A 106,102-nucleotide genomic window follows, 5' to 3' on the forward strand; every position below is an offset into this window, starting at 1 on the left:
TGAAGTCTATGACGTTTCTAAATTTGGCCTGATTTATGCGGGCGCTCAGAAAAACATGGGACCTGCTGGTGTAACGGTCGTGATCATTCGTAAAGATTTACTGGGTCATGCCAAAGATTTCACCCCTACCATGCTGGATTATAAAATTCATGCGGATAACGATTCTTGCTACAATACCCCACCTTGCTACAGTATTTATATCTGTAAACTAGTTTTTGAATGGGTTAAAGCCAATGGCGGCGTTGCTGGAATGGAAGCAGTCAACAAAGAAAAGGCTCAAAAACTATATGACTTCATTGATAACAGTAAACTGTACAAGGGCACCGTTGTGCCGGAAGACCGTTCCCTCATGAATGTACCGTTTATTACCGGATCTGACGAATTAGATGCGCTATTCGTTAAGGAAAGTAAAAAAGCCGGAATGGAAAACCTCAAAGGTCACCGCAGCGTTGGTGGGATGCGAGCCAGCATTTATAATGCCATGCCGATGGCAGGGATTGATACCCTGATCGAATTCATGCAGAAATTTGAAAAAGAAAACGCCTAGGCGTTTTCGCTAAGAAAGGAAACACGACAGTGAATTATAAAGTTCAGACCCTCAATAACATTTCAAAAAAAGGGCTAAAATTATTAGGTGAAAATTATACGGTTTTAGATCAACCGGAGAATCCCGATGCAATTTTACTGCGAAGCTTTAAAATGCACGATATGGATATTCCAGCATCCGTTAAATTTGTTGGTCGGGCTGGTGCCGGGGTCAACAACATTCCCCTGGATAAATGTTCCGAACAGGGCATTGTTGTCTGCAACTCACCGGGTGCCAATGCCAATGCGGTAAAGGAACTGGTGATCGCCGGGATGCTGATCTCATCACGTAAGGTAGTTGACGGGATCGCCTGGTCAAATACCCTGGCTGATAAGGGTGATGAAGTTCCTGCTCTGGTAGAAAAGGGTAAGGGCGCTTTTGGTGGGCCGGAACTTTACGGCAAAAAAATGGGTGTCATCGGTCTTGGGGCCATTGGTGTCCTTGTTGCCAACATGGCTGTTGATTTTGGGATGAAGGTTTATGGTTTTGACCCCTTCATTTCGATTGACAATGCCTGGGGTTTAAGCCGCAAAGTAAAACGTGCCGTCAGTAAAGAAGAAATCTTTAAAAACTGTGATTACATTTCACTGCATATTCCTTATATGGATGAAACCAAAGATTACGTCAATGCTGATTTATTAAAAGATACCAAAGAAGGACTGCGACTACTCAACTTTGCCCGGGGCGGACTGGTTAACTACGATGCCCTGGAAAATGCCATTGAAGAAGGTATCATCGCCACCTACATTACCGACTTCCCCAACGAACGTTTGCTGAAAATGAAAAACGTCATTAATATTCCTCACTTGGGGGCATCAACCCCGGAGAGTGAAGAGAACTGTGCCGAAATGGCCATTCATTCGTTAAAAGAGTATTTGGAAAATGGTAATATCATCAATTCGGTCAATTATCCGGATTGCAACATGGGCGTTTGCGAAGCTGAAAACCGCATCACCGTGAATCACGCCAATGTGCCCAACATGTTGGGACAGATCACTAAGATTTTGGCTGACCATGATCTTAATATTGCCGTGATGACCAATAAAAACCGAGGAGCCTGGGCTTACACCATGATCGACGTTGACAGCAATGTTGGCGAAGACGTGAAAACAGCCTTAAAAGCCATTAAAGGGGTTACCCGAGTACGGATTTTAAAATAATTACAATACGACAAAGAAGTGGTCTTCGTTCATCTGAAGCCACTTCTTTATTTAAAAATAGGAGGAAATAATGGCAACAATCAAGCCCTTTAAAGCGGTGCGTCCGCTGCCGGAAAAAGCGCAGGATGTGGCAGCCCTGCCTTATGATGTCTATAACCGTGAGGAAGCGGCCATTGCCGCCCGTGGCAAACTGGATTCTTTTTTACGGGTTGACCGACCCGAAACGACCCTGGATCCTCGGATTAAAATCAATGACCCCTTTGTTTATGAAACCGCCAGAAAAAACCTGGAAAAATTGTTTCATCGCAAGGCTCTGACCCAGGACACCCAGGATTGCTTGTATATTTATGAGCTGATTATGGATGGCCGCAGCCAGGTGGGACTGGTCGTCTGTACGGCCATCGATGAATATCTTGATAATACCATCAAAAAACACGAACTGACCCGGGCCGATAAAGAAGAAGACCGAATCAAACACGTCGACGCCTGCAATGCCAATACCGGACCGATTTTTTTGACCTACCGGGCTCAGGACGCCATTAACGCCATGATCGACGCTTGGCGAAATGAACATCAGCCAGTCTATGACTTTGTCGCCGATGATGGGATTACCCACCGGGCCTGGGTGGTTGATGATGAGACCGTGATTACCGGCCTGGTCGAAAAATTTAGTCAGGTTCAGAATCTTTATATTGCCGATGGTCATCACCGTTCGGCTTCCGCTGTTAAGGTTGGCCTGATGCGTCGGGAAGCAAACCCCAATTATACCGGTGATGAGGAATTCAACTACTTCCTGTCGGTACTATTTCCTGATGAACAGCTGTACATCATGGACTACAACCGGGTCGTCAAGGATCTTAATGGACTCAGCGTTGAGGAATTTATCAGTGCCTTGTCAGAAAAATTCGAGGTGACACCAAAAGATGGCGAACCCGTGAATCCACCGCAAAAAGGCAGTTTTGGTTTGTTTGTGGATGGCAAATGGTATCTGCTGACGGTTAAAGAGGGGGTCTATGATCCCGCAGATCCGGTTAACTCACTGGACGTGGCGATTCTGCAAGACAATGTTCTGGTGCCAATTTTGGGCATTGGCGATATTCGAACCGATAAACGAATCGACTTTGTTGGGGGCATCCGGGGCTTAAAAGAACTGGAACGTCGGGCCAACGAAGACATGGTTCTGGCTTTTTCGATGTATCCCACTTCGATTGAAGAGCTGATGAACATTGCCGATGCCGATTTGCTGATGCCGCCAAAGTCTACCTGGTTTGAACCCAAATTAAGAAGCGGATTATTTATTCATAATCTTTACTAGTCAGTCATGAGCTAAACGAATTATTATAAAAGGCAATTGTTAACCGTGATCCAGCCGAAATCTTCGGAGAGGGTCGGGCGGGGAAAAATGATTGCCTTTTTTTGTTGTTTATTTACCAGCTACGGATGAGTCGAGACAAAATTTTCCCTGTGATTATGATTGAAGATTTAGATAATATATGATATCCTTTTCAACAACAGTGAACTGAAAGATGATGAAAAAACGGATTCTGACAGCAAACTGTAAATGTATTTAGTAAAATCAAAACAAAGTTATCGTACTGATGCCATCCGGGTTCGTCCCTAATGGAAAGGCGAGAGAATCATGTGTCATGTATCCAGTTCATTTTTAAGAACAATGAATGGGTTATTTGCGTGTTTCCCTGTGCCCTCTGGTACAGGGTTTTCTGTTTTTTTGAGGATGTTGTGGGTAGCTTGTCAAAAAGAAGGTGAACAAGGAGAACGAGATGGAGAAAAGAATTGGACTGATTGCGATTATTGTTGAAAAAAAAGATGCCGTGGAAAAACTGAACCAGGTACTTCATGATTATGGCGAGCATATTGTTGGAAGAATGGGTATCCCTTATCATCAGCGCAACGTATCGGTCATCAGTGTGGTGGTGGATGCATCCACCAATATCATCAGCTCGCTGTCCGGGAAGCTGGGAATGATCGAGGGAGTCAGTATTAAAACCGTTTATTCAAAACTACCGAAGGGTGAAGAAGTGGAAAACAATCATGAATAACATAACTGAAAAGCTGGAAAAAAAGCAGTTCCTGGAACGGGACGAATTTAAATGGCTACTGGAAAATAACACGCCGGAATTACGGGCGGATCTTTCAAACCGAGCTCAAAGAGTGTCAGGTGAAACCTTTGGTAAAGGGGTCTATGTCCGGGGACTGATTGAATTCAGTAATTATTGCAAAAATGATTGCTATTACTGCGGCATCCGCCGGGGCAACGAAGCAGCCCATCGCTATCGCTTAAGTGAGCAGGAAATTCTTGACTGTTGTGCTCTGGGATACGACTTAGGCTTTCGCACCTTTGTGCTGCAGGGCGGTGAAGATCCGGGATTTTCCGATGAACAGATGGCGGCACTGATCAAAAAAATCAGAGCGGGGTACCCGGACTGTGCGATTACCTTGTCGCTGGGAGAACGCCCTCGGGAAGTCTACGAAGCATTTTATGCCGCTGGGGCCAACCGCTATTTGCTCAGACACGAAACCGCCTCAGCGGAACATTATCGAAAACTCCACCCCCGGGAATTGTTGCTGGAAAACCGTAAGGCATGTCTCCAGGATCTCAAAGCAATCGGCTTTCAGGTTGGCACCGGCTTTATGGTCGGCTCGCCGCACCAAACTGTTGATAATCTGGTGGCAGATCTACTTTTTATTAAAGAACTAAACCCCCAGATGATCGGAATCGGGCCCTTCATCCCCCATCAGCATACCCCTTATAAGGATGCCAAGGCTGGTACCCTGGAAGAAACCCTGCTGCTGATTTCAATCTTACGTTTGATGCTACCTAAGGCCCTGATTCCTGCTACCACAGCCTTGGGAACAATTGATCCCAAGGGTCGTGAATTGGGAATTCTGGCCGGGGCTAATGTGGTTATGCCCAACTTGTCACCAGTGGCGGTTCGAAAAGACTACAGCCTTTATGACAATAAGATCTGTACTGGCGATGAAGCAGCCGAATGTCGAGTCTGTTTAAGTAAACGGATGGAAGGAATTGGCTATGAGATTTTAACCCACCGGGGGGATTACCCGCAAGAATAGAAATAATGACGGTTGATTTTGAAAGTGCCGTGAGCTTTACAACCATCGTTCGATGGAATAAATTTATACTTATGAAATAATAAAAACTTGAGGAGCGTAAAATGTATAATGTAATGTCAAAAAAAGCGGTTGAATTTATTGATGACCAGGAAATTCTGGACACCCTGGCCTATGCGGAAGCAAATAAAAGAAATGCTGTCCTGATTGATGAAATCATTGAAAAAGCAGGTACCTTTAAAGGGTTGACCCACCGGGAGGCAGCAGTGTTACTGGCCTGTGAGCTGGAAGAACAGAATAACCAGTTGGTTAAACTGGCGATGGCGATCAAAAACAAGTTTTATGGCAATCGCATTGTCATGTTTGCGCCCCTATATCTTTCCAATTATTGTGTCAATGGCTGCATCTATTGTCCTTATCATGCCAAAAATAAAAACATCAGCCGCAAGAAGCTGACCCAGGAGGAAATTGCCAAAGAGGTGATCGCCCTGCAGGACATGGGCCACAAGCGGCTGGCCCTGGAAGCGGGTGAAGATCCTAAAAATAATCCCCTGGAATACATTTTAGAAAGCATCAAAACCATTTACAGCATCAAACATAAAAATGGCGATATCCGCCGGGTCAATGTCAATATCGCTGCCACCACGGTAGATGACTACCGACAGTTAAAAGAAGCTGGCATCGGAACCTATATTTTATTCCAGGAAACTTATCACAAAGAAAATTATGAAATGCTCCACCCCACCGGCCCCAAAAGCGACTACGCCTGGCACACCGAAGCCATGGATCGGGCCATGGAAGGTGGCATCGATGATGTTGGAATTGGGGTGCTCTTCGGACTGAATATGTATCGCTATGATTTTGTAGGGATGCTGATGCATGCCGAGCATTTGGAAGCTGCCATGGGGGTTGGGCCGCACACCATCTCCGTGCCGCGGATCTGTCCGGCTGATGATATTGACACCAGTGATTTTTCCAATGCCATTTCTGATGAAATCTTTGAAAAAATTGTCACCGTACTGCGCATTGCTGTACCTTACACCGGGATGATTATCTCTACCCGGGAGTCGCAGGCTTCCCGGGAGCGGGTCTTAAAACTGGGAATTTCTCAGATCAGCGGGGGATCAAGTACCAGTGTCGGTGGTTATGATACACCCGAACCGGAAGACGAAAACTCCGCCCAATTTGAACTCAATGATACCCGGAAACTCGATGAAATTGTCAACTGGCTACTGGAAATGGGCCACATTCCCAGCTTCTGTACCGCCTGTTACCGGGAAGGCCGTACCGGCGACCGCTTTATGCAACTGGTCAAATCCGGTCAGATTGCCAACTGCTGTCAGCCCAATGCGATTATGACCCTCAAAGAATATCTGGAAGACTATGCTGCCCCGGAGACCAAATTAAATGGTGAAAAAACCATTGCCCGGGAGCTGGCATCAATTCCCAACGACAAGGTTCGCAGAATTGCTACTGACCATCTCACCGAACTGAATTCCGGTAAGCGGGATTTTAGATTCTAGTATGCAAAAGCCTCCCGGAAGGGAGGCTTTTGTGTTTTACAATAACGGGGAGAACAGCCGGGATATCGATTCTTTGATCTTGACCCGGCGGCTGCGGTTGCGATAGAGTTCCTTATTATAATAGGTGCATTTTTTAATATCTTCGACAAAGATGTTTTTAAGTTTGGTGGCAACCTTGCGGTCATAAATAAAGGCATTGGTTTCGAAATTCAGCCTGAAGCTGCGGATGTCAAAGTTACAGGAACCCACCGAACAGACCGAATCATCAACGACAATGGTTTTAGCATGAAGGAAGCCATTTTCATAAATAAATATTTTGGCCCCATATTCAATCAGCTCACCCACATAAGCCAGGGTGACCCAGTAAATAAAAATATGATCCGGCTTATTGGGAATCATAATTCGCACATCAATGCCGGATAATAGGGCGATTTTGAGAGCTTCCAGGATACTTTCGTCGGGCACAAAATAGGGTGACTGAATCAGGATATAATCCTCAGCGGTATTGATCATCCGCAGGAAACCCTGCTTAATCTGCTGGTTGATGTTGTCGGGACCGCTGGAGACAATTTGAATACCCGCCCCGGATTTTTGGGGAATGACGGGAAAATACTGATTGAGTTTGGTATCGTCAATGAGGAGCTCCTCATTGGAACTGGCCCGCCAGTCCAAAAGAAAACGATGCTGAAGTTCATAAGCCGCCGAACCGACCACTTTTAAATGGGTATCCCGCCAATAGCCCATTTTCTTCTCCAGACCCAGATATTCATTGCCGATGTTAAACCCACCGACAAAACCGGTGACACCGTCTATGATTACAACCTTGCGATGATTTCGGTAATTGACCCGGAGATTGAGCATTTTAAACCGGGATGGGAAAAAAATGCCAATTTTACCCCCGGCAGATTCGAAGGCTTCGAGAACCGTCCGAGGAAGATATCGGCCGCCCATGGCATCAAAAAGCAGCCGTACTTCGACACCTTCTAAGGCTTTCCGGGTCAGAATGTCGAATAGTTTAGCAGTCAGGGTATCATTTTTAATAATGTAGTATTCCACATGAATGGAGGATTGAGCCTCTTCCATGGCATGAAAGAGAGCATCAAATTTTTTATAGCCATCGGTAAAAATCTGAACCTCATTATTGTTGGTGTATAGGGATTCACTGACATTGAGATGGAATTCAATGGAATGTCGGTATTTCTCGATGGGACTATCCGGATCAATGGCAATAATACGGGACAGTGACCGTTGCTGTTGCCGTAGCAGTTGATGATACTGAATGTTCTCCGGGGTATTATAACGAAAAATTTTTCGTTTGGTTAAATTCTGGGAGAAGAGGATGTAAAATAAAAATCCTAAAATAGGAACCATCCATAAAAACAATAACCAGGCATAGGTGCTTTGCGGGTTCTTGCGTTCCAGAAAAATAATCGTGAAGGTCAGAGTAATATTTACAACAAAAACAATCGTTGAAAATATTGCGGCAATACCCAATAACATAAAAACCTCCGTAAGTATATTTCACCTATTATAGCATAAATGGCAACAAATGGAATAGTCCGGATTTTGAATGATTTGATTTTGCTTGACATTATTGTGATGGGGATCTTATAATAGACGTTGTCTCAGGTTTGTGGTTGAAAGTCGATGCCAGATGCAGGCGAAGCGATCCACGTAAGACAATTCAATAGCGAATTGTTGAGCATAGTGCGTCTTAGAAGTAAGTCCAGCCGGGTACACCGAGAGAAGGAGTTGTGATGCGAACACTGAGCTAAACTTCCAGCTGGCGAGTGTGGGGGAAAAGACCAGGTCAACTGAGGCAGCTTAAAAATGAATAACTTTATTTTAGATGATATTTTGTGACAAGAATTTGACACAAATGATTTTGACTAAAAGGGATTGGATTGGGTATAATAAGAATATACTTAAAAGCACTTCATGAGTGAGTGTAAACGAGTAAGGTTGACCTTTTGAAAGGAGTTGTCGTTATGAGATTCACAATTTACGGAAAAAATATGCATGTATCAGAAGGTTTAAAAGAAACATTAAAAAAGAAACTGGGGAAATTTGATCGTTACTTTGGTCAGGAAACTGAAGTGTACGCCACCTTCAGCAAAGAAAAAAATTACCAGATGCTGGAAGTAACCATTCCTGTGGGAAAAACCATTTTACGAGCTGAAGAAAGATCCGAGGATATGGTGACATCAATTGAAGATGTTGTCAATAAACTGGAAGGTCAGCTTAGAAAACATAAAACAAAATTACAGAAACGCAATCAGGATGAAGCAGCGAAGTTTAACTTAGAAGGGATCGAAGGACTCGAAGATGATGTGTTCCAACCCAAAGTCGTTCGAACCAAAAAATTTGCGGTCAAACCCATGAATGTTGATGAAGCAACCTTACAAATGGAATTGCTGGGACATGATTTCTTTGTATTTCTCAACGGTGATACGGACGATGTCAATGTTGTCTACATGAGAAAAGATGGAAATTACGGCTTGATCGAGCCAACTTTCTAAAATTTTTTAAGAAAAAACTGAAAAGAACGATAAGCACCCCTTGAATAATAGTTTTGAGGGGTGTTTTTGATGAAGTTGTTTTATGAATTCACTTTATTTTCAAATTTATACATTATTTAGGCATAAAGTTTTGACAGAACTTTTCTTTTGTTTTAAAATAGATCTATATGCATTAATATCTAAACATCGATAAAGATGAGAATACCTAAGAAATGATTATAAATAAATAGTGGGGTTAAAATAAATATGTTAATACTAATTGCAATTATTTTAGGTTTTTTAATTGGGAAAATTCGCAGGGGAAGTCTGCGTGGCTTCAAAGTCAGAAAAATTTCCCTGCTACCGGTAGGGATTTTAGGGATGGTGTTGCAGATTGCTTTGCATCTTTACATCTACACTGGCGGTATTTCGTTGGTTGAACCCTATCTGGAGATTGTCAATTTTGCCAGTTATATCCTGATATTAGTCATGCTGGTATTTAATCTGGATGATTTCTGGGTTATTCTGATGGCAGTGGGGATTACTTCGAATTTTGTTGTGATTTTTATTAATGGTGGGCACATGCCTGTTTCGCAGGGCGTAATTGATACGCTGCCAGCAGCTTTTGGCGAGCAAATCGTTCAGGGGTTGAGTCCTTTATACGCATTGATTCAACCGAATACGCTGTTATGGTTTTTGGGGATTAATTTACCGATTCCGGTGCCCTATGTGCCCCTGATCATGAGTCTTTACGGATCGGTGGCCGGTGTAACGGTTGGTACGATTGTAACTCTGATCGGTTTAATTGGTTTTATTCAATATGTGATGAATAAAAAAGCGTCCATCATGCAAGACGAGCGCAATGACCATGGTGAAGACGAAGGTATTTTTGGCGATGACGATGATTATGAAATCAGCGGGGTTTCGCTCCAGAACAGCTATCAGGAAGGTTATGACGAACCGGAAGATATTGACGATTATTATCGCGACATGGCGGCGACCGGAGGGATTCGTGGTGATCGGGATGAAAATGCCACGATCGCTATTCCTGCCGAAGGCTTTAGAAGTGCCGATAATAGCAGTGTTCAGGACAGCTTTGAAACCAGATTGATTCCGGCAGCTCTGGATGAGGTGGATTCAGGAATCGGAACGGAAACTGAAGAAATTGTCATCAGCAAGAGTGATACCCAGGAAACTCGGATCATGGAACCGGTGGATGATGGCAGTACCAAGATTATTAGCAATATCCAGGATGTTGGCACCTATGTTAAGGGCGAAAAAGAATTGGAAGCCGCTGATATGGAAGAAATTCTCAACAGTGAGGACGCTGGCTTTTTTACCAAAAAGTATTATGAAGAAAAACTGGCGGTTGAAAAAGAACGACTGATTCTGCAAATGCGGGAAATGGAACTGAACAAGGTGGCAAAATCCCTTAGTGATCCCGAGGGCGAACCCCATCCTGTACCGGAATCCGATTTGCGGATCGTGGAAAGCTTCAAACTCACCGATCTCGACCAGCCGTTTGTGTTACGGAGCGAAACCAGTACCTATGATAGTGGTGTAAAAAGTAAAGATGAAGACGATGTGGAGTTTTCTGAAGATGAGATGCTCAATGTCTGGCAACGCCTGAATCTGGAAGATGAAAAACGTAAAGCCGAACGGCGTAAACAACTGATGCGGGAAACCAGTAAGGAGGCAGAAACCCTGATCAGTGGTTCGCCCCGAGATGAGGTTGCCATTCCCTTAAAGGAAATCGAAGAGGTGACAGAACCAGTAGTGGGTCGGGTATACGACAGTACCAATGAAGACAAGGACAAATTGCTGGCCAATATGGATGATGACGAGCGCAAGAACTTTCAGGAAACCGTCGATGAACGAAAACGGGCTGGTTATGAACTGGTCGAACTGAAGTTGGACGGAAAAGATGTGGCTTTTTGGCGCAAGAAAAAATAAATGATAAATAGTTGCAAAACAAGGGGACTGTATCAAAAAATACAGTCCCTTTAAAATTATATAAGTTTCATTAAAGAGAGTATGCTATAATAAAGTTTAGTGTATAAATACAGCAAGAATGTTACAAAGGAGTGAAAAGATTGGGAATTTTAGATCAGATATTTGATAGTAATAGAAAAGAATTAAAACGGATGCAAAAAAAAGTTGACCAGATTCTGGAGCTGGACAGCCGCTATGCAGCCATGAGTGATGATGAATTAAAGGGCCAAACCCTTATATTTAAGGAACGACTGGCTCAGGGGGAAACCCTTGATGATTTGCTGGTCGAGGCCTTTGCCACCGTACGGGAAACTGGGGCCCGGGTTTTAGGCATGAAACACTTTCCGGTTCAGCTTTTGGGGGGGATGGCCCTTCACGAAGGCAATATTGCCGAAATGAAAACCGGGGAAGGTAAAACCCTGGTATCAACTCTGCCCGCCTACCTCAATGCCTTGGATGGCCGGGGGGTCTATATTGTTACGGTCAATGATTATCTGGCAAAACGTGACAGCGAATGGATGGGTAAGATCCACGAGTTTTTGGGACTCCAGGTGGGTCTGGTCGTTCATGGCCTGTCATTTCAGGAAAAGCAACACGCCTATGCCTGCGATATTACCTACGGCACTAATAACGAATTTGGCTTTGACTACCTGAGAGATAACATGGCCTCGGTGAAAGCCCAGCAGGTGCAGCGGGAACTTAACTATGCCATCATCGATGAAGTGGATAGCGTGCTGGTCGATGAAGCCAGAACGCCACTGATTATTTCCGGCAGCGGAGACAAAAGCACCAAACTGTACGCTTTGGCCAATAGCTTTGCGAAAAGCCTGAAGGCCGATGATTACATCAAAGATGAAAAAGCCAAATCGGTGATGTTGTCGGATGAAGGGGTGATTAAAGCTGAAAAGTATTTTAATCTCACCAATCTGGCCGATATGGAAAACATGGAGATTTCCCACCATATCAACCAGGCTCTCCATGCCAATACCCTGATGTTTAAAGATCGGGATTATGTGGTCAAGGATGGCGAAATTATTATCGTCGATGAGTTTACCGGTCGTTTGATGCCCGGACGCCGTTATTCCAACGGTCTACATCAGGCCATTGAAGCCAAGGAAAACGTTAAGGTCAACCGGGAATCCAAAACCCTGGCAACCGTTACCTTCCAGAACTATTTTAGAATGTTTAATAAGCTGTCTGGGATGACCGGGACGGCCAAAACCGAAGAAGACGAGTTCCAGACCATTTATAATCTCAATGTTTTATCGATTCCCACCAATAAACCGCTGATTCGTCAGGATCTCAACGACTTGATCTATAAAAGTGAACAAGGAAAGTTTCTGGCTGTCACTGAAGAAGTTAAGCGGCGACATGCCACCGGTCAGCCGATTCTGATCGGAACCATTTCGATTGAAAAGTCGGAACTGCTCAGTGGCTACTTAAAACGTTCTGGTGTTAAGCACAATGTCTTAAATGCCAAATTTCTGGAAAAAGAAGCTGAAATTGTCGCCAATGCCGGTCAAAAAGATGCCGTTACGATTTCGACCAATATGGCCGGTCGTGGAACCGATATCGTTTTGGGTGAAGGGGTCAGAGAACTGGGCGGACTCCATATTCTTGGTACCGAACGTCACGAGAGTCGCCGGATTGATAACCAGCTTCGTGGTCGGGCCGGTCGTCAGGGAGATCCCGGTTCTTCGCAATTCTTTGTTTCGTTAGAAGATGATCTGATGCGGGTATTCGGATCAGAAAAAATTCAGGGTCTGGTTGAATCGATTGGTCTGGATGAAGAAACGCCGATCGAAAATAAAATGCTGACCCGGGGTATCGAGAATTCCCAGAAACGGGTGGAAGGTCGCAACTTTGACATCCGGAAACATGTGCTTCAATATGATAATGTCATGAATCGCCAACGGGAGCTGATCTATGAACAGCGGCAGCAGGTTATTGATGGCAAAGATATGGAAAGTGAAATCTGGAGCATGACCGAAACCCTGATCAATGCCTATGTCAGCATGTATACCGGCGATGGTCAGTATTATGACGATTGGGATCTGGAAGGGTTACACAAACATCTTGAGGCCAATGTTTTGCCGAAGGACACTTTCACTCTACCGGAAAAACCGGAAAGTACCGAAGTACTGGTGGAAGCGATTTTGGGTGAATGCCGCAAAGTGCTGGAAGATAAAAAAGAAAAGCTGGGTCTGGAACAGCTGCAGAATATTGAGCGGATGATTTTGTTAAGAAGTGTCGATTCTGCCTGGATGGAACATATTGACAACATGGAGCAGTTGAAACAGGGGATCGGACTGCGGGCCTATGGACAGAATGATCCGGTTAAAGAATACACCAAAGAGGGATTTGATCTGTTTGACGATATGATCATGCGGATTCAGGAAGATACGGTTAAATACTTATTCAATTTGAATATACAGGTGGTTCCGGCGGAAGAAGCACAGGCAAAATCGGTGGATTTCAGTCAGATGAAGACCAACGAAAATGAAATTGAAGGAAAACCGAGCGGACCGGCCAGCGCTCAAAACAAGGTTGGCCGCAACGATCTTTGTCCCTGTGGCAGCGGGAAAAAGTATAAGAAATGTTGTGGCGCATAAAAAAGTTGAAAAAGAAGGGGTGTGATGGCGATGATCGATTTGTATGAGGAAAAACAAATCATCAATGCAATGGCGACTAAACTGAAGGAAATGGGGAATTCACTTTGACTTGCCACGGCTTGTCAATGAAATGGAGGCCTTAGAAAAAAAAACTGAGGATCCGGAATTCTGGAATGATCAGAAAAGTGCACAAATTGTTTTAAAAGAACTAAAAATTATTAAAATCAAGGTGGATCATTATAATGCGCTGGCTGAAGCTCTGGATGATATCCAGGTGATGCTGGAGCTGGCCGAAGAGGGCGAACTGCTCGACGGCTTTAGTGAATCGATACGGGAACTCGATGAAAAACTGGATAATTTCCGGACCGAGACCCTGCTTTCCGGTGAATTTGACAGCAATAATGCCATTATTTCGCTGCATCCCGGGGCTGGCGGAACCGAGTCCCAGGATTGGGCTTCGATGCTACTGCGGATGTATACCCGTTGGGCCGAAAAGAAAGGGTATAAGGTTAAAACCCTGGATCTTCAGCCTGGCGATGTGGCTGGGATTAAAAGTGTCACCCTGCTGATTGAAGGGGTCAACGCTTACGGCTATTTAAAAACCGAGCGGGGAGTGCACCGGCTGGTGCGGATCTCTCCCTTTGATTCATCTGGCCGCCGACATACCTCGTTTGCATCCCTTGATGTGATGCCTGAGGTCGATGAATCGGTGGAAATAGAAATTCAACCCGACGAAATTCGGATTGACACTTTTCGCTCCAGCGGGGCCGGTGGCCAGCACGTTAATACCACTGATTCGGCGATACGGATTACCCATTTAAAAACCGGGATTGTGGTGCAGTGCCAAAACGAACGCTCCCAGCATCAGAACAAAGAGGTGGCCATGAACATGCTTAAAGGCAAGCTGGTGGAAATCATGGAGCAGGAAAAGATGGATCACATTGAAGATATTAAGGGTGACTACAGCCAGATTGCCTGGGGCAGCCAGATCCGTTCCTATGTCTTCCATCCATACAACATGGTCAAAGACCACCGCACCAATGTCGAGGTCGGGAATGTCGGTAGCGTCATGGATGGCGATCTGGACGGTTTTATGAATGCTTATCTCAATACGATGGTATAGAATAATTACGGAACTAATTTAAGAAGAATAGTAAATTGCGAAATATAAAAACATCGAACAATGATTGCTTTGAGTGCAGTTTCCACAACAAGAAGAAATCGCGATGCGAATTTCTTCTTGTTCGCGGGCAGTCGCCAACTACAAGTAAACTTGTGATTGGCTCATTGCCTTCACGAAAACAATTGTGTAACGTGTAGGCGAACAGTTCAGCGAACTGTCCGCCGTATAGTGTAACAATTGTTTCGTGCGAAACTGGGCGCAAAGCTCATGGCAGTTTTGCAATTACCTAATTTAAGAAGAATTGTTGGAGGGGAAAATGGCAAAGAGCTATCAGGAAATTAACGAAAAAATTGCCCGGGGCGAGGCGGTGGTTGTCACTGCCGAAGAAGTCATCGGGATTGTCAAAGAACGGGGCGTTAAAGAAGCCGCCGACTATGTGGATGTGGTCACCACCGCTACCTTCGGACCGATGTGTTCATCGGGGGCCTTTCTGAATTTTGGACATTCTGATCCGCCGATCCGAATGGGGGAGATCAGCCTAAATGGGGTTTCCGCCTATGGTGGTCTGGCAGCGGTGGACACCTATCTGGGGGCCACCCAGCCGTCAACAGACAAGGGTATTGAATATGGTGGGGCTCATGTGATTAGTGACCTGATCGCCGGAAAAGAAGTCCATCTGGTGGCAAAATCTCAGGGGACTGACTGTTACCCCAGAACCGAGCTGGATACCTGGGTCACACTGGAGGATTTAAATGAAGCTTACCTCTTTAATCCCAGAAATGTCTATCAGAATTACAATGCCGCCATTAATGGTTCCAGCCATCGGCTTTACACCTATATGGGAATTCTGCAGCCCAATATGGGAAATATTACCTATAGCACTGCCGGTGAATTAAGCCCCCTGCTTAATGACCCGTTGCTTAAGACCATTGGTATGGGTACCCGGATCTTTTTTGGCGGCGCTCAGGGCTATGTGTCCTGGATGGGTACCCAGTTTAATACCGCCTGTCCCCGGGATGAAAAGGGCTACCCCCAGACCCCCGGCGCAACCCTGGCCTTAATCGGAAATATGAAAGAAATGAATTCCAAATATATTCGTGGCGCTGTTTATGAAGGTTACGGCACCTCGATGTTTGTTGGCGTAGGGATCCCGATTCCGATACTCAATGAAGAAATAATGGCTTTTGTGGCGGTGGAGAATAAAGATCTGTACACCAATGTGATTGACTACAGTGTTCCTAAAAAAGCCAAGCCAGTTTTGAAAAAAGTTTCTTATGCTGAACTGAGAAGCGGATCGGTGGATATCAATGGCAAAAACATCAAGACGTCACCACTTTCCAGTCTGAAAATGGCCAGAGAAATTGCTGAAGAGTTGAACAATTGGATCAAAAAAGGTGAGTTTTTTCTGCAGGAACCGATTCAGAGCTTCCCGATGGGAAATTCCCTTAAGGGTCTGGAAATCAAGGAAGGAGAATCCCGATGATGACAAAAAAAATACTCTTGTCCTTTCCGCAGAAGGCTGCCGGTCAGCCGATGGCCATGGAACTGATCAAAACCTACCATCTGGATTTCAACATCCTTAAAGCCTTTATCGATGATAATATTAAAGGAACCCTGCTGCTTGAAATAAAAGGTGAAGAAGCCGATATTGAAGCCGGGATTGTCTATTTGCGTCAACATCAGATTGGGGTCAGAGACATCGAATCGGTGGTTGAGGTGGACCCTGACAAATGTGTTTCCTGTGGTGCCTGTACCGCAGTCTGCGCAGTCGGTGCCCTGGAAATGACGGCTGACTGGTCGCTGGTGCATCACGATGACAAATGTCTGGAGTGTATGCTGTGCGTTAAAGCCTGCCCGATGCGGGCCATCCACGCGCTGATCTGAGTATGCAATACCAACCCCGAACCTATCGAAAGATGATGAAAGCCGAGGATCTGGATTATTTCCAGGTCCTCGAATTTGAATCCGACCTTTTTATTGGTGTCGATCATGGCCGGAGTAGCCCGGAACTGATTGGGGCGGTACAGACTGAAGTACAGACCCTTCGCCAGACTATTTTTAACTACCATCGTAGCAATCCGGATTTTATTAAATCATTGTTGCCATTGCCGCTAAATTCTGCTGCCGCCCCGATTGTAGCCGATATGCTTCTAGCCGGAAAAATAGCCGGGGTAGGACCGATGGCAGCGGTAGCCGGTGCGGTCTCAAAATATATCGGAAAGATGCTCGAATCTCACACAACCGAGATGGTGGTGGAAAACGGCGGCGATCTTTTGATCCGGACCAAAAAAGTGCGACGGGTGGCGCTTCATACCACCAATTCCCAATTTGTCGATCTGGGTATCGCAATCAAACCCCGGGAAAAGGCCCTGGGGGTCTGTACCTCCTCTGGCGTGATGGGGCACTCCCTGAGCTTTGGCAAGGCCGATGCTGTCACTGTGATCAGCGAAGACATCCCACTGGCGGATGCAGTGGCAACCGCCCTGGGAAATCGCATCAAAAAACCGGAAGATGTGGAAAAAGGACTGGACTGGGTAAGAAATATAAAAGGAATCCTCGGCACCCTGATTATCATTGATGATCAATTGGGGGCCTGGGGTGAAATTGAACTATGCTAATACATGCAACCTGTCTAAAGGAAAGGAGAACCAGTGAAACTAGGAGAAATACTAAAAAGTAAGCGGCTGTATCTCGATGGCGCCATGGGGAGCCTGCTGCAGAATAAATTGGCGGCTATTGGCCCGGTTCCCGAAGTGCTCAACCTGACCCATCCGGAGCTGATTAAAGAAATTCATCAACTATACATCGATGCCGGGGCCAATATTATTCTTTCCAATACCTTTGGGGTTAACGGCTATAAGCTTAAGGGTTGCAATTATACCGTTACACAATTGGTGACGGCTGGGGTACACAATGCAAAGGCCTTGAATCCCGACTATGTGGCCCTGGATGTCGGACCATTGGGAACCCTGATCGGGGCTCTCGGGGAGATGCCATTTGATCAGGCTGTTGACTATTTCAAAGAGGTTATTACCGCCGGTGATCAGGCTGGTGCCGATCTGATTGTCATTGAAACCATCACTGATATCTGCGAGGCCCGGGCAGCTCTGATTGCTGCCAAAGCCGTATCGGAGCTGCCGGTGATTGTATCGATGACCTATGAGGAGAATGCCCGGACGCTTACTGGCAGCGATGCGTTGACGGTTGTCAACATTCTGGAGGCTCTTGGTGCAGATGCCATTGGGATTAATTGTTCCACTGGACCGGATGCGATGCTGCCGATTATCGCCGATCTGGTTCGCTATGCCTCGGTGCCGATTATGGTGGAACCCAACGCTGGTTTGCCACATATGAAAGAGGGCAAAACCGTCTATGACATCACCATCGATCAGTTTACGCAATATATGGTGCAAATTGCCGAGATGGGAGCCTTAATTCTCGGTGGTTGCTGCGGCACCACCCCGGCCTATATCGAAAAAATGAAGCAGGCTACTGTGGATCTACCGCTTTTTCCGGTCACCGCAAAAGGCTTTACTGCTGTTTCTTCCAGTACCAAAACGATAATCCTGGGCGACGACATTCATATCATCGGCGAATGTATCAACCCGACGACCAATCCGGTACTGAAGGCCTCCCTACGTGCGGGTGAACTGTCCGTGGTGACCCAGCTGGCGGTTGATCAGAAAAAAGACGGCGCTGATATTCTCGACATTAACCTGGGACTACCGGATATTGATGAAGAAGCGATGATGCAGGAAGCCGTCGACACAGTTAGTAAACTGGTGGATTGTCCGCTACAGATTGATTCCTCCAATCCGGAAGTCATCGAAGCTGTCCTGCGGAGCTATCCCGGTAAAGCAATTATTAATTCGGTTAATGGCAAACAGTCGTCAATGGCAGCGATTTTTCCGATCGCTAAAAAATACGGAGCCTTGGTGCTGGGTCTGACTATGGATGAGAGTGGTATCCCCAGTCTGGCGGGTGATCGCTTTGCCATTGCCGAAAAAATCATCACAACGGCAAAATCTTATGGGATTCCTGAAAAGAATATTCTGATTGATGCCCTGGTGTTAACCGCCTCGGCCCAACAGGCAGAAGTCCGGGAAACCATCAAAACCCTGGAAAAACTCCGGGCTCAGCTGGGTGTACCAACGGTATTGGGGGTTTCCAATATTTCTTTTGGACTCCCTAACCGCGAACTTCTAAACCGAACCTTTTTAGCGATGGCTCTGGAAGCGGGACTGACCACCCCGATTATGAATCCCGGTGATCAGGAAATGATGGACACCATCAAAGCCTTCCGGGCCCTCTGGGGTTTTGATGGCCAGTGCATTGCCTATGCCAACGCCTACAAAGACAAAAGCGCCGCTGTAACCAAAGCAGAAACCGGGCGGGCGACTCTGGGACTAAAAGCGATCATTGAAGAAGGTCTGACGGATCAGGCGGCTGCAGCCACGGCCATTCTTTTAAAAACCAGAGAACCGCTGGATATTGTCAATAATGAGATCGTCCCGGCCCTTGATGCAGTGGGGGATGCCTTTGAAACCGGCGAATGCTTCCTGCCCCATCTGATTTTTGCGGCCGAAACCGCCCAACAGGCCTTTGAGGTCATCAAAGAAACGATGACCCAAGCCGGTCAGACTCAGGTAGCCAAGGGAAAAATTGTGTTGGCCACAGTCGAAGGCGATGTTCACGACATTGGCAAGAATATCCTCAAGGTGATTCTGGAGAATTACGGCTACGAGATTGTCGATCTCGGTAAGGATGTCAAGGCTGATATCATTATTCAGACAATCAAGGCCGAAGGGATTAAACTGGTCGGGCTCAGTGCCCTGATGACAACCACGGTTAAAAATATAGAAAAAATCATCACAGAAATCAAAGTCAGTTGCCCGGGAACCATCATTATGGTTGGCGGAGCGGTACTAAACCCTGAATATGCCCAGACCATCGGTGCCGACTTCTACGGCAAAGATGCCCGGGAAGGTGCTGGCATTGCCAAAACCGTATTTGCGTAACAGCAAAAAAAGACAGCTTATGGCTGTCTTTTTTGGTCAGTCGTTAATCAATTGGAAGGTTTCTACATCAAAAAGTCCCAGATCGGTCAGGCGCAGGGCGGGGATTACTGGCAGGGCCATAAAAGAAAGGGTGATAAACGGATCAACCCCGGAAGCGACGCCTAATTGATGGGCGCTGGCAATGAGTGCGGACACCTTTTTCTGAACCAGGTCTCCGGGCTCAAGACTGATCAGACCAGCCAGAGTCAGCGGCACCGAACCAATGATGCGGTGATTGCCTGCTACCACATAACCGCCACCAATTTCTGCAAGGTGCTTAACTGCCAGCAAAATATTCGCATCATTATCGCCAACGACAATCATATTGTGAGAATCATGGGCGACAGTGGTGGCAATGGCCCCATTGCGGATGCCAAAGCCCTTAATGGCAGCAACACCGACGTTGCCGGAGTGGCCATGCCGTTCAATGACACACAGCTTATCATAGTTTTCGTCGGGACAAAAGGTGCCATCAATTCCTGGCAGGGTTTCAATCAGATGGTGGGTTTCAATCTGATCCTTGATAATCTCGATTACATGATTTTTTTGACCAAGGGGGAGTCGCAGTTTTTCTGGCGTGAGGGTGTGGATATGAACCGAATCGAGCAGCTTAGGATCAATCGGGTGCTGGGGCGGATGGGCCCAGGTAGCATCATCCACCAGCCGACCATCCCGATAAACCTGATTCACCTGCATGGTGCCCAGATCCGATAGGATCACCAGATCGGCCTGGTATCCCGGGGCAATGGCGCCGAGTTTTCTGAGGCCATAGGCTTGGGCGGTGTTAATGGTGGCCATCTTGATTGCCTTGATCGGGCAGAGGCCTAAATCGATGGCTTGTTTAATATTAAAGCGGATATGACCCTCCCGATGAATATCTTCTAAATGCTTGTCATCGGTACAGAAAAGAAATCGATCCATCGGACAGTCACTTTCCAATAAGCCACTGATGATGGCATGAAGGTTTTTGGCGGCAGAACCTTCCCGAACCAGAATATAAAAGCCCGCCCGCAATTTTTCAAGGGCTTCGGACCAACTGGTGGATTCGTGCTCACTGTGGATTCCGGCGCTGGCATAAGCCTGCAGGGCTTTACCGGAGAGCCCCGGGGCGTGGCCATCAGCCAATGCGTTGCGGCACAGGGTCAGTTTGTCAAGAATCACCGGATCTCCAGTCAGCACAGCGGGATAACACATGACTTCCCCCAACCCCAGAATCCGGGGATGATTAAGATAAGCTTGCATATCGGCGGCTAAAAAGGGTCCTGCGCCATTGGTTTCAAAGGGGGTAGCGGGTACTGATGAGGGCAGCATCACAAAAACATTTAAAGGAATCTGTTCGGTGGCAGCTAGTAAGTAATCCAGTCCGGATTTTCCAGCTACATTTACCAGTTCATGGGGATCGGCGATGATCGTGGTGGTGCCAGTAGGAACAATCGCCCGGGCCAGCTCGAAAGGTGTAACCATGGTGGATTCAATATGCATATGGGCGTCAATAAAGCCAGGGACAATATATTTGCCATCCAGATCCACTTCTTCAAGACCCTGATACGTTCCAATGCCCACAATGGTGCCATCGTTAACGGCCAGATCGCCAACACAGATTTCTTCAGAAAATACGTTGAGAATCTTAGCGTTTTTGAAAACCAGTTCGGCTTTTTCAAAGCCATTGGCGACAGCAATGTTTTTTTTGAGACATTCGTTATATTTTTTCATGTTCCATCCTATCTTGGTTCGTGATTTATTTGCGGCAAAGAATAATGCTAAGCTCTTATATGCCCTTTTTTTACAAAAAAATGCAATAGTGATATGAATCTAATCAAAAAAGGTTTATAATGAGAAGCAGAACATCAATTTTTTCCTGTACTTCAAGATACTTTTAAATTATAATTATTATAAAGTAGAGAGTAATTCTAAGAAAGTGGTGAACAAAATGAAAAAATGGCGCTGCACAGTATGTAATTATGTACATGAAGGTGATACTCCGCCCGACAAATGCCCGATCTGCGGGGTGGGACCGGATAAGTTTGTGTTAATTGAAGAAACGGAAGCTGTTGCCCCTGTTAAAGAGAAAAAATGGCGTTGTACCGTTTGTAATTATATCCATGTGGGTGATACTCCCCCTGACGTTTGCCCGGTCTGCGGCGTGGGACCAGAAAAATTTGTGCTGGTTGAAGAAGTCGAGGATGGTTTAACGGATAAAGAAAGAGAAGCCTTACAGACCTTACTATTCAATGTCAGCTACGGTTTATATATTATTTCATCAGTCAGGGATGAAAAACTCAATGGGATGGTCTCTAATACCTTCATTCAGGTTACCAGCACGCCCTTAAAAGCCAGTGTCTGCCTGGGAAAAGGAACCTTGACCTCAGAATATGTCCGGGAATCCGGCGTCTTTGGGGTTTCCATTCTGGGTAAAGACAATCATGATCTGATCAAACATTTCGGTTACCAGAGTGGAAGAGATGTCGATAAATTTAAAGATCTCAGCTATATTACCGGCAAAACAGGCTGTCCCGGCTTGTTGGAAACGCTCTGTTTTGTAGAATGTGAAGTGGAGCAGACAATTGATCTGGGTACCCACTATATGTTTATCGGCAAGGTTGTCGATGGCGATGGATTCAGCAAAGATGAACCGATGACCTACGCTTATTATCACGCAACCCGATAGAAAAAAACATGAGAGAAAACCATGCGAGAAAAAGTCGCATGGTTTTTTTTATTTGCTCAAAAGATCGTATAGGCGTGGTTTAATGATAGCGGTCGTAAAGCGTTAGCAAAATATCAGGTGGAGATATTGACAAAAATGGCGCTGGATGATATATTGAATATATATTCAATATATATTCAATATATCATCCAGGAGGAAGCATGGCTCGATCAAAGGAACAAAATGAAAGAATGCGGGAAACCCGTAAAGAAAAAATTCGAACAGCTGCGTTGTCACAATTTGTTAAACAGGGGTTATTTGCCACCCGGATCCAGGACATTGCAGTTGAAGCAGGTATTGCCCAAGGGTTGTTATATCATTACTATGGATCAAAAGAAGAAATTTTTGTAGATCTAATCAATGATGCACTGGATAAAACAATTGAAGCATCCTATTCGGTCCGTGATATGGAGGCCGACCCCGGTGAAAAAATCCGCTTTGCTTTGGAGAGACTGGTTGAGATTATTGAAAATAGCCAGACATTTTTAGATACTTGTCGGTTGATTACCCAAGCCACCAATTCAACCGCAATCCCTCAGGCTGCCCAGGATCTGATTCAGGAAAAACGGAACATCCCATATCAGGTCATCGAAAAAATTATGGCGGCGGGACAAAAAGAAGGAACGATTATAGCGGGAGATCCTAAAATGCTGGCTATTTTTTTCTGGACGAGTATTAATGGCCTGGCAATATATTATTCTACCAATAATAATCGTGAGGTAAAACTGGATTATCGGGTGATCGCATCGATGTTTTTAGTTAAAACTGAAAGAGAAAGTGAGGAATAAAGTTAGAATGACTACAAAAGCAAAAATGATGCACTATACACTGAAATATCGTCATCTCCTTAAAGGGAAATTACGACCGGAAGAGATTGATCACAACACTTCAATCGAAAAATTGCGTCGCGACTGTGATGAAAGTGCCACCCGTTTTTTTAAACCAATCCCGGGCATCAGTTTTATCCCCAGTGACTATCCGGGGGTTTATGCGGAATGGGTTGAGATTGAAAATGCTCCGGATGAAAAAGTGGTACTCTATTTTCATGGCGGCGGTTTTGTCATGGGTAATGCCCGGTCGCACCGAAATATTGTCGGGAATTTCGTCAAGTACTTAGGAATTAAAGCCCTGGTGTTTGACTATCGGCTGGCGCCGGAACATCCGGCACCGGCCGCTGTCAATGATGCTGCAGCGATTTACAGTTGGCTTCTTGAACAGGGGTATCAAGCAGAAAATATTGTCTTTGCTGGTGATTCGGCGGGCGGTGGGATCGCACTGGCCACCCTTTTAAAATGTAAAGATGATAAAATCCCCTTACCGGGAACCTGTGCCGTATTTTCGCCGTGTACCGATATGACAATTTCGGGCGAGTCCCATATAACTCGGGCAAAGGCTGATCCCTGCACACCTAAAGGGGCAAATGAAACCTATCTGGGCTACTACGCTGGTAATGGTGATCCCAAACATCCCTATGCATCGCCATTATTTGGCGATTTAAGTGGTCTGCCACCAACGATTATTCAGGTTGGTGATAACGAAACCTTAAGAGATGATTCGACCCGTTTTGGCGAAAAAGCCAAAGCCGCCGGGGTTGATGTGCAATTAAAGGTATGGAAGGGGATGTTTCATTGTTTTCCGTTATTGGCACCACTGTTTCCCGAGGCAACGGTGGCCCTGGAAGAGGTTTGTCAATTTATCAGAAAAAAACTGAACGATTGAGTTTTTCATTAAACGAACAGTACTTGATATAAGAGGGCAATTAAAGAAGTAAAAAGGTTTCCGCCAATTCAGGCGGAAACCTTTTTAGAATTCATCATCATAATTTTTAATCCCATGCAAGCGGATCTTATACTGCAGATTTTGGCGTGAGATACCCAAGTCACGGGCGCTTTTTGAGATGTTCTGATCATTGCCCTGCAAAACGTCGATGATCATTTGTTTCTCAATTTTATTCAGGGTATTTTTAAGATTTTTGTCATCGATACTGGCCGATAGATATTTTTCATAGATTTTTTTATCGGAAATATTCTTTCTTAAATAACCCGGCAGCAAATCAGGGGTCAGAATCGTATCCTGGTATTGGGCAATATAAATGGCATGGGTCACGGCGTGTTTTAATTCCCGGATATTTCCCGGCCAGTCATGGGAAAGTAGAATTTCCTGGGCTTCGTCAGAAACTTTGAACAGCTGCTTTCCCATGGCCGCTCCTTCAGTGGAAAGGAAGGCCGGAACCAGATCTAAAATATCTTGTTTGCGGTCTTTAAGCGGTGGCAAGTGAATCGAGAAGACCGCCAGACGATAATATAAATCCGAACGCAAACGTTTTTCTTCAATGGCCTTGAGGGGATCCTGATTTAAGGCACTGAGCAGGCGGATATTGGCGGTTATTTCTTTGTGTCCCCCGACCTTCCGGTATTTGCCAGTTTCTAAAACCCGCAGTAGTTTGGATTGCAGACCCATGTGCATGGAGTTAATTTCATCCAGAAAAATGGTGCCACCTTCAGCGGTTTCCAAAAGCCCCACGGAATCAACCGCCCCGGTAAAGGAACCTTTGACGGTGCCAAACAAGGTACTCTCCAGCAGATTTTCCGGAATGGCACTGCAGTTGATGGCCACAAAATGTTTGTGGGCCTGGGGACTGGCATTGTGGATACTCTGGGCAAAAACTTCTTTACCGGTACCAGTGGGCCCGGCAATCAGGATCGGGGCTGTGGTTAGCGCAGCAATTTCCGCATGGTGAATGCACTCCGCCATTGGGCCACTGCTGCCAATAATGTCTTTGAAAGTAAATTGGGTGCCATTGTTTTTTAGTTGCTGGGATTTTAAGTCGTTTTGAAGCTTATTGATGGTATTGGCCATGTGAATATAGTCCGAAATATCCCGGTAGATACAAATGGCGGCCTCGACCTTTTTTGGATCAGTTTTCGAAAAAACCGGGTAGGTGCTACTGATCACATCGGCAACTTTTCCAGAGGGGGAGGTATATTTGACATGGACATCCTGAACCTTTTTTCCGGTCTTCAAAACCAGGGATTCCATGGATTCATTTTCAAGATAATCATAAATATCAGACATGTTTTTACCAATGACGTCTTCGTGTTTCATATTCTCGATGATTTCACAGCCCTTGGAGTAGCAGATGATTTTTCCGCTGGCATTGACAACATGAATGCAGACATCTTCGATGCGTTCAACATCCTGAATGGGGAAAGAATTTTCGCCAAAAGCCTCTAAAATGAATTCTTCTTTTACTTTCACTGGTATTCTCCGTTTCGGGTTTACTGAATAAACAGTATGATAACATGAAATCCAAAAAAATCATAGAGACAACCCCGAATGGGGGTTGTCCGTCTGATTGATAAGGGGATTAAACACAGATTATTGATAATTTTTTTCGATTTTTTCAATCTCGGCCAGGATTGAAGCTTCCAGAGCTGGAACCTCGTGGGTTTCCAGAATCGTATCAATTTTAGCATTGACCATCTCAAGAATATCGGATTGATCAGGGTTAACCATCCGACGTTTAAAGAATTCCGGATACCAGACGCTTCTAAAATTACTGAGGGTGTGCATTTCATTGAGGTAATGACCACCGTGACCAACGCCTTTGATGACATCCATAGCCAGGGTTTCTTCATTGACTTCGACACCGCTGGAATAAGCCGACAGCTCGTTGATCATTTCATTGGCTAATACCACCATGGCCGGGGCGACCGAGTTGCAATGATCCAGGACGCCGATATCATGAACGATGTTGGCCTTGCTTAAAATCGAAGAGAAGAGCTCCATCTGAACCTCAGCAACCGACTGGGGATCGACGGTTTTGGCATCGCTGCAGCCCGCTGTGCCATAGAAGGGCAGGTTGTAATAATTGGCCAGCTCTGAGGCAGCCGCCACCGATTTATGGAACTCGGGAGCGCCATAAGAACCGATGGTGGTTTGCATGTCAAAGACAGTTGGCATCGAACCGTAAATAAGTGGCGCACCTTCATTAACCGCCTGGGTAATGACCACACCAGCTAAAATTTCAGCGTTATTTTGGGTTAGCGCACCAGCGATGGTAATCGGAGAGGTGCCACCCATCATGCTGTATGGCATGTAAACCACCGGGATTTTATTAGTAGCACTGATAAAGAGTTTTTCAGTGCTTTCCACCGGATGGGTCAGTGGTGGAATTGGCTCACAGTAGTTAAAGATAAAGGGCTTTTCAGCCAGTTCTTTGTGTCCACCGGCTACAATGGCGGCGATGTCAATGATTTCCTGAAGTGATTCGATGTCATTGGTGGAAAAATTGATGGTTTTGTCAAAATTCTTCAGGGTTTCAATAAAGGTCACCTGCGATTGAACCAAGGGGTCGACATCGGCACACATGCCGACTGATAGAATAAAGCTGATGTTGGATAGATAGCTGCCCAGTTTACACATGTTTTTGATGTCTGACTTCAGGTAGGGGCGGGCCATATTGGTTTTGTGATCAAGGATCTCCAGTTGATCGGAATGGGTTCCGAAATAGACATTGTTTTTGCTGTTGATTACCATATTGGGCTGGCCGTCCCGGGTATAAAGGGTCAATTCTTTGGGGATGGTGTTTAACGCCTTGTCAACAACGGCTTTGGGGAACTTAACCATGTCGCCATCGACGCTGCAGCCATACTTTTTCAGCAATTCAATGGTGCGGGCACCAACGATGCGCATGCCAAAATTCTCCAGCAGATCCATGCTTTTTTCGTGAATGGTTTCGATTTTATTTTTATTTAATACATTAAATTCAATATTTCTTTGTGTGGTTTCCATAATGTCTCCTTAAGTCTTTAGATGATCGCTATTAAATGCGTTCGCGATAGTTTGCCGGAATATAATCGTTCAGCAGGGCAGCCTGTTCCTTGGTGATATCTGGCGGCGTATAGGAAGCCAGACGTTCCATGACGGCAGTCTGAACGTCATGAAGAACCGGCTTGCTGCCATTTTCCTGCCATTGGTTGGGGTCTTCTTTATTGAAGTACTTGGGAACAAAGAATTCTTCTTTGAACATCTTCGGAGTTCGACCCTGGAGGAAGTTACCCCGAGGGCCGATTTTGGCAATCAACTCGTGGCAGAGGTAGTTCTCTTCGGTATTGATGCCTTTAAGCAGACGGCGATTCATCCGGTAAGTGTCTTCATCCATCAGGAATTTTTCAAAACTCAAGATATTAAAGCTGCCGAGAATCCCACAGGAATGCAGCACCAGATCGGGAGCTGCTTCCAGGGTGGAGCGGATCATCATATCGGATTCAATTCCAGCTTGCATATCAAAATCTTTGGCGTCACTTAAGCCGCCGCCAGTCCGGCAGGGCAGTTTGTAAAAATCAGCCAAGCCCCGGGTGGAATAAGAAATTAAAGCGGTTTCCGGGGCACCGATGCTTAGCTGAACAGTGCGCAGGTTGGTGGAAGCCGAGGTTTGGCCATATACCACCGGCAAGCCGGGTTTGACCAGTTGAGACATGACCATCCCAGCCAATACTTCAGCATTGGTCATGGCAATCAGTCCGGCCACAGATGGCGGTCCGGTGAGGACCGGCATGGCGCAGGGGCTGAACCAGACGGGCTGATTCATGTCAGCGGCAATCAGGAATTTTTCCAGCGGGTCATGGTCAAAACATAAGGGCGACAAAGAGTTGACATGGACGATATTATTGTACACACCACGGCGGCCTTCAAATTTTTCGATCAGTTCCAGACCTTTTCTAAAAGATTCCCGGATGTTGGATTTTAACGGGAAGGTATTGGCCTGTAAGTGCAAGGCGGTTTTATTGGAATATTTTAAAATCATGGCGATGGGGCTAAAGACCCGTTCATCCAGGGACAGGTTTTTGTCATCCAGGAAAATATTAAAGTAGTTACAATTGATGACATCACTGGTATCGGACAGCTTAAACTGCGCAACGGCATCGTCATTGGTCATTTTATGTAAATGGCCATTTTCCAGTCGGAAAATATTACCGACACCCGGCATTAAAATCAGGCTACCGCCGCCAAGGGTATGGTTGCCTTTGGAGTTTTCGATGGTAAAGGTTTCAGGAATGGTGGCGATCGCCGTCATGATTAATTTTTCATCAAGAAAGACGGTCTCCCCATCAATCCGGGCGCCATGATTTTTGAAAATTTCCAGGATTTCCGGGTGCTCGAATTTGATTCCAACTTCGGAAAGAATTTTCAGCGACTCGGCATGGATAGTCTGGACATCTTCTTTTGAGACGTATTTTTCATATGGTTTCATTGTTATAATCCCCTTAATTGAGTTTTTTCTTTACAGACTAGCGTTTCGGACACGATTTAGATATCACCATAGTAATCACGATGAGAAACACAGGAGTAAGCATAATCCAGCAAAGTTCCCCAGCTGAATACCGGTAGATCCACGGCCCGTTGAATGGCCCGGGCAAATGGCTGCATACCGGTACATTCTAACATAATGGCCTTAATATCCGGGTGTTTGGCGATGAATTCTTTGGTTATGCGAATCATATCCTTTTCGGATTCATCATAATAACTTTCCGGAATCTCCGGTCGTTTTTCATGATCCCAGAGGGTGTCGAATTGCGGACAGCCGTATTCATCCTGGGCACCGGCGATATAGAAGTTACTGTTTAGATCAATGCCAACTTTTTCCAGATGGGTATCGGTCAGGAAGCGTTTTTGAGCGCAGATAATGCCAACGGCACTATCGGGTCCAATGGTTTGCTGAATAAAGGGGACCTGTAGCAGACTGGACATAAACACCGGAATGTCAACGGCAGCAGCAACATCTTGTTGGAAATAAGCGAAATAGCCGCATTCAGCTGCGATCGCTTTACAACCCATTCGTTCAAGGTTTTTCGCCGCCTGAACAATCGGTGCCCGACAGGGTGTTTTGTCCTGTTCCCATACCAGGGTGTAGTTATCCACTCCCTGAGCAATTTCATACTGAATTGGAAAACCCCAGGCACTGGCATTACGGACATCGCCAGGAAAACCGGGATAGGCATCATCCAATACCATAATACCAATCCCCATTCCATAACAGGTATGGTTCTTTCGGGTAGTCATGTAATTAATTCCTAAATCTCTTTGCATTTCTTCCTCCTGAATCGTTAATATGTATTTAATAGAGTTTTGCTATTTGCTGATTTAATACTAGCAAGTATTGTGCCAAGATCTGAAACGCTTCCAACGAAAGCAAAAAATGTGGCGCTCTGTGGGCAGCTCAAAAAAGATCCGCAGCAGGACTTTGCATGGCCAAGCGATCAGCACGATTCAGGTATCCGATTAATGAAAAGAATACGGAATTGACATTATAATAGAAGGCAAACAACGAAATAAAAATAATGCAGTAATCCAGACAAAAGGACGATGTGGTGATTTTTAAAGAAATAGCAGATCAAGTGCAAAAAATAACGACATGCAAAAAATAGCGATGGTTAGCAGAAATCCCTGTTTTAAGCAGGTTTTCTGTAATGGTTTTCAGACAATCTGATAAAGCGGTGCATAATCTTTTGCAGGACTATGGAATCATTGTAAAAATGACGGCTTAAAATAGGCTTAAAACGGTATAAATTTAAAGATCGGATTATTTTACGAATTGGCACAAAGCTTGCGATAGATACCGGATATAAAGCAGTGGCTAAATATCTGTGGGAGGTGTCAAAAAAAGCAGACGGGTTTCATGGCAAAACTGTAATTTTGGGGAAATCATTATTCTTATGTGTTTACAGGTTTAAAACAGAAAAATTTAGGAGGAGAGAATCTTATGTTAAAGCGAATACGTATTGTTCCGGTTGCGATTCCCATCGTATTAATGGGTATTATTCTCATTATCGGATTTATCAGTCCCGATGAGTTTACCACCATTATGACCGATTTCTTTATCGCATTGATGGAAAATGCCGGTTGGATGGTTTCCATCGGGGTATTGATCTTTGTTGTCTGTATGGTAGTATTGTTTCTGCATCCCTTCGGGAGTATTAAATTTGGTGGGAAAAACGCCGTGCCCAAGTATAAAACCTGGATCTGGTGGGCGATCTCACTTTGTGCCGGGATTGGAACTGGAATTGTTTTCTGGGGTGCAACCGAGCCTCTGATGCACACCTTTGCGCCACCACCGTCAGTTGGTTTGGAACCCGGCAGTCTGGATGCCGTCATCTGGGGGATGAGCAAATCCTTCCTGCATTGGTCATTTTCACCCTATTCCATTTATGCGGTAGCCGGGATCACCATTGGTTATGCTTACTATAATATGAATAAAAGCTATACTGCCAGTGCCGGTCTTGTATATTTAAACGATGGCAAAGAATTGAATGCCAAGATTAATACCATCATTGATGGGATCATTCTTTTTGCCATCTGTGGTGGGGTTGCCGGTTCACTCGGCTACGGATTACTGCAGATTGGTAGCGGACTTAATTTCGTGTTCGGAATTGAACCGGGGCCAATGGTTTGGGCGATCATTGCCTGTGTTATTATTACTTCCTACACCATTTCCAGTGCTACTGGTCTCGATCGTGGGATTGCCTGGCTCAGTGATAAAAATGCATGGATCTTTATTGCCCTGATGATCTTTGTGTTGATTTGCGGACCGACTGCCTATGTGTTTAATCTGTTTACCCAGTCATTTGGTTATTTTGTCAATAATTTTATTGATTTGAGTCTGTTCACCCAACCAATTGTTGACAGTGATTTATGGCCGCAATGGTGGGATATGTACTGGATGGTTGACTGGTTATCCTTTGGCCCCATCGTTGGTTTGTTCCTGGTAAAACTGTCCTACGGCCGAACCATCCGCGAATTTATTGTCGTTAATGTCATTTTGCCAGCGATGTTTGGTATTCTCTGGTTCAGTATTTTTGGTGGATTGGCATTGGATCTGCAACTGCGAGGTGTTGCTGATATGTCCGGCTTCCTGACGGAAAACGGCGCCCAGGCGTTTATGATGTACATCTTTGAATTCCTGCCCTTTACCGAATTAATCCGCATCATCATGCTGGTTACAATTGGTTTATCCTTTATTACCCTGGCGGATTCGATGACATCGACTATTTCGACCATGTCATTAAAACAATCCAAAGGTGTAAAAGAAGCACCGCTGCCGATTAAAGTATTCTGGGGCGTCTTCATTGGTTTGATTTCGCTTGTATTTGTTATAAGCGGTGGGATTGACGGCATCAAGATTGTTAAAACCATTGCCGGGTTCCCAATTCTCTTTATTGAACTGGCGATGATCCTTGGCTTCCTGTATCATTTATTCTCTGGCAAACTAAAGCGGGATGAATTGGAGTATGCCGATTTCATGGATGGTGAAGTGGCAGCGGCTGCGGCTGAGGCCGAAGCGGAGCTGGCAGATGCCCATATCCATAAAAAATGGTATACCCTGGAAAAGCAAAAAGATAATAAAAAAAATAAAGACGAATAAAGTGTTCCTAAAAAGAGTGTGGCTTTAAGCCAGACTCTTTTTTAAATGCGTCACTTGCTTAGTCGGGGATTCTGGTGGGTATCTGATCAGCTGTTTGAAACAATCGTTAAGCTATGAAGACAGCGCTGACAAGCTCCCCGGATTTGTAAGAATAAACCATCCGGGCGATGCAAAATACGGTAACATGCAAAATTAAGCGACACCAGTCAGAAATGTCTTTAAATCTATACTTAGCGTGAATTTTTTGGATAAATATAGGGTGTCGAAGGTCTTTGATGGTTTGAAATTTTGCACCTGAATTTCTGGAGCAAACCGAAAGGTCGCTGGCAAATGACAGGAAACCCCCGAACACTTAAAAATGTCTGCAGCTTCATATCTTGGCACGAACCTTGCTTTAATAATGCTGTGAGTAAACAAACCATCAATAATTCCAAATTGAGATGATTAAAAGGAGAAAAGATATGGCAGACATGAGTTATTTAAAAGACAAGCCCATTGCAGTATTGGGGGCTGGTGCAGTTGGTAAGGCGATCGCTGGTGACTGTGCCTTGGGTGGCGCTAAAGTTCGAATTTGTGATTTTGAACCGTTCGCCGAAAAAACATTAAAAAATGTTGAAAAAGTAGGGATCAAGTTCTTTGGGGAGCAAGTTAATCTTTATGGTTTTGAGCGGGAAGGCTTTGCCAAAATGGATAAGGTGACGACCGATGTGGCCGAAGCGGTCAAAGGTGCGGGCATTATTGTCGTAGCGACGCCTACTTTTGGACATAAACCTTTTTTCGAGAAACTGATTCCCTGTCTGGAAGACGGACAGGTTATTCATATTTTCCCCGATAATTTTGGTAGCTTGATCCTCCGCAAAATGATGAGGGAAGCTGGCTGTACTAAAAATGTCATCGTTGGTGGCTGGTCAAGCTCAACCTATGGTAGCCGGGTGGAAATGCCAGGGGGTGTGATTACCCACAAAATCCGGGTTTATTATCGGGCCATTACCCTACGTGGAGCTGCTATGCCAGCGACGGATACAGAAGCCTTTATTGAAAGTTCAAAATATTTGCCATCAATGGATGCTGTCACCGAAGGCGAAGGCGCTGTCGCCGGGGATACCGTTTTAGATACCGGCTTCTCGAATGTTAATCCGGTGCTCCACTGTCCGGGAGCCATCCTTGGGGTCTCCACCATGGAAAACTTTGGTACCATTTTTGGCGAAGATAAATTTAAATTCTCAATTTATTCCCATGCCTATTGTCCTTCGATTTCTCAGGTTCAATATACCTTCTATCAGGAAGAATGCCAACTGGCAGATACCATTGGCGTGGGCATTCAACCCTATGAAAAAGAGCATTTCTTCTCCCGGGAAAATGTCCTGGGCCAGGAATATATGGGCCTGGATTACCTGATTCCGTTTGATAAACAGGATCCAATCCAATACGGTACCGGTCCTTTCACCATGGAAAACCGCTACATCACCGAAGATATTCCAGTTGGCTGTTATGTTTATCAGCAACTTGGTGATGTCTATGGGGTTAATACTCCCGTTGTCGATTCAATGATCAGTCTGGCCTGTGCCATCCTCGGTCGAGACCTGACTGCCAATGGTTATACCCTGGAATACATTGGGATTGATAACATGACTAAAGAAGAATTAAACGATTATTTAAGAACCGGAAAACTCAAATAGTCACCCCGCTATTCTCAGACACCCCTTAAAATAAGATAACCCAAGACCCTCAACCTTTCGCACGCTTTTTAAGCGTGCGATGGTGGATGGTCTGATAAGCAGACTGGTCTGAAAAAATATTAAAAACCTTAAGGAGCGAATGATGAAAAAAAGTATTATTAATTTTAGAGAAATGGCCGAAAAGAAAGAAAAAATTGTCTATATTACCGGCTATGATTATTTAACGGCCAAATATGAAGAACGGGCTGGCGTCGATATGATCCTGGTCGGTGATTCACTGGGAATGGTAACCTTGGGCTACGAAACGACTTTTCCGGTAACGATGGATGATATGATCGCTCATTCATCAGCGGTCAGACGGGGCGCGCCCAATACCTTTATCGTTGGTGATATGCCCTACATGTCTTATCAGATTTCTGATGAAGAAGCCGTTTTTAATGCCGGACGTTTTACCAAGGAAGCCCTGGTCGATGCCATAAAGCTCGAAGGTGGAACCGAATCGGTTTGCCAGCGGATTAAAGCCATCGCTGATGTGGGTATTCTGGTCATGGGACACATTGGCTTGACACCACAGTTTGCGGCCCAAATGGGTGGTTATAAGGCTCAGGGAAAAAGTGCTGGAGCCGCCATGGAATTATTGCGACAGGCCCTGGCCATTGAAGCTGCCGGAGCCTCCTTTATCCTGGTTGAAGGGGTTCCGGCGGTGGTTGGTAAAGCCATCACTGAACGCCTCAGCATTCCGGTTCTGGGCATTGGCGCCGGATCGTATACCGATGGTCAACTGCTGATTTATGCTGATATGGTCGGCTATTACGATGACTTTACCCCTAAATTTGTCAAAAAATATGCCAATGTCGGTGCTGAACTGTTAAAAGGTTTTACCGCTTTCTGTGATGAAGTTCGCAACGGTGCCTTTCCTGATGACAGCGTTCACACCTATGTGATTGCCGATGAAGAAGCCGCCGAACTGGAAAAATTGTTAACCGAAATTAAATAAAACGAAGAAGGGTGAAATACTATGTTGAAAATAGCCGATTTAGGACAGTTTGTAATTGATGGCGATGAACAGGGAATTATTGATCATGTTAATCTTCTGATTGAAGCCAAAACCGATCCGATTGCGATCATCAATGAAGGATTATTATCAGGGATGAATGTGGTTGGGGAAAAATTTAAGAATGGGGATATGTTTGTTCCCGAAGTGCTGATGGCAGCCCGGGCCATGAATGCCGGAATGGCTATCGTCAAACCACTGATCGCCGATCAAGACATGCCCAGCCTGGGCACCATTGTTATCGGCACCGTCAAAGGGGATCTGCATGATATCGGTAAAAATCTGGTGGTGATGATGTTAGAAAGTGCCGGTTTCAAGGTTGTCGATCTGGGCATCGATGCCAAAGTTGAACAATTTGTGGCGGCTGTCAAAGAACACAAGGCCGACATCGTTGGTATGTCAGCGATGCTGACAACCACCATGACCTATATGCAGGAAGTCATCAAAGCCTGTCAGGATGAAGGCCTATCAGTTAAATATCTGGTTGGTGGAGCACCCTTATCACCAGCATACAGCGAAAAACTAGGGGCCATTTATGCTGCTGATGCTTCAGGAGCAGTCGATACGGCAAAAGCGTTAACTGCATAGCTAAGCGTTGAAATAGACGAGACATTAAAGATTGTGACAGAAAAGCACCCTGACTCAGGAGAGCTTAGACTGTCAAAAAGAAAACCCAGTACCGACAATTGTTACATCATGTTGTACGCATCGGAGCGGACATGGCATAGCCTGTCCGATTCCGCAGCGAACAACAGATTAACAATTGGTCGGTACGGTAGTTTATCAACAACCTCAGCACTCTGAGTCAGGAGTGCTTTTTATAAATATGAAGTAAGAAAAATGAGGCAATTATGTCAATGGGAATCATTGCGGCCATGGCTGCCGCATTGGCGGCAGGACTCATTCCGGTATTAACCAAGGCTCTGATGCTGGATGGATGGGATGCCACCACAATTTTATTTTATCGGTATGCCGTTGTGTTTATCATTCTGGGACTGGCCTTTATCATCAAGAAGGAACGGATCAGGGTTACAAAAAAACAAGCTGTCGAGTTAGTTGCTTTTTCGGCAGTCGGCTATGGTGGATCCACCTTTTTATTGGCCCAGGCCTTTAATTATCTACCAATGGGATTGGCCACGATGCTGTACTTCTCCTATCCACTTTTTGTGGTGATGATGATGGCTTTGATTTTTAAAGAAAAACCCAATCGGATAAAAATGATTGCCCTGGCCATTGCCATCATCGGAATTATTTTTCTGATGAACTTTAGTCTCGATCTTGTCAACTGGGGGAGTGTATTGGCTTTGGGCTCAGGTCTGGCCTATGGCATTTATCTGGTCAGTCTCCAGCAAAGCAGTCTGAAAACCCTGGAAAACCGGGTGATTATCTTTTATCTGGGAGGGCTTTGCGCCGTCTTTTTTGGAATTCAGGGTTGGCTTTTTTCCGACAACTCGGAATTTTTGATACCATCGGCCAAAGGGTTTCTCCTGACTGTGGCATTAGGGGCGATTACTATTTTTGTACTACAGATGGTTACCTTTGCCATCAAGCGAATTGGCTCCAGCCAAACCGCATTGATCATCGCTTTTGAGGCCGTGGTTACCCTGATACTGGGAGTGGTATTATACGGTGAGCCCTATAATGGCAACACCATTGTCGGGGCTGGGCTGATGTTGGTTTCGGTAATTCTTGTCAGTTGGCGGACAGATCCCGACCCGTTATCCATTGACCATTAAGACGTAAGTGTAGGTAGCCGAAACCATGATGATCATCGAAAAAGAACGCAGGAAAGTAAGGTAATTAAAAAATAAACGAGAGAAAACAATAATGAGGTAAAGAAATGGGAAAAGATCTGATTTTAAAGACGTTAAGACACGAAACTGTTAATGAGGTACCCTGGGTGCCCTTTAGTGGTGTCCATGCTGGCTTTCTAAAAGGCTATACTGCCCGGGAAGTACTGACTGACGGTGATAAATTATTTGAGTCATTAATGGAAGTTCATAAGCTATATACCCCCGACGGGATGCCAGTGATTTTTGATCTGCAAATTGAAGCCGAAATCCTCGGCTGCGAGTTGTTATGGGCCGAAGATAATCCGCCGTCGGTAATGAGTCATCCCTATGCCGGGGAACTGACGGTGCCCTGTAAATGCAAGATTCCTAAAATAACGGACGGTCGTATTCCGATGGTGGTTGATGTGATGAAACGGGTTAAAGCGGCAGTAGGGGAGGACACCGCCCTCTATGGTTTGATCTGTGGACCGGTTACCCTTGCTTCACATATCCGTGGCAGTGAGTTTTTTATGGATATCGTCATGTATCCGGAGTTTGTTAAAGAACTGGTGGGCTTCTGCGTGGAGGTCTGCAATGCCATGTCGAGTTATTATATTGAAGCCGGGATGGATGTGATTGCTCTGGTCGATCCGCTAATTAGTCAGATTTCACCAAAATCAATTGAAGCCCTGTTTATGGAACCCTTTCAGGTGGCCTTTGATTTTATCCGCAGCAAAGGGGCATTAAGCAGTTTCTTTGTTTGCGGTGATGCCACCGTTCAGATGGATGTGATGTGCCGCACCAATCCAGACGGGATTTCGATTGATGAGAATGTCAATATCTATGAAGCCAAGAAAATTACCGATCACTACAATATCACCATTGGCGGAAATATCCCCCTGACTACCACCCTGCTGTTTGGTAATCAACAGGACAATATGAAATATATTGTCGACATGCTGGATAACATTGATCACCATAATCTGATTGTCAGCCCCGGTTGCGATATGCCTTATAATGTACCCATCGACAATACCGTGGCCACTGTCCAGGCGATTAAGCAAACCGAAACCGTTCGCAAGATGATTGAAAACTATGAAGCCGTTGATGAAGATATCCCCGTGGAACTGCCAGATTATGAAAACCTGGAAAAACCGCTGATTGAAATCTTTACTCTGGATTCGGCGACCTGTGCGGCTTGCACCTACATGGTCAAGGGCATCCTGTTGGCCGAAGAAGAATTCGGGGATCAGGTTGAGATTAAAGAATATAAATACACCAATAAAGTGGATATTGCCCGGACTAAAAAAATGGGCGTCCAGCATCTGCCATCGGCCTATATTAATGGCGAACTGAAGTGGTCCTCAATGATCCCCAGTAAGCAGGAATTAATTGAAGTCGTTGGTCAATACTTATAGCAATATATTCTTTGCCGGTTTGGATCGATATGACAGCAGGCAAAACAAAGTATTAATTAAAATGTGAACAGAAAAAAATAAGGAGAGAAGTCCACGAGTCGATAGCGAGGACGAATAAAGAATAGAATGTTAAATTTAAATGAATTGACACAGGCCCTGGGTGACTTGGAAGATGGTCTGGTAATGGATCTGTTAAAAGAGTTTGCGGCGACCAATCCATCGGAATCAGAAGCACTTGAAGCGGTTGCTGCCTGTCAGGCGGGGATGGCAATTGTTGGCGATCTTTTTGAAAATGGTGAGTATTTTGTTGGTGATCTGATTTTTGCGGGCGAATTGCTGACCGAAGCCATCAACGTTTTAAAACCATCCCTGGGAAGTGGCGACACCAAAGTAATGGGAACGATTCTCTTGGGAACCGTCCAAGGGGATTTGCATGATATTGGTAAAAATATTTTCAGAAGCATGGCCGAAGCAGCAGGATTTGAAGTGGTGGATATGGGCATTGATGTTAAGGTTGAAACCTTTGTGACCAAAGCTCAAGAAATAAAACCGCAAATTATCGGCATGAGTGGAGTCTTAACCCTTGCGATTGATTCCATGAAGGATACGGTCGACGCTTTAAAAGAAGCAGGGGTCGATTCAAAAATTATTATTGGGGGAAATCCGGTGACCAAAGAGTCCTGTACATTGGTGGGTGCCGACGCCTTTACGACGAATGCGGCTGAAGGTATCAAAATTTGTCAGGGTTGGGAATAGGAGCAGTATATGATTATCATTGGAGAAAAGATCAATGGCAGCATCCCGGCAGTGAAGACGGCCATCGAAAATCGTGATGCTGCATTTATTGCCGATCGCGCAGTTAAGCAGACAGCAGCGGGGGCTCATTTTATTGATGTCTGCGCCAGTACTGCGCCGGAATATGAGGTTGAAACCCTGAAATGGTTAATCGATGTTGTTCAGGATGTAACGGATACGCCGCTGTGTATTGATAGTCCGAATCCCCGGGTGATTGAAGCCGTGTTTAAATATGCCAATAAACCGGGAATGCTTAACTCGATCTCGGAAGAAGGCGATAAATGCGACGTCCTGCTGCCGCTAATGGCTGGCAACACCTGGGAAGTGGTCGGCTTGACCTGCGATGATCGGGGGATTCCTAATAATCTTGAAACAAAGTTGGACATTACCAAAATTATGGTCGAAAAAGCTGACAAATATGGCATTACCCCGGATCGGATTCATATCGATCCCTGTGTTATGGCCCTGTCAACGGAAAATAACTCAATGCTGAATTTTGCCGAGGAAATCAGATCGATTAAGGCGCTATTTCCGACCATCCATGTCACCGGAGCCATCAGTAATATTTCGTTTGGTTTACCGGTGCGGGGCTTGATCAATAAAACCGCCATGGCCTTTGCCATTCAGGCTGGCATGGATTCAGCCGTGATGGACCCGCTGAACCGGGAGATGAGAGAAACCATATTTGCCACCTATGCCCTGCTGGGACAGGACAAACATTGCCGAAAATACAGCAAGGCATTTCGTGCCGGCCAAATCGGATCCGTTGGAAACAAATAAGGAAAAACAGGACTGAAGCACAGGCTGCTTCAGTCTTTTAAATAATAAGGAGCAATGGAATGAAGCTGATTTTATTGACAGGATTTTTGGGAGCGGGAAAAACAACCTTGTTAAAAAAGCTTTTAAACGAATACCAAGGCCGAAAAATTGGGGTTCTGATGAACGAGTTTGGTGAGATCGGGATTGATGGACAGTTGATCAAAAACGAAAATTTTGATCTAATTGAATTGAACAATGGTTCGGTTTTTTGCGCCTGCTTAAAAGAAAACTTTATCAACGGACTGGCTGAGTTTTTAAATCATGAACTGGAAATCGTCTTTGTGGAATCCTCTGGGGTTGCTGATCCTGCCAATATGGGGATCATTCTTGAAATGGTGACTAAAATCACCGGTAAATCTTATGACTATCTGGGATCCATCTGTATTGTCGACGGACGCTTCTTTCTCAAACAGTTCGACGTGATTGCGGCACTGGAAAAACAGATCATTTATGCCAGTAAGGTTATTATCAATAAAGCCGATCTCCAAAATCCGGAAACGCTTCAAGAGATTGCACAAAAAATTGCGACAATTAACCCGACAACAGAAATTTATCAGGCGTCCTTTTGCCAAGTACCCCTGGCTGAGTTGGTCATGACGATGAGCAGTCAAAGCAGCCAAAACAGTAGGTCGACAAATACCTGGGAAAGCCGTCCGCAGGCCTGTGTTTTAAGAACCGATGCGGTGCTTGACTATCAAGCCTTCGAGAAGTTTTTAGATGAGATAAAATTTTGCACCCATCGGCTCAAAGGCTTTGTCAAAACAGATCAGGGCATTTTTGAAGTGTGTGGCGTCAGTGACTTGGCGAGCCTGAAGCGATGGGACGAAGCGGTTGAAACGACCGAAATTGTGCTGATTTCGGCAGTTGGCATCCGGATGATCAGTGATTTGCTGCGACTCTGGAAACAGTATTTTGGTGATACGCCAATGCAGATATAATTCTGCGGGAGCGACGTAAAGATTGAAAGTCCATCAGGTCAACGATAATTATCCTTGCCTTCTTTTTACAGTACGGCTATAATTTAACCATACGGAGGTCGGAGATGAAAAAGCTGGGGATAATACTTTTGTTTTTTGTTCTGACAGTCTTTGGACTTTCAGGTTGCGGCATTGTCGACTATTTTACGGCGCAAAGGGAGCCCATTGTCGCTAAAAAACTGCCGGAAATGGTATTAAATGAGCCCTTTGTCATAACCACAGCCAATGGCGATTACAGTGTGACCATCAACGGAGCCAGAACAACGCCACAAAGAGATGCTAATTCCAAATCGAATCCCCAAGCGGTTATCTTTCTTGACTATAGTTATGAAAATATCAGCTATGAAAAGCGAAACAATATGGATTTCTTTTTGGCACAAGGGGATTTTATGGTTAGCGATGATGCGGGTAACGAGCTGGAGACTTATAATATAAAGGATCCCAAGCGGATGATTCAGGAAACGCCCATTGGTGGGAGTTGTGCGGCAAGCATTGCCTATGCTCTGGAAACGGAGAGTGAAAGTCTTACAGTCACCTTTGTCAGAGGAAAAGGCCGGGAAATTGCCCAGATTATTATTCCAATTGAAGAATAATGGGATAAAATTTCAAAGTGTTCCGATTTTTACAATAAGATCAGGATGAAATAGAGTATAGTAAGATCAGAAAGACAAAGCAGTCTGATTTCTTTTTAGGAAATCAATTGTTTTGTCTTTTTATTTTCGCAGAAATGAGCTTACTTGTAGGCGTTTTTTTCAGGAAATAATGAAAAATATAACTCGGAATTTTTTGTGTGTTGTGGATTGTATTAGTTGAATAATAATGGGGGCAAAGGTGCTCAGATATCCAAAAGGATGTTTGGGCATCTTTTTATTTTAAAAAACACACCATCGGGACACTTTTTCAATGACGAATAAGGTGTCAAAAAAAATTAAGAAGGAGATTATTATGGAAAATCAGAAAAAATTGGGATTAGGCTCTGCGGTATCAGTCTGTGTTGGTCTGATTGTAGCAACCAGTTGTTTGCTTTTACTTGGTCAGGGAATGGGTTTGGCAGGTTCCGGGTTTATCATCTCGTTAGGAATTGTACTTTTTTTAAATGTGATGCTTTCGCTGACATTTGGTGAGCTTCATGCCATCATGCCAGAGGTGGAAGGGGGTCTTGGACAATATACGCTGGCGGGACTCGGCCCGGTGGCATCCATTATTTCAAACCTTTCCGCCTATGTGATTACCATGATTTTGGCGTCATCGGTGGAAATGGCAATGTGTGGAATGGTAATCAATCAGATTTTCCTACCAATGATTCCAGCCCCGGTCCTCAGCGTGGTGTTATTGGCAATTTTATTTATGGTCAATTATAATGGGGTCGATATTTTTGCCAAGGTTCAAAATGTTGTGGTTGTATTACTGATCGGTTCATTGATTGCCCTGGGGATTATCAGCTTTTTTAATCTGGGAACGGGAACCGTAATTACCGCCGCCCAGCAAACACCAGCGCCGGTAACCGGGATCAGCGGCTATGCATCGCTGGCCGCTTTGGCATTCTGGTTATTCATTGGCATTGAATTTGTTATTCCCATCGCCAAGGATTTAAAGAATCCCAAACGTGATGTAACCCTGTCAATGATTCTTGGTCTATTATTGCTGTTTGGAGTTCAGGCCATGCTTGGGATTGGGATGACCCATTATGTTACCATGGAAGCCCTGGCTAGCTCAGAAATGCCGCATATGTTATTTGCAGAAAATCTACTGGGTCAATTTGGTGTCTACTGGATGGGGATTGTGACCTTGCTGGCTGGAATCAGTACCGCCAATACAGTTCTGGGCAGTGTCAGTAAAATATTATCGGGAATGGCCCAGGATGAGATGATGCCGAAGGTATTTGCCAAAAAGAATAAACATCAAATCCCGGTGGCCGGGCTGGTACTGATTTTTGTCGGTGACCTGGCAATGCTAATTACCGGCTTTACCCAGTCTTCCGGTTTAGCCACAATTTTATTGGCGGCCTCATGTTTCTGGTTGGCATCCTATATTCTGGTCAATATTTCAGTGTTGGTCCTGCGAAGAAAATACCCGGATATGCCTGGCCGTAATAAAAAGCTGACCTTCTTTGGGATTCCCCAGCTGCTATGTATTGTTGGTAACATCTATATGATCTGGCATATTGCCGAAGGTGACACCCGATTGCTGGTCTATAAAATATTCTTCGGTCTGTTTGCAATCCTGATTGCCTACGCAGTGATCTGGGTAAAAGTGATTAAAAAAATCTCACTATTCGAAACGGCCGATGTTCATGAAATGAATTTAAGATGTCAAGCGGTAGGCGATACGGGGGTAAAGAATAAGCCGGTGATCATTGATTCACCAATTGTCTAACGTTAAACCGATTGCGTATCAAAATATTATAAAACAAAACAAACCACCACTGGTCTACTTTGCCCGGTGGTGGTTTGTCTTTGTGTTATAAATTGATTTTAAGTGGATGGGTATTTGATTGCAACACTTCTGCGAGTTTAGTATAATGAATGGCAAAGAAACGATTATCACAAAAATCGAAAGGACAGTCATGATGGATTCCAAGAATAAACGAATAAAACAAATGCTTACGAATTTTCTGATGATCTTTGTGCCGGGACTTCTGATTGTGACCATTTTTGCCGGGATTTTTATCAACATCAATATCGAAAATGGTAAAAATATCATTAAAATCAGACAGTTAAATAACAGCGAAATTGTTGGCGTCAACGTCAATTCAATTTTTGAAGATATCAAGTCAGATGGAAACATTATTTTAAATTCCAGTGAGATCAGAGCTTATGTGGGCAATATGACGGATGCCAATGTTCAGAACGAATTGAAACGGATCTTTTCCAATATGATGACCAACAAAAAATCTATGATTCCATCCGGTTTATCGGTGTCGATGGCTACGAAAAAGTTCGGGTCAATGAGGTCGAAAATGGTACCACAGCAGTGGCAGACAGTGAGCTGGAATATAAGGGCGATCAGACCTATTTTCAGGAAGGGATCAAGCTTAATCCCGGCGAAATTTATATTTCACCGATGGATTTAAGCATGAAAAGTGGCGTTGTTGAAACACCACTTAAGCCACTGATGCGGCTGGTGCGGCTGGTGTTCAACGATAAAAACGAACGTCAGGGAATTCTGGTGTTAAACTATCTGGCTAAGAATATGCTGGATCAGATCGAAAATGATTCCAAAAGCAATATGGACATGAAAATACTGCTGTTAAATAATGAAGGCTACTATCTGCTTAGTGAAAACAGCGACAAGGATTTTTCCTTTATGTATGGTGATCAGCAAGGGATCTCATTCAGCCAGGAAAATCCGGAAATCTGGCAGGCTATCCTAAACAAAGGCAGCGGTTATTATGATGACGGCAGAGACCTGTATTTTTACACTCCGATCTATCCCTTAAAAGGCTATCAAAACCTGCATTGGGTGTTAGTTGGGGCTGCACCCCTGGATGTACTGGGGGTTTTCACCAATGAGGATAACCGAACCATTGTGCTCATTGCCGTTTTGTTGATTCTGGTTTTATGTATTATCAGTGTGATTGTTTCATGGTTGTTGCTGATCAGGAAAGAAGCCAGATCCTGGGAAAAAATAACCGATGGCATTTTTAAAAATGCCAAGGAAGGGATTATGATCATGGATGCCGACATGCAGATTGTTTATGTTAATAAGGCATTTTCGACCATCACTGGCTATTCCGAAGGTGAAGCCTTGGGTAAAAAGCCCATTGATTTAAAAACAGCTAAAAAGCTTCGGGAGATCTACAGCAAAATCTGGGAGACCGTTAATGAAGAAGGAAACTGGCAGGGTGAAATTACCGATCAACGAAAAGACGGCACCACTTATCCCAAATATATTTCGATCTCAAAAATGTTTGATCGAAAAAGCAATACTCTCAGTAATTTTCTGGAAGTTTTTGAAGATTTAACCAGTGTCAGAATTACCGAAGAGGCCATCAATAAAATTAAACATTATGACGAAGCCACCGGGTTACCTACCCAGGTGCTTTTTGAAATGAAAGTCCGGGAATACATCAAGCAGATTGATCGGATGGCTGTCGTGGTGCTTCAGGTTACAAATTTTAATGCGCTGTATGATAATTTGGGAAAAAAATCAGGTGCCATTTTAATCAATGAAGTTTCCCGGCGGATTCAGACTTTTTTGAGCGCTACGGATCTACTGGGAATTCTGCACAAAGACCAGTTTATAATGGCCCGTATCAACAGCAATGATAAGCTGGAAATGGGACATTTAATGAATAAAATGATAACCTATATCAGAGAACCGATCGAAATTGATACCGAGAAGGTTTACTTAAATGTGTCAATTGGAATCGCCGTTTTTCAGGATGACAGCGCTGATCTTGAAAAACTGATTGAATACGCAAATATTGCCAAAAATTATGCGCTACAAACCGGCGATAATACCTATGTTTTCTATGAAAAAGAAATCCGCGAAAACTATCTCAATAATCTGAAACTGGAAACAGAGCTGCGAAGTGCTCTGGAAAACAATGAGCTCAGTTTAAATTATCAACCTCAGGTTCAGGTCGGAAGCAGAGCCATTATTGCCAGTGAAGCATTGCTGCGGTGGCATAACAAAAATCTCGGTCAGGTCAGCCCGGGGGACTTTATACCCGTCGCCGAAAGGACAAATTTAATCATTCCCATCGGAAATTGGGTTTTGGAAGAAGCCATTCGGCAAAACCAAAAATGGCAACAGCTGACCAATGAACCTCTAGGAGTGGCCGTTAACCTGTCTCCAGTCCAATTTAAAAAATCAGATCTGCCTAAAATCATCAAGGAACTGCTGGAAAAATATCAAATGCCCGCAGAATTATTGGAAATTGAGATTACTGAAGGAATTCTGGTAGAAAATATGGTTGGAACCGGCAGCCAATTGGAGCAGATCAAAGCATTGGGGGTCAAGGTTGCCATTGATGACTTTGGCACCGGCTATTCATCGCTGAAATATCTGCAGAATCTGAATTTTGACAAACTGAAAATTGACCGGGAGTTTATTAAAGATTATCCGGAAAATGATAGCGGCAGCATTGCCAAGACAATTCTGAATCTGGCGGCCCAATTGGAACTCCACGTGATTGCCGAGGGCGTTGAAACGCACGAACAGTTTTTGTTTTTAAAAGAAAATAATTGTCATGAAATACAAGGGTATTATTTTTCGAAGCCGCTTTCGGTTAAGGACTTTGAAATCTTGATCAGCGAGCAGAATCAAGTGGATTAAAGAAAAGTATCGCATAATGTGGTATGATTGAAAACGAAGGTGTTGACCTTAAAAAAATGCTTAATTAATGGCAAGTGTTACGATGATTCCTTTTTATAATCGATGAAAGGGAAGAAACGGTGAAAGGATTCAAATTGACTTTATTAGAAAATATTTTGTCTCCCCAGGATTTAATCGGCCTGTCTGATGCCGAGCTTAAAAATCTGGCCGGGGAGTTACGGAATCGAATTTTAGAAACGGTATCAAAAAATGGTGGGCATCTGGCTTCCAATCTGGGTATTGTTGAAACAACATTGGCCATTCATCGGGTTTTCAATAACCCGGAAGATCAAATTGTATTTGATGTCGGGCACCAGTGTTATACCCATAAATTGTTAACCGGTCGACAGCAGGTCTTTAGCAGCTTGCGGCAGTGGAATGGGATTTCCGGTTTTACCAATCGCAAAGAAAGCGATAAAGACGCTTTTGGCGCTGGTCACAGTGGCACCTCGATTTCAGCTGCCCTGGGTCTGGCGATGGCCAATCAGCTGGATGGCAAGGAGAATTATGTCATTGCGGTTGTCGGCGATGGCTCGTTTACCAATGGGATGATATATGAAGCGCTGAATAATTGTAATAAAAAAAATCTGCGACTGATTATAATTCTTAACGACAATGAGATGTCAATTTCAGAAAATGTCGGCGGACTTTCGAATTACTTATCAAAAATTAGAAACAGTCAGAATTATTTCAATTTAAAACACCAGACACAGTCGTTGTTACACAAGATCCCCACCATCGGCGATGGTCTGATTGAAGGCACCCGTAAACTAAAAAAACACATTAAAAAACGGGTGGTTGCCGAGAATTTTTTTGAACATCTGGGCCTGGATTATTTGGGGCCGGTTGATGGTTGTGATCTTAAAAAATTGGAATCGGTACTGAGCGAAGCCAAAAGTAAAACCAACTGCTGTCTGGTTCATGTTCATACCGTCAAGGGAAAGGGCTATGTCCATGCCGAAGAACATCCGGAAATGTATCACTCATCGGGTCCCTTCGACCAGGTTAAGGGGATTGAAAAAAAAGCATCTGAAGATAGTTTTTCGGCTCAGTTTGGAAAAATAATGGTGGCGGCGGCCAACGCGGACGATTCTATTTGTGCGATTACCGCAGCGATGACTGGGGGCACCGGACTGGATCATTTCAGCCTGACCCATCCCCGGCGTTTTTATGATGTCGGGATTGCCGAAGAACACGCCGTCACCTTCGCTGCCGGTCTCTCAGCCAATGGGAAAACGCCAGTATGCGCCATTTATTCAACCTTTGTCCAACGAGTCTATGATCAACTGATTCATGATGCGGCCATTCAGAAGTTGCCGCTGATTATGGCTCTGGATCGGTGTGGACTGGTACCCGGCGATGGCATTACCCATCAGGGAATTTATGATTGTTCTTATCTGTCTACCATCCCGGGAATTGAAATCTACAGTCCGGAGACCTACGATGAAATGAAGCAGAGTTTTGCGACCTGTTTTGAAGCGCCGAAGCTGGCGATCATCCGCTATCCCAAAGGCGCCCAGCAGCAATACGATCGCAGCGGTTTTAATCTTTGCGGCGAGTTTTGTTATCAGGACTTTGATGACACAGGGCGCAACCAGGGAGATCCGGAAATTGTGATGGTCACCTATGGCCGTATCACAAAAAATGTCTATGAAGCAGTCCAATTATTAAAAGCGAACCACCGGATTCGCCTAATCAAGCTGATTCAGGTTTATCCTCTAAATAGCGAAAAAATTCTGTCGCTGATTGGTCAGCCCAGGCTTGTTTATGTTTTGGAAGAGGGCATCCGCAGCGGCGGAATCGGCGAAAAGCTGGCTGCGGCCATCGCCCAGCACGATGGTTGCAAGCCGGATACGATAAGAATCCGAGCCATCGAAGACCCCTTGATGGAACAGGGCGATCTGGCGGCATTAGATGGCTATTGCGGATTTTTACCACCGCAGATCGCTGCTGAAATCGCAGAAATATCGAAGGCAAAATAAAAACGGCGTAAGCCGTTTTTATTTTGCAATGATTTGCTGGGCAGTGCCGGAATTATTATCAGACCAGCATCAACTATTTATAGACAGTAATCGACATCGTTTTAAAAACCGCATAGAGCTCACAGCCCTTGCTGATCTTCATGTTTTCCAGCGATTTTCTGGTAATCAGGGACATGATTGGAATCCCGATGTCTAAAATAACTTTGACGCCATCAGCATTATCAATCAGATCCACCACCTGCCCTTTAAAAATATTTCGGGCGCTGCTGGTAAATGGTTCAAGACTGAGAATGATATCCTCCGGTCGGATTGAAAGCTTAACCGCTCCGGTTAAATCGGTGTGAACATGGATATTGACATCATCAATTTTGACAAATTGATCATCACCTTCCATAAACACCGTGCCCTGATACTGATTGGCGGAACCCTTTGATTTGAGTAAATAATTATCGAACTGGGACTGGGAAATGCGCAGATGCTTGCCCAGGCGATGGGCTTCAAGATCCCCCCGTTTGACCATCTCGTAAACCGTATTCTTGGTAATCTTTAGTTTTTGGCTGATTTCTTCTGGGGTGTATAAAAGTTCGTCATTCACGATGATCGCCTCCTTTTGTTATGTATCGATTGACTAATTGTGAGTTTGGAAAACTTCTGAAAATTTTGAAATTAAGCCAGTCCAGGAAGTAATAAGTTCCTCACAAATCCATGGTTACATCTATTATAACCAATCCTGGGCGAATATTAAAGGATTAAAATGCCCATTTACAGTTAATTAAAGAAAAAACAGGATGTGAATGTACATGAAAAATACAGAATAATCATTTGACTCGGACAATTCTGTTTTGTATAATGGAAAACATCAAAACATAACAAAACATAATGAAAAAAGTGAAAAGGAGAAATGAGATGAAGTTGTTAAAAAGAGGTCTTGTTCTGGTTGTTTTCATGTCTTTGATTTTTGCCCTGGCTGGTTGTCAGCCTGCAGCCAAGGAGGAAAAGAAATCAGAACCGGTAGCACTGACTATTTCTGCGGCGGCCAGCTTAAAGGAGGCCATGACCGAAATTCAGAGTCTGTATTTAGAAGAGTCACCGGAAACCACCTTGACGCTTAATTTTGGTTCGTCGGGATCGCTGGCTCAGCAGATTCAGCAGGGTGCAGAAGTGGATGTCTTTATGTCCGCATCAGCTAAAGATATGACAACATTAAAAGATGCCCAATTGATGAATGACGATACGATCAAGAATCTATTGGGAAATGAAGTTGTTCTGGTCGTGCCAAAAGACTCAACCGCCACCATCACCAGTTTTGATCAATTGGTCGATCCAGCGATTACAAAAATTGGGATCGGTGAACCAAGTAGTGTGCCAGTTGGTCAATATGCAGTTGACGTATTTAATTTTTATAATATAATGGAACAGATTCAGAGTAAAATTATTTATGGGAAGGATGTTAAAGAAGTCCTAACCTGGGTCGAAACAGCAAATGTCGATGCCGGTGTTGTCTATTCAACCGATGCTCGGGCATCAAGTAATGTCAAGATCGCAGCCACTGCTCCGGCTGATTCTCATAAAGCGATTATTTATCCGGCTGGCGTTGTAAAAGCCAGTAAAAATAATGATGCGGCAGTGGCATTTGTAACCTATTTAAGCAGCGATGCAGCAAAAGCAGTATTTGAGAAATACGGTTTTACGATTTTATAAAGAAACTGGTGAGAGCCATCAGTAGTGATCATTTGCCCGCATCATCGCACAGTTTTATGTGGATGCCAGCAAGAAGTAGAGGGAGAAGTTAGAATGGGGTTCGATTTTTCGCCAGCATGGATTTCAATCAAAGTTACCTTGACCGCCACGGCCATTGTCTTTTTTCTGGGGCTGGTGATTGCCTGGCTGATGACCAATTATAATGGTCGCTGGAAGGGCCTGATCGATGGCATTTTAACCCTTCCGTTGGTTTTACCGCCAACTGTCGCCGGGTTTGGGATTTTACTGTTAATTGGCAAGAATGGACCAATTGGCAATTTCTTAGAAATATTTGGAGTCAACATTATTTTTTCCTGGTATGCTGCCGTAATTGCGGCGGTGGTGGTCGCATTTCCATTGATGTATAAAACCACCATGGGTGCCTTTGAACAGATTGATCCCAATATTCTCAGTGCCGCCAGAACCCTGGGCGCCTCAGAAGTCAAGGTATTCTGGCGGGTCGCCGTCCCGGTAGCCCGGCCGGGAATCGCCGCAGCGACCGCCCTGACCTTTGCCCGCTGTCTCGGCGAATTTGGAGCAACCCTGATGGTGGCTGGCAGTATTCCCGGAAAAACGGAAACCATTCCCATTGCCATTTATTTTGCCACCCAAGGTGGCGAGATGCAGGTAGCGTTGATCTGGGTGCTGATTATCTTTGCCATTTCGTTAACGGTGCTGGTGATCAATAATTATTGGGAGAGTCGCAAAAAGAAACAGCAACGGGGCTTTGGAGGTTAATCGATGGCGTTTATGATTGACATAAAAAAGAATTTATACGATTTTCAGCTGGCAGTAAAACTCCAATCGGAGGAAGAGATCATCGGTATTCTAGGTGCCTCCGGGTCTGGCAAAAGCATGCTTTTGCGGTGTATCGCTGGATTGGTGAAACCCGATCAAGGCCAGATTATCATTAATGGAAAAACCTTTTTTGATTCGCAAAAAAAAATCAATTTATCGATGGGAGCAAGAAAGGTGGGGTTTCTCTTTCAGAATTATGCCCTCTTTCCCAACATGACGGTGGTTCAGAATATTGCCTTTGGCTTGGATCATTTGCCGAAAAATGAAAAAAAACGACGTGTCGATGCGTTAATGGAAAAGTATCATTTGGGTGATATTGGTAATCGCTACCCGACTCAAATATCCGGGGGGCAGCAGCAGCGGGTAGCGCTGGCCAGAGCAGTGGCAGTTGAACCGGATATTCTTTTGCTGGATGAACCTTTTTCAGCACTCGATGTCCATCTTAGAAATCACATGATGAAAGAAATGGTCGAATCACTGAAAGAATTTACGGGATTAACCCTGTTTGTCACCCACAACCGCGAGGAAGCCTACCGGCTGGCTGACCATATCGCCATCTTTAATACCGGGAAGCTGGAAGTATTGGGACACAAAGACGTGATTTTCAAGCATCCGGCCTCGTTGGAAACGGCTAAAATTACCGGCTGCAAAAATCTAATCAAGGCCCGCCGCTGCTCTGATTACCTGTTGGATATTCCAAAATGGGGTGTAACGATGCAAACCACCATGAAAATTGCAGCGGAATCCGGCTATATGGGGATTCGGGCCAATCAGGTTAAGTTTGTGAATACATCAGAATATTCCGGGACTAATTGCTTCAAGGTGTATATCGCCGATGAAAGTGATGGCCCATTTCGAACCTCGCTATATCTAAAAATTGGCTCCCCAGCCAAAAGCCTGGATGATTATCATCTTCAGGCGGAGATCAGCAGAGAAGAGCGGGATCGTCTATTTGATCAAGCGCAACCATACGAGATCGAGATCAACCCGGAATCCGTATTTTTTGTAACCGAATAAAACGAGCCGGAGACGGTCTCATTGTCAGAAAAAAAGAAATCAGCTTTTGTTGATTTCTTTTTTGTTTGCAAAAACAAGGGATCAAAGCATTGCTTTAGAAAAACAGTGGGTATATAAGGAATGATAAAGAAGTTTGAAAGGCAGGAAAAGACGATGATGATGGAAAAGCTGTCACGGTTGTTGCATGAAAATCAGGGACGTTATGATAAAGGCTTACGGTTGCCCCAGATACCGCCGATCAAATCAGTATGGGTAGTCGGTCAATCAAGCCCGACTATCAAAGCTAAAAAGAAGCTGGTTCCTGCAGCGGAGCTCATTATGAAAAGTGGATTTAATGAAATCATTAATGCTTATGATTATTTTTTTGAAAATCCCAGTGATCCTGAGGGGGTTCATCAGGTGCGGGTGCGGATTCGCAGGTTTCGGGCTATTCTGGCTTTTTTTGCGCCGCTATTTAAGGCCGAACACTATCAACGGCAACAGGATACGCTCAGACAAATGGCCGGGCAATTCGGTGAAGTAAGACAATTGGATGTGTTGCTGGAAGGGATTGCCGAAATCGAAAAAGAGAGCGTTTTAGAGATCGATTGTTTTGGGGAAATAAAAAGTTTCCTAAAAGAAAAACGGGAAGCGGCCTTCGACCATTTAATGGTGGCACTCAAAACCGATGACTTTGCCCTGGAGTTACTGGACATCTGGATCTGGAAACTCAATGAGCCTTGGGACGAAACGGCGTCGGATTTGCATGGTTCGATCAAAGACTATACAAAAAAGCAGATTGCCAACTGGCACAAAAAAATCAGGCGGAGCATGAAAACGCTGGAGATAGAGGATCAGCAGGCCATTCATCGGGTGCGCATCAAGAGTAAAAAACTCCGCTATGTTATTGAGCAGCTGTCTTCGATTCTTGATCAAAAAAACCGCAAATCGATGAACGCCTTTGAAAAAATGCAGGATGATCTGGGCTACTATCACGATGTCTTTGCCAACCAGCACCTGCTTGAACAACTGGTCGCAGATTGTGATGATTGTCAACTTCATTATCAGGCCGGTATCGTCATCGGTTGGCAGATGATGGCGGGTAACCGCAAGATCAAAAAGTTTAGTGAAAAAGTCGGTACGGTGGTTCAGAAATAAACGTCAATATCTCAAATAAACTTTACAGTCAGCTTGTCAGTTGTAAAGATACGTGCTATACTTTTAATCATGAAAATCCGATTAAAGGTGGAGGCATAAAAAAGTGAAAGAGCGCTTGTTAAAAATAGAAAAACTCAAAAAAGAAAAAGATGCAGTGATCCTGGCCCATTACTATGTTAATGATGAAATTCAGGAAATTGCAGATTATATCGGTGATTCCTATTATCTCAGCAAAATTGCCGTCGAGCTGCCCCAAAAGGTGATTGTCTTCTGCGGGGTAACCTTTATGGGCGAAAGTGCAAAGATTCTAAGCCCCGAAAAAACCGTGATCATGCCGGAAGCCCTTGCGGACTGTCCCATGGCTCACATGGCATCCCTTGAGAAAATTGCCGAGGTTCGGCAAAACTATGAGGATCTGGCAGTGGTCTGCTATATCAATTCAACCGCCGAAATCAAAAAAGCGGTGGATGTCTGTGTGACCTCCTCCAACGCCTTAAAAATTGTCAGAGCCCTGCCCCAGCAGAATATTTATTTTGTGCCGGATCAAAACCTCGGCCAGTACATTGCCAGTCAGGTGCCGGAAAAAAATTTCATCTTCAATGATGGCTATTGTCATGTCCACGACGAAATCATGATCGACGAGGTAGAAGCGGCCAAAGCGGCCCACCCCAATGCCAGGGTGCTGGTGCATCCTGAATGCACGATGACGGTAATCGGTGCTGCCGATTATGTCGGGAGTACTGCCGGAATCATTGACTATGCCACGGCCAGCGATGCCGATGAATTTATTATCGGCACCGAAATCGGTATTTTGCACCAACTCAGAAAAAATAATCCCAACAAAAAATTCTATACCATCAATCAAAATCAGATCTGTCCGAACATGAAAAAGATCACCCTGGCGAAGGTTGCTTATGCACTGGAAAACGGCATCAACCAAATGGAAGTCGATGAGGAGACCCGAAACCGGGCCGTTCTGGCGTTGGAAAAAATGCTGGAACTGGCCAAATAAGGGAGCACCGGCCATGAACGGGAAAACCGATATTATTGTTGTGGGAACTGGTGTATCAGGTTTATTCTACGCCTTGAATATTCCCGGAACTAAAAATGTATTGATGCTCACCAAAGCAGCTGCAGATGAAAGTGATTCGTATCTGGCCCAGGGCGGGATCTGTGTGCTGCGGGATGCCGATGATTACAACAGTTTTTTTGAAGATACCATGAAAGCCGGGCACTACGAAAATGATCCGGCCTCAGTTGATGTGATGATTCGCAATTCCCCGCAAATAATCACCGATCTGATTGCACTGGGGGTCGAGTTTGAAACGAAGGATGGCGAGCTGGTTTATACCAGAGAAGGGGCCCATTCCCAAGCCCGGATTCTTTATCATGAAGATCTGACCGGCGCCGAAATCACCAGTAAATTGCTGGCCCAGGTCAAAAGTCGACCCAACATTACCATCGTCGAAAACATGGCGATGGTGGATCTGATCTGTCAGGATAACCAATGTTCGGGGGTGGTGGCCTGTGATCGGGACGGCAGCATAAAGCTCTACCATTCGGACTACGTGGTGCTGGCTACCGGCGGACTGGGCGGGCTGTTTCACAGCTCCACCAACCTGGCTCACCTCACCGGGGATGCCATTGCTATTGCATTAAAACGTCAGATAACGCTTGAAAATATCAGCTATATTCAAATCCACCCCACTACCCTATATTCCCGGAAACCCGGACGTCGGTTTCTGATTTCTGAATCGGTTCGGGGCGAGGGGGCGGTGCTGTACAATCGCAAAATGCAGCGTTTTGTGGATGAACTACTGCCCCGGGATCTGCTGACCAAGGCGATCCATGAGCAAATGGAACAGGATGAAAGTGATTTTGTCTGGCTGTCGATGCAGGACATGGGCCGGGAGGTCATTACCCATCGCTTCCCCAATATCTTTAAACATTGTCTGGAAGAAGGCTATGATATCACCCGGGAGTGTATTCCGGTTACTCCGGCCCAGCATTATTTTATGGGCGGAATCAAGGTCGACCTCAACAGTCGAACTTCCATGGACCATCTTTATGCCGTCGGTGAAATCAGCTGCAACCGGGTTCACGGCGCCAACCGGCTGGCCAGCAATTCACTGCTGGAAAGCCTGGTCTTTGCCAAACGGGCAGCCCGGGACACCACTGCCAATTATCAGGTCACAAGCGAGGTCAGCCATCCCATTCTTGATCTGACGGAGTATAAAGATTTGGAACAGTTGCGCCTGGCCTATAAAACCATCATTCTGGACGAAATCGAAAGGAGTAAAGTGATTGAACGAATTGATAAAGCTTAATATGGATCCACACCTTTTACAGGCCTTGCAGGAGGACATCCCCTGTGAGGACATTACCACGAATGCGGTCATTGCCGCCGGGATCAAGGCCCAGGTTGAACTGGTTGCCAAAGAGACCGGGATCATTGCCGGTTTGGACGTTTATCGGCGGGTATTTGAACTGCTGGAACCCAGCGCCAGAGTAGAAACCTTTGTCAGTGATGGGGATACCGTCACCCCTGGTGAGCTACTGGCGATTGTTTTTGCTGATGCCCGAACCCTCCTCTCCGGTGAGCGGACAGCGCTTAATTATCTGCAGCGGATGAGTGGTATCGCCACGCACACCCGAAAACTGGTGAGTTATTTGGCTGGCACCAAAACCAGACTGCTGGACACCCGTAAAACGACCCCCACTATGCGGATTTTTGAAAAATATGCCGTAACCGTTGGCGGCGGATCCAACCACCGCACCAATCTGTCCGATGGGATACTGCTTAAAGACAATCACATCAATGCAGCCGGTGGCGTCAAAGAAGCCGTTGCGGCGGCCAGGACAGCTGCTTCCTTTGTGCGAAAGATCGAGGTCGAAGTTGAAAATCTGGAAATGCTTCGTGAAGCGCTGGAGGCCGGTGCCGACATTATCATGCTCGACAATATGGATGCGGACACTATGAAAGCCGCCATTAAAATTATCGATGGTCGGGCTATCAGCGAATGCTCCGGCAATGTGACGGAAGATCGGTTAAAAGAGCTTGGGCAAATTGGAGTGGACTTTATTTCCTGCGGTGCCCTGACCCATTCTTCGCCAATTCTTGATTTATCGATGAAAAATCTGAAAATCTTATCGGATTCGTTGATGAAAAATAGAAATTGACGGCGCCATCATTGTTCACTATAATTATTGAGACACCCCCGACGCACTTATAAATGCCAGTTTAACAAAAATCTGATTTGAATCATAAATACCAGGAGTGTAAACCATGAAAAAACAACAGCGACAGGCAGACATTGTCAAGACCCTCCGGTCATCCCGGGAACCGGTTTCAGGAACCGCCCTGTCAGAAATTTTTCAGGTCAGTCGGCAAAGCATCGTTCAGGATATTGCGCTCCTGAAAGCGGCCCATTTCAATATCATTTCCACCAACAAAGGCTATATAATCGTTGATCCACCGCCCCGGGAAAAGATCTTCAAGGTGTCCCACAACCATGAAGAAATCGGCGATGAGCTTTATACCATTGTTGACGCCGGTGGCTTTGTCAGAGACGTCTATGTTCTGCACGACATTTATGGAAAAATCCAGGTTGATTTGTTTCTGGCCACCCGGGCCGATGTGGATTCCTTTGTTGCCGGACTTAAAGAAAAAAAAACCAGCCCCCTGATGAAGCTTACCGACACGGTCCATTATCATACCGTGGAGGCGGTATCTGACAGCATTCTTTCGGCGGTTGAAAAAAGTTTAACGGAAAAAGGCTATTTAATCAGCGTCGGGTGATTTTAAAAATAAATATTGGGGTATGAACTATATAGCATACAAAAGAAGGAAGACATCAGGAGGTTTTCCTTTTTTATTTGCACCGGAAAGTTCAGTTCACAAAAATGAAGCAGACTGTCAAAGAAGATAACCCAGTACCGACAATTGTTACATCATGTTGTCTGCATCAAGGCGGACATGGCGAACGCCTGTCCAAGCTTGCGGCAGACAACAGATTAACAATTGGTCGGTACGGTAGTTATTTGAGAACCTCATTCATTTCACAAAAATGAATTGGGATTATTTTAACTAGATATCAACGAAGGGTGGAAAAACAGTGAGTAAAATAGCGTGTCAGCTCTGTCCACATCATTGCAGATTGGATGAGGCAGAGATTGGATTTTGTCGGGCTCGGGTTAACCGGTCGGATGTGATAAGCGACTTGAATTATGGGGTAGTTACTGCCATCGCATTGGATCCCATCGAAAAGAAACCGTTGCGCCATTTTTTTCCCGGCTCCCGAATTTTGTCGGTCGGAAGTTTTGGCTGTAATTTAAGATGTCCATTTTGTCAAAACTACGAAATTTCCATGGCTGGCAGTGAAGAAGCCCATGGTCGGCGGATGACGCCTGAGGATCTGGTCGGCAATGCCCGAAGACTGGTAGGCGAGGGGAATATCGGCCTGGCCTATACCTATAACGAACCGCTGGTGGGGTATGAATTTGTCAGAGATTGTGCCAAGCTGATAAAAAAGAATGGCTTAAAAAATGTGCTGGTCACCAATGGCTGTTTTTGTGAAGCACCAGTCCGGGAAATTCTGCCTGATATTGATGCAATGAACATTGATCTGAAAGCATTTAACCCAAAGTTCTATCAAAAAATCAGTGGTGATCTGGAAACCGTCAAACAGACCATTCGGATTGCCAGTGAGGCCTGTCATGTGGAAGTTACGACCCTGATTGTCCCGGGGGAAAACGACAGTGAGGAAGAAATTAGGGCTTTATCCAAGTGGCTGGCGTCAGTGGGAAAATCAATCCCCCTTCATCTGTCCCGCTTTTTTCCCAGACATGAAATGACCGATCGGAATGCCACCAACGTGGCCCAGATTTATCGACTGGCTGACATCGCCAGAGAGTCCCTGGAAAATGTTTATGCAGGGAATTGTTGAGGCACACCAATGGGACATAAACGTTCAAAAAATCTAAACAGTCGCCTGGCAAAACAATTAAAAGATATCGAACAGCAGATTATACCGGTCACCGTACCGGTCACTGAAACCGAAACGGAGATTCATTCGGAAAAAGCAGTGTATACGTTTTATCTTGATCCGGTTGTTGCCACGGCCCCGCAGGTCGAGGCGGGTGAGATCCACCGATTGGCCCGGGAAGGCTATGGGGGATGGATTGCCGAGGATCCGAAGGAGCCAGAAAGACGGGATGATCTGATGCCGGAGGGCTATTTGCTGCCTGCCGGTAATGAACCGGAACAGCTGTTGCATTTTTTTGCCATCACGGATATTCATATCACTGACGGGGAATTTCCGGCCCACGGAATCTATTCAAAATTTGGTGGTGGCATTGTCTCAGTGTATTCTGAGATGATGCATTATACCACCCATATTTTAGATGGCGCCATTCATTCCATCAACGCCATTCATCATCAAAACCCTCTGGATTTTGGTCTATCCATGGGCGACAACACCAACAACGCCATGTACAATGAGCTGCGCTGGTCGATTGACATTTTTGATGGCAAAGAAATAAATTTGGATTTTGGGGTCAGTCCCAATCCCCGGGTTGGCCCCCGGAAGCCTTTTTATGACGAATTTGCGGCTGTGGGGCTGAATCCGCAGATTCCCTGGTATCAGGTTATTGGCAATCATGATCACAGCTGGCCGGATAAGCCGCTTTTGCCGGTATCGGATGATCCCGCCCGGCGGTTTCTGAGTCGGGCAGAATGGATGAAGGAATTTTTTATAACAGAAACGAAGCCCAGCGGACACGGTTTTAGTCTGGAAAACAGCCAGAGTGGTTTTGCCTGCTATAGCTTTGAACCCCGGGAGACAAAACAAATCAAGGTGATTGTGCTCGATAACACCCAAAGGGATGATGATCAAAACGTTAAGGGATATGCTCATGGTTCCCTGGATCGGGAGCGATTTGACTGGTTGGGGCAAGAGCTGGAAGCCGGACAACAAGCCGGTCAGCTGATGATCATTGCCGCCCATATTCCCATTGGCGTGGAATATCAGGAGCCACTGACCAGGCCGTTTATGTCATGGAGTACCCTTTCACCAGTTTCGGAACAGGAGCTGCTAAAAAAACTCCAGTCTTATCCCAATCTGATTTTGTGGGTGGCCGGACATCGGCATCGCAATACCGTAACCCCGATAAAGTCTCCGGATCCGGCCCAGCCGGAATACGGCTTCTGGGTGGTTGAAACAGCATCCCTCCGGGATTTTCCGCAAAACTTTCGAACCTTTGAAATTCTCAAAAACAGCGATGGCACCCTATCGATTGTTAGCAGAAATATAAACCCGACCATCAGAGAAGGTTCCTTTGCCAGTATCGCCCGGTCTTATGCGGTGGCGGCCCAGCAGCTTTTTAACGGCCGGACGGAACTGCTCCCATCCGGCTCTTATAATGGTGAGTTGCTGGTTAAGACAAAAGCATAACCAACGATCAGCAAAAGCAATGAGCGACAGTAAAAAAAGCGCAGCAGGAAAGGTTTGATACATTGATCAGCCGGTTTGATTACGGACAGACACGGGATTTTGAGAGGCGAACTGACAATTCTTGTGGAGGTAAAAGAGATGGAAGTAATGACGCTGATGGAGAAATTAAAAAACGGCGATGTCATGACTCAAGACATGCGCAGTGAGATTGTCGATTCATATAAACTGATGGATGTGGCTTTGGACTCCATTCTCAACGGACTGATGATCATTGATACCGAACTGCGGATAAAGAAATTTAATCATAAAATTTGTGAGCTGTTTCAAATGGATGAAGCCGCTATTTTAAAGCTGGACATGAATGTGGTGTTAAAAGAGATTGATGTCGTTGGCAATATCCTGATTAATAAACGAAAATTTTCGTATTCGGATATCACCCTCACAATCGGGTCAAAACAAATTGACTGTTTTTTGGATATTACCCCAGTGGTTTTTAATGAGAAGGTCATGGGCGCAGTGCTGGTGATTCGGGAAGCCAAACAGGTGCGCAAAGAAATCAATAAACTGGCAGGTTTTCGGGCCAACTATACCTTTGATAAGATCATTACGAAGAATAAAACGATGCTGGAGCTGATTAATACCGCCCGGCGAATTGCCAAAACAAATTGTTCGGTGCTGATTGAAGGTGAAAGCGGTACCGGGAAGGAGCTGTTTGCCCAGTCCATTCATAACGACAGCCAGCGCCGTAACGGCCCCTTTATTGCCATCAACTGCGCCGCCATTCCCAAAGAGTTGGTGGAGAGTGAATTTTTTGGTTACGAAACTGGCTCGTTTACCGGAGCCATCAAAGGTGGCATGCCGGGAAAATTTGAGTTGGCCAATGGCGGCACCCTGTTTCTTGATGAAATAGGCGAAATTCCCCTGGAAATGCAACCCAAGCTGCTGCGGGTGTTGGATGAAAACAAGGTAATGCGGATTGGCGGCAGTTTTGCCAGGGACTTGGATGTCCGGATTATTGCAGCCACCAATCGCAATCTGCTCAATGAGATGTCAAAATCGGCTTTTCGTCAGGATCTCTACTTTCGGCTCAATGTCATCAATTTACGGCTGTTGCCGCTTAAAAGGCGGCCAGAAGATATACTGGTTCTGGGCCGATATTTTCTGGAGCAGCTCAATTTCGAAAACAGTGACGTCAAAAAATTCTTCAGCAAGGCATTCGAAGAAAAATTGCTGGCCAATGAATGGAAGGGCAATGTCAGAGAACTCAAAAATATGGTGGAGCGTGGCTACTATTTGTCAGCCGGTGTTTTTATTGATTGCATTGAGGCACCGACAAAAGAGCAGAATGTCATTTTACCAGTCCGTGACAGTGATGGTGAAACTTTGAGAGATTTGGAAAAAAACAGCATCGAACAGGCTCTTTTTCTCAATAAGGGCAATGCGGTAAAGGCCGCAGAAGATCTTTGCATCAGTCGGGCGACCATCTATCGGAAAATAAAAGCCTATGATATTCACGTGACCAGTTTATAAATGAAGCGAAACGTAAAAAGCAGCCCTTTGAAGAAAATTTTAAAAATTTTTTCGAAGGGTCTTTTTTTGGCATGAAACATGCTACAATTAGTTTTGGAAAGAATAGGAAAAATGAAAAGAATAGGGAGGTGAGCGTTTTGGCAAAAGTAAATCTAAGCTTGCAGGTTTTACCGGTAGTACCGGACAGAGAAATATACTATGTAGTCGATCAGGTTATTGAGATGATCCATCAGACGGGCCTCAAATATGTGGTGGGTCCTTTTGAAACATCCATCGAAGGCGAACTGGATGAACTGCTGGACATTGTTAAACGGGCCCAATCCATCTGCACAGAGCATGGAGCCGAGCGGGTGGTTTCAATCGTAAAAATTGATTACAAGGAAGAAGGCGTCACAATTGATGAGAAAGTATCAAAATACCAGTGACAAGCTGATTCCGATCGTATTTCTGCTGACCATTCTGATTCTCTGGGAGGCCGCTGTTAACCTGGGGGTTGTGGAGCGATACGTTTTGCCATCGCCCACTGACATCATCGCGGCGCTGATTGCCAATGGTTCGGATTTGATGATGCACGCCGGAACAACTTTTTTTGAAGGAATGACAGGACTGCTGGTAGCCGTATGTTTATCACTGATTATGGCAATTGTGATGGATTTGTTTCCAGTGGTGAAAAAAGCCATTTACCCGGTACTGGTGATGTCGCAAACCGTGCCGATTATTGTTATCGCACCCCTGCTGGCGATGTGGTTTGGTTTTGGGATTGCCCCCAAAATTTTTGTGGTGGTGCTGGTTTGTTTTTTTCCCATCACGGTCAGTCTGATTGAAGGGCTTCAGAGTGTTGATGGGGAACTGATTAATCTGGTGCGATCGATGGGGGCAAAGAAGCGTCAGATCTTTACAAAAATCAAGTTTCCCAGTGCCCTGCCCTATTTTTTTTCGGGCCTTAAAATTGCGGCTACCTATAGTATTATGGGGGCAGTTATCGGGGAATGGCTGGGTGGAAAGGCCGGACTGGGCGTTTACATGTTAAGAGCCCGCCATGCCTTTGCGTTGGATCTGGTTTTTGCCTCGATTCTGGTGATTGTGGTTTTATCAATTGGACTTTTTTACGGCATTGCCGGGATTCAGAGGGTCATGATGCCCTGGGAAAAATTAAAGGAGGAAGAGGAATGAAAAAGAAAATCATCTTATTAACACTGGGAATTCTACTGATTGCATTAACCGGGTGTACAACAAAAGAAAGCGAGAAAATAACGGTGGTTCTGGATTGGGTTCCCAATACCAATCACACCGGTCTTTATGCGGCGAAGGAGCTTGGCTATTTTGAGGCCGAAGGGCTTCAGGTGGAGATTATTCAACCCAGCGAAGGCGGCTCAGCGGATCTGATTGCGGCCGGTCAGGGAGAGTTCGGAGTCAGCTATCAGGAACAGGTGACCTACGCCAGAACCGCTGCAAATCCCCTGCCAATTAAGGCCATTGCTGCGATTATCCAGCATAACACATCGGGCTTTGCTTCGCCGGTGGATCGCAACATTGTCAGTCCCAAAGATTTTGAAGGGAAAAAATACGGCGGCTGGGGTTCGCCTATGGAAGTTGCCACCTTAAAAGCCCTGATGGAAGGGGCAAAGGCTGATTTTAGCAAGCTGGAAATCGTCGATGTGGGAGCGATGGATTATTTTACCGCTGTTAAAGATCATGTCGATTTCACCTGGATCTTTTATGGCTGGGATGGAGTTGCCGCCGAGCTTAAAAACGAACCGCTGAATTTTATTAAACTTCAGGATGTCGATAAGAACCTGGATTACTATACCCCAGTCATTATTGCCAACGAAGACTATCTGGCCAAGCATCCGGAAACGGCTAAAAAATTTCTGCGGGCTGTCACCAAAGGCTATCAGTACGCCATTGAAAACCCGGAAGCCGCTGCGGATCTGTTACTGGTTGACAACCCCGAAATTGATCGCGACCTGGCGGTGGCCTCGCAAAAATATCTGGCCGCTGAATATCAGAGCGATGCCGAAAAATGGGGTTTGATGCGTTTAGATATCTGGGAAAACTATGGCAACTGGATGTATAACCAGGGCTTGCTGGAGAACCAGCTAAATGCCGACGGGGCCTTTACCAATGAATACCTGCCAGAATAAATGTGTACTCAAGGTTTTGGGGGTTACCAAAGAGTATAATCATAAAAATATTATACAGAACATTAATATTCATCTGAATCAGGGTGAGTTTGTCTCGATTCTGGGCCCCAGTGGCTGCGGTAAAAGCACGCTCTTTAATGTGATTGCCGGACTGTTGCCCCCGGAAGATGGCCAGGTTTTTGTAAATGAGAAGGAGGTAACTGGGGAAACCGGAAAGGTCAGCTATATGTATCAGAAGGATCTGCTGCTGCCCTGGCGCAACGTCATTGACAATGCCATTTTACCACTTGAAATTCGGGGCATTCCGAAAAAGGAAGCCCGGGAGACGGTCAAAGCGATGTTGTCGATTTTTCAACTGGCAGACGATGGGAAAAAATATCCCATCCAATTGTCCGGTGGGATGAAACAGCGGGTGTCACTGTTGCGAACCACCATGTTTTCACAGGAGATCATGCTGCTGGACGAACCCTTTGGCGGACTGGATGCCATTACCCGGATGAAGATGCAGGCGTATCTGCTTGAGATACTCAATAAAATTAAAGGGTCGGTCTTGTTTATTACCCACGATATTGATGAGGCCATTTTCTTATCAGACCGGATCTACATCATTAACGGATCACCGGCCCAGATCGTTAGCGAAATGGTGGTGCCGATTAAACACGCCAGTCCCGAGGAAATGATGACCGCAGAAGCATTGCGTCAGCTGCGTAGTGACATTCTAAAATGTCTGTAAATCTCCAGGCGAGCAATGCTCGCCCTGAAAACCGGATAATTATTGTGAATAGAAGCACATCAACTTGTTAATAAACTACCGTAGCAGTCTCATTTTTGAGACTGCTTTTCTCATTTTGAGACGCCAATTCTCATAATGAGAAAGAATTGTTCCAGGATCGGTTGGGTAAAGGCGCTCGGAAGCAGAAAGCAGCACCGTTTACGTAAACGTTTAAACAACTAGCCGATTCATCGGTTATGGCATGAATATTGCTTAACATATAGACAACATGAAATCAAGGAGGTTAGAATATGGCGTTAAAAGCAGCATTTATTTTTATTGCTCCCAATGCAGATCCGGCCATTCACCGGTCGGCGGTTGAAACGGAACAGGTCACCCTGATCGCTGTTGGGGTATCGTCCTACGAAGCAGCAGTTGCAGCAGCGGGGCAGTTGGTTGATGAAGGGGTGGTCGCTTTCGAGCTCTGTGGTGGCTTTGGAAATCGGGGGACGGCCATGGTCAGTGAAGCCGTCAAAGGAAAAGCCGCCGTGGGGGTCGTGCGTTTTGATATTCACCCCGGTTTGGATAATAAAAGCGGGGATGATCTTTTTTAACAGCATGACCACAGCAATTCACGTCAGGAGGTGTTTCTTATTAAAAAATTTATCATTGAATTTGGCATGGGGATGGACTTTCATGGTCAGGATGTTAATAAGGCGGCGGGAAAAGCGATTAAAGACGCCATTTCCCGAAGTTGTCTGATTGGTTTGAATCAGATCCATGGTTTAACGGAAGAAAGTCTCAATGAAAAAATGATGATCGAGGCAATTATTGGGGTGTCCCGGCCTGAAGATTTAAACATTGAGATGTTAAAAAAACTATTCCCGGTGGGAAAGGTAACCATTCAAGCCAGGAAAGGAGGATTAACAACAGCCGGTTTATTCTTTCCCGGTTTTGGCGATACCGACGATACCATCGAAGCCGCCATTGTGTGCGTAACGGTGAGTGTGTAGCGGAAGGTAGGTTGCAAACCTACAAAAAACCTGATAATGTGTGGTGTTATCGACGTAACAACAGACAAAGCGCATCATCGTTTAAAAAAAACTTAGCAAAGCAGATACAAAGGAGGAAATATTTTGAAAATCTCAAACGAAACTATCATTGAAATGTATGAAAAAATGGTAAAGATCAGGAAGTTTGAAAATAGAGCCATGAATCTTTTTGCTGAAGGTCAGGTTGGCGGATTCGTTCACCTTTATATTGGTGAAGAAGCAGTGGCAACAGGCGTTTGCGCAAGTCTACGGGACGATGACTACATCACCAGTACCCATCGGGGCCATGGACATATTTTAGCCAAAGGCGGCGATATGAAATACATGATGGCCGAGCTTTTTGGCAAAGAAACCGGATACTGTAAAGGCAAGGGCGGCTCGATGCATATCGCCGATGCCACCAAAGGAATTCTTGGGGCCAATGGGATTGTCGGGGCTGGCCATAATATTGCGGTAGGTGCCGGACTGGCAGCACAATATAAAGGAACAGATCAGGTTTGTGCCTGTTTCTTTGGGGATGCCTCCACCAATCAGAGTACCTTCCATGAAGGACTGAACCTGGCCAGTACCTGGAAGCTGCCGGTTATCTTTATCTGCGAAAACAATGGCTACGGAATATCTGTGAGCCAGGCCCGTCATCAGAATATCACCGATATTTCCCAACGGGCAGTGTCTTATAATATTCCGGGGATTACGGTGGACGGCAATGATGTTTTTGCGGTTTTTGAAGCGGTTCAGGAGGCCGTTGCCAGAGCCCGTAAAGGTCAGGGACCAACCCTGATTGAATGCAAGACCTATCGCTGGCGGGGACATTTTGAAGGGGATCCGACGGTGTACCGTCCCGAAGGTGAGCTGGAACAATGGAAGAAAAAAGACCCCATTCCCAGAGCCGAAAAATATATCCTTGATAATCAGGTGATGACTCAGGCGGAAATGGATCAGCTTAATAAAAAAATTGATGCTGAGGTTGAAGAAGCCGTTGATTTTGCCCTGGCCAGTAAATTCCCTGATGTTGCATCCGCTGTTTTAGATGTTTATACCGATATAGTAGAGGAGGGACGAACAAGATGAGAGAGCTTACGTATGGTCAAGGAATCAAAGAAGGTATGCGGATAAAAATGCTGGAAAACCCGGACGTCTTCATTTTTGGCGAAGATGTTGGTCTATTCGGGGGCTGTTTTGGTGTCACCTCCGGCTTATTTGAAGAATTCGGCGAAAAACGGGTGCGTGATACCCCGATCTCGGAAGGGGCCATTATCGGTGCTGCCGTTGGTGCGGCAGCGGTTGGCTTGCGACCGATTCCCGAGCTGATGTTTGTTGACTTTTCCACTGTCGGGATGGATCAGCTGGTTAACCAGGCTGCTAAAATGCGTTATATGTTTGGTGGTAAATTAAAACTGCCAATGGTAGTACGACTACCGTCCGGTGGTGGGGTGGCAGCGGCAGCCCAGCACTCCCAATCACTGGAAGCCTGGTTTACCCATGTGCCGGGTTTAAAGGTCGTTTATCCCTCGAATGCCCAGGATGCCATCGGATTGATGCTGACAGCCATCGATGATGATAACCCGATAATTTATCTGGAAAATAAAACCCTCTATGCGGTGACCGGTCAGGTTGAAGATGAAGTCAAACCAATTCCACTGGGTAAAGCCAATATCAAGCGGGAAGGGAGTGATGTCACCATCATTACCTATGGCAAACAGGTATACGACTCCCTCAAAGCAGCTGAGCTGCTAGAAAAAGATGGCATTGATGCTGAAGTCATCGATTTACGTTCCCTCTATCCGCTGGATAAAGAAGCGATCTTTGAATCGGTCAAGAAAACCCATAAGGTGGTCATTGTCTCCGAAGAAGCTAAACGGGGCAGTTATGCCGGTGAACTGGCTGCGATTATTGCCGATGAGTGTTTCTATGAATGTGATGCTCCGATTAAGCGGGTTTGCGCATTGAACACCCCGATTCCGTTTTCTGGCAATCTGGAAGCCTATGTGTTGCCCAATGCCGACGATGTGGTTGAGGCGGTTAAATCGTTATTCTAAGGTGGGTAATTGAATCGGCCAGACGGGCCAGGGTTCTGGAAATAGTGGAGTGCACAGCGATGATCTTATTTCCAGAACTTTTTTTAAACAAAAGACAGAAAAAGGTGGTGGACATATGAATTCAATTGGAATCATTGCCAATCCGGCATCCGGGAAAGATATCAGGCGGCTGGTTTCCCATGCTACGGTGATTGATAATAACGAAAAGATCAATATTGTTGAACGGATTATACTGGGAGCCCAGCAAAATGGCGTCAAAAAAGTATACATGATGCCAGATCCCTATAATATGGGCTATCGGGTGGAGGATAAGCTTAAAACCTCCGGCGAGCTTAAATGTGAGATCGAAGTGTTTGATTTTTATAAGGAAGACACCGTGGAAGATACCTATAAAGCGGTGCAAATGATGAATGAGAAAAACGTCGGCTGCATTGTCACGTTGGGAGGTGATGGCACCAATCGGGCGGTGGCTAAGGATATTAAGGAAATCCCGCTGATTTCCATCTCCACAGGGACGAATAATGTCTATCCGGATATGATTGAAGGAACCATTGCTGGCATCGCAGCGGCCGTGGTCGCTTCCCAACAATTTGATAAAGCGGCTTATTCAAATAGAGATAAGATTATTGAGATTGAGACAGCGGGGCAACTTAAGGATATTGCCCTGATCGATGCGGTGATTTCCCGGGATATCTTCGTGGGTTCCCGGGCGATCTGGAAAGTTGAGGATATTGAGAAAATATTTGTGGCCCGGAGTCATCCGGCCTCAATTGGTTTTTCGGCGGTGGTGGGGGGAAAAACCATTATCACCGAAGCGGACAATTTTGGTGCTTATGTCAGCATTGATAAAAATGCCCCCAAAATTAAGATTCCCATGGCGGCCGGGATTGTGTTGCCAATTGGTACCAGTGAGCCGGTGTTTTTAACGTTTGGCGAAGTCTATACCTTTACCACCTATTGTCGGGGCACCATTGCCCTGGATGGGGAGCGGGAAATTGAATTTCATCAGAATCAGACTTTTACCTTTAAACTAAGCCGCAATGGGCCCTGGCATGTGGATGTGAAAAAAGCCATCGAAGTGGGACAGCAAAACGGATTTTTCAAGGTTTGATGTTTAAATTTTCATAGAGTTATGTGATTTCAGAATAACAGGAGGAATGCATTATGGCCAAGTTTTTAGTGATGCCCAAGCTGGGATTGACGATGACTGAAGGCAATATTGCCAACTGGCGAAAAGCAGAAGGCGACAGCGTTGCGATGGGCGAAATCATCTTTGATGTGGAAACCGATAAAATAACCAAGGAATTTGAATCTCCGGGGGCTGGCATCATCAGAAAGATACTGGTCGAAGAGGGCACCGTGGCAGTGCTAAAACCGATTGCCATTCTGGGAACAGCTGAAGAAGATATAACTGCATTGCTGGCCGAGGCCGAAAATTTGACTGACAGCCCAGCCAGCGAAGTTAAATCCACCGCAGCAGAACCGGATTCGGTGGTTGCTACATCATCGCAACCGGTCGCTGGGGGCCGCATCAAAGCATCAGCCCGAACCAAAAAAATTGCGGCTGAGCAAAATATCGATCTTGCCCAGGTAACCGGGACGGGCCCCCAGGGGGCCATTACGGAAAAAGATGTTAATGAGTTTGCGTTAAGAGCAAAAACAGCAGCCCCCAAAATATCGCCGACGGCCGGGGTGATTGCTGATGGTTTAGGCATCGATCCGGGACAGATTAGCAAGGACGGCCGGATTATGAAGGCCGATGTGCTGGCTTTTAAACAAAAAGCTGATTTACTACGATTTGCCGATCCACAGGAGAGTAGCAAACCGATGTCGGCGATGCGAAAAATTATTGCCAGCCGGATGTCAGCCAGCCAGGAAACGGCTGCTACAGTTAATTACAACCAGCGGGTGGATACCACCGCCATGAAACAGCTAAGGGAAGAATTAAAAAGCTCTGCCAAAATTACCTATACCGATATTCTGGTTAAGATTTTAGCCCGGGTGCTGTTGGAGTTTCCGCTTTTAAACAGCTCGATAGTCGGCACTGACATTGTCACCCGCAATTATGTCAATATTGGGGTGGCGGTTGCCCTGCCGGATGGATTGATAGTGCCGGTGGTTAAATTCGCCAATAAATTAGATCTGGGCGAGATTTCCCGGGAAATCAAGGCCCTGGCCGAAAAAGCCCGAAACAATGAACTGGAAAGCGATGAAATTACCGGGGGCACTTTTACCATCACCAATATTGGGATGTATGGCATGGAATCCTTCACGCCGATTATTAATCAGCCTGAGGTGGCCATATTAGGGATTAATACCATAATCGACACCCCGATGGTGGTGGATGGCCAGGTGGTTATTAAACCAATGATGAACCTGAGTTTAACAGCTGATCACCGGGTGGTTGATGGCTCGGTGGCGGCGCAGTTTGTTGCCCGTCTCAAGGAGCTCATTGAAAAACCGGGACTTCTGCTCTTGTAATGGAGGTGGAATCATGAAGATTGTTATAATTGGCGGTGGCCCGGGGGGGTATGTGGCAGCGATTCGGGCGGCCCAGTTAGGTGCTGCGGTAACCCTGATTGAAAACAAATATCTGGGCGGCACTTGTCTTAATGTCGGTTGTATTCCCACCAAGGTGCTCCTCCACACCACCGAACTGCTGGACGTTCTTAAACATGATGCCAAGGAACTTGGCATCACACTTTCAGACTATCACGGTGACTGGCCAAAGCTGCAGAAAAGAAAAACAAAAATCATCAAAAAACTGGTCGGTGGGGTCAACGGATTATTAAAGAACAATGGGATTACCAAAATAATGGGCACCGCTGTTTTTGTGAATGCGCATCAAATTAAGGTCATCAGTGACAATCAGGACGAAATAAACAACGCAGCAACTGTCATCGATTTTGATTTTGCCATCATTGCCACCGGCTCAAAACCAGTGATACCACCGATACCGGGGAGCAATCATCCGGATGTGATCACCAGTGACACGGCTCTGTCATTGGATGCTGTGCCGGAAAGCCTGGGCATTATTGGCGGCGGCGTCATTGGCTGTGAATTTGCCAGTATCTACAATGCCTTTGGCTGTAAGGTAACAATCATCGAGATGCTACCGGAAATTGTTGCCAACATGGACCGTGATATTGTCAAGCCGCTCAAAGAAAAACTGCTAAAAGATGGGGTCGATATTTTTACCAGCACCAGAGTCGAGTCAATTCAGGAAAGTGCTGGCGGTTTAACCGTTACAACCAGCTCGCAGACCGGTGAAAAAACCATTACCGCCAAAAAAGTGCTCTTGTCAGTGGGCCGAAAACCGGAGCTTAGTACCCTTAACTTGGATCTGGCTGGTATAAAAACCGCCCGTGGGGCGATTGTTGTCAATCAAAAAATGCAGACCAATGTCCCGCATATCTATGCCATTGGCGATTGCAATGGCGGGGTAATGCTGGCCCATGTGGCCTCAGCTGAAGGAATTTTGGCGGTGGAAACGATCATGGGGAAAAGATCACAAATTGATTTTAAAACCATTCCCTATTGCGTTTATACCAAACCGGAATTGGCCAGTGTCGGGCTGACCGAAGCCCAGGCCCGAGAAGCGGGCTATGACGTAAAAGTCGGCATTTTTCCCATGGCCGTCAATGGTAAAGCAATGATCATGGGTGAAACAACCGGGGTCGTCAAATACGTAACCGATGCCGCTACTGGCGAAATTCTGGGACTGCACATGGCCGGTCCCCGGGCTACCGATCTGATTGTTGAAGGCGCCCTGGCCATCCGCCTGGAAGCCACCGTGGCCGAGCTGATGGCTACCATCCACGCCCATCCCACTGTCGGCGAAGCACTGATGGAAGCCGCCCATGCCGTCGATGGTCACGCCATCCATTTAATGCGATAACGATGGTTAGAAAAAACGGTATCAAAAAATAAAACAGGCTGCCACTTTTGGATCGGAATTAAAAAGTGGCAGCCTGTTTGTTTGAATTTAGATAAAAACGAAAAAACTAATGACTCTGGCCGTGGACCTCATGATCCGTAAGCTTTGTTACCTGATTGTTATCATCGAGAATCAGCACCCGGGGCTTAAAAGCCAGGGCTTCCTGCCGGTCCATCATGGCATAGGCGATAATGATCACCTGATCACCTTTTTGCACCAGCCGGGCTGCGGCACCATTGACACAGATCACGCCACTGCCCCGTTCGCCCACAATCGTATAGGTTTCAAAGCGTTGGCCGTTATTTATATCCACCACCTGAACCTTTTCACCGGGAAGAATATCCGCCTGATCCAGCAGCGCTTCGTCAATGGTGATACTGCCCACATAATTGAGGTCAGCCTCGGTGACAGTTGCCCGATGGAGCTTTGACTTAAATAGGGTGATATACATAATTTACCTCTTAATCTAAAATAATATTATCAATCAGCCGGGTGCTGCCAAAGCGAACGGCTACTGCCGCCAGGGCCGGTGCTGTGATGGTTTCGATATCGGCCAGGGTTTCAAAATCAAGGATATCAACGTAATCAATAACCGCCAACGGCATGGTACTGATCTGGCCGATAATCTGATCTTTTAGGGTTTTAACCTGGACGACGCCAGATTTATGAAGGGCTTTGGCAGCCGTCAGCGACTGGCTAAGCACCAGGGCCTGGTTACGCTCTTCCGGCGTTAAAAACACATTGCGGGAGCTCATGGCTAAGCCATCGGCTTCCCGGACAATCGGGCAGACTGTCAGCTGAACCGGCAGATGTAAATCCCGAACCATTTTTTTTATCACCGCCACCTGTTGGGCATCTTTCTGTCCAAAATAGGCACGGTTTGGCTGGATCAGGTTAAACAATATATTGACTACTGTGGTCACGCCTTTAAAATGAGTCGGCCGGGACTGACCGCAGAGTTTTTTTGTGATCTCGCCTGCCACTTCCACAAAGGTGGAAGCACCGGCCGGATAGATTTCGCCCGGATCAGGAAAGAACAGCAGATCGGTTCCGGCAGCTGCGGCAAGTCGTGAATCCCGGTCAAAATCCCGGGGGTAGGCATCCAGATCCTCGCCCGGGGCAAACTGAGTGGGATTGACAAAGATACTCACGACCGTGAAATCATTCTGACTTCGGGCTTCATTAATCAACGACAGATGACCGTCGTGAAGATAGCCCATGGTCGGAACAAAGCCGATGCTTTTATCCCGGCCAATTTCTTCAAGAGCGATCTTAAGTTCTGAGATTGTTTTTATGATCTTCATAGTCTTATTGTTTTAGCGCGGCGATCACCGCATCATCAATGGAAAAGGTATGTTTTTCTTCCGGAAACTTCACCGACTTCACCTCGGTGATATAGGTTGTCACAGAATCCTTAATGGTTTCATTCAAGGCCGCATAGCGCTTGGAAAACTTGGGTGATTGACCTGAATACATGCCCAGTAGATCATGGATGACCAGCACCTGACCGTCGCAGTAGCGACCGGCGCCAATACCGATGGTGGGCACCGAGATTTTTTGCGTAATCAGGGTGGCCAGTTTTTCGGGAATCCCCTCCAGAACAATGGCAAAAACGCCCGCTGCTTCCAGGGCCAGGGCATCATCAATGACTTTCTGAGCCTGAGCAGTGTCCTTGCCCTGAACCTTAAATCCACCGAACAGGTTAACCGATTGGGGCGTCAGACCGATATGGCCCATGACGGGAATCTGGGCTTTGACAATGGCAGTAACAGTATCAACCTGCTCCACGCCGCCTTCAAGCTTGACGGCGTGGGCCTTCCCTTCCTGAATCAACCGGCCGGCATTGCGAACAGCCTCTTCCACCGAAATGTGATAGGATAAAAAGGGCATGTCACCGACGATCAGGGCGTTTTCAGCGCCCCGGGCAACGGCGCGGCAGTGGTAGACCATGTCGTCCATGGTCACTTCCAGAGTGGATTCATAACCCTGGACCACCATGCCGAGCGAATCGCCCACCAGAATGGAATCGATACCGGCATCATTGACGATTTTGGCCATTGAATAATCATAGGCCGTTAGCATGGTGATTTTTTCCTTGTTTGCTTTGGCTTGTAAAAAAGAACTGACAGTAAATTTGTTTTTCATTGGTTTCTTCCTTTAATTTAAATTTTAATCGATCTAAAATGAGAGATAAGCAGTCGGCGCTATAACCGTACCGATCAATTGTTAATCTGTTTTTTTGCCGCGCCATGCGAAATCCGCTACGCTCCTTTCGCATTGGTCGCGGGCAGTCGCCAACTACAAGTAAGCTTGTGATTGGCTCATTGCCTTCGCGCAGGATCGGACAGGCTACGCCGTGTTTGCCCCGATGAAAACAACATGATGTAACAATTGTCGGTACTAAGGTTTGATGGGAGTATTTAACTAAGGATTTTTTGCAATTGAAGATACTTTTCAGTAGCAATCCGTTTGTCTTTGATCATCTCAATGGTGGTTAAGCCCAGGGTTTGGTAGAGTGGCAGAAATTCCGGGGCCTGGGTTTTTAGGGCTTTTATGTGTTTGCCGATGGTGTTTTCATCCCCCCGAACCAGCGGACCAGTAAGGGCGTTGACAGTTCCGGATTTTTCGATATTGCCCAAGGTGGCGGTGATCAGTGGCATAAATGCCCTGATTATTTCATCATCAGCAATGCCAGTGGTCTTTAGTAGTTCAAAACCGGAATCAATCAGGGTTACCAGATAGTTGGAAAGGATACAGGCGGCGGCATGATAAAGTACCTTATCATTCTTATCAATTACCGAATAGGGATTGTCAGTGATCGCCAGGATTTTTTGCGCAGCAATTCGCCCCTGTTGATTGCCTTCCAGGGTAAAAACGGTTTGCTTTAAATTTTTTGACGCAGTCAAGGGATCCGAAAAACTCATGATCGGATGGAGTGAACACAAACCACACCCGGAAGTTAGCAGCGGGTCAAAAAGATCGGTTGACAGGGCGCCGCTGGTATGGATCAGGGTATGATGTTTGGTTAAGCAGGCGGTTTGGAGGAGTTGGTTGATAACTGCAGAAATTTGATCATCCCCAGTGGTGATAAAAATCACCTCACTTGCAGCAGCAAAGCTGGGAAGGTCATAGAAAACAGCGGAGTCCGTTACCTTGGCAGCACATTGCGACGAAATCTCGCTGCGGCTGAGGTAACCGGATAGGGTCAGACGATGGTGTTTGAAAAAAATGCCCAGGGCGGTGCCGACTTTGCCAGCGCCAATAAATCCGATTTTCATGCGTTTCACCTGTTTGTAGTATTTGGTTATGACCGCAAAGAGCAGAGAAACACAGATCACGCAAACCTGAGGTTGTCAAAAATTCGGGTTGTCGAATCCCCCATACTGACAAATGTCAAGCTACGACCAATTGTCAGTATGGGGGATTCGACAAAACCGGAAGGCGGCTGTTTAATTTTAGGCAAAGAAAAAAGGTCCTCTGCACTGAAAATAAACAACTGCAAAAAGACCGATCATTACATTATAAAAATGCAAAAATGGATGGTTTTATTCAGTCTCTATCACCAGGGATTAGAGCAGGTTTTTAAATTTATTTCTGTTTTTATGCGTTAATCATGTGCAGCTCTTGACGATGCCACCATGTGGGTATGATACATGATGTAGGATAATAATGCAAGCGTTTATTTAGAGAATGGAATTGGTTTAAGAAATAAAAAAAACAAGCAGCCCTAAAACCACTTGTTTTTTTTGAAATACAGCAGGGTGCCAGTAACCACGACAATGCATAAGACAATCACAAACGGGTAGCCGTACTCCCAATGAAATTCCGGCATCATGATGTTCATGCCGTACCAACCGACAATCAGGGTCAGGGGAAGAAAAATAGATGTGACGACAGTGAAAATTTTCATGACATTATTCAGGTTAATATCGAGCTGCGCCTGGTAGGCCTCCCGCACCTGAGTGCCGTAATCCCGGAGGTTCAGCACATTGGTAAAAAGTCGGTTGATGCGATTGGTGAGAATTTTAAAATAGCGGAGATCTTTTTTATCGATCAGATTATTTTCATTTTCTTCAATGGCCTCAGAAATTTCAAAAAGTTGCTCATAATATTGTTTCAGACTTAATAGACGCTTGCGAAAAGTGATCAGATAGTCGACCAGGTCATTTTTAATGGCGACAATAAATTCTTCTTCCAGCCCGGAGATTTCTTCCTCAATCGCAATCAATACATCCCGATCATCGTAGGTCAGCTTGTCAAAAAAGAGGTGAAAAAATTTGCTCAGATCGGATATCTGGATATCGGCCGTCTTGATGGCGTCAACCAGGTCAGCGAAATAAGTGATCCGATCCGAGGCGAAAACAAGCAGGTTGGCACGGAAATAAATTCCGATCCGTTTTGGTTTGACTGTACCGGAAATGGCATCCGGAATTGACAGGGTAATGAAATCAAAACCATCGTGACTTTCAAACTTACAGGATTTACCGCTGATGCATTCTTCAACCAGTCGTGATCCGATATCCAATTGGGCACTTACCGCTACGAGCTCACTAAAATCGAGGATACACAGGTGCTTCTGGTCAGAGCTGGCAAAAGACTGTGAGGGGGAAACAGCTGTTAGTTGACCTGCCGTCAGTTTATAAGCCAGCATTTTTAACCTTCAGCTGGGGTTTATTGCGGATCAGTGCTTCCGGGTTCTTGGAATTCGCTGTTTTACGGACTTCGATATCAAAGAGGTTGAGGGCTTCCAGCAGTGAGCGCAGTTTGGCATAGCCGTAATTTTTACTTTTAAAGGTGGGGTGCTTCTGGGCGATTTGGGAACCAACCAGGCCCAGATTGGCCCAACCGGATGGGTCAGCATTTTCTGAAACAATTAATTGAAAGGATTGGATCAGCTCTTTTTTGAGTTGAATGTCTTTTTGCGATGATCCGTTTTTTTCAGAAGTGATGTTGCGGATCACGTATTTGACATTTTGAGAATTGGCGGTTCGGCGGGTTGTCAGTTCAAATTTATCCAGTGAGGAAAGCAGCGAGCGCAGTTTGGAATAGCCATAATTGCGGCTGTCAAAATCTGGATAGCGGTTGTTGAGGCGGGAGCCAACCAGACCCAGATCGGCCCAGCCTTCTTCATCCGAGTTATCGTTGATAATTGTTTTAATCGATTGGATCAGTTGTTTTTTGGAGGCCATTCCTTCTTTGGCAGAAGACTGCTTTTGGTTTAATATTTCTTCCGGTTGAGAAGAATCCGGGTCGGCTGCCAGAACTTCCAGATATTTAAATTTTTCACAGGCCGAGATAAAGGGGGTGGGGGTTTTCTTTTCACCCATCCCCACCACATACATTCCGGCTTCCCGGAGCCGGGTCGCCAGACGGGTGAAGTCGCTGTCACTGGAGACGATACAGAATCCATCCACATTATTGGAATAAAGAATATCCATGGCGTCAATAATTAAGGCGGCATCGGTGGCATTCTTTCCGGTGGTGTAACTGTACTGCTGAATCGGGGTAATGGAATAGTTAAGTAATACCGTTTTCCAGGATCCCAGCTGGGGTTTGGTCCAGTCACCGTAGATGCGTTTAAACGTTGCCATCCCAAGGTTGGAAATTTCATCGAAGATATATTTGATATATTTATCCGAAACATTATCGGCGTCAATTAAGACGGCAATTTTCATATCATTTTTCATGGGTCACCTTTTCTATTTCGTTGGTTTCGATCACTTTGTTAGTCTCAGTATAATTGAAATCACGCTTTTTTACAACCGACCGCCGCCACAAAAAAATAACTGATCAATTCTGATCAGTTGAGGTTGTCGATAAACTACCGTACCGACCAATTGTTAATCTGTTGTATGCGCACAATTCGTACAGTTGCTATTAAAGATTCGGCTAATTATAGGCGTTTCAGCGCAACTGTTCGCCTTGAGGCACACAACATGATCTAACAATTGTCGGTACTGGGTTAGCTTTTTTGACAGTTTGTAGGGGCGATCCGTGATCGCCCGCAACTAAATTTATGCCGAGACATCCGTGATGACCAGGGGCTCAGACCCTTGCCCCAAGCGGCAGTGAATCAGGGCTGGTCGTAAAGATGCTCTTCTTCCCGGTCATTGGTCAGATTCAGTTTGTCCAGCACAAAGAAGATCAAACTTAAAATCATCCCAACCACGGCGGCCAGAACCATCCCTTTGAGCTGGATACTGCCAAAGGTAACCGCAATGCCGGATAAGCCCACCACAAACACGACTGAAGTCAGGGCCAGATTACGGGATTTGCCATAGTCAACCTGGGCATCAACCAGAATTCGGATCCCGGCGGCGCCGATCATTCCATATAAAAGGAACGAAATCCCACCGATAACCGGACCGGGAATGGTGGAAATCAGCATCGACAGTTTACCAACAAACGAGCAGACAATCGAAATAATTGCCGCACCAGCGATGACCTGGACCGAGTAGACTTTGGTGACCGCCATTACGCCAATGTTCTCGCCGTAGGTAGTGGTTGGTACCGAACCAATTAAACCCGACAACATGGTCGAAAAATTATCGGCAAACAGGGAGCGGTGCAAACCGGGATCTTTTAGCAGATCTCGTCCCACTACCTTGCTGGTGACAATCTGGTGACCAATGTGTTCAGAGGCAATAACCAGCAGTACTGGCAAAATGATAATAATTGCTTCTAAATTAAATTGTGGGAACTGGAAGTTTGGCAGCGAAAACCAGGGGGCCTCTGCGACGGCCTCATAGGTAGCCGGGCCAACCACACCGGTGATCAGAGCCGTGATGTAGCCAGCCACAATCGCAATCAGGATGGGGATAACTGCCAGAAATTTACGGAACATCACCGATCCAAAAACGGCGAAGGCCAGGGTCACCAGAAAAACAATGACATTTTCAGGAACAATGGCGGTTACCACTTGTTCATAAAGACCGGAAGCTTCGTCCAAAACGTAGCTGGTGCTACTGACGACTCCAGCCGTGCTGGCAGCGGTCCCAGCCAGCTCCAGACCAATCAGCGCTACTACCGGGCCCATGGCCGCTGGAGGCAGCACCACATTGATCCATTCAATGCCGAACTTATAAATAATCCCAGCCAGGATACAGCCGCATAAACCGACTACCACAAAACCGCCGAGGGCATAAGAATACCCCCAGGTGGCAATAACAATACCGGCTGGCGCCAGAAAGGCAAAACTGGAACCCAGGTAAGCCGGGGCCTTACCCTTGGTGATCACCATAAACAACAGGGTACCCACACCATTCATAAAGAGTACGATGGCCGGGTTGATTCCAAAGAGGAAGGGAACCAGAACCGATGCGCCAAACATGGCAAACATATGTTGCAGGCTCAGTGGCACCAACATATTCAATGGCACCTTTTCCTCCACTTGTATAATTCTTCGATTGTCCAAAACGTTTCCTCCGTTCTTTTCATTTTCCTTTGAGATTATAACACAGGAATGAAGCAGAGCAAAGACTTTATACAATTAAATGAATAATAATAAAAAAATCCAGTTACCGGCCAGTTGGGAATATTTACCCGCTTGCCAACCTGTGATACAATGCAGCTAAAGCTAAAAAATGAAGGAGTCCTAGAATGCGAATTTCAGTTGATACCAAAATATATGCCGTCATCGGCGATCCCATTGTGCAAAGTTTATCGCCCCAATTGCATAATGGACTGTTTAAAGCAACCGGGGTGGACGCTTTATACCTGCCGATTGCTGTTAAGTCTGAAGATTTAGGAAAGCTGGTGGATGGTTTTCGGCTAATGAATGTGGGCGGATTTAACATCACCAAGCCCCATAAAATGGAAATCATGAAATATATCGACCAACTAGATCCTTTGGCAGAGAAAATCGGGGCGGTGAATACGGTGGTTTGCCGTGATAAAAAAATGATCGGCTACAATACGGATGGGAATGGCTTTATTAAATCAATTGAAACAAAAATTGGTAAAATTCCCAGATCGGAATTGACCATTCTGATTCTCGGTTGTGGGGGTGCGGTTAAGTCGGTGGCGATGGCTTTGGCAGACTGGGGCATCCAAAAGGTCATCATTGCCAATCGTACAGTGGCTAAAGCAAAAGAGCTGGCCAGTCAAATTAATGAGAGTTGGCCGGGAAAAGCCCAGGCCATTGACATGAATGCAGAGTCCTTAAAAGCAGCCGTTAATGAAGCTGCGGTAGTGGTCAACGGAACCAGTTTAGGAATGGCCGATACCGCCTGGCAAACGCCGCTTGACAAAACGCTCCTGAAAAAAGAATTGCTGGTATATGATATGATCTACAGCCCGGCGGTGACCCAGTTCATGAAAGATGCCCGGGAAATCGGGGCACAAACTGAAAATGGGCTGGAAATGCTGTTGTACCAGGGACTATTAGCCTTTGAATTATGGACCGGAGTGTTTCCGGAACCGGTTTTGGGCAAAAAATTACTGGAGGAAGGGATAAATGAAAACTGAAAAAAAGTGTGTGGCATTGATTGGCTTTATGGCAACAGGTAAAACCACCATCGGTTCCTTGTTGGCCCGGGAACTGGAATATGATTTTGTCGATACCGATGCCTTAGTGGAAGCGGAGCTGGGGATGAAGATAACCGATATTTTTGCCCAGCTGGGGGAAGATGCCTTCCGGGACGCCGAACATGAGGCGTTAAAAAAGGCCTTAACGATGGAGAATATTGTTTTGTCCACCGGCGGGGGAATCATTCTGTTTAAAAGAAATCGAAAATTGTTGGCTGAAAAGGCCTTTGTAGTCAGTTTGTCAGCTCAGCCGGAAACCATCTATTGCCGAATTAAGGGCGATGATACCCGCCCTTTGCTAAAGAGTGAAGATCCGCTGGTGCGAATCCGTCAACTGCTGGCCGAACGTCAGGAGTATTACGATGTTTGTGATTTTAAAATATCAACCGAAACCTGGACTGCCGAGGGATGCTGTCAGAAAATAAAAGAAGCCTTTAACGATCATCGGGCAAAATAGTTTACTGAACGAATCAGGAAGAAAACGAGACAAAAAAATACACCGATCAACTGATCGGTGTTATGCTTCGTTACTTCATGGCTTTCAGATCGCAAATATAGCAATCCGTCAGTCGTTGAACCGCATCGGGGTTTTTGACAGGCCAGGTGGTTTCCAGTGCCTCGCAATGCCCCGTGGAGGTTTCTTCATCAAAGACAAAATCAATACAGCCATTGCATTTTTTATCCTTTGTTTTTTTAATCAACTCAAGAACAGACTCGTTTACAAATTCTCGAAATTCCTTATAAGCGATTGTTTTATGATTTTCAAACATGCTCATCACTTCACCTGACTTTCTGGAAATAAGATTATCGGATGGGCAATTAAATTCTTTGTTAATAACCAATCCTTTACTAAACTTATAGTAACCCATAAATGAAAAAAAACAAGATAATATTTTGTCGTATTTTCATTTTAAGAAAATAATTTAAAACGAAAAAAAATGATTGAAATTCTTTTTAAGCTGTGTTATCATTTATGACAGTGTCCTGTGGGGCGCTAATAAGATGCGCTGAATCTTTGATTTGGTGTGAATCGCTTAGTTATCTCTATTGCATTAGGGGTACAATCCTTACAACCAAATAAACTATTTTTTCGCCGAAGTGATGGAATTGGCAGACGTGACGGACTCAAAATCCGTTGTGAGTGATCACGTGCGGGTTCGAGTCCCGCCTTCGGCACCACTTTTGCTCCCTTAGCTCAGTTGGCTAGAGCACCTGACTCTTAATCAGGGTGTCCAGAGTTCGAGTCTCTGAGGGAGCACCAATAATAGCGCATAACAGAGCCGTTTGAGGGCTCTGTTTTTTTTACGTCTAATTTGTAATACTTGTAATTTACGGTGCGTTATGGCTATTAAGTGGCGGTTGGAATGGCGACCCAAATATGGGGATTGAAAAAAAGCGGAGTTGTTTTAATTGATGGTTTAAGTACATATCGGCAATAATTAAAGCGTAACGGGCGCTTGAGTATTACTCAGCAAACTGTTATAATTACACGCAATTAAGATTTATGAGGAGAGTCAAATGGAATCAACAGAAAAAAATGCGTGTTCTTATTTAAACTGCGGTTTTAATGTCAATGGACGTTGTCCGGACATGGATGTCTTAAAGAATCCATATAAAGAGACCGGCTGCATTTTCTATAAAAATAAGAATATCCAGACAGATGATAAAAAAAGCGAATAAAAACACCGAAAGGTGTTTTTTTATATTTTTTGAAAAACATTCGCAGCCGTTGCAAATGCAACGGCATAATCACGTACCCCCGGATATAATAGCAACATACCAATGAGGTAGCGACATCAAAATTGTTAAAACTAAATATTATGATGAAATAGAATTTTCAGGAGGATAATCGTATGAGTATGTTTTGTTATCAGTGTCAGGAAGCGGCCAAAGGAAAAGGCTGTAGCGTTAAAGGGGTTTGTGGTAAAAGTGAAGAAGTTGCTAAACTCCAGGATCTATTGATTTATACAGTTAAGGGGATTTCCGAAATTGTCGTAAAAGGCGAATTGGAAGCCAAAGAGTTGGGCGAAGTCAATCATGAGGTATTAAGAAGTCTCTTTATGACCATCACCAATGCGAATTTTGATGGAGATGCCTTTGTTAAAGAAATAAAGAAAATGACCGTGCTGAGAAATCAGCTGCGGGATATGGTGGATGCCGCCAATAAAAAGAATAACCCCGGTTTCTTCCAGAAATTGCTGGGCTTAAAGAAAGAACAAACGGGCAAAAAAATAAATGTATCAGCACTTCATGACGCCGCCCGTTTTGAAACCGCCACAAAAGCGGAGATGCTTAAAAAAGCTGCAAATGTCGGAATCCTGGCTACCAAAAATGAAGATGTCCGTTCGCTGCGGGAACTGATTACCTACGGCGTCAAAGGGCTGGCCGCCTATGCCGAGCATGCCCTTAACCTTGGCAAAGAGGACTTAAGTCTATATGGTTTTATCTACGAGGCCATGGCGGCAACCCTGGATGATGCGCTGTCTGCTGATGATCTGGTAGCGTTGACTTTAAAAACCGGTCAGTTTGGCGTCACTGCCATGGCGCTGTTGGATGGTGCCAACACCGGGAAATACGGCAATCCGGAAATCACGGAAGTCAATATTGGGGTTAAAAAGAATCCCGCCATCTTAATTTCCGGCCATGACCTGACCGATCTGGAACAGCTTCTAGAGCAAACCAAAGGCACTGGTGTGGATGTATATACCCATAGTGAAATGTTGCCCGCCCATTATTACCCGGCCTTTAAAAAATATGATAACTTTGTCGGTAACTATGGCAATGCCTGGTGGAAACAGCTGGAAGAATTTGAATCGTTCAACGGCCCGATTCTGTTTACCACCAATTGTATTGTGCCCCCCAAAAGTGACGAAGTCCGGGGTCGGATTTTCACCACTGGGGCTTCGGGACATCCCGGCTGTACCCATATTGAAGCGGATGGAAGTGGTAAAAAAGACTTTTCAAAAGTCATCGAAATGGCTAAACGCTTAAAAGCTCCCACCGAAATTGAAACCGGAAAAATTGTTGGCGGCTTTGCCCACGAGCAGGTTTTTGCCCTGGCGGATAAGGTTGTCGATGCGGTAAAATCCGGTGCGATTAAAAAGTTCTTTGTTATGGCAGGTTGTGATGGTCGTATGAAATCCCGGGACTACTATACCGAATTTGCCCAAAAACTGCCACAGGATACAGTCATCCTAACAGCCGGTTGCGCAAAATACCGTTACAATAAGCTGGATCTCGGTGATATCGGTGGGATTCCCCGACTGTTGGATGCGGGACAGTGTAACGATTCGTATTCCCTGGCACTCATTGCCTTAAAGTTAAAAGAAGTGTTTGAACTTAATGACATCAACGAACTGCCGATTGCCTATAATATTGCCTGGTATGAACAAAAGGCGGTCATTGTTTTACTGGCCCTGCTCCACCTGGGTGTCAAAAACATCCATCTGGGACCAACCTTGCCAGCCTTCTTATCGGCAAATGTGGCAAATGTCCTGATCGATACCTTTGGGATCGGCGGAATTGACTCAGTTGATGCTGACATGGCGATGTTCTTAGGCGCATAAACCAACAAATAATTATGAGTCGATACAGTGGCTTATCAACAACCTTGCCGGAGTTATCCAGATGGATAGCTCCGGTATTTTTTTGGCAAAAAAGTCAAAGCCCCTGTAATTTTAAGCAAAACCATGATAGGATAGAGCAACAAAGAAAAAACATGAGGTAAAAAATGATGCAGTTAATAACAGCTCTTGAAGCTGGTTTTAATCCCCAGATATATAAAATCATCCTGAGTAAACCACGAATAAAAAGCAATGACTATCAGAAAATCGTCATCAGTCAAATCGGAGAATCCTATCATCTGGAAAAATTCACGGCCACCCAGGTCTTTAATGAAAATCTGGCGGCAGATCAACTGATTGAATTTCTTGGCCAGGCACTGCACACAGACTATCAGCAGTATAACGCCTGGGATGATCAATTTGAGTATATCATCCAGGTCAGCAAAAAAGGCAAGCCATCAATAACCCGTAAAGCAGTTACGAAAGCGCCAGCCAAAGTTATCAGCCACAACCGCAAAAAAAACTACATTCTGCAGGAAGGTACCCTTATTCAGCCGCTGGTGGATATGGGGGTCTTTACGAAAGAGGGCAAGGTCGTCAAGACAATGACTGATAAATTCCGCCAGATCAACCGCTTTGTGGAGATTGTCGATGATGAAGTAAAAAAACTGCCCCCTGGCACCGAGCTCAATGTGATTGACTTTGGTTGCGGTAAATCCTATCTGACCTTTATTCTCTATTATTACCTGACGGAGATAAAGAACATCAAGGTGCAAATGATTGGTCTGGATTTAAAAAGCGATGTGATTGACCACTGCAATGCCAGTGCCCGGAAATATGGCTACAACCAGCTATCATTTGAACGGGGGGATATCCATGACTATCAGGCAAGCTTCCCTGTGGATATGATCATTACCCTGCATGCCTGCGATACCGCCACCGATTTTGCCCTCTACAATGCCATCAAATGGGAGGCCCGGCTGATTTTTTCAGTGCCCTGCTGTCAGCACGAACTCAATGGTCAAATGGAAACCGGGGAACTGAGTCTGTTGACAAAATATGGCATCATAAAAGAACGAACCGCCGCACTGTTAACCGATGCCATTCGGGGGAACCTGCTTGAAGCCTGCGGCTACAAAGTTCAACTGATGGAATTCGTCGATCTGGCTCACACCCCCAAAAACATCCTGATCCGGGCTCAAAAAGCCAAAGTCAGTGAAAAAAGAAAAGCGCAGGCGCTAAGGGAGGTGGAAAACGCCATGCAGGCATTTTCCTTAACCCCTACCCTGTTTAAACTCCTTGAAACAGAGAAACGCATTAATTTTAATAAAATTTAAATGTAAGATCGGTCAAAAGATGATATAATAAAAAATCAGTTAGAAAATAATAACAAAACTCTCTTTGGTCATTGCGAAATTAATGTACAACATTTTCGCAAACACCTGGAAATTTGATAGATGAGGAGGCAAAGCGGATGCTGACAACCTTTGTTCATACCGGTGATTTTCATTTAGGTCGCCCCTTTACCTTTTTACAACAGGGAAATTATTACGGAAAAAACAAAAGAAAAGAACTCTGGAAAGCTTTTGACGAGATGATTGCATACGTTAAAGAAGAAGCAGTGCCCCTTTTGCTGATTGCCGGAGATTTATTTGATAGTGTCAATGTTCTGACCATGGATATAAAAAGAGCAGCCGAAGGATTGGCCAGTCTTGAGAAAACCTGGGTGGTGATTATCACCGGTAACCACGATTACCACGGTGACAGCTCACCCTACAAAAAAGTCGAGTGGCCCAGAAATGTCTACATTTTTAAAGAAGATGTTTTCCGTTCGGTTTATATCAAAGAATTAAATACCGAAATTTATGGGATGTCTTGGGTGAAAAACGAGTACCGGGCCTTTCCTGAACGCTCCTTTAACAGCATTAAACTCAACGATACCCACTATAACATCCTGATGGCTCATGGCGAAGTGACCAATCAAAGCCTTTATCTACCCATTGATTTAAGAATGATCGAGAAAAAAGGTTTTGATTATATTGCCCTGGGACATATTCACAAACCCGGCTTGACCCCTGGTGGCGTCGCTTATTGCGGGTCACCGGTACCCCTGAATTTTGGGGAAACCGGGGAACGGGGCTTTATTATTTCGCAGGTAAAAACGGATTATGAAAACCAGAGTTTTATTACCAGTAGCGGCTTTAATCCCATTGAATCGCGAAAATACGAAACCATTGACATTCAGATTGTTCCGGAAGATTCCTATCAGGATATTATCAACAAAGCAGTCAGTTGTGACAGTGAGAGTAACCGCCAGCAAAACTATTATCGGATTCGATTTACCGGTTACATCAATCCCGAAATTCAAATGGATTGGATCAACGATGATCTGGAAGACGCTTTTTATTACGTCGAAACAGACATGGTTAAACTGGAACCGGATATTGATCTGGAACTGCTGATCAAAGAAAATCTGAACAACCCGATCGGACAGCTTCTTACTGAATTGGGTAAAATAGCCGAACCGGAAGTCCGTAAAAAAGCGATTATTTATAGCATCGAAGCGATGATTAGCGAGGGGGTTTTGAAATGAGAATAAAAACCCTGACCATCAAAGCTTTTGGAAAATTCAAAGATCAGACCATTGACTTCAAACCGGGACTGAATCTGGTTTACGGTCGCAATGAGGCTGGCAAAACAACGGTTCAAACCTTTATCCAGGGGATGTTTTTCGGGTTTTATAAACCCTACCGAAAAAAGAAAACCTATAGCGAAGAATATGAAAAGTATATGCCCTGGAATCAATTCGATTACAGTGGTTCCCTGGTTTATGAGGTGGATGGCCGGGAAATTCGGCTGGAACGGAATTTTCTGCGATCCAAAGATTCCTTATTCATTTATGATAATACCACCGGGAAAATAATCAACGACCAGTTCAAGTACGATGGGGTAATAAGACAGCACCTGCCGCTGGGAAATCAGGGGATGACTGCCGTTATTTATAATAATACCGTCAATATGCGTCAAACGGCCCACGATAACGAAGCAGGCAGCCAGGATGAAGTCCGGGATTCCTACATCGAGATGCAAAATTCCAGCGGCATTGAGATCAATTTCAAAGGGATTGCCAGACGATTGGAAGAAAAGAAAAACGCAATTGGCCGTTCGGGTCAAAGCAAGTCAAGAATTGGGGCTGCCATTCGGGAGCGGGATGAGCTCCGGGAACTGTTAAAAGAGGCGGAAGCCGCCTACGCCAAGGTTGCCGAGAATCAGGAAAAAATCACCCGGAATCAGATGAAAATGAAGCGGATCGAAGCCGAAAACGACTTTCTCAGTCAGGAATCGGTGGTGAAACGAAAAAAGGAATTGTTGGCCTCCTATGAACGAATTAACAAGCTGGAAAAGGAAAACAACCGTTTATCAAAAATAATCAAAGAAGACCAGATTTATGAAGGCTATAACTATAAGACGCTGGAGGGCTTAAAAGCCATTTCCAACCAGGCTGAGCGCCTCAGCGATCAGATGGATTACATTGAAAAAGAAATGGCGGATGCCTCGGAACATCTAAAAACGATCCGGCAAAAAGAAGCGGCAAAACGCAGCTCGCTGGCCGGGCATACCTTAGAAGGCATCGCCGAAGACTATGAACTGTTTAAAAAAGAAGAAACAGAAGTAGCCGAGGTGGATAAAAAAACCAATGTGATCATCAACATCATTGCCACCCTGGTGACGCTTTTAGGAATGGGACTGGTGGGATTGGCCAATATGGGGATGATGGGAACCAGTCAGGGAATCGAAAATCTGTCCTTAACCGTTGGGGTAACCATGGCAATAGTCGGTGTTGTCGGCCTAAGCTACGGCATTTCGGCAACCCTTAAAAAGCGACGGATTTTAAAAGAAAAACAAATAATCCCCATTCAGGAAGAAATACTGGCCAAATACCAGTTAAAAGATGGACCCAGTTTTGACAGTTACTATAAAAAGGTAATTAGAAATCAGAAAGAACTGGAGCAGCTGCAAAATGAAGGCGAATTGATTATTATTCAGCACTCCCGTCATCAGGCCGGTTATGAAGTGCTCTTTGAACAGCGACGGGGAATCATTCGGGATCTGGATCGGAAGCTGGCTGAATATCAGGTTAAAAACATTGCTGAATATGCTGAGCGCTGTGAAAAAGCGCAGCAATTGGAAGAACTCAAAATCCGTTTTAACGGGAACCTGGAACTACTGGAGAATCTGCTGGAAACCGTCAATGGCGGAAAAACAGAGGACGGACAGGCGGTTTGGCATAAAGCCTCCCCAAAATCGGAAGAACTCTTAAGTCTGGGCAAGGAAATTGCCAGACTGGAAGGTGAAAACAGTGCCCTTACCGATGGGATTGGTCTGCCGGTGGAAATAAAAGAGACCATTAAAACGCTGGATAGCCAGATTCAGGCCTTCGATACGGAAATCAGCGCCTGTAATGCAGCGCTTGAGATTATTTCGACAATCCAGAAAGATTGTCATCAGGACTCGGCTCCGGAGTTGAATAAGAATATTGGCGATATTCTCGATACCCTCACCCAGCATTATAAAGGGGTGAAAATTGATGATGCCATGAAGCTCAAAGTGATTGATCCCAAAGGTGGTGACTTCAGGGATGTTGACCAATTAAGTGCCGGAACCATGGATCAGGTTCATTTTGCCTTTCGCTATGGAATTAGCGAGCTGATCAGTCATGAAATGCCTTTTATTCTGGATGAACCGTTTGTGCGGTATGATAAACAGCGAAAAACCGAGGCGCTCAAGCTACTTGCAGAACTCAGCAGTAGCCGTCAGGTGATCCTCTTTACCTGTGACGACGTCGAAGAAAACCTGCTCCGATCCTTAGGCGCAAGCTACCATAAAATTGTGTTATAAGTGCGGGATGACCGCTACACTTTTGGGAAGATCGTCTCTTGAAACAGGGGCGATCAGCGGTTCTTCCTGTTTTACGAAGTCGCACGGGTGATAAATAAGTAGAAGTTGCCGAGCAAGCATCATTTCCCGATAAATATTTAAAAAAACAGGAAAGACCTTGCTAAATGAATAAGAAATCCTTTACAATACTAGTAATAACTAAAAAAGGAGAACATTCGATGAAATTAAGTCAGGTAAGAGACCTCCTCGATGCTGTTGTTTTATCTGGAGAGAGTCATCTGGAGGAAGAAGTTCACTCTGGTTTTGGCTGTGATCTGATGAGTGATGTGCTGTGTTTTGCCAGAGAGGATGCCATTCTGCTCACTGGTCTGGTCAACAAACAGGTGCTGAATACGGCTGATATGGCAAATATGAACAGCATTATTTTTGTGCGGGACAAAATGCCCAGTCAGGAAATGATTGACATGGCCAGAGAACGGAATCTCCTGGTTATGTCCACAAAATATATTCTTTTTGAATCTTGTGGCATTCTCTACACAAACGGTCTCAAGGGAGCCCATCTTAGATGAGCTACGAACTCGTCTTTGATGTGAAACGGGGAGATTTTGACACCGCCGGCGAAGCCTCCCGAAAAATTAAACGAACCCTCCAGCAGTTAGGGGTATCCAACAAGGTGATCCGCAAGGTCTCCATTGCTGGCTATGAGGGAGAAATGAATCTGGCGATCCATTCATCGGGCGGAAGAATTGTTTTGCAGGTAGGTGAAGAGGAACTGGTTCTGACGATCGAGGATGTCGGACCGGGGATTGCCAATATTGACCTGGCGATGACGGCGGGTTGGTCAACTGCTGGCGATGAAGTCCGGCAAATGGGTTTTGGCGCCGGAATGGGTTTGCCCAATATGAAAAATAATGCCGACAGTTTTGAAATCTCCTCCAAGATTGGAGAGGGGACAAAAATTGTCATGAAATTTTTTGTCTAATCAGGAAGAAGGGGGGACATATGGAAAAATTACTGCATTCAGTATACCTTGATGAGGAAAAATGTCTGGGTTGCACGACCTGTCTGAGAAGCTGTCCCACTGGAGCCATCCGGGTTCGGGGGGGGAAGGCGACCATCAATGAGTCCAAATGCATTGACTGTGGTGAGTGTATTCGGATTTGTCCGCATCATGCCAAGCTGGCCAAAACCGATCCGCTTTCAAAAAAAGATAATTATCAATATACCGTGGCGATGGTGGCGCCCGCCATCATTGGTCAGTTTAAACCGAAATATTCAATTAGCCAGATTCTTTCGGCCGTAAAAGCCCTGGGCTTTGATGAGGTGGTGGAAGTGGCTTATGGTGCTGAAATTGTCGGCCAGGCCCTGAAGTATGAGTATCATGCCAAACGATATCCCAGACCGCTGATTTCTTCAGCCTGTCCGGCGGTTGTCAAGCTGATTCAGGTGCGCTTTCCTGAACTCACTGACAATATCTGCCGCTTGAAGTCTCCCATGGCGATAACCGCCAGACTGATCAGAAAGCGAATCAGGGAAGAAGGCATCCATAAAAATAGCGACGTCGGCGTTTTTTTTATTACCCCCTGCGCTGCCAAAGCCACCATGGTCAATAACCCGGCGGCCAGTGAGTACGATAAATATGACCTAATCGATGGTGCCATTGCCATTAAGGACATTTATAGTGATATCGCCCGGCTTATCGGCAAGTGCCCGCATCAGGAAGGCCTGCATAATACCACCCCAGAATCCTGTACCTGGGCTTTGTCTGGTGGTGAAAGTGACTACCTTAAAAATAAAAATGTTCTCCATGTCGATGGAATTCAAAATGTTATTAATGTTCTGGAAGAAATTGAATGCGGTAAACTCGATACCATCGAGTTTTTTGAAGGACTAGCCTGTATCGGCGGCTGCGTTGGCGGTTGTTTGACGGTGGAAAATAATTATGTGGCTAAAATGTACATTCAGGATCGGGCCAAAACCATGAAACAAACCTCCATTATCCACATGTCCGATGAATACGTGCGAAGTGTTTATAATTCCGGGATGATGCACATCAAAGAGCGAATTCTGCCGAGAAGTCCGGAACCTCTGGATCAGGATATCAATCGCGCCATCGAAAAAATGAAGCAAATCGAAATACTCGAAAGTAAACTCCCCGGTCTGGACTGTGGTTCCTGTGGCGCTCCGGGCTGTCGGGCTCTGGCAGAAGATATTGTCGCTGGAAAAGCCAAAGAAATCGATTGTGTATTTGTCTTAAAAGATCGGGTCCGGGATCTCTCAGTTTTAACCAATGAACTGTTGCAGGTCGAACATCCCACCGAAAAACCATTGATCAAAAAAGAAGAAATGTAGCTATAAAGGCATTGCAAAATGAAAATACGAACAAAGATTGCTTTGGGTGCAGTTTCCACATACAATTTTGTAACGTGTAGGCGAACAGTGTAAAAATTTGCGAAGGCAACGAGCCAATCACAAGCTTGCTTGTAGTTGGCGACTGCCCGCGACAAAGAAGAAATTCGCCTAGCGATTTCTTCTGGTGTATTGTGCAAACTGGACTCAAAGCTCACGGCAGTATTGCAGTTACCCAATTTAGTCATATTAAAGGAGAAAAGGAATGAAGGTTAGTGCGTTATTAGAAAACAAAGAATTCAAGTGTCTTAATCCTCAGGTAGGGATTGAGGGGGTCATTAAAAGTGGCTATGTCGGTGACCTGCTCAGTTGGGTTATGGCCAATGCCGGTCATGGCTGTGCCTGGGTAACCATCCAGACGCATGTCAATATTATTGCCGTGGCATCGCTGCTGGAGATGAGTTGCGTGATTATTCCCGAAGGGGCTGAAGTTGAAGAAAGTACCCTGGAACGGGCCATCATCGAGGATATCCCGATTATTATTACCGGTCTTAATGCTTTTGAAGTCTGTAAAATTTTAGGAAACGCTGGCATATAAAATGGAAAAGGTAGCCATTGATCTGCACATCCACTCGGCATTATCCCCCTGTGGTGAAGCGGAGATGACCCCCAACAACATTGTCAATATGGCCCTGATTAAAGAACTGGATTTTATTGCCGTCACGGATCACAACACCGCCAAAAATTTACCAGCGGTTATGGCTGTGGCTAAAGAATTGGCCAAAGAAACCGGAACAGGCCTTTGCATTCTGCCGGGTATTGAAGTGACAACCAAAGAAGAAGCCCATGTTCTGGCCTATCTGCCAACCCTGGAGGCGGCCATGAAACTGGATGCCATTGTTTATGACCATCTTCCGGATGTGAAAAATGAAAAAGCGCTGTTCGGCCCCCAAACGATCATGGATGCTGAGGATAATATTATTGGCGAAGTCGATAAATTGTTGATTTCAGCAACTGATATTGGGGTCAATCAGCTCTGGGATCTTGTTACGGACCTGGGCGGGGTGCTGGTACCAGCCCACATCGACCGAAAATCCTATAGTTTAATTTCATCGCTGGGATTTATTCCCCTGGAATTGGCAGTAAAGACCTGCGAAGTGTCAAAAAAAGAAACCTTTGAAAATGTCCGGAAAAACTTCCGTTTTTTTAAAGACTATCAGTTCATTCACGGTTCTGATGCCCATCAATTGGAAGACATGGCCGAGCGGGAATATTTTCTGGAACTACCGGATATGCAAAGGCAGACGCTGATTAACTATCTGGGATCGATTGTTTAAGTCGTACCGACACGTGTTCGATCATGTTGTGACTGAGCGGTCAGACTCTGCGTATCGGAGCGAACAACAGATGAATAAGTGGTTTATACGGTAGTTAGCTGTGAACTTTACAGGTGTTTTTCGAAGCGCCTGTTTTTTTGTGCAAAATTATTACACTTATTTTGAAAAAAAAAATAAATGGGTAGAATTTTTACTTCAAAAAACAAAAAAGTTAAAGGTTTTCATAAAAATCCGGGCCAAAAAGAGTGAAAAATTTATCTGTTATAACACATAACGAAATATTTCGTTCTGTGTTATAATGACTTCGTTAGAAAATATGCAATCACAAGCGTAAAGGTTTGCATGATTTAATTAGGAGGTTTGAAAATTGGCTGAATTAATACCAGTTGAAAATTTGGACGTAGTAAAGGCAATAGTCGCCGAGCACAGAGAAGTACCAGGTTGTTTAATGCAGATTCTGCAGGAAACCCAGGAAAAATACGGCTACTTACCACTTGAACTACAGGGAACCATCGCAGATGAGTTAGGAATTCCTCTGACTGAAGTCTACGGTGTGGCAACATTTTATTCACAATTTACACTTAAACCAAAAGGAAAATTCAAAATTGGTATCTGCTTAGGAACCGCTTGCTATGTAAGAGGCGCACAACCAATTATTGACAAGGTTAACAGCATTTTAGGAACACAGGTTGGTGATACAACTGAAGATGGAAAATGGTCAGTTGACGCAACCCGATGTGTTGGTGCCTGTGGTTTGGCTCCAGTAATGATGATTAACGAAGAAGTATTTGGACGTTTAACCGTAGATGAAATTCCAGCGATCCTAGAAAAGTTTTAATTAGCTGTTATGAAAGAGTTGTCCCTTCACATTTTGGATATTACCCAAAATTCCATCAGAGCCCAGGCAAAGCTTGTGAAACTGCTGATTATTGAGTCCACGGCAAATAATGAACTCACCATTATCATCACGGATGATGGGTGTGGCATACCGGCTGATCGGCTTGAGAATATCACAGATCCGTTTGTAACGACCCGAACAACCAGAAAGGTTGGTCTGGGTTTATCTCTATTTAAAGCAGCTGCGGAAGCATGTGGCGGATACTTTGAGATAAGCTCTAGCCTCGGTGTTGGCACAAAGGTGGTTGGAAGCTTCATGCGGGATCATATTGATCGTGTTCCTCTGGGGAATATGGCCGATACGGTGCTTACCATGGTAATGTCTTTTGGAGAGACAGATCTTTATTATCAACACAACTTTAATAACCAACTATTTGTTTTTAATACACGAGAAATTAAAGACACTCTGGAAGTAGAATCGTTAAACGAACCAGCAATACTGAACTGGATTCGGGAATTCGTTTCAGAAGGTCTTGAAGAAATTATGGAGGAATAAATTTATGGCAAAGTCCTTAGCAGAACTAAAAGCGATTCGTGAAAAAAAATTAAACGAAATCAATTTAAGACACGGCAAGAATGGATATCGCGTCGTAGTAGGAATGGCAACCTGTGGTATCGCAGCAGGCGCTCGACCCGTTATGGTTAAACTGATGGAAGAAGTCGATGCAAAAGGTTTGGTTGATGTTACTGTTGCTCAAACAGGTTGTATCGGATCATGTCGATTAGAACCAATTGTTGAAGTTTACGATGCAAACAATGAAAAAGTAACCTATGTGCACATGACACCGGAAAAGGTTGCTAAAGTTGTAGCAGAACACTTGGCTCAAGGCAAAGTTGTCGATGAATACACCATGACTGTGGTTGATGGTAAAGTCATTGATCCAACGGTTAAGGGTTAATTGAGGAGGAGAAGAGCAGATGGCATATAAACGTTCGCAGGTACTGATTTGTGGTGGTACAGGATGTACATCCTCAGGATCCATGACATTAGTAAAAGAATTAAAGAAAGAATTAGTTAAACACGATATTCTGGATGAAGTAGAAGTTGTTGCAACCGGATGTTTCGGTTTGTGTGAACTGGGACCAGTCGTTATTGTATACCCAGAAGGAACATTCTACAGCCGAGTTGAAGCTGCCGATATTCCTGAACTGGTTGAAGAACATCTGGTTAAAGGTCGTCCATTGGATCGTTTGATCTACACCGAAAAAGGTGATGGTCATCACCCACTGTCAATCAATGAATTAGGATTCTTCAAAACCCAGAAACGTATTGCTTTGGCAAACTGTGGTGTTATCAATCCTGAAAACATTGACGAATATATCGCATTTGATGGTTACCTGGCGCTGGAAAAAGTGCTGTTAACCATGACACCAGTCGATGTAATCAACGAAGTTAAAGCGTCCGGTCTTCGTGGTCGTGGGGGCGGAGGATTCCCAACTGGTCTTAAATGGCAGTTTGCTCACGATGCTGTATCCGAAGATGGCGTAAAATTTGTAGCATGTAACGCCGATGAAGGAGACCCTGGTGCATTCATGGATCGATCTGTACTTGAAGGTGATCCGCATGCACTTATCGAAGCCATGGCGATTGCCGGTTTTGCTGTAGGTGCTTCTAAAGGTTATGTTTATGTTCGAGCTGAATATCCAATCGCTGTTAACCGTCTGCAGATCGCTATTGATCAGGCCAAAGAATATGGTTTACTGGGAGAAAATATCTTTGATACCGATTTCTCCTTCGACCTGGAAATTCGTTTAGGTGCCGGCGCATTTGTCTGTGGTGAAGAAACAGCACTTATGAACTCAATCGAAGGTAAACGTGGTGAACCGCGTCCACGTCCGCCATTCCCAGCTAACAAAGGTTTGTTTGGCAAACCAACCGTATTAAATAACGTAGAAACTTATGCAAATATTCCAGCGATTATCTTAAAAGGCGCAGAATGGTTTGCATCAGTAGGAACCGAAAAATCTAAAGGAACAAAAGTATTCGCACTTGGTGGAAAAATCAACAACACCGGTCTGCTTGAAATTCCAATGGGTACAACCCTCCGAGAAATCGTCTTTGATATCGGTGGTGGGATTCCCAATGGTAAAGCGTTCAAAGCTGCCCAAACTGGTGGACCATCAGGCGGATGTATTCCAGCTTCTTTATTAGATACAGAAATCGATTATGATAACCTGATTGCCATCGGCTCCATGATGGGTTCTGGTGGACTCATCGTAATGGACGAAGACAACTGTATGGTTGACGTTGCCCGTTTCTTCCTTGACTTTACTCAGGACGAATCCTGTGGTAAGTGTCCTCCTTGCCGTATTGGTACCAAAAGAATGCTTGAAATTCTGGAACGAATCTGCGATGGTAAAGGGATTGAAGGCGATATCGAACGGTTGGAAGAACTGGCTGTCGGTATCAAAGCATCAGCACTTTGTGGATTGGGACAAACTGCACCAAACCCTGTTCTGTCTACCATCCGTTATTTCCGTGATGAATACGAAGCACATATCAATGATAAAAAATGTCCCGCTGGCGTATGTAAACATCTGTTAGACTTCACAATCAATCCTGATACCTGTAAAGGTTGCGGAATCTGTGCGAAGAAATGTCCAGCCGATGCGATCACCGGTGAAAAGAAAAAACCATATACCATCGATACAGCAAAATGTATTAAATGTGGTGCCTGTATTGAAGCCTGTCCATTTGGCTCCATTTCCAAGGGTTGATTTAGGAGGTCACAAAAACAATGAAAGATGTAACATTTAAAATAAACGGTCAGGAAATGACTGTTCCCGAAGGAACAACCATTTTAGAAGCAGCCAGAATGAGCAATATCGATATCCCAACACTTTGTTACCTGAAAGATGTTAACGAAATTGGGGCTTGTCGTATGTGTCTGGTTGAAATCGCTGGAGCACGAGCACTGCAAGCAGCATGTGTTTATCCAGTTGCCAACGGCATCGAAGTACTTACCAACTCCCCAGCCGTTCGAAAAGCACGACGCGTAAACCTTGAGTTAATTCTGTCAAACCACAACCGTGAATGTACCACCTGTGTTCGTAGCGAAAACTGTGAATTACAGACACTGGCAACCGACCTGGGTGTTTCTGAAATTCCTTTCGAAGGCGAAAAATCAGGTAAACTGATCGACGATTTATCAACATCTGTTGTCCGTGACGAAAGCAAATGTATTCTTTGTAAGCGATGTGTATCCGTTTGTACCAACGTCCAAAGCGTTGCCGTACTGGGCACCGTTGGTCGAGGCTTTACCTCACAGGTACAACCAGTATTTGACAAATCGTTAGCTGAAGTTGGTTGCATCAACTGTGGACAATGTATCATCAACTGTCCAGTTGGCGCATTAAAAGAAAAATCAAATATCCAACAAGTTTGGGATGCCATTGCTGATCCGACCAAAACTGTTATCGTTCAAACCGCTCCAGCTGTTCGTGCTGGTTTAGGTGAAGACTTTGGCTACCCAATGGGAACATCAGTAACCGGTAAAATGGCAGCTGCCTTACGAAGACTGGGCTTTGACAAAGTATTCGATACCGATTTCGGTGCTGATGTATGTATCATGGAAGAAGGAACAGAACTGATTGGACGTGTGACCAACGGTGGTGTTCTACCAATGATCACATCCTGTTCACCAGGTTGGATTAAATTTATCGAAACCTATTATCCAGAAGCGATTCCACATCTGTCAAGCTGTAAATCACCACAAAATATCACCGGTGCTTTACTCAAAAACCACTATGCGCAAGCTAATGGAATTGATCCTAAAGATATGGTTGTTGTTTCAATCATGCCTTGTACTGCTAAAAAATACGAAGTACAACGAGAAGAATTATGTACTGACGGTAATGCCGATGTTGATATCTCCATCACCACTCGGGAACTTGCACGTATGATCAAAGAAGCCCGTATTCTGTTTGACAAATTACCAGATGAAGACTTTGATGATTACTATGGTGAATCCACAGGAGCTGCTGTTATCTTCGGCGCTACCGGTGGTGTTATGGAAGCGGCTGTCAGAACAGTTGCCGACGTACTGAACAAAAAAGACATTCAGGAAATTGAATATCATGTGGTTCGTGGTACCGATGGTATCAAACAAGCCAGTGTTGATGTAACCCCAGACCTGAAAGTCAACCTGTTAGTAGCTCATGGTGGATCAAACATCCGTGAGGTCATGGAAATGCTTAAAGCTGGTAAATTGGCTGATACCCACTTCATCGAGCTGATGGCTTGCCCAGGCGGCTGTGTCAACGGTGGTGGACAACCCATCGTATCTGCTAAAGATAAAATGGACGTCGACATTCGTGTTGAACGAGCAAAAGCTCTGTATGACGAAGATGCCAATGTATTAACCTACCGAAAATCTCACCAGAATCCTTCTGTCATCCGACTGTACGAAGAATACCTGGAAGAGCCAAACAGCCACAAAGCGCACCATATTTTACATACAAAATACTCAGCTAAACCAAAATTGGTTTAATTGCAGTTCGATAAACGAAAAACTCCTTAAACGAAAAAAAGGCCCAATAATGGGTCTTTTTTTGTGTTATAATAAACCGATAGAGTATCGAACAAAAGTAAGCACAGGGGGACGGTTTTTCTTGTGTCAACAATTCGATTAAGAACAATCGGACACAAAAGAACCGTCCCCCTGTGCGGAAAAACAAAACAGGAGCAAAGCATGGAAAGCATTAAGGGTACGGTGGAGCACATCGTCTTTAGAAACGCAAGCAACGGTTATACCGTCGCCCACTTTGATATCGATGGCGATCTGGTCACCGTTGTCGGGAATTTTGACGAACTGAATCATGGCGAGTACTTAAAACTTACCGGTTACTGGACTGAACATAAAAATTACGGTGATCAGTTTACCATGGAAACCTATGCCATGGAAATTCCCACCTCCACCGAAGGCATTATCCGCTATCTATCCTCGGGTATTCTGCCTGGCATAGGCGAAAAAACCGCCAAAGCGATTGTCGCCCGATTTGGAGAAGAAACCCTGGATATCCTGGATAATGACCCCCAGCGATTGTCCGAAATTAAAGGCATTGGCAAGAAAACCCTGGCCGCCATCAAAGAAGTCTACCACGAACAACGGGAAGTCCGACAGATCATGATTCAGATTCAGGACTACGGCATCTCGGCCAACTGGGCGATGAAACTCTATAAAACTTACAAATTTGACACCATCGCGGTGCTACTAAATAACCCCTACCAGATGATTGATGATATCCGGGGGATTGGCTTTAAAATTGCCGACCAGATTGCCAACCATCTCGGTTTTGAAGCCAACAGTCCCGGTCGGATTCTGGCGGGAATCAACTATTCACTGGGGGAATGCTATAACCGGGGCAATACCTATATGACTGAAACCGAACTGATCCAAACCAGTTCTAGAATCCTTGGCGTCGATGAAGACGAGATTAACGCTCAATTAGGTGAACTGGTACTGATGGGTCGCATCATTCAGGAGGAGATCGCCGACCAGCGGGTCTACTATCCCCGGAATCTATTTGAAGCTGAGGACAACGCGGCTCTCGCCATGGCCAGAATCAGCCAGATGACCTATAAAATAGCGGATGTCAACATTACGGCCAAAATCAGAAACTATGAGCAGGATATGTCAATCACGCTGGATGATAAGCAGCGGGAAGCCATTGCCGCCGCTATGGATAATGGCGTTATCGTTATTACTGGCGGACCAGGAACCGGAAAAACCACCATTATCAACGGGATTGTCCGGATTTTTAAGGATCTGGGCCTTAAAACCGTACTGGCCGCTCCCACCGGTCGAGCTGCCAAGCGGATTACTGAAACAACAGGCAATGAAGCCAAAACCATCCATCGGTTATTGGAATATGAATATAGCCAGGATGATGATTTTCCCAGCTTCAGCAAGGATGAAACCAACCCGCTCGATGTAGATGCGATCATCGTTGACGAGTCCTCGATGATTGATATTCTCCTGATGGACAGCTTGCTGATGGCGATCCAGCCGGGTACCCGGCTGATTATGGTAGGCGATGCCGACCAGTTGCCGTCGGTGGGTCCGGGAAATGTTTTAAAGGACATCATCGAAAGTGGAGCGGTGAAGGTATTAAGTCTTGATCGGATCTATCGTCAGTCGGAAGAAAGCATGATCTCGGTCAATGCTTACGAGATTAATCATGGCCGAATTCCGGATATCAACAATGAGTCGGATTTTTTGTTTCTTAACAAAAACGACAGTGATAAGCTGCTCCGGGATATTCTTGAACTGGTCACCAACCGCTTGCCAATGGCCAAAGGCTTTGATAGCATCAGCGATATTCAGGTGATCTCACCGATGAAAAACGGCAAGGTCGGTGTTATCAATCTTAACCGGGAGCTCCAGGCGGTGCTCAATCCGCCCCGGGAGAACCGGGTGCAGCGGGAATTCGGAATGGTGATTTACCGGGAAGGGGATAAGGTCATGCAGATCAAAAACAACTACCGGATCAAGTGGGAAGACACCCTGTCGCTGGAACAGGGCGAAGGGATTTATAATGGTGATATTGGAATTCTGGAAAGCATCAGTAACCGGGAAAAATCCTTTGCCATTCTGTTTAATGACGGCAAGCGGGTCACCTATGACTTTGACCAGATGGACGAAATCACCCACGCCTACGCCATGACCGTCCATAAAAGTCAGGGCAGTGAGTTTCCGGTGGTGGTCATGCCGATCGTCGGTGGGCCGCCCCTCTTTTTAAATCGCAAACTGCTGTATACCGCCGTCACCCGAGCCAAAAAGCTGTTGATTTTGATGGGCAACCAGTACGTTTTCCGGCAAATGATCAAATCCGGCGAATCCCAGGATCGCCAGACCGCCCTCCGGGATCGCATCGTCACCTATATCAAACACCCGCTGGTGTAAATAAGACAGGGCGTGACTTGAGGACGATACGGATGTCAGCCCGATAGGGATGAAAGACGTCGCGTCCCCATGTCATCCCGGGCCGGGTAGTCTGATATAATCAGAATCAAAGGTAAAATGTCCCCATGAATGCGAAAAGAGGTAACCATGAACCTGAAACAAACCCTCCTGACCTTTCTTGAGAACAACCTTTTTCTCAAAAATGGCACCTGCCCCATCTGCGGCCGGGTACTTTTTATTACCGACCGGTTTTTGTGCCACCACTGTGAGGATGATCTTCCGGTCATCAGCAATCCGACATGCAGTCAGTGTGGCCGGCCAATTTTTCGTCACCAGCGAAAGGAGTGTAGCCCTTGCGCCAAACTCAATCTGCCTTTTTCCGGTGGTTATGCCCATCTAAGTTATGAGGACTCCGCTAAAAGACTGGTGCAGGCCATTAAATTTAAAGATCGGCCCCATTTGGGTATCTGGATGGGCACCCACATGGGGGCCGCCATTGCCCAATCCCATTGGGTTAATCGTGTGGATCTGATTATTCCAGTGCCGCTGCATCCGAACCGCCAAGCCGAGCGGGGCTATAACCAGAGTGAAAAGATTGCCCGGGGTATTTATGACGGTTTAGCTAAAAAAAATTCAAATGCTCCGGAATTGGCCCCGGAAGTCCTGATTCGCAGCCGGGACACCCCCCATCAGCTGGGTCAGGGGCGGGAAGAACGGCTCCACAATCTGACCGGGGCCTTCAATGTCAAACAGATTAACACCATCCAGAATAAAACCATCCTGCTGGTGGATGATGTCCTCACCACCGGGGCGACCCTGGCCGAAACCAGTGCCACCCTTCTGGAAGCTGGTGCCGCCCAGGTTTATATCGCAACCCTTTGCGCCGTTGCCGAGTAGCCCAGATAAAAGATTCTTAAAAAGACCCGCAAAGGGCCTTTTTTTGTGGCGAAGCCACGTAAATAATGGTATGATGGATTAATAGAAGCAAAAAAGTAGGATAAGCACTGGGGGACGGTTTTTCTTGTGCTTTCCTAATTACTTGATAAAAAGTGCACAAAAGAACCGTCCTCCTGTGCGATAAAATCGAAGCATCAAGAGGTAGGAATAATTATATGAATAATACCATCAAAAAACTGCAAGCCATCATGGCGATCGAAAATATAAAAGAAAATGAACCGATGAAAAACCATACATCCTTTAAGGTTGGGGGCCCAGCCGACCTTTTTTTAATGCCTCAGACCCAAACAGAACTGCAACAGATACTAAAAATCTGCAAAGAATCGGATAAACCCTTTTATATTATGGGGAACGGCAGCAACCTGATTGTCCGTGATAAGGGGTATCGTGGCATCATCGTTAATACCAAGGCCCTCAATCGGGTGGAAGTTCAAGGAACAACCCTGATTGCCGAACCGGGGATCAGCCTTAAAGATCTGGCCAATATTGCGTTGAAAGAAAACCTCACCGGTCTGGAATTTGCTTCCGGCATTCCCGGCAGTCTGGGCGGTGCCGTCACCATGAATGCTGGTGCCTATGACGGCGAAATGAAGGCAGTGATTAAAAGCATTACGGTGATTAAAGAAGATGGTACCGAAAAAACCATTCCTGCCGAACAGTGCCAGTTTGGTTACCGATCCAGTATCCTGCAACAGCACGGCTGGATTCTGATTCGTGTCGAGCTGGGTCTAAAACACGGCGACTGCCAGGCCATCGAAGCAAAAATGCTTAACTTAAACACCCAAAGACAGACCAAGCAACCGCTGGAATACCCCAGCGCTGGCAGCACCTTCCGCCGACCGGAAGGCTATTATGCCGGTAAACTGGTGCAGGATGCCGGTTTTAAAGGCTATGCCATCGGCGGGGCTCAGGTCTCCGAAAAACATAGCGGCTTTGTTATCAATAAAGGCGGCGCCACCGCTGCTGATATTCTAAACCTCATCGGTGCGATTCAGTCAGCCGTTAAAGAAAAATTTGACGTCGACCTGAAAACCGAAGTCATCGTCATCGGAAACGACTAGTCTCGGATGAGAAAAGGGGACGTTACGCCTGTCAGCCCAGCGGGATGAAAGGCGAAATGTCCCATTGTCGCATCCGGGCAACGCAGTATAATCGAAGTAATAAAACATAATAATATATGTAAGGAAATCCCATGAAAATAACCCATGATATGCACACCCATACAACCTATAGCCATGGCAAAAATACCATTGCCGAAATGGTGGCCCAGGCCCGTAAAATTGGCCTTACGGCCATCACCATTTCCGACCATGGCCGCAGCCATCCGCTGTTTGGGGTGCGCAAAAAGAATTTTGCTAAAATGCGGGCTGAGATCGATGCGCTTAATCAAAAATACGATGATATTGATATTTACCTTTCGGTCGAATCCAACATCACTGGTGCCAACGGCGACATTGACATTAAAGAGGAAGAAAAAAAATACTGCGACTGGATTTCGGCCGGGTATCACTATGGTTATATTCCGGCCAGTATTAAAGATATCTTTGTTTTTGCCCTGCCCAACTATGCGGCCCGGGTGTTACCCTTTTTAAGAAACACCGTGGTTAACATGAATACCCGAACCTATATCAAAATGATGGAACGCTACGACATCAAGCTGATTACCCATCCCGGTGACAAAATGCCCATCAACATCGAAGCGGTGGCTAAAGCCGCCGCCGAACATGGCGTCATTCTGGAAATCAACCCCAGACACAATCATTTAAATGCCGAAGAAATAAAAATCGCCATGAAATACCCAGTCAGCTTTGCCATCAACAGTGACGCCCATAGCATTGCTGCTCTGGGGGATATGCGGGACACCCCAGCGGTTGTCAAAGCCGCCAGCATCCCCATTACCCGCATCGTCAATATCACCGACTAGGTAGGATGTGAAAAGGGGACGTTACACCTGTCAGCCCAGCGGGATGACAGGCGAAATGTCCCATTGTCACATCCGGGCAGTGCTGTAGTTTGCAAAGGCGAAATGTCCCCATGTCATGCCCGGGAGTCATAGTAATTCAAAAAAAGGAGTAACCCATGAAAATCATTATCATCACTGGCATGTCTGGTGCCGGAAAATCCCAGGCCATTCAAATCCTCGAAGATCTGGGTTATTTCTGTGTTGATAACATTCCCCCGCAACTGATTGTGACCTTCATCAATCTCTGTCAGCAATCGGCCACCGAAATTGAAAAAATAGCCCTGGTCACCGATGTCCGGGGCGATATTTTCCTGGACGGAAAAGATACCCCCCTGGCTGAGTACAAGGCTACCCGGGATGATCTCAAGCTGATCTTTTTAGATGCCCGGGACGAAGTGCTGGTATCCCGCTATCAGGAAACTCGGCGTAATCATCCCCTGACCCATTTTGCCAGTAACCTCATCGAAGCGATCCGGGCGGAACGAAAAAGCCTGGAACATTTTAGAGAAATCGCCGATGAAGTCATCGACACCTCGGACATCAAGGTCAGAGAGCTAAAAGAACAGCTGACAAAGCTGGTTAAATTGGATCGGGATCAGTCCAAACCAAAGGTAAAAATTTATTCCTTCGGTTTTAAATATGCCAGTCCCATGGGCGCCGATTTTGTCTTTGATGTCCGCTTTCTGCCCAATCCCTTTTATAAACAGGAACTCAGGAATTTGACCGGCGAAGATCAACCGGTGCGAGACTACGTCATGTCATTTCGGGAAGCGGAGGTTTTTTATCAGAAATTGTGGGATCTGATTGAATTTGTCATTCCCCAGTTTGCCAAGGTTTCCAAAAATACGGTTGAAATTGCCATCGGCTGTACCGGCGGCCAGCACCGCTCGGTCACCTTTGCCTGCCTGTTAAGCCAGGCTCTCAAAGAAAAAGGCTACGAAACCACCCTCAAACACCGGGACATCAAAAGAAACCGCCTCGACCACTAGGGTATGACTTGGGGACTGGTAGGATGAGAAAAGGGGATGTTACGCCTGTCAGCCCATCGGGATGAAAGGCGAAATGTTTCATTGTCTCATCCGAGCAGTGTTGTCGTTCATAAAGACGTTGCGTCCCCATGTCATGCTGGCCGAACAGTCAGTTGCACCATCTCGTAGGGGCGATCCGTGATCGCCCGCATACCTGAGCAACGATGTAAAGACAAACAAAAAAGGATGTGATTTCATGGATATGAAAGAATACATAAGGGAGTTTACCTTGAAAGATATTGTCAAAGTAAGAAACCCCAAAGTTGTGGCCATCGGCGGCGGCACCGGTTTATCGGTGATCCTCCGGGGCTTAAAAAAATATACCGATAATCTCACCGCCATTGTCACGGTTGGCGATGATGGTGGCGGTTCCGGAAAACTCCGGGAAGAACTGGGTATTCTTCCACCTGGCGACATTCGCAGCTGCATTCTGGCTTTGGCCGATGACGAAAACGTCATGCAGGAGCTTTTTAATTATCGGTTTCCCGGTGGCCCGATGGCGGGACAAAGCTTCGGAAATCTGTTTCTGGCAGCGATGAACGGCATCAGCCATGATTTTTACGATGCCGTCCGGCGAACCTCCGACGTGTTGCAGATCAAAGGAGCGGTGTTGCCGGTTACCCTCTCCCAGATGGTGTTGATGGCAACCCTCAAAAATGGCCAGGTCATTGAAGGGGAATCAGCCATCCCCGGGGCGGCACTGGAACAAAACAGCCCCATCACCCAGATCTTTCTAAAACAGGAGGATACCGCCCCCCTCCCGGAGACCATCGAGGCCATCAGAAATGCCGACATGATTGTTATTGGTCCTGGCAGTTTGTATACCAGCGTCATTCCCAATCTGCTGATAAGGGATGTCGCCAGAGCGATTTTTGATAGTCGGGCCAGGCGTTTCTACATCTGTAACATTATGACGCAGCCTGGTGAAACCGATGGGTATACCCAGGAAGACCACATCCGGGCTATTGAAGCTCACCTCGATCAGGCCGAAGGCCGATTGTTTGACTATGTGGTCGCCAACACCGGCAATCTACCCAAGAGTATTGAAGAAAAGTACAAAAAATGCGCTGCCAATGTGGTCGAGATCATCTCCCCCCTGGAACAGTATGAGTATATTCTAGACGATTATGTCATCATGGAAAACGGCTTTGTCCGCCACGATGCCGATCTCCTGGCCCGTCGCATCTTCGAAACCTATATAAAATAAGGTAAGCACAAAAGTACCGTCCCCCTGTGCGCTTGTCAACTCGTAGGGGCGATCCGTGATCGCCCGCAACTCGCACCGAAAGAAAGGAGCCGTCATGACATTTTCAGCCATTTTAAAAAAAGATCTTTCCAAGCTTCCCTACGGCTCCAAAGCCTGTCAGCGGGCCGAACTGTCCGGCATGATTGGCGCAGTGGGAACCATCCACATCGAGCAATCCGGTGCCATGACCATCAGTATCAAAACCGAAAACCCCGCAGTGGCGGCCCGCTGCTATCAGCTGATGAAATCCCTGTATCAGATTAAACCAAAAATCAAGATCGAAAAAACCCGTAAATTCAAAGAACACCGGGCCTACCGGGTGGTGGTTGAACAACCATGGACGGCAAAAATAATCTTGGAAGACTGTCAGATTTTAAGTTACAATGCCAATGGACAGGCGTTTTTTGCCAATCAGGTACCGGAGCCCTTTATCAAGCAGCAAAATCAGACAAAAGCCTACATCCGCGGGGTCTTTTTAGGGTGCGGTTCGGTATCCAACCCCGAAAAAACCTATCATCTGGAATTGGTGGGTAAAAAAACGACCATCACGAAAAAAGCCGACCGCAGTCCAGTGGTTGCCGGTGAGCAATGTGCCTATCTGCAGAGCATTAAAACGATTCTCGATGGGTACGAGATCAAGTCCAACCTGATCCATCGCAAAGCCCATTGGGTACTCTACCTCAAAGAAGGGAGCAGTGTGGCCGATTTTCTCAGCGTCATCGGAGCCCATCGGGGCCTGCTGGAAATGGAAAACATCCGGATTGTCAAAGAAATGCGCAATGACGTGAATCGTCAGGTCAATTGTGAAACCGCCAATCTCAATAAAACCATTGCCGCCGCCTACGATCAGGTTGCCGATATTATGCTGATCAAAGAGCAGTTTGGCTTAAAAAATCTGCCCAAAAATCTCTACGACATTGCCGAACTGCGGCTTAACTACCCCGATGCCAGTATCAAAGAGCTGGGTGAACGCCTGGACCCCCCCGTCGGCAAGTCCGGGGTCTATCACCGCCTCAAAAAACTCAACCAGATCGCCGCCGACCTCAAACAGCGCTAGAGCATGACTTGGAAACGTTCGCCTGTGATAGGGCGTGAAAAGGGGACGTTACGCCTGTCAGCCCATCGGGATGAAAGGCGAAATGTCCCCTTGTCATGCCCGAGCCACGCATCAGGGATGACGTACGAAATGTCCTCCTTGTCATACCCGGGCCGCGCGCTGTAAATGCGATAAGTTAGACGTCCCCATGCCGAACCATCCTTCACAGGATGGTTTTTTTATGTCATTTTTTCCTAGAAACTGCCATTTAAGGAGTGTACCACTATTTGGTAATTACCAAATGAAAAATTCGAACGATGATTGCTTTGGGAGCAGTTTCCACAAACAATTTCGTAACGTGTAGACGAACAGGCGATAGCCTGTACGTCGTACAGTGTAGAAATTGTTTCGTGCGAAACTGGGCGCAAAGCTCACGGTAGTTTTGCAAGTGGCCACTAGTTAAAGAAAGGAGGACAAGCGATGCAATGAAAACAATTCTAGAATCCCTGCCCACGGTGTGTGGGGTGATCGGGTCGGTACTCGGTTTTCTTTTAGGCGGCTTCGACGGGTATTTGTACACCTTGCTGGGCTTTATCCTGATTGACTATTTAACCGGTCTGGCCCTGGCAGCAACCCGGCGGCAGGTATCCAGCCAAATTGGTTTTAATGGAATTCTCAAAAAAATGATGATCGTTGTCATTGTCGCCATGGGTCACCTGTTAGATCAGAACCTGCTAGGCGGTGGTGCGACCCTGCGCACAGCGATGATTTTTTTCTATCTGGCCAATGAAGGCATCAGTATCACCGAAAATCTGGCCGCCCTGGGCTTTCCGATTCCCGCCAGCCTCAAAAAAGTTCTGGCCCAGTTGTCCGAAAAAGAATGAGTAGGGTGTGACTGGGGGACTGGTAGGATGAGAAAAGGATACGTTACGCCTGTGATAGGGTATGACTTGGGGACGTTACGGATGTCAGCCCAGCGGGATGAAAGGCGAAATGTCCCCATGTCATGCCCGAGCTACGTTGTAGCGATGACAAACAAAACGTCCCCATGTCTCCCCATGTCTCAAAAAAATTAAAACGAATAGGAGAATATCTATGTGTATCAACAACGAACAATTAACCTCTGCTTTCGTCAAGTGAAAAATGGTCCAGATTTTTATTTCAAAAGTGGTCCACTAGTTGGTGCTCTTTAGCCAGGCGATGGTATCCTCCATCCGATAACTGATCTCACGGGAAAAGTCCATGATATGT

Annotated in this window: 92 protein-coding genes, 2 tRNA genes and 1 pseudogene (1 of these 95 running past the window's edge); 79 read left to right on the plus strand and 16 right to left on the minus strand. The window is 45.5% G+C overall.

The genetic code is table 11. The features are described from left to right. From serC to hydG, 6 genes are all read left to right on the plus strand, one after another. On the plus strand, positions 1–547 hold the 3' portion of the coding sequence (gene serC, locus ACWI_RS03105; protein WP_070369969.1) for a 3-phosphoserine/phosphohydroxythreonine transaminase. It extends 542 nt beyond the left edge of the window; only the last 547 of its 1,089 coding nucleotides appear in the window; its start codon lies beyond the left edge, outside the window; it ends in the stop codon at positions 545–547. A 29-nt stretch (positions 548–576) separates the two neighbouring features. Continuing rightward, on the plus strand, positions 577–1,746 hold the full coding sequence (locus ACWI_RS03110) for a phosphoglycerate dehydrogenase (RefSeq protein ID WP_070369970.1): 1,170 nt from the start codon (positions 577–579) through the stop codon (positions 1,744–1,746). A gap of 70 nt (positions 1,747–1,816) precedes the next feature. Further along, positions 1,817–3,061 carry a DUF1015 domain-containing protein gene (locus ACWI_RS03115; RefSeq protein WP_070369971.1) on the plus strand — a complete coding sequence of 415 codons (1,245 nt, stop codon included), beginning with the start codon at positions 1,817–1,819 and terminating at the stop codon, positions 3,059–3,061. A gap of 466 nt (positions 3,062–3,527) precedes the next feature. Next, the gene (locus ACWI_RS03120) at positions 3,528–3,806 is read left to right on the plus strand and encodes a TM1266 family iron-only hydrogenase system putative regulator (RefSeq protein ID WP_070369972.1); all 279 of its coding nucleotides are present in this window, start codon (positions 3,528–3,530) and stop codon (positions 3,804–3,806) included. After that, complete coding sequence (hydE, locus tag ACWI_RS03125) at positions 3,799–4,839, plus strand: [FeFe] hydrogenase H-cluster radical SAM maturase HydE (RefSeq protein WP_070369973.1); 1,041 nt, start codon at positions 3,799–3,801, stop codon at positions 4,837–4,839. Before ACWI_RS03120 ends, hydE begins: the two co-directional genes overlap by 8 nt. 101 nt (positions 4,840–4,940) lie before the next feature. Beyond that, on the plus strand, positions 4,941–6,359 hold the full coding sequence (gene hydG, locus ACWI_RS03130) for a [FeFe] hydrogenase H-cluster radical SAM maturase HydG (protein ID WP_070369974.1): 1,419 nt from the start codon (positions 4,941–4,943) through the stop codon (positions 6,357–6,359). Between the two features lie 36 nt (positions 6,360–6,395). Here hydG and cls read toward each other — a convergent pair whose 3' ends face one another. After that, positions 6,396–7,859 carry a cardiolipin synthase gene (cls, locus tag ACWI_RS03135; protein WP_070369975.1) on the minus strand — a complete coding sequence of 488 codons (1,464 nt, stop codon included), beginning with the start codon at positions 7,857–7,859 and terminating at the stop codon, positions 6,396–6,398. A gap of 488 nt (positions 7,860–8,347) precedes the next feature. Here cls and hpf point away from each other — a divergent pair, with 488 nt between their 5' ends. The 8 genes from hpf to ACWI_RS03175 all read left to right on the plus strand — a co-directional run bounded on the left by hpf (position 8,348) and on the right by ACWI_RS03175 (position 19,602). Then, the gene (gene hpf, locus ACWI_RS03140) at positions 8,348–8,878 is read left to right on the plus strand and encodes a ribosome hibernation-promoting factor, HPF/YfiA family (RefSeq protein ID WP_070369976.1); all 531 of its coding nucleotides are present in this window, start codon (positions 8,348–8,350) and stop codon (positions 8,876–8,878) included. Positions 8,879–9,124: 246 nt separating this feature from the next. Continuing rightward, the gene (locus ACWI_RS03145) at positions 9,125–10,810 is read left to right on the plus strand and encodes a DUF5317 domain-containing protein (protein WP_070369977.1); all 1,686 of its coding nucleotides are present in this window, start codon (positions 9,125–9,127) and stop codon (positions 10,808–10,810) included. A gap of 140 nt (positions 10,811–10,950) precedes the next feature. Then, positions 10,951–13,461 (plus strand): preprotein translocase subunit SecA, encoded by a 2,511-nt coding sequence (gene secA, locus ACWI_RS03150; RefSeq protein WP_070369978.1) that lies wholly within the window; start codon positions 10,951–10,953, stop codon positions 13,459–13,461. A gap of 30 nt (positions 13,462–13,491) precedes the next feature. Then, a protein-coding gene (gene prfB / locus ACWI_RS03155; protein ID WP_228881371.1) for a peptide chain release factor 2 occupies positions 13,492–14,584 on the plus strand; the annotation gives its coding sequence in 2 pieces (ribosomal slippage) (positions 13,492–13,566 and positions 13,568–14,584; 1,092 coding nt in all). Positions 14,585–14,900: 316 nt separating this feature from the next. Further along, entirely contained in the window at positions 14,901–16,067 is a 1,167-nt protein-coding gene (locus tag ACWI_RS03160) for a homocysteine biosynthesis protein (protein WP_070369979.1), read from the plus strand. Continuing rightward, the gene (locus ACWI_RS03165) at positions 16,064–16,468 is read left to right on the plus strand and encodes an NIL domain-containing protein (RefSeq protein ID WP_070369980.1); all 405 of its coding nucleotides are present in this window, start codon (positions 16,064–16,066) and stop codon (positions 16,466–16,468) included. Before ACWI_RS03160 ends, ACWI_RS03165 begins: the two co-directional genes overlap by 4 nt. A gap of 2 nt (positions 16,469–16,470) precedes the next feature. Continuing rightward, entirely contained in the window at positions 16,471–17,202 is a 732-nt protein-coding gene (locus ACWI_RS03170; protein ID WP_070369981.1) for a UPF0280 family protein, read from the plus strand. A 33-nt stretch (positions 17,203–17,235) separates the two neighbouring features. After that, positions 17,236–19,602, plus strand: a complete 2,367-nt coding sequence (locus ACWI_RS03175; protein ID WP_084633461.1) for a homocysteine S-methyltransferase family protein — start codon at positions 17,236–17,238, stop codon at positions 19,600–19,602. Positions 19,603–19,638: 36 nt separating this feature from the next. On the opposite strand, the gene ade is transcribed toward ACWI_RS03175, so the two are convergent. Further along, positions 19,639–21,354, minus strand: coding sequence for an adenine deaminase (gene ade / locus ACWI_RS03180; RefSeq protein ID WP_070369982.1), 1,716 nt, complete (start codon positions 21,352–21,354; stop codon positions 19,639–19,641). Between the two features lie 217 nt (positions 21,355–21,571). Here ade and ACWI_RS03185 point away from each other — a divergent pair, with 217 nt between their 5' ends. The 3 genes from ACWI_RS03185 (at position 21,572) to ACWI_RS03195 (ending at position 24,067) form a co-directional block, all read left to right on the plus strand. Next, positions 21,572–22,309 carry a flavin reductase gene (locus ACWI_RS03185; RefSeq protein WP_242871567.1) on the plus strand — a complete coding sequence of 246 codons (738 nt, stop codon included), beginning with the start codon at positions 21,572–21,574 and terminating at the stop codon, positions 22,307–22,309. A gap of 200 nt (positions 22,310–22,509) precedes the next feature. Continuing rightward, positions 22,510–23,136, plus strand: a complete 627-nt coding sequence (locus ACWI_RS03190; protein ID WP_070369983.1) for a TetR/AcrR family transcriptional regulator — start codon at positions 22,510–22,512, stop codon at positions 23,134–23,136. Between the two features lie 7 nt (positions 23,137–23,143). Continuing rightward, entirely contained in the window at positions 23,144–24,067 is a 924-nt protein-coding gene (locus tag ACWI_RS03195; RefSeq protein WP_084633462.1) for an alpha/beta hydrolase, read from the plus strand. Positions 24,068–24,151: 84 nt separating this feature from the next. Here ACWI_RS03195 and ACWI_RS03200 read toward each other — a convergent pair whose 3' ends face one another. From ACWI_RS03200 to ACWI_RS03215, 4 genes are all read right to left on the minus strand, one after another. Next, positions 24,152–25,606: a sigma-54 interaction domain-containing protein gene (locus ACWI_RS03200; protein ID WP_070369984.1), complete on the minus strand. Its 1,455-nt coding sequence runs from the start codon at positions 25,604–25,606 to the stop codon at positions 24,152–24,154. Between the two features lie 120 nt (positions 25,607–25,726). Continuing rightward, on the minus strand, positions 25,727–27,142 hold the full coding sequence (locus ACWI_RS03205) for a trimethylamine methyltransferase family protein (RefSeq protein WP_070369985.1): 1,416 nt from the start codon (positions 27,140–27,142) through the stop codon (positions 25,727–25,729). A 31-nt stretch (positions 27,143–27,173) separates the two neighbouring features. Next, positions 27,174–28,622 (minus strand): trimethylamine methyltransferase family protein, encoded by a 1,449-nt coding sequence (locus tag ACWI_RS03210; protein WP_341465147.1) that lies wholly within the window; start codon positions 28,620–28,622, stop codon positions 27,174–27,176. Positions 28,623–28,660: 38 nt separating this feature from the next. Continuing rightward, complete coding sequence (locus tag ACWI_RS03215) at positions 28,661–29,440, minus strand: aspartate/glutamate racemase family protein (RefSeq protein WP_070369987.1); 780 nt, start codon at positions 29,438–29,440, stop codon at positions 28,661–28,663. Between the two features lie 673 nt (positions 29,441–30,113). On the opposite strand from ACWI_RS03215, the gene ACWI_RS03220 reads away from it, so the two are divergent. The 13 genes from ACWI_RS03220 to dxs all read left to right on the plus strand — a co-directional run bounded on the left by ACWI_RS03220 (position 30,114) and on the right by dxs (position 47,587). Beyond that, a complete protein-coding gene (locus tag ACWI_RS03220) occupies positions 30,114–31,772 on the plus strand; it encodes a BCCT family transporter (RefSeq protein ID WP_070369988.1) in 1,659 nt (552 codons plus the stop codon). A 461-nt stretch (positions 31,773–32,233) separates the two neighbouring features. Continuing rightward, a complete protein-coding gene (locus ACWI_RS03225; protein WP_070369989.1) occupies positions 32,234–33,451 on the plus strand; it encodes an NAD/NADP octopine/nopaline dehydrogenase family protein in 1,218 nt (405 codons plus the stop codon). Positions 33,452–33,593: 142 nt separating this feature from the next. After that, complete coding sequence (panB, locus tag ACWI_RS03230) at positions 33,594–34,448, plus strand: 3-methyl-2-oxobutanoate hydroxymethyltransferase (protein WP_175440886.1); 855 nt, start codon at positions 33,594–33,596, stop codon at positions 34,446–34,448. Between the two features lie 21 nt (positions 34,449–34,469). Beyond that, positions 34,470–35,093 carry a corrinoid protein gene (locus tag ACWI_RS03235; protein WP_070369991.1) on the plus strand — a complete coding sequence of 208 codons (624 nt, stop codon included), beginning with the start codon at positions 34,470–34,472 and terminating at the stop codon, positions 35,091–35,093. A 263-nt stretch (positions 35,094–35,356) separates the two neighbouring features. Continuing rightward, on the plus strand, positions 35,357–36,241 hold the full coding sequence (locus tag ACWI_RS03240; RefSeq protein WP_070369992.1) for a DMT family transporter: 885 nt from the start codon (positions 35,357–35,359) through the stop codon (positions 36,239–36,241). 104 nt (positions 36,242–36,345) lie between these two features. Beyond that, a complete protein-coding gene (locus tag ACWI_RS03245) occupies positions 36,346–37,695 on the plus strand; it encodes a uroporphyrinogen decarboxylase family protein (RefSeq protein WP_070369993.1) in 1,350 nt (449 codons plus the stop codon). Between the two features lie 126 nt (positions 37,696–37,821). After that, positions 37,822–38,451 (plus strand): cobalamin B12-binding domain-containing protein, encoded by a 630-nt coding sequence (locus ACWI_RS03250; protein WP_070369994.1) that lies wholly within the window; start codon positions 37,822–37,824, stop codon positions 38,449–38,451. Between the two features lie 9 nt (positions 38,452–38,460). Next, positions 38,461–39,270: a methyltetrahydrofolate cobalamin methyltransferase gene (locus tag ACWI_RS03255; protein ID WP_070369995.1), complete on the plus strand. Its 810-nt coding sequence runs from the start codon at positions 38,461–38,463 to the stop codon at positions 39,268–39,270. Between the two features lie 59 nt (positions 39,271–39,329). After that, positions 39,330–40,247, plus strand: a complete 918-nt coding sequence (locus tag ACWI_RS03260) for a CobW family GTP-binding protein (protein WP_070369996.1) — start codon at positions 39,330–39,332, stop codon at positions 40,245–40,247. 104 nt (positions 40,248–40,351) lie between these two features. Next, a complete protein-coding gene (locus tag ACWI_RS03265) occupies positions 40,352–40,879 on the plus strand; it encodes a hypothetical protein (protein ID WP_070369997.1) in 528 nt (175 codons plus the stop codon). A gap of 352 nt (positions 40,880–41,231) precedes the next feature. Beyond that, positions 41,232–42,662 (plus strand): APC family permease, encoded by a 1,431-nt coding sequence (locus ACWI_RS03270; RefSeq protein WP_084633463.1) that lies wholly within the window; start codon positions 41,232–41,234, stop codon positions 42,660–42,662. Between the two features lie 537 nt (positions 42,663–43,199). Continuing rightward, positions 43,200–45,566: a putative bifunctional diguanylate cyclase/phosphodiesterase gene (locus ACWI_RS03280; RefSeq protein WP_423230183.1), complete on the plus strand. Its 2,367-nt coding sequence runs from the start codon at positions 43,200–43,202 to the stop codon at positions 45,564–45,566. A 119-nt stretch (positions 45,567–45,685) separates the two neighbouring features. Next, entirely contained in the window at positions 45,686–47,587 is a 1,902-nt protein-coding gene (gene dxs, locus ACWI_RS03285) for a 1-deoxy-D-xylulose-5-phosphate synthase (RefSeq protein WP_175440887.1), read from the plus strand. Positions 47,588–47,660: 73 nt separating this feature from the next. Here the strand turns inward: dxs and ACWI_RS03290 are convergent, their stop codons facing one another. Next, positions 47,661–48,182, minus strand: coding sequence for a helix-turn-helix domain-containing protein (locus tag ACWI_RS03290; protein WP_070370001.1), 522 nt, complete (start codon positions 48,180–48,182; stop codon positions 47,661–47,663). A gap of 311 nt (positions 48,183–48,493) precedes the next feature. Here ACWI_RS03290 and modA point away from each other — a divergent pair, with 311 nt between their 5' ends. The 22 genes from modA to lpdA all read left to right on the plus strand — a co-directional run bounded on the left by modA (position 48,494) and on the right by lpdA (position 70,106). Next, positions 48,494–49,288 carry a molybdate ABC transporter substrate-binding protein gene (modA, locus tag ACWI_RS03295; protein WP_070370002.1) on the plus strand — a complete coding sequence of 265 codons (795 nt, stop codon included), beginning with the start codon at positions 48,494–48,496 and terminating at the stop codon, positions 49,286–49,288. Positions 49,289–49,381: 93 nt separating this feature from the next. After that, positions 49,382–50,065 carry a molybdate ABC transporter permease subunit gene (modB, locus tag ACWI_RS03300; protein WP_070370003.1) on the plus strand — a complete coding sequence of 228 codons (684 nt, stop codon included), beginning with the start codon at positions 49,382–49,384 and terminating at the stop codon, positions 50,063–50,065. A 3-nt stretch (positions 50,066–50,068) separates the two neighbouring features. Beyond that, positions 50,069–51,142: a sulfate/molybdate ABC transporter ATP-binding protein gene (locus tag ACWI_RS03305; RefSeq protein ID WP_070370004.1), complete on the plus strand. Its 1,074-nt coding sequence runs from the start codon at positions 50,069–50,071 to the stop codon at positions 51,140–51,142. A gap of 153 nt (positions 51,143–51,295) precedes the next feature. Further along, the gene (locus tag ACWI_RS03310; RefSeq protein ID WP_070370005.1) at positions 51,296–52,279 is read left to right on the plus strand and encodes a CHAD domain-containing protein; all 984 of its coding nucleotides are present in this window, start codon (positions 51,296–51,298) and stop codon (positions 52,277–52,279) included. Positions 52,280–52,382: 103 nt separating this feature from the next. Then, entirely contained in the window at positions 52,383–53,291 is a 909-nt protein-coding gene (nadA, locus tag ACWI_RS03315; RefSeq protein WP_070370006.1) for a quinolinate synthase NadA, read from the plus strand. 13 nt (positions 53,292–53,304) lie between these two features. Beyond that, on the plus strand, positions 53,305–54,606 hold the full coding sequence (locus ACWI_RS03320; RefSeq protein WP_070370007.1) for an L-aspartate oxidase: 1,302 nt from the start codon (positions 53,305–53,307) through the stop codon (positions 54,604–54,606). A gap of 1 nt (position 54,607) precedes the next feature. Further along, complete coding sequence (nadC, locus tag ACWI_RS03325) at positions 54,608–55,459, plus strand: carboxylating nicotinate-nucleotide diphosphorylase (RefSeq protein ID WP_175440889.1); 852 nt, start codon at positions 54,608–54,610, stop codon at positions 55,457–55,459. A 106-nt stretch (positions 55,460–55,565) separates the two neighbouring features. Continuing rightward, complete coding sequence (locus ACWI_RS03330; RefSeq protein ID WP_070370009.1) at positions 55,566–56,078, plus strand: transcription repressor NadR; 513 nt, start codon at positions 55,566–55,568, stop codon at positions 56,076–56,078. Between the two features lie 316 nt (positions 56,079–56,394). Continuing rightward, complete coding sequence (gene amrS / locus ACWI_RS03335; protein WP_341465145.1) at positions 56,395–57,225, plus strand: AmmeMemoRadiSam system radical SAM enzyme; 831 nt, start codon at positions 56,395–56,397, stop codon at positions 57,223–57,225. A gap of 9 nt (positions 57,226–57,234) precedes the next feature. Continuing rightward, positions 57,235–58,731 (plus strand): metallophosphoesterase, encoded by a 1,497-nt coding sequence (locus ACWI_RS03340; RefSeq protein WP_070370010.1) that lies wholly within the window; start codon positions 57,235–57,237, stop codon positions 58,729–58,731. Between the two features lie 138 nt (positions 58,732–58,869). Next, positions 58,870–60,261: a sigma-54 interaction domain-containing protein gene (locus tag ACWI_RS03345; RefSeq protein ID WP_070370011.1), complete on the plus strand. Its 1,392-nt coding sequence runs from the start codon at positions 58,870–58,872 to the stop codon at positions 60,259–60,261. A gap of 137 nt (positions 60,262–60,398) precedes the next feature. Continuing rightward, positions 60,399–60,686 carry a thiamine-binding protein gene (locus ACWI_RS03350; RefSeq protein ID WP_070370012.1) on the plus strand — a complete coding sequence of 96 codons (288 nt, stop codon included), beginning with the start codon at positions 60,399–60,401 and terminating at the stop codon, positions 60,684–60,686. After that, positions 60,661–61,434 carry an ABC transporter permease gene (locus ACWI_RS03355; protein WP_070370013.1) on the plus strand — a complete coding sequence of 258 codons (774 nt, stop codon included), beginning with the start codon at positions 60,661–60,663 and terminating at the stop codon, positions 61,432–61,434. Before ACWI_RS03350 ends, ACWI_RS03355 begins: the two co-directional genes overlap by 26 nt. After that, entirely contained in the window at positions 61,431–62,405 is a 975-nt protein-coding gene (locus ACWI_RS03360) for an ABC transporter substrate-binding protein (protein ID WP_070370014.1), read from the plus strand. The genes ACWI_RS03355 and ACWI_RS03360 overlap by 4 nt, the downstream gene beginning before the upstream one ends. Further along, positions 62,386–63,138, plus strand: a complete 753-nt coding sequence (locus ACWI_RS03365; RefSeq protein ID WP_070370015.1) for an ABC transporter ATP-binding protein — start codon at positions 62,386–62,388, stop codon at positions 63,136–63,138. The genes ACWI_RS03360 and ACWI_RS03365 overlap by 20 nt, the downstream gene beginning before the upstream one ends. Before the next feature lie 290 nt (positions 63,139–63,428). Then, on the plus strand, positions 63,429–63,731 hold the full coding sequence (locus tag ACWI_RS03370) for a DUF6506 family protein (RefSeq protein ID WP_070370016.1): 303 nt from the start codon (positions 63,429–63,431) through the stop codon (positions 63,729–63,731). Between the two features lie 30 nt (positions 63,732–63,761). Beyond that, positions 63,762–64,130 carry a Lin0512 family protein gene (locus ACWI_RS03375; protein ID WP_228881468.1) on the plus strand — a complete coding sequence of 123 codons (369 nt, stop codon included), beginning with the start codon at positions 63,762–63,764 and terminating at the stop codon, positions 64,128–64,130. Positions 64,131–64,283: 153 nt separating this feature from the next. Then, positions 64,284–65,240, plus strand: a complete 957-nt coding sequence (locus tag ACWI_RS03380) for a thiamine pyrophosphate-dependent dehydrogenase E1 component subunit alpha (protein WP_070370061.1) — start codon at positions 64,284–64,286, stop codon at positions 65,238–65,240. Next, complete coding sequence (locus ACWI_RS03385; RefSeq protein WP_070370017.1) at positions 65,237–66,208, plus strand: alpha-ketoacid dehydrogenase subunit beta; 972 nt, start codon at positions 65,237–65,239, stop codon at positions 66,206–66,208. The genes ACWI_RS03380 and ACWI_RS03385 overlap by 4 nt, the downstream gene beginning before the upstream one ends. A 115-nt stretch (positions 66,209–66,323) precedes the next feature. Further along, the gene (locus tag ACWI_RS03390; RefSeq protein ID WP_070370018.1) at positions 66,324–67,319 is read left to right on the plus strand and encodes an ATP-NAD kinase family protein; all 996 of its coding nucleotides are present in this window, start codon (positions 66,324–66,326) and stop codon (positions 67,317–67,319) included. A gap of 53 nt (positions 67,320–67,372) precedes the next feature. Further along, positions 67,373–68,689, plus strand: a complete 1,317-nt coding sequence (locus ACWI_RS03395; protein WP_070370019.1) for a dihydrolipoamide acetyltransferase family protein — start codon at positions 67,373–67,375, stop codon at positions 68,687–68,689. A gap of 13 nt (positions 68,690–68,702) precedes the next feature. After that, positions 68,703–70,106, plus strand: a complete 1,404-nt coding sequence (gene lpdA, locus ACWI_RS03400) for a dihydrolipoyl dehydrogenase (protein WP_070370020.1) — start codon at positions 68,703–68,705, stop codon at positions 70,104–70,106. A 106-nt stretch (positions 70,107–70,212) separates the two neighbouring features. Here lpdA and panD read toward each other — a convergent pair whose 3' ends face one another. The 8 genes and pseudogenes from panD to uraA all read right to left on the minus strand — a co-directional run bounded on the left by panD (position 70,213) and on the right by uraA (position 77,511). After that, positions 70,213–70,596 carry an aspartate 1-decarboxylase gene (gene panD / locus ACWI_RS03405; RefSeq protein WP_070370021.1) on the minus strand — a complete coding sequence of 128 codons (384 nt, stop codon included), beginning with the start codon at positions 70,594–70,596 and terminating at the stop codon, positions 70,213–70,215. A gap of 10 nt (positions 70,597–70,606) precedes the next feature. Further along, positions 70,607–71,449 carry a pantoate--beta-alanine ligase gene (gene panC / locus ACWI_RS03410; protein ID WP_070370022.1) on the minus strand — a complete coding sequence of 281 codons (843 nt, stop codon included), beginning with the start codon at positions 71,447–71,449 and terminating at the stop codon, positions 70,607–70,609. A 4-nt stretch (positions 71,450–71,453) separates the two neighbouring features. Continuing rightward, entirely contained in the window at positions 71,454–72,290 is an 837-nt protein-coding gene (gene panB / locus ACWI_RS03415; RefSeq protein ID WP_070370023.1) for a 3-methyl-2-oxobutanoate hydroxymethyltransferase, read from the minus strand. 275 nt (positions 72,291–72,565) lie between these two features. Further along, the gene (locus tag ACWI_RS03420; protein ID WP_070370024.1) at positions 72,566–73,423 is read right to left on the minus strand and encodes a Rossmann-like and DUF2520 domain-containing protein; all 858 of its coding nucleotides are present in this window, start codon (positions 73,421–73,423) and stop codon (positions 72,566–72,568) included. 449 nt (positions 73,424–73,872) lie between these two features. Further along, complete coding sequence (locus ACWI_RS03430; protein ID WP_084633468.1) at positions 73,873–74,796, minus strand: magnesium transporter CorA family protein; 924 nt, start codon at positions 74,794–74,796, stop codon at positions 73,873–73,875. Then, the gene (locus ACWI_RS19290; protein ID WP_242871570.1) at positions 74,783–75,106 is read right to left on the minus strand and encodes an OST-HTH/LOTUS domain-containing protein; all 324 of its coding nucleotides are present in this window, start codon (positions 75,104–75,106) and stop codon (positions 74,783–74,785) included. Before ACWI_RS19290 ends, ACWI_RS03430 begins: the two co-directional genes overlap by 14 nt. Then, a pseudogene (locus tag ACWI_RS03435) lies at positions 75,089–75,832 on the minus strand (NYN domain-containing protein); the annotation flags it as partial. The gene ACWI_RS19290 and the pseudogene ACWI_RS03435, both read right to left, overlap by 18 nt. A 386-nt stretch (positions 75,833–76,218) precedes the next feature. After that, positions 76,219–77,511 carry a uracil permease gene (gene uraA / locus ACWI_RS03440; protein ID WP_458795893.1) on the minus strand — a complete coding sequence of 431 codons (1,293 nt, stop codon included), beginning with the start codon at positions 77,509–77,511 and terminating at the stop codon, positions 76,219–76,221. Positions 77,512–77,744: 233 nt separating this feature from the next. Between uraA and aroE the strand changes: the two genes are divergently transcribed. Further along, positions 77,745–78,611 (plus strand): shikimate dehydrogenase, encoded by an 867-nt coding sequence (gene aroE, locus ACWI_RS03445; RefSeq protein ID WP_070370027.1) that lies wholly within the window; start codon positions 77,745–77,747, stop codon positions 78,609–78,611. Further along, the gene (locus ACWI_RS03450) at positions 78,601–79,128 is read left to right on the plus strand and encodes a shikimate kinase (RefSeq protein ID WP_070370028.1); all 528 of its coding nucleotides are present in this window, start codon (positions 78,601–78,603) and stop codon (positions 79,126–79,128) included. Before aroE ends, ACWI_RS03450 begins: the two co-directional genes overlap by 11 nt. A 70-nt stretch (positions 79,129–79,198) precedes the next feature. Here the strand turns inward: ACWI_RS03450 and ACWI_RS03455 are convergent, their stop codons facing one another. After that, complete coding sequence (locus ACWI_RS03455) at positions 79,199–79,447, minus strand: hypothetical protein (RefSeq protein WP_070370029.1); 249 nt, start codon at positions 79,445–79,447, stop codon at positions 79,199–79,201. Positions 79,448–79,763: 316 nt separating this feature from the next. On the opposite strand from ACWI_RS03455, the gene ACWI_RS03460 reads away from it, so the two are divergent. The 25 genes from ACWI_RS03460 to ACWI_RS03575 all read left to right on the plus strand — a co-directional run bounded on the left by ACWI_RS03460 (position 79,764) and on the right by ACWI_RS03575 (position 105,735). Then, positions 79,764–79,850: transfer RNA gene (locus ACWI_RS03460), tRNA-Leu, on the plus strand. 5 nt (positions 79,851–79,855) lie between these two features. Continuing rightward, positions 79,856–79,932: transfer RNA gene (locus tag ACWI_RS03465), tRNA-Lys, on the plus strand. Between the two features lie 257 nt (positions 79,933–80,189). After that, positions 80,190–80,351 (plus strand): hypothetical protein, encoded by a 162-nt coding sequence (locus tag ACWI_RS18940; RefSeq protein ID WP_175440888.1) that lies wholly within the window; start codon positions 80,190–80,192, stop codon positions 80,349–80,351. A gap of 173 nt (positions 80,352–80,524) precedes the next feature. Beyond that, positions 80,525–82,237: a hydroxylamine reductase gene (gene hcp, locus ACWI_RS03470; protein ID WP_070370030.1), complete on the plus strand. Its 1,713-nt coding sequence runs from the start codon at positions 80,525–80,527 to the stop codon at positions 82,235–82,237. A gap of 164 nt (positions 82,238–82,401) precedes the next feature. Next, on the plus strand, positions 82,402–83,571 hold the full coding sequence (locus ACWI_RS03475) for a class I SAM-dependent methyltransferase (protein WP_070370031.1): 1,170 nt from the start codon (positions 82,402–82,404) through the stop codon (positions 83,569–83,571). A gap of 137 nt (positions 83,572–83,708) precedes the next feature. Beyond that, complete coding sequence (locus ACWI_RS03480) at positions 83,709–84,827, plus strand: metallophosphoesterase family protein (protein ID WP_070370032.1); 1,119 nt, start codon at positions 83,709–83,711, stop codon at positions 84,825–84,827. Then, entirely contained in the window at positions 84,824–87,133 is a 2,310-nt protein-coding gene (locus ACWI_RS03485) for an ATP-binding protein (protein WP_070370033.1), read from the plus strand. The genes ACWI_RS03480 and ACWI_RS03485 overlap by 4 nt, the downstream gene beginning before the upstream one ends. 218 nt (positions 87,134–87,351) lie before the next feature. Then, positions 87,352–87,702: a hypothetical protein gene (locus ACWI_RS03490; protein ID WP_070370034.1), complete on the plus strand. Its 351-nt coding sequence runs from the start codon at positions 87,352–87,354 to the stop codon at positions 87,700–87,702. Then, a complete protein-coding gene (locus tag ACWI_RS03495) occupies positions 87,699–88,115 on the plus strand; it encodes an ATP-binding protein (protein WP_070370035.1) in 417 nt (138 codons plus the stop codon). Before ACWI_RS03490 ends, ACWI_RS03495 begins: the two co-directional genes overlap by 4 nt. Positions 88,116–88,135: 20 nt before the next feature. After that, entirely contained in the window at positions 88,136–89,485 is a 1,350-nt protein-coding gene (locus ACWI_RS03500; protein ID WP_070370036.1) for a [Fe-Fe] hydrogenase large subunit C-terminal domain-containing protein, read from the plus strand. A gap of 262 nt (positions 89,486–89,747) precedes the next feature. Further along, positions 89,748–90,080 (plus strand): AraC family transcriptional regulator, encoded by a 333-nt coding sequence (locus ACWI_RS03505; protein WP_070370037.1) that lies wholly within the window; start codon positions 89,748–89,750, stop codon positions 90,078–90,080. Position 90,081: 1 nt separating this feature from the next. Further along, positions 90,082–90,819 carry a PHP domain-containing protein gene (locus ACWI_RS03510; protein ID WP_070370038.1) on the plus strand — a complete coding sequence of 246 codons (738 nt, stop codon included), beginning with the start codon at positions 90,082–90,084 and terminating at the stop codon, positions 90,817–90,819. 367 nt (positions 90,820–91,186) lie between these two features. After that, positions 91,187–91,657, plus strand: a complete 471-nt coding sequence (locus ACWI_RS03515; RefSeq protein ID WP_070370039.1) for an NADH-quinone oxidoreductase subunit NuoE family protein — start codon at positions 91,187–91,189, stop codon at positions 91,655–91,657. Between the two features lie 33 nt (positions 91,658–91,690). Beyond that, positions 91,691–92,212, plus strand: a complete 522-nt coding sequence (locus tag ACWI_RS03520; protein WP_242871568.1) for an ATP-binding protein — start codon at positions 91,691–91,693, stop codon at positions 92,210–92,212. A gap of 4 nt (positions 92,213–92,216) precedes the next feature. Further along, positions 92,217–92,615 carry a (2Fe-2S) ferredoxin domain-containing protein gene (locus ACWI_RS03525; RefSeq protein ID WP_070370041.1) on the plus strand — a complete coding sequence of 133 codons (399 nt, stop codon included), beginning with the start codon at positions 92,217–92,219 and terminating at the stop codon, positions 92,613–92,615. A 19-nt stretch (positions 92,616–92,634) separates the two neighbouring features. After that, entirely contained in the window at positions 92,635–94,434 is a 1,800-nt protein-coding gene (gene nuoF, locus ACWI_RS03530; RefSeq protein ID WP_070370042.1) for an NADH-quinone oxidoreductase subunit NuoF, read from the plus strand. Between the two features lie 20 nt (positions 94,435–94,454). Continuing rightward, a complete protein-coding gene (locus tag ACWI_RS03535; RefSeq protein ID WP_070370043.1) occupies positions 94,455–96,206 on the plus strand; it encodes an NADH-dependent [FeFe] hydrogenase, group A6 in 1,752 nt (583 codons plus the stop codon). Between the two features lie 201 nt (positions 96,207–96,407). Beyond that, positions 96,408–98,621, plus strand: a complete 2,214-nt coding sequence (gene recD2 / locus ACWI_RS03540) for an SF1B family DNA helicase RecD2 (RefSeq protein ID WP_070370044.1) — start codon at positions 96,408–96,410, stop codon at positions 98,619–98,621. A 147-nt stretch (positions 98,622–98,768) separates the two neighbouring features. Beyond that, entirely contained in the window at positions 98,769–99,518 is a 750-nt protein-coding gene (locus ACWI_RS03545) for a ComF family protein (RefSeq protein WP_070370045.1), read from the plus strand. 215 nt (positions 99,519–99,733) lie between these two features. Continuing rightward, complete coding sequence (gene murB / locus ACWI_RS03550; RefSeq protein WP_070370046.1) at positions 99,734–100,639, plus strand: UDP-N-acetylmuramate dehydrogenase; 906 nt, start codon at positions 99,734–99,736, stop codon at positions 100,637–100,639. Between the two features lie 131 nt (positions 100,640–100,770). Continuing rightward, positions 100,771–101,502 carry a PHP domain-containing protein gene (locus tag ACWI_RS03555; protein WP_070370047.1) on the plus strand — a complete coding sequence of 244 codons (732 nt, stop codon included), beginning with the start codon at positions 100,771–100,773 and terminating at the stop codon, positions 101,500–101,502. A 155-nt stretch (positions 101,503–101,657) separates the two neighbouring features. Beyond that, the gene (rapZ, locus tag ACWI_RS03560; RefSeq protein WP_070370048.1) at positions 101,658–102,530 is read left to right on the plus strand and encodes an RNase adapter RapZ; all 873 of its coding nucleotides are present in this window, start codon (positions 101,658–101,660) and stop codon (positions 102,528–102,530) included. Between the two features lie 235 nt (positions 102,531–102,765). After that, on the plus strand, positions 102,766–103,776 hold the full coding sequence (locus ACWI_RS03565) for a gluconeogenesis factor YvcK family protein (protein ID WP_070370049.1): 1,011 nt from the start codon (positions 102,766–102,768) through the stop codon (positions 103,774–103,776). Positions 103,777–103,870: 94 nt separating this feature from the next. Beyond that, positions 103,871–104,872, plus strand: a complete 1,002-nt coding sequence (gene whiA / locus ACWI_RS03570; RefSeq protein ID WP_070370050.1) for a DNA-binding protein WhiA — start codon at positions 103,871–103,873, stop codon at positions 104,870–104,872. 464 nt (positions 104,873–105,336) lie between these two features. Beyond that, positions 105,337–105,735, plus strand: a complete 399-nt coding sequence (locus tag ACWI_RS03575; protein WP_070370051.1) for a phage holin family protein — start codon at positions 105,337–105,339, stop codon at positions 105,733–105,735. Positions 105,736–106,102 lie beyond the last annotated feature (367 nt).

The sequence above is a fragment of the Acetobacterium wieringae genome (assembly GCF_001766835.1).
In the GTDB taxonomy this organism is placed as follows: domain Bacteria; phylum Bacillota; class Clostridia; order Eubacteriales; family Eubacteriaceae; genus Acetobacterium; species Acetobacterium wieringae.

What these genes read in the sequence shown, in the direction of transcription:
- hydE (WP_070369973.1), top strand. Translation starts at nt 3,799, where the DNA reads ATGAATAACATAACTGAAAAGCTGGAAAAAAAGCAGTTCCTGGAACGG.
- ACWI_RS03170 (WP_070369981.1), top strand. Translation starts at nt 16,471, where the DNA reads ATGCAATACCAACCCCGAACCTATCGAAAGATGATGAAAGCCGAGGAT.
- ACWI_RS03345 (WP_070370011.1), top strand. Translation starts at nt 58,870, where the DNA reads ATGGAAGTAATGACGCTGATGGAGAAATTAAAAAACGGCGATGTCATG.
- ACWI_RS03500 (WP_070370036.1), top strand. Translation starts at nt 88,136, where the DNA reads ATGGAAAAATTACTGCATTCAGTATACCTTGATGAGGAAAAATGTCTG.
- rapZ (WP_070370048.1), top strand. Translation starts at nt 101,658, where the DNA reads ATGAAAATCATTATCATCACTGGCATGTCTGGTGCCGGAAAATCCCAG.
- cls (WP_070369975.1), bottom strand. Translation starts at nt 7,859, where the DNA reads ATGTTATTGGGTATTGCCGCAATATTTTCAACGATTGTTTTTGTTGTA.
- panC (WP_070370022.1), bottom strand. Translation starts at nt 71,449, where the DNA reads ATGAAGATCATAAAAACAATCTCAGAACTTAAGATCGCTCTTGAAGAA.
- whiA (WP_070370050.1), top strand. Translation starts at nt 103,871, where the DNA reads ATGACATTTTCAGCCATTTTAAAAAAAGATCTTTCCAAGCTTCCCTAC.
- recD2 (WP_070370044.1), top strand. Translation starts at nt 96,408, where the DNA reads ATGGAAAGCATTAAGGGTACGGTGGAGCACATCGTCTTTAGAAACGCA.
- ACWI_RS03430 (WP_084633468.1), bottom strand. Translation starts at nt 74,796, where the DNA reads ATGCTGGCTTATAAACTGACGGCAGGTCAACTAACAGCTGTTTCCCCC.
- ACWI_RS03220 (WP_070369988.1), top strand. Translation starts at nt 30,114, where the DNA reads ATGTTAAAGCGAATACGTATTGTTCCGGTTGCGATTCCCATCGTATTA.
- ACWI_RS03455 (WP_070370029.1), bottom strand. Translation starts at nt 79,447, where the DNA reads ATGAGCATGTTTGAAAATCATAAAACAATCGCTTATAAGGAATTTCGA.
- ACWI_RS03385 (WP_070370017.1), top strand. Translation starts at nt 65,237, where the DNA reads ATGAGAGAGCTTACGTATGGTCAAGGAATCAAAGAAGGTATGCGGATA.
- hcp (WP_070370030.1), top strand. Translation starts at nt 80,525, where the DNA reads ATGAGTATGTTTTGTTATCAGTGTCAGGAAGCGGCCAAAGGAAAAGGC.
- ACWI_RS03235 (WP_070369991.1), top strand. Translation starts at nt 34,470, where the DNA reads ATGTTGAAAATAGCCGATTTAGGACAGTTTGTAATTGATGGCGATGAA.
- ACWI_RS03480 (WP_070370032.1), top strand. Translation starts at nt 83,709, where the DNA reads ATGCTGACAACCTTTGTTCATACCGGTGATTTTCATTTAGGTCGCCCC.
- ACWI_RS03185 (WP_242871567.1), top strand. Translation starts at nt 21,572, where the DNA reads ATGAAAAAATGGCGCTGCACAGTATGTAATTATGTACATGAAGGTGAT.
- ACWI_RS03115 (WP_070369971.1), top strand. Translation starts at nt 1,817, where the DNA reads ATGGCAACAATCAAGCCCTTTAAAGCGGTGCGTCCGCTGCCGGAAAAA.
- ACWI_RS03565 (WP_070370049.1), top strand. Translation starts at nt 102,766, where the DNA reads ATGGATATGAAAGAATACATAAGGGAGTTTACCTTGAAAGATATTGTC.
- ACWI_RS18940 (WP_175440888.1), top strand. Translation starts at nt 80,190, where the DNA reads ATGGAATCAACAGAAAAAAATGCGTGTTCTTATTTAAACTGCGGTTTT.
- ACWI_RS03205 (WP_070369985.1), bottom strand. Translation starts at nt 27,142, where the DNA reads ATGGAAACCACACAAAGAAATATTGAATTTAATGTATTAAATAAAAAT.
- panD (WP_070370021.1), bottom strand. Translation starts at nt 70,596, where the DNA reads ATGTATATCACCCTATTTAAGTCAAAGCTCCATCGGGCAACTGTCACC.
- ACWI_RS03545 (WP_070370045.1), top strand. Translation starts at nt 98,769, where the DNA reads ATGAACCTGAAACAAACCCTCCTGACCTTTCTTGAGAACAACCTTTTT.
- ACWI_RS03355 (WP_070370013.1), top strand. Translation starts at nt 60,661, where the DNA reads ATGAGAAAGTATCAAAATACCAGTGACAAGCTGATTCCGATCGTATTT.
- ACWI_RS03510 (WP_070370038.1), top strand. Translation starts at nt 90,082, where the DNA reads ATGGAAAAGGTAGCCATTGATCTGCACATCCACTCGGCATTATCCCCC.
- ACWI_RS03535 (WP_070370043.1), top strand. Translation starts at nt 94,455, where the DNA reads ATGAAAGATGTAACATTTAAAATAAACGGTCAGGAAATGACTGTTCCC.
- aroE (WP_070370027.1), top strand. Translation starts at nt 77,745, where the DNA reads ATGCGAATTTCAGTTGATACCAAAATATATGCCGTCATCGGCGATCCC.
- ACWI_RS03395 (WP_070370019.1), top strand. Translation starts at nt 67,373, where the DNA reads ATGGCCAAGTTTTTAGTGATGCCCAAGCTGGGATTGACGATGACTGAA.
- nadC (WP_175440889.1), top strand. Translation starts at nt 54,608, where the DNA reads ATGGATCCACACCTTTTACAGGCCTTGCAGGAGGACATCCCCTGTGAG.
- ade (WP_070369982.1), bottom strand. Translation starts at nt 21,354, where the DNA reads ATGAAAAAATATAACGAATGTCTCAAAAAAAACATTGCTGTCGCCAAT.
- ACWI_RS03360 (WP_070370014.1), top strand. Translation starts at nt 61,431, where the DNA reads ATGAAAAAGAAAATCATCTTATTAACACTGGGAATTCTACTGATTGCA.
- ACWI_RS03250 (WP_070369994.1), top strand. Translation starts at nt 37,822, where the DNA reads ATGTTAAATTTAAATGAATTGACACAGGCCCTGGGTGACTTGGAAGAT.
- ACWI_RS03320 (WP_070370007.1), top strand. Translation starts at nt 53,305, where the DNA reads ATGAACGGGAAAACCGATATTATTGTTGTGGGAACTGGTGTATCAGGT.
- ACWI_RS03365 (WP_070370015.1), top strand. Translation starts at nt 62,386, where the DNA reads ATGAATACCTGCCAGAATAAATGTGTACTCAAGGTTTTGGGGGTTACC.
- ACWI_RS03485 (WP_070370033.1), top strand. Translation starts at nt 84,824, where the DNA reads ATGAGAATAAAAACCCTGACCATCAAAGCTTTTGGAAAATTCAAAGAT.
- ACWI_RS03450 (WP_070370028.1), top strand. Translation starts at nt 78,601, where the DNA reads ATGAAAACTGAAAAAAAGTGTGTGGCATTGATTGGCTTTATGGCAACA.
- ACWI_RS03120 (WP_070369972.1), top strand. Translation starts at nt 3,528, where the DNA reads ATGGAGAAAAGAATTGGACTGATTGCGATTATTGTTGAAAAAAAAGAT.
- ACWI_RS03330 (WP_070370009.1), top strand. Translation starts at nt 55,566, where the DNA reads ATGAAAAAACAACAGCGACAGGCAGACATTGTCAAGACCCTCCGGTCA.
- ACWI_RS03270 (WP_084633463.1), top strand. Translation starts at nt 41,232, where the DNA reads ATGGAAAATCAGAAAAAATTGGGATTAGGCTCTGCGGTATCAGTCTGT.
- uraA (WP_458795893.1), bottom strand. Translation starts at nt 77,511, where the DNA reads ATGTTGGTGCCACTGAGCCTGCAACATATGTTTGCCATGTTTGGCGCA.
- ACWI_RS03555 (WP_070370047.1), top strand. Translation starts at nt 100,771, where the DNA reads ATGAAAATAACCCATGATATGCACACCCATACAACCTATAGCCATGGC.
- ACWI_RS03165 (WP_070369980.1), top strand. Translation starts at nt 16,064, where the DNA reads ATGATGACAAAAAAAATACTCTTGTCCTTTCCGCAGAAGGCTGCCGGT.
- ACWI_RS03305 (WP_070370004.1), top strand. Translation starts at nt 50,069, where the DNA reads ATGGCGTTTATGATTGACATAAAAAAGAATTTATACGATTTTCAGCTG.
- ACWI_RS03265 (WP_070369997.1), top strand. Translation starts at nt 40,352, where the DNA reads ATGAAAAAGCTGGGGATAATACTTTTGTTTTTTGTTCTGACAGTCTTT.
- ACWI_RS03260 (WP_070369996.1), top strand. Translation starts at nt 39,330, where the DNA reads ATGAAGCTGATTTTATTGACAGGATTTTTGGGAGCGGGAAAAACAACC.
- ACWI_RS03225 (WP_070369989.1), top strand. Translation starts at nt 32,234, where the DNA reads ATGGCAGACATGAGTTATTTAAAAGACAAGCCCATTGCAGTATTGGGG.
- ACWI_RS03190 (WP_070369983.1), top strand. Translation starts at nt 22,510, where the DNA reads ATGGCTCGATCAAAGGAACAAAATGAAAGAATGCGGGAAACCCGTAAA.
- ACWI_RS03195 (WP_084633462.1), top strand. Translation starts at nt 23,144, where the DNA reads ATGACTACAAAAGCAAAAATGATGCACTATACACTGAAATATCGTCAT.
- ACWI_RS03255 (WP_070369995.1), top strand. Translation starts at nt 38,461, where the DNA reads ATGATTATCATTGGAGAAAAGATCAATGGCAGCATCCCGGCAGTGAAG.
- hpf (WP_070369976.1), top strand. Translation starts at nt 8,348, where the DNA reads ATGAGATTCACAATTTACGGAAAAAATATGCATGTATCAGAAGGTTTA.
- ACWI_RS03495 (WP_070370035.1), top strand. Translation starts at nt 87,699, where the DNA reads ATGAGCTACGAACTCGTCTTTGATGTGAAACGGGGAGATTTTGACACC.
- panB (WP_175440886.1), top strand. Translation starts at nt 33,594, where the DNA reads ATGAAAAAAAGTATTATTAATTTTAGAGAAATGGCCGAAAAGAAAGAA.
- ACWI_RS03160 (WP_070369979.1), top strand. Translation starts at nt 14,901, where the DNA reads ATGGCAAAGAGCTATCAGGAAATTAACGAAAAAATTGCCCGGGGCGAG.
- ACWI_RS03310 (WP_070370005.1), top strand. Translation starts at nt 51,296, where the DNA reads ATGATGATGGAAAAGCTGTCACGGTTGTTGCATGAAAATCAGGGACGT.
- ACWI_RS03420 (WP_070370024.1), bottom strand. Translation starts at nt 73,423, where the DNA reads ATGAAAATCGGATTTATTGGCGCTGGCAAAGTCGGCACCGCCCTGGGC.
- murB (WP_070370046.1), top strand. Translation starts at nt 99,734, where the DNA reads ATGAATAATACCATCAAAAAACTGCAAGCCATCATGGCGATCGAAAAT.
- ACWI_RS03245 (WP_070369993.1), top strand. Translation starts at nt 36,346, where the DNA reads ATGGGAAAAGATCTGATTTTAAAGACGTTAAGACACGAAACTGTTAAT.
- ACWI_RS03390 (WP_070370018.1), top strand. Translation starts at nt 66,324, where the DNA reads ATGAATTCAATTGGAATCATTGCCAATCCGGCATCCGGGAAAGATATC.
- ACWI_RS03575 (WP_070370051.1), top strand. Translation starts at nt 105,337, where the DNA reads ATGAAAACAATTCTAGAATCCCTGCCCACGGTGTGTGGGGTGATCGGG.
- ACWI_RS03505 (WP_070370037.1), top strand. Translation starts at nt 89,748, where the DNA reads ATGAAGGTTAGTGCGTTATTAGAAAACAAAGAATTCAAGTGTCTTAAT.
- ACWI_RS03380 (WP_070370061.1), top strand. Translation starts at nt 64,284, where the DNA reads ATGTATGAAAAAATGGTAAAGATCAGGAAGTTTGAAAATAGAGCCATG.
- ACWI_RS03145 (WP_070369977.1), top strand. Translation starts at nt 9,125, where the DNA reads ATGTTAATACTAATTGCAATTATTTTAGGTTTTTTAATTGGGAAAATT.
- modA (WP_070370002.1), top strand. Translation starts at nt 48,494, where the DNA reads ATGAAGTTGTTAAAAAGAGGTCTTGTTCTGGTTGTTTTCATGTCTTTG.
- ACWI_RS03475 (WP_070370031.1), top strand. Translation starts at nt 82,402, where the DNA reads ATGATGCAGTTAATAACAGCTCTTGAAGCTGGTTTTAATCCCCAGATA.
- ACWI_RS03370 (WP_070370016.1), top strand. Translation starts at nt 63,429, where the DNA reads ATGGCGTTAAAAGCAGCATTTATTTTTATTGCTCCCAATGCAGATCCG.
- ACWI_RS03240 (WP_070369992.1), top strand. Translation starts at nt 35,357, where the DNA reads ATGTCAATGGGAATCATTGCGGCCATGGCTGCCGCATTGGCGGCAGGA.
- ACWI_RS03525 (WP_070370041.1), top strand. Translation starts at nt 92,217, where the DNA reads ATGGCAAAGTCCTTAGCAGAACTAAAAGCGATTCGTGAAAAAAAATTA.
- ACWI_RS03215 (WP_070369987.1), bottom strand. Translation starts at nt 29,440, where the DNA reads ATGCAAAGAGATTTAGGAATTAATTACATGACTACCCGAAAGAACCAT.
- panB (WP_070370023.1), bottom strand. Translation starts at nt 72,290, where the DNA reads ATGAAAAACAAATTTACTGTCAGTTCTTTTTTACAAGCCAAAGCAAAC.
- hydG (WP_070369974.1), top strand. Translation starts at nt 4,941, where the DNA reads ATGTATAATGTAATGTCAAAAAAAGCGGTTGAATTTATTGATGACCAG.
- modB (WP_070370003.1), top strand. Translation starts at nt 49,382, where the DNA reads ATGGGGTTCGATTTTTCGCCAGCATGGATTTCAATCAAAGTTACCTTG.
- ACWI_RS03340 (WP_070370010.1), top strand. Translation starts at nt 57,235, where the DNA reads ATGGGACATAAACGTTCAAAAAATCTAAACAGTCGCCTGGCAAAACAA.
- lpdA (WP_070370020.1), top strand. Translation starts at nt 68,703, where the DNA reads ATGAAGATTGTTATAATTGGCGGTGGCCCGGGGGGGTATGTGGCAGCG.
- ACWI_RS03490 (WP_070370034.1), top strand. Translation starts at nt 87,352, where the DNA reads ATGAAATTAAGTCAGGTAAGAGACCTCCTCGATGCTGTTGTTTTATCT.
- nuoF (WP_070370042.1), top strand. Translation starts at nt 92,635, where the DNA reads ATGGCATATAAACGTTCGCAGGTACTGATTTGTGGTGGTACAGGATGT.